Here is a 115,343-nt window from a genome sequence, read left to right on the forward strand (position 1 = left end):
CATAGGCGTGTTCCACCGCCTCCGCGACCAGGAAGCGCATGGCGTCGCGCTCGGTCGATCCCTCCAGGAGCCGCTGGCTGAGTTCGCTGCTGGTTTCGACCCAGGCACGCTGACGGCGGGTCCGCTCGTACAGCCGCGCATTGTCGATCGCGATCCCGGCCGAGGCCGCCAGGGCGACGAGGATCGCTTCGTCGTCCGCAGTGAACTCTTCGCCGTCGGACTTCTCGGTCAGGTAGATGTTGCCGAACACTTCGTTGCGGATCCGGACCGGGGCACCCAGGAAGGTGTGCATGGCCGGATGGTGGGGCGGAAAGCCGTAACTGGAGGGGTGCTCCGACAGATCGGGCAACCGCAGGGGATGCGGCTCACGGATGAGCAACCCGAGAACACCCTTCCCATGCGGGAGTTCGCCGATCGCTGCCCTCTCTTCCGGGGTGAGCCCCCGGGTGATGAATTCGACCAGGTGCTCACGGTCCCGGTCCAGGACCCCGAGTGCGCCGTACTTGGCATCCACCAGTTCGCATGCCGCGAGAACGATGCGGGACAGTACGTCACTCAATTCGAGGTCGGCGGTGACGGCGACGACCGCGTCCAGCAGGTGTGCCAACCGTTCGTGCGACCGGGTCGATGCCTCCGCACGGGCTCGGAGCTCACCGATCAGGTCGTCCAGGTCCAGCGCGGCCGGCGTCACCAGCGGCCGGGCTCCGTCCGAACCGTCATCCGGGCTCCGCATACCCCACACTCTAGAGCGGGGGCTGGTCACGCACACGCCGTTCGGGACGTTCGACGTCTGCTGCCACTGACTCGACATTCGCGCTCTGCGGGACCACGACGACGGGACAGGCCGCCATGCGCGAGCAGTATTCACTCGTCGAACCGAGCGCGGCGTGGCGAACCGATCGCACCCCGTGGCTTCCGACCACGATCACGCCGGCGTGCGCGGACCGAGCCACCAGAACTTCTGCGGCATCACCCATCTCGATCTCTGCGGAGATCAGTGGCTCGGGGTCGATCCCGGCGGTGGCCTCGGACACCACGCGTGCCTGGATCTGCTCGGCCTCGGGGGCGCTGCCGGCGCCATAGGTCGAGCCGGGGCGCCATACCGTGATCGCCTCGATGGCGCTGCCGCGCAGCTGTGCTTCTTCGACGGCCCAGCGCATCGCCCGCAGTGAGCCGGGTGACCCGTCGACACCCACCATGATGACCCGCGAATCACGTCCAGCCACAGCCATGTCCGGCCCCTTTCGTCGACGCCTTCTCAGCCTGGCCGACCGCGCCGATCCCTGACAGGGCCCAAGGTCCCGCGTCGACGGGTGGTCACAGCCGAGCAGGTTCCGGGACCTTCGGCCCTCCGTCGCCCCGCGCGCTGCACCCACGCTGGAGGAGAACCAATCAGTACCCGCTCTTCCAGGAGGCATCCGATGACCACCAAGATCCCCCAGAACGCGCTCGTCGTAGGCGTGGACGGCTCACCGCAGTCCTGGGAGGCGCTCCGCTGGGCGGCCGATCGGGCCGAACTGCTCCAGCGCCCGCTGCATCTCATGCACGCCGCTGCGCACCTCGCCGAGCCCTTCGACCAGACGCCGTCGCGGCCCGCGATCGACTCCGTTTGCAACGAGGCGCTCAGCCGGGTGCGGGCCGACCATCCGGAACTGCCGGTGACCTGGTCCCAGCCGTCCGAGTCGCCGATCCCCGCTCTCGTCGAGGCCTCCGCCATCGCCGGGGAGATCGTGCTGGGCACACGGGGCATGGGCGCGGTCCGCGGCGCCGTCCTCGGGTCGGTGACGACCGAGGTCTCCGCCACCGCGCAGTGCCCGGTCATCGTGGTGCGCGGCACCCCGTTGGACGGGAAGAGCACCGGACCGGTGGTCGTCGGTGTCGACGGACGGGCCGACGGTGTGGCCGCGCTCGACTTCGCCTTCGACGACGCGGCGCGCCGCGGCGTCCCGCTGGTGCCGGTCCTGGCGTGGCAGCTGGACCGCTGGGACTTCGCCAGCGGCATCCCGATGCCCGGAGGTGACATGAAGGCCGCCACCGAGCACCACCGTGCCAAGCTCGAGCACGTCCTGGCCGGACCGGCCGCACGGTATCCCGGGGTCGAGGTCCGACCGGTCGTCGAATGCGCTCCGACCGCCGGCTCGCTCGCCCAGCAGAGCGTCGGCGCCTCGCTGCTGGTCGTCGGCACCCGCGGCCACCGGGAGCTGTCCGGTTTCGTGCTCGGCTCCGTCAGCCAGGCGATGATGCGGCGCGCCGCCTGCCCCGTTGCTGTCGTCGCCCACGCGCATGCAGCCGACGGCGCCACCTCCCGTGACGACCGCCACGCCACTGCCTGAAATCCCCCACTCACCAGAACCGAGGCACATCATGAAACTGTCTGCCGTCACCCGGCCCGCCTCATCGGCCCGGGTCGAACCCCACCCCGATGCAGCGTCGCCCCAGCCGCTGCCCGGCGTCGGCCGCTACCTGGCCGCGGCACTCCGGCTCAGCATCGGCTGGGTCTTCCTCTGGGCGTTCCTGGACAAGCTGTTCGGGCTGGGTCATGACACGGCGAGCAAAGCTGCGTGGATCCACGGCGGCAGCCCCACCTACGGATTCCTCCACTTCTCCGCCAGCGGGCCGTTCGCCGGCTTCTATCACGACATCGCCGGAAAGGGCTGGGCCGACTGGCTTTTCATGCTCGGTTTGCTCGGCATCGGCGTCGGTCTGTGCCTGGGGGTCGCGATACGTGCCGCCGCGGTGGCAGCCGCGGTCATGCTGGTGCTGATGTGGTCGGTCGTACTGCCGCCGGCGAACAATCCGTTCATGGACGACCACCTGGTCTACGCGCTCGCCGTCCTCGCCCTGCCGCTCCTACGGGCTGACCGCACGCTGGGACTCGGATCCTGGTGGCGACGGACCGGCATCGTCGAGTGGTTCCCGTTTCTGGCCTGAAGCACCGGACGGGGCTCAGCGGTCAGGACGTCTCGACCCGGACACAGGTCGCGGCCCAGGTGTAGCCGGTGCCGCCGGCGATCAGCAGACACAGCGCACCGGGCCGCAGCCGTCCGCCGCGACGCGCCCGATCGAGCCCGAGCAAGGGGTCGACACCGCTCATGTGACCCGTGTCGTCCAGGTAGACGGCGTCGGCGTCAGACACACCGAGCTCGGCGAGCAGCGCATGATGCATGCTGCGCTTCATGTGGATCGGGCAGACGACATCGATGTCGGCGAGGGTCGCCCCGGACCGCTTGACGGCAATCTCCGCAGCGGTACGGAACGCCGGCAGGCTGTCCGAGTCCAGCCCATGCTTCATGTCCTCGAGGTCGGCCACCTGGAGCTTCGGGACGTAATCGGCCGGCCCACCGGGCCCGGGCACCGGCCGCTTGCTGCCGCCGATCGGCATCTTGACCTGGAGCGAGTACGAACCGTTCGTGGTGGCGTGAGAACCGAGGACGGTCGCGAATCCACCGCCGGCTGTGGCGCTCTCGCCCCTGGTCAGCACCGCTCCGACCGCTCCGTCACCGAAGTTGAGGGCGAATCGGGTACCCCGGTCGGCCGGGTCGATGAGCCGGGCCTCCCTGCTCGCGCCGACCAGCAGCACGGTGCGCAGGTCGGGCTCGGCGACGAGCATGTCACGCACGACCCGCAGCGCCACCGGTGTCCCGCAGGAGACGTAGTCCAGCTCCATCGCGAACGCCCCGTCGCACCCGAGTCGGTGCGCGATGTGCGGCGCTGCCTGCCACACCGGGTATTCCTTCCACGTCGAGCCGAAATAGACCACGACATCGACATCTGCGGGCTCCAGCGCCGTCTGTTCCAGCACCCGCTCCCCCGCGATCACGGCCATGTCGCACACGTGCTCGTCGTCGGCGGCGAGATGCCGGCCGGTCAGGCCGAACCGGTCGACGATGATCTGCTCCGGGATACCCGACTGCTCGGCGATCTCAGCCGCGGAGACGACGTGTTCGGGCAGGTAGCCGGCGGTGCCGACCAGCCGGGCGGCTGGCGTCACGTGGCCTCCCTCGATCCCGTGGTCAGGCCGAGCGCGCGGTGCACCAGGGCGATCATCTCGTCGAACACGTCGTCGGGGACCTTGTCGTTCTCACCCCACAGCACCCAACGCATCCCGATCATCTCGCCGATGCCGGTGAGCGCCCACGCGGCGACGGTCGGGTCGAGCGGCACGATCTCGCCGTCGTCCAACGCCTGCTGAAGGCCGGCGGCGTACCCCTCGGTGATGCGCTCGTAGTGCTGGTGCAGCGCGCGCGGCGAGACGAACTCCGCCTGCCGGATGATCCGGTAGAGGGCCGGGTGTTCGGCGGTGAACCGGAAGAACGCCGCGAACCCCAGCCGTTCCGCCTCGGCCCGATCCGTGCCGCTGTGCGACGCCTCCGCCATGGCGCGACGCACCCGCCGGTTGAGGTCCTCGACCAGCTCGTCGAAGATCTCCTGCTTGCCCTCGAAGTAGAGGTAGAACGTTCCCTGCGAAACCCCCCCGGCCTCAGTGATTTTCACGATCGATGCGTCGTGGTAGCCATGGGCGGAGAAGACCTCCTCCGCCGCCTCCAACAGCTTGGCGCGGGTGCGCGTGCCACGCGCCGTACGTGGTGTCCTGTCCGTCATGACCCTGCATCCTCCAGACGTTCTGAGCGTGACCCGGCGCTCCGCGAGGAGCCGACGCCTTCCCCCGGGTCGCACATGGTGCGCAGCGTGAGCTTGTCGAGCTTGCCGATGGCGGACCTGGGCAGGGCAGTCACGAAGGACACGTGCGCCGGCACCTTGAACGACGCGAGAGACCGTCGGCAGTGGGCGCGCACGGCACGCTCATCGAGCCCGCTCCCCTCGCGCGGTGTCACCACGGCATACCCGACCTCGCCCCAGCGCGCATCCGGGACACCGATGACCGCGGCCTCGACGATGTCGGGGTGGTCGTCGAGCACCGACTCGACCTCGGCGGGATAGACGTTCTCACCGCCGGAGACGTACATGTCCTTCAACCGGCCACGCAGCCGGTAGTAGCCGTCGGCATCGCGCTCGGCGATGTCGCCGGTGCGCAGCCAGTCGCCGATCATCGTCTGCGCGGTGGCGTCCGGGCGGCCGTGGTAGCCGATGAAGACGTTGGGGCCACGGACCAGGAGCTCACCCTCCGCCGGGCCGTCGAGCAGTTCACCGGTCGCGGGATCGGCGAGCGCGGTCTCGACGTGCGGGTACGGTTTGCCGGCCCAGCCCAGCCGTCGCACCACGTCCTCGGGCGGCAGGCACAGGACATTGGGCGCCGCCTCGGTGAGGCCGTACCCCTGGGTCAGCTGCACACCCCGGTCCAGCCAGGTGCGCAACAACCCCTCGGGCATCGGTGCGCCACCGACGAGCGCGAGTCGCAGACCGGACAGGTCGGTGTCCGCGAAATCGGCATGCTCGGCGAGGAACTGATAGGTCGCGGGGACACCCATCATCGTCGTGACGCCTTTCTCGGCGATGAGGCGCAGCGCCTCCCCCGCGTCGAAACCGTCCGGCATCACCACCGTTGCGCCGCACCACCACGCGAGCAGCGGCTGCACGTTCCAGCCGCCCACGTGGTACTGGGGCAGGATGGCGAGCACGACATCGTCGCCCGTCATACCCGCCGTGCGCGACAGCGACAGATTGGTCCAGAAACAGTTGCCGTGGCTGAGCAGCGCGCCCTTGGGGCGGCCGGTGCTGCCGGAGGTGTAGATCAACAGCAGCGGATCGGTGTCCTCCACCGGCTCGCGGTTTGCCGGGGTGGCGACGTGCGGCACCTCCCGCTCGATGCCGTCCGCACCGAGCCGCACTCGAGGCGGGTATGACGCGGCCGCGTCGACGGCCGCCTCCGCGAGTGGCGCGTGCGAGCCGTCGGTGAGCACCAACACCGGCCCGGAATCGTCCAGTTGGTAGGCGAGTTCGGCCGGGGTCAGCCGCCAGCACAACGGCACGAGGACGAAACCTGCGCGGGCACAGGCGAAGAAGGCAACGACGTGGTCCGCATTGTTCGAGCTGAGCGTGGCGACACGGTCACCGTGGTGGATGCCGGCGGCGCGCATGCGTTCGGCGAGCCGGGCAGACCGCTCGTCGAGCTCGCGATAGGTGACTCGGCAGCCCGGGCAGTCGATCGCGACCCGGTCGGGCGTGACCCGCCCACGGTCTGCGAGCCACCGGCCCAGCGTCAGTACCCCGTCCTCGCTCACTGCTTCTCCTCTCGCCCGGGCTGCCGCTCGGTCAGCGCCGCGCGCAGGAGACTACGGGAGTCGCCACCGGCCCGCGCGCGCTGCAGCGTGCCCACGATGCCACCCGGCAGGAAGAGGATCACCAGGACGAACAGCGTGCCGAGGATGAACAACGGCTGCGACAGGGGGACCCGCAGCACCGTCGGCAGCGACTGGATGGCGTCCGAGGCCGCGAAGGCCGGCAACCGCTGGTCCAGGTAGCTGTAGAGGAAGCCGCCGATCACGGCTCCCCACCGGTTGCCCGACCCGCCGAGCACCACCATGACCAGCAGGGACAACGTGAAGTCCGGGGTGATGATCGACGGGTTGGCGCTGCCGACGAGCAGCAGGTAGACCACTCCACAGGCGGTCGCGAGCACTGAACCGACCACGAACACAAGAAGTTTGAAGGGGTATGGCGACAGGCCCAGCACCTCGACCCGGCGCTCGTTCTCCCGGATCGCCTGCCAGATCCGACCGGGCGCCGAACGCGTCGCGAACGTGACGAGCAGGTAGACGACCACGAGCAGCAGGAGCGCGACCCAGTAGACGTGCCGGGTGTTGACGACTCCCAGCAGCGCGTCCGGAACCTTGTCGAACGTGAGCGACTTGCCCAGCTCGCCACCGGTGAGGCCACCGGGGTCCTGATTGACGATGATCGAGCCGGCCTGCGCGAAGGCGAGCGTCACCATGGCGAAGGCGATGCCGCCGACCCGCAGGCTGACAGCGCCGACGAGCACGGCGAGCAGGAGTCCGGCAATGACGGCGATCACCGCAGCCGCCCACAGGCTGACACCGAACTGCGCCATCGCGATCTCGGCCAGATACGCGCCGGCCGCGAAAAACAGTGCGTGCCCGAAGGAGAGCAGGCCGGTGAAACCGAAGAGCAGGTCGTAGCTCAGGGCGAGCGCGGCGAAGACCAGGCACAATCCGAGCAGGTGGAGGCTGCCGGGCGACGACAGGTTGGCCGGCAGGATGCCGCCCGTGCTGATGTCGCACCACGGCAGGACCGCGAGGACCACGACGACGACCAACTGCGGGAGGGCCCGCAGCACCCGCCCGCGATCGAATCCCGCGACGGTCGAGTGGTTTCCGGGAGTCTCGGTCACGTCGTCGAGCACGTTCTCATCGGGCATGTCGGTGACCTCTGAAGTAGTGCCTTTCATGGGATCGCCTTGCCGAGTAGGCCGGCGGGGCGCGCGAGCAGCACGACTGCGAGCAGCAGCACGACCGCGAGATCGCCGACCCCGTCGGCGGCGTAGTAGTTGGCGAACTGCTGCAGCAGCCCGACGATCACCGCCGCGAGCGCCGAGCCGACGATGGACCCGAGGCCACCGATGATGACCACGATGAAGGCGAAGATCAGCAACTCCGAGCCGAGGCCGGGATCGACTGATCCGTAGAACACGCCGGTCAGTGCGCCACCGAGGCCGGCCGCGGCGCCACCGAGCGCGAAGACGAGGGTGAACGCACGACGGACGTCGATGCCGAGGGCGGTGACCATCTCACGGTTCTCGACGCCGGCGCGGACGATGAGCCCCAGCCGCGTGTACCGCAGGAAGACCATGATCAGCACGAGCACACACACCGCGACGCCGATGGCCAGGAATCTGCTGTTGGGGATCGAGGCACCGGCGATGTTCGTGACGTTGCGGGTCCAGGCGGGCGCCGGGAAACGGATGGGGTCCGCCCCCGCGATGCCGAGGACCAGCGCGCCGACGGCGAGCGCGAGTCCGACGGTGACCAGGACCTGGTCGATCTCCCGTCGGTAGAGCGGGCGGATCAGCACGATCTCGGTGAGCGCGCCGACGAGCGCTCCCGCCGCCAACGCGGCGAGCAACACCAGCGTGAACCTGCCGTTGCTGATGGTGGTGGCACCGGATGGCGCGAGGTGGACACCGGCCTGGTACCCGGCATACGCGCCCAGCACGAGGAAGGCGCCGTGTGCGAAGTTGAGCACCCGCATCAGCCCGAAGATCAGCGAAAGTCCCGATGCGACAAGGAAGTACAACGCACCGAGGCCGAGCCCGGTCACAGCGAGCAGTATGACGATGGAGTTCATGCGGGGCCTCCTGCGAGCGCCACACCGAGCAGCCGACGGGTGAGTTCCGGGTCCTGGAGACTGTCCGCCGAGCCGGTGTGCACCACCCGGCCGGAGGCCATGACGACGACGTCGGTGGCGAGTTTGCGGACGACGGGCAGGTTCTGCTCGACGAGCAGCATCGGCACCGCATCGGCCACCCGCTCCAGCGCGTCGGCGACCTCGTCGACCAGGCGAGGTGACAGGCCCTTGGTCGGCTCGTCGATGAGCAGCAGCCGGTTGCGATTGAGCAGGGCGCGGGCGAGCGCCACCATCTGCTGCTGCCCACCGGACAGGGTGCCGGCCAGTTGCTTGTCCCGCTCCCGCAACTCGGGGAACAGCTGGTAGACCAGCTCGTAGTCCGGGTCGGCATCCCGGACCGCCAAGCGCAGGTTCTCCCCCACCGTCAGGCCGGCGAACACGTCGCGGTCCTCCGGCACGTAGCCCACGCCGCGCCGCACGATGCGATGGGTCGCCACACCACGAATCTGCTGCCCGGCGAACGTGATCGAACCGGAGCTCGGGTTCAGACCCATGATCGCGCGCAGGGTGGTCGTCTTGCCGACCCCGTTGCGGCCGAGCAAGGCGGTGATGCCGCGGCCGGGGACGGCGCAGCTGACACCCTGCAGGATGTGCGAGCCGGCGATCCGCACGTGCACGTCGGACAGCTCCAGCAAGGGCCCCTGGCTCACAGTGCACCTCCCAGGTAGGCCTCCTGCACGGTGGCGTCGGCCATCACCACCTGCGGTGTGTCGCACAGGAGCAACGATCCGTGGTGCATGACCGCGAGCCGGTCGGCGAGCTGGAGTATGACGTCCATGTGGTGCTCGACCATGATCACCGTGGCGCCGCGCTCGCGCCGCACCCGGCCGATCAGCTCGGTCAGCTCGGGCACATCTTCGGCGCTGACCCCCGCCATCGGCTCGTCGAGCATCATCACCTTCGGCTCGCCGGCCAGCAGGATCGCCAGCTCCAGCTTCCGTTTGTCGCCGTGCGAGAGCGACCCGGCAGCGATGCCGGCACGGCCGGCCAGTCCGACCAGTTCCAGTGCCGCGCCTGCGCGTTCGGACCGTCCCCGGATCCGCGTGGCGGGCTGCCACAGGCGCAGGTTGCCGCCGAGGAACGCCTGCGCGGCGATCGAGACGTTCTCGGCGACGGACAGCTCGCCGAACACACTGGAGGTCTGGAAGGTGCGGCCGAGACCCGCGCGAGCGCGCCGGTGCGGCGACCAGCCGCTGATGTTCTGACCGTCCAGCTGCACCGCCCCGGACGTCGCGGGCAGCAGCCCCGACAGCAGGTTGAGCAGGCTGGTCTTGCCGGCGCCGTTCGGCCCGATCACTCCGAGCAGTTCACCGTCCTGCACGCCGAGGTCGACGTCGCTGACGATGGCCGCTCCACCGATGGTGCAGGTGAGGCCGGTGGCCTGGAGCACTGCTCGTGCGGGGAGCTCCGCAGGTGTTGCGGTCATTGGGCGCTCAGCTCTTGCCGTAACCCGCCGGCGGTGCCAGCTCGGAGGCGGGCACGGTCTTGACCAGCTTCGGTGTGTAGCTGCTGCCGTTCTTGACCAGATGGGCGACATACTCCGGCTGGATCATCGCGTGGTCCCCCTTGCGGATCGTCTCCTTGCCCTTGGGCGCCTGGAAGGACCAGCCGTCGAGCGCGGACACCATCGAGTCGGTGTTGCCCGGGTCGCCCTTGGTGACCGCCTGCGCGATCATCTGTGCCGCGACGAATCCGTCCGGGCTGAACAGATCGGGCGTCTTGCCGGCCGCCTTGAGGTTGTTGATCATGGCGGTGTTGACCGCGTTCTTCGGTGCACCTGGGAAGTAGTAGGACAGGAAGTCGACCTTGGTCGCGGCCGCGCCGTAGGCGCCGTACGACGCGACGTTGCCCAGCCCGGTGACGACCTTGGTCATGCCGAAAACGCCCTGCTGGTCGAGGGTTTGCCACATCGTCTGGGTCGTGTTGCCCGCCCAGGCGACGAAGAGCAGATCCGGTTTGGCCTGCTTGACCTTGGCCGCGTACGGCGTGAAGTCCTTGGCGGACAGCGGAGCCAGCACGCTGTTGACCTTGGCCCCTTCCGCGCCGAGCACCGCCTTGACCGCGGCGACATTGGCGGTGCCGAAGGCGTAGTCCTGGGCGAGCACGGTCACCGTCTTGCCCTTGATGTCACCACCGACCATGGCCGCTGCGGTCTTGACGTCCTGATAGGTCTGCCGGCCGGACCGGAAGGTGTACTTGTTGGCACCGGTGATCGAGTCGATGGCGGCCGGGCCCGAGATGAACAGCACCTTGTTCTGCTCGGCCAACGGCGCAAGCTGGCTCGCAACACCGGAGTCTGTCGAACCAGCGATGATCTTGTAGCCGTCACCGACCAACGTGGTGAAGTTGCTACTGGCCTTCTCCGGGTCGCCGGCGTCGTCCTTCCAGGTCACGTCGATCTTGTGACCGTTGACCTTTCCGGTGCCCTTGGTCACGTACTTCAGGCCGGCCTCGAAGCCGGCGCGGTACTCGGCGCCGTACTCGGCGAGCACACCGGTCTGCGAGTAGATCATGCCGACCTTGACCGGGCTCCCGTCGGAGCCTCCGCCGCTGCTTCCGCCGGTGCCGCCGCTGCTGCTGCCGCCGCACGCCGCCATCGCCATCGCGGTGGCGGCGACGGCCACCATCAGGGTGCCGCGCCGCACCGTCAGTTTCGTTGCGCCCATAACCAGCCCGCTCCATCTCTTGAGGTAAACCTGAGAACTGATCCAGGTTTCAGATTCCGGTGATTCACGCCCGATGTCAAGGGCTTCGGCGGAACTGCCGGGCTTCTTGACCGTGCTGATGCGGAACGATACTTTCTTCTGAATCACCTGTCATGTTTATGGAGAGGATTCGTCGATGTTCCGCTCTCCCCGGGCGCTCCGGCGCTGGCTGATCGTGTCCGGCACGGCCCTCGCCACGGCCATCGCTCTCGTGTCACCGATGACGTCTTCGGTGGCGGCGACTCCATCGGCCACCTCCTCACCCGGCGACCTCAGCCTGGTGAGCACGACGAGCCATCCGGGGCACGGCTGGGACAGCGCGCAGCTGTGGCGCGACAACGACCCGTCGTGGCCGGCGGCCCGGTACCTGCCCGACGGCCGGCAGGACCAGACCGGCGAGGTTGCCACGCTGTTCGGTTCCGCTCGCCCGCCCGGCTCCCAGTTCCTGCTCTACCGGGCACCGGGCTGGCAGACGAACACCGGGCCGGCCGTACTGCTGGTCGCCGGCGTGGACGACAACGTGGACCGGGCGTATGCCGACCCGGGCGCCGACGGATCCGGCACCTGTGGCGTCAGCTCCTGTCCCAGCACGGGTCTGATGCAGCAGCTCGCCAACGCCGGATACCGTGTGTTCGCAGTGAATTTCGCCAACATGCAAGGCGACAACTACGAGTGGGCACAGACCATCGGCGATGCGCTGCAGCGCGTGCGGGACGAGACAGGCGCCGCCTCCGCGGATCTCCTGGCATGGAGCAAGGGTGCCTTCGCCGCCCGCATGTATGTCGCGGGCGTGCGCCCGAGCTGGGGCCGCGACTATCAGCACGACGTCTCGAAACTGGTGCTGATCGGTGGGCCGAACGGCGGGCTCGACTACGTCTTCGGACACGGCGCCACCAGCAACATGGCCATCTACCCGGAGTGCGGCGGAGCGGTGAACAGTCCCTCGCCGAGCCAGTCCTACATGTGCTACTTCCGCATGTACGCCGAGCCCGACCTGTCGGTGAACGGCTCGTACTACACGGGGCAGCGTCAGATGCTGGCACGCTGGGACACGCCATACGGCGTCGACACCACCCAGCAGGACTGGTACACGACCTACTACGGCGGCACCGGGTACGTGAGCACGAGCAAGGGCATCCAGTACGCCATCGACCACGGCTCGCTGGTCGAGGAGCTCCAGCAGTCACCGACGCCGGCGGACGTGCCGACGTACCTGCTGTGCGGCGGCGCGCCGACGATCCCCGACTTCTACAACGAGACACGCGGCCCGAGCGACGGTGTGGTCTTCGAGGCCTCCTGCCTGGACGGTGCGGGCATCGGTGATCTCGCCGGCACCCGGCTGATCGCGAGCGACAACCACCTCATGCTCGGCTGGGAACCGACCGCGGCGGACACCGTCGAGGGCTGGCTGTCCTGACCGCCGTCAATGCGCACCGGGGTTGGCGGCAGTGGTCCGCTGCGCGGTGACGGCATCGCCGTCGAAGAGGTCACGGATGACGTCCTGGCGGTCCGGACGTGCCAGAACCGTCACCTGGTCGCCGACCTCGAGGTGCACCGCACCGAGCCCCAGCAACATCGCGTCGCCGCGGCGCACCGCCACGACGATGACGCCGTCCGGCAGCACCTGCTCGTCCAGCCGGTGCCCGACCAGCGGTGAGCGCGGACCGACCTGCACGTCCTGGATGCCCGCGCTCGACGCGATGCGCGACATCCGACGGGCATCCACGCGCAGCGCCCGGTGGTAGGCCCGCACGATGTCACTGAACGCGACGATGCCGAGCACGTGCCGCTCGTCGTCGAGCACCGTCAGCCAGTGCACCGTGGCCGGCAGCGCGTCGATCGCCTGATCCAACGTGACCGTGGCGTCCACTGACGGAGCCGCCGCATCGACCCGACGACGCAACGTGGCGTCCGAGTCCTTCTCGACGTGCGCGACCAGGTCTGCGAGGGTGACGGTGCCGAGGAACCTGCTGTGCCCGTCGACGACGGGCGCACCCGGAATCCCTTGTGCCGACAGCTGATCCACTGCGTCGGTCAACCGGTCGGTCTCGTGCAGGGCCAGCCGCGGCGCCGCCATCGCATCGGTCACGGGCACCCTGCCGAGCAGCGGCAGACCCAGTTTGAGCCGAGCGGCCACCGCCTCGTCCCGGTTCGCCAGTTGCGAGCGGTAGATCGTCTTGTCGAAGTGGCGCACGATCAGATAGGCGATCCCGACCGCGACCATCGCGGGCGCGAGGATCGTGAGGTTGCCGGTCATCTCCGCGACCATCAGCATGATCGCCAGCGGCGCGCGGGCGATGCTGCCGAAGCAGGCCATCATCCCGACGATCACGAACGGTGCCGGGCTGTGCGGCACACCCGGCGCGAACATCTCCAGCACCCGCCACACCGCGGCTCCGGTGAAACCGCCGATGACCATGCCGGGCCCGAAAATGCCGCCGGATCCGCCGGATCCGATGGACAGTGCCGTTGCGAGGATCCGGGCGAACGGCAGCAGCAGGATGGTCCACAGGGGTATGCCGAGCAGCCCGTCCCGGGTCAGGGAGATCTGCACCCAGCCGTAACCGGTGCCCAGCACCTGCGGGATCGCCAGCGCCAGCAGCCCGACCAGGAGGCCACCTGCGGCGGGCTTGACGATGCCGTTGCCCGGCAGCCGCTTGATGAAGTCGGCGATGCCGTAGAACGTCGTGCTGTAGGTCAGCCCGACCAGGCCCGCTACGACGCCGATGACCGCGAACCAGACGAGCTGCACCGGCTGGTCGAACCGGTACCCGGCGGCGGCATACCCGAACATCGGCGAAAAGCCTTCTGCCAGGCCGAAGACCGTGTACGCGACAATGGAGGTCACCAGTCCGGGCACGAGCGCTTCGACCTCGAAGTCGTCCTTGTAAACGATGTCGGCCGCGAGCACCGCGCCGCCCAGCGGGGCACCGAAGATGGCGCCGATGCCGGAGCCGATACCGACCGAGACGGCGATGCGGCCGTCCTCGGCGTTGAGGTCGAGGGTGCGCGCGAGCAGCGAGCCGAAGCCCGCGGAGATCTGCGCGGTCGGTCCCTCACGACCGCCCGAGCCACCCGACCCGATCGTGATGGCCGAGGTGATCATCTTGACGACGACCGCTCGCGCCCGGATCATCCGCGGGTTGCGGTGGACCGCGTCGATGGCCGCATCGGTGCCGTGGCCCTCGGCCTCCGGAGCGAGCTTCGTCACCAGCAGCCCGGACACCAGACCACCGAAGGCGACCACCAGGGGGACGGCCCACCACCTCGTGTAGTGGCCCGATCCCTGCGCGCCGCCCTCCGCCGCGGCGGTCGGCACGACATACCCGCCGAGATCCTCCAGCAACAGGTGGCCCGCGGTCTGCAGTGCGACGTAGAAGGCGACCGCCCCGAGCCCGGCGATGATGCCGATGACGACGCCGAGCACGACCCATTTCTGCAGGTAGCCGCTGCGCCGGACCCAACCGCCGGCAGCCGCGCCGGCGGAGCGCAACTGCGTCTGGACGATTGTCATCGCATGCCCTGTCCGGCGCCGGTCGGATGCAGTCGGCGCGACGCGCGGGTGCGGTCACTGCCGTGGGCGGCCTGCACCAGCAACCCCAGCCCCTGAGCCAGGTCGGCCTGCGCCTGCGGCGGGATGCTCTTGAGCAGCCGATTGATCTCCCGGGTGCGCTGCCGGGTGCTCTGCTCGATCAGCGCGTGTCCCTCCGGACGTAGCGTCAGGGTCATCTGGCGCCGGTTGGCGCTGTCGACGGTCCGGTCCACCAGGTCCTTGGCGACCAGCCGGTCGCACATGCGGGTCGCCGTCGACGGCACCACACCGAGCGCCTCCGCGAGCTGGGCGACCGTCATCGCATCGTGGATGTCGATGAGCACCAGCGCCCGGAACTGCGGCAGTGTGACCTCTGGCTCGAGGTTCGCGAGCGCGCCCGCGGCGACGGCCACGAACACCCGGTTGGCGGCGAGCACCGCGTCCACGATGTCGGCCTGCCCGGCCAGCATGCTGGCGGCATCGTCGTCCGCGAGCTCGGCGACGATCGACTCCGACACGGTCTTGACGACATCAGGCATGCCGCACAGCATAGGGCAACTGTTGCACTCTGCATCAGTCCTTGGTTCAGCATTGATTCAGGCGACCGTGTGACCATTGCGTAATGCATCGATTGCATAGCGCACTGATCGGGGCCGTCGTCGTGCTCAGCCTTGCCGGGTGTGCATCCGGCGCGTCCGCCGCGAAGTCCACTCCCGCGGGCAGCAGCTCCTCCAGCCTGGACAGCATTGGCACACCGTTGAATTCGGCCGTGCCCCAGCGGATCCGCAACCTCGCCTTCACAACCAGCAGCGGCAAGCGGGTGAGCCTCGCCGCTCTCACCGGCCACTCCGTCGTGCTCTCCGACGTCATGACGTTGTGCCAGGAGACCTGCCCGCTCGACACCGCGACGCTGGTGCAGACCGCACGGGCCGAAGTACATCCCGCCTCCGGCAGGGCTCCGGTCTTCATCTCGCTGACGGTCGATCCGGCCAGGGACACCGAGCCCCAACTGCAGGCCTACCGGAAGCTGTTCACCCGCCCCCCGGCCGACTGGCAGGCCTGGACCGGCAGCGCCAAGAACGTCAACGCCCTGTGGAACTACCTCGGGGTATGGCGCAAACGGGTCGCCGACGACCCCGGCCCCGCACCCCGCAACTGGCGTACCGGTGCGAAGCTGACCTACGACGTCGAGCACTCCGACGAGGTCTTCTTCTTCGACACCTCCGGCCACGAACGGTTCGTCCTGGAAGGCGCGCCCTACGCGACCCGCAGCAGCGTGCCGAAGAAGCTGCTGCAGTTCATGAGTTCCGACGGCATGAAGGACCTCGACCATCCTGCGTCGACCGCGTGGACCGAGGCCCAGGCGCAGACCGTCCTGAAGTCGTTGCGGACATGAACAATTCGGCTCCTGGTCGTCCGCGATGACCGGGACGCCGAACACTCCGATGTTCGACGTGACCGGTCCGATGTGGATGCCGACGGCGCCGCCGTCGTGGGCGCGCTACCTCGCCTGGCACCCGCAACCGGTGCCGATCCTCGTCGTGCTGTCCGCTGTCGCCGCAGCGCTGTACGGGTGGGGCGTCATACGACTCACCCGGCGCGGAGACAAGTGGCCCGTGGGTCGCACCATCTGGTTCGCGTGCGGCATCACGTCGTTCCTGTTCATGGTCGCCACCGGGATCAACGGGTACGGGATGGAGCTGTTCAGCGTCCACATGGTGCAGCACATGACGCTGAGCATGGTCACGCCACTTCCGTTGCTGCTCGGGCGTCCGGCGACGCTGGCGCTGCGCGCCATACCTGCCAGGTCACGCACGCACCGCCATCTGGTGCGGCTGCTGAACAGTCGCTTCGCCGCGGTGATCACCGCACCAGCGTTCACCATCCCGCTGTTCATCGTCACGCTGTACGGGCTGTACTTCACCCCGGTGATCGACTGGCTGATGGGCAACTGGCTGGGCCACGACGCGATGCTCGTGCACTTCGTGCTCGCCGGATATCTGCTCTTCTGGCCGATCCTCGGCGTCGACCCGTCACCGCACCGGCAGCGGCCCGCGGTGCGGCTGCTGGAGGCGTTCCTCCCGGTGCCGTTCCACGCGTTCTTCGGCGTGACGGTCATGGGTATGACGACCCTGCTCACCCGGTGTTTCGCCGATCCGCCGGCTGCCTGGCACCTCGACCCCGTGCACGATCAACAGGTGGGCGGCGGCATCGCGTGGGGCTTCACCGAGATCCCCAATCTCGCCCTCGTGCTCGCTCTGGCGGTCATCTGGGCGGCATCCAGCCGGCATGCCGCGCAACAGTACGACCGGTCCGAGAGCCGCACCGACGACGCCCAGTTGCGTGCCTACAACGAGTGGCTGCACCACTTGCACTGACCACGGGACACACATCCGATGTCGCCGAAACGCCTGACCGCGCAGGGATTCCCCTACCGTGAAAAGGATCAGCAGTCACAGTGGCCACACCAGTAGAACCGAGGTGCCCTCATGAAGAAGGCCGGGTCGCTCGCCCTGGTCAGCGTCGCCGCCCTCGCCATCAGCGGGATCGGGGCGGCGTCCGGGCACGCCACCGCGCGTGCCGCGACGACGTGCCAGGTCACGACCCTGCGGTACGGCGACTCGCACCACAGCCTGGTCAGGACGCTGCAGCAGCGACTCGGCGGGCTGGTCGCGGACGGCGATTTCGGCAAGGCGACCCTCGCCGCGGTGAAGGCGTTCCAGACCAAGCGGGGACTCGAGGTCGACGGCATCGTCGGCCCGATGACCTGGGACCTGCTCGGCGGCTTCCCGGGCTGCTCGGCGATCACCGGTTACGTGATGGCGGACGCCGGCGCCGCGGGTTCGAAGGCCGAGATCCACTCCGGGCCCGCGCTGCGCTACACGATCGTGGGCCAGTACGGACCGCACGCCAAGGTGGTCGGCACCCGCGTCGGCACCGGGCCGTGGATCCACACCAGCCGCGGCTACGTGCACGAGGGCACCGTGGAGACCTCGACGGCCAACCCGTCCTCGCTCAACGGCCGGATCCCGACGAGCGGGCTGTGCATCGTGCCCAAGCCGTACAACTCACCGGACGCCTTCGCGCCCGGTTACACCAAGGACACCCAGCGCTACTTCAACTGCGTCGCCCTCCCCTACCTCAGAGGTATGGAAGCGGCCTACAAGAAGCAGTTCGGGCACTACGCCGCCATCGACCTGACCTATCGCAGCCTCAGCGAACAGCGGTACTGGTACAACAAATTCGGCACCCCTCGCGCCGCCTACCCGGGCACCTCCAACCACGGCTACGGCCTCGCCGTCGACTTCCGGGAGACCGACAAGCCGGGCGAGGAGTTCGGCTGGGGCGGCACCGGGCAGAAGTGGCTGTCCGCCAACGCCTACCGGTGGGGCTTCCAGAACCCGTTCGCCTACGGCACCGACGGGGAGAGCTACCACTTCCAGTTCATCGGCTAGCACACCCCAACCGAAAGGCCCACAAAACACCGAAAGGCCCACATAACCGGGCATTTCGAGCATATTTGACGGAGTATTACTGAGCCTGTCGGTCGGTGGTGAGCCTGTCGGTCGGTGGTGAGCCTGTCGGTCGGTAGTGAGCCTGTCGGTCGGTGGTGGTGGGCGGCTGTCACTCGTCGCCGGACTCGTGTATGTCGCCGGAATCGTGTATGTCGTCGCCGGACTCGTGCATGTAGGGGAACAGCTGGCCGCGGTTCTCGTCCACCTGCAGGGTCCGGCCGGCGAACGGGAACGCCCGCTGCGGGCATGCGGGACGCTCGCACACCTTGCACCCCATCCCGATCTGCGTCCGGAACGCCCGGTCCTCCAGGTCGAGACCGGTCGAGTAGACCGTCTGCGACGCGTAGCTGAGGTCGCAACCCAGTCCGACCGCGAACGTCTTGCGCGCAGAACGGAATCCGGCGCTGCCACTGCTGACCGTCCGAGCGATCCAGAGATACGCCCGGTCATCGGGCATCTCGGCGATCTGCCGCAGGACCTGGCCCGGGCGGCTGAAGGCGTCATACACCGTCCAAAGGGGGCAGGTGCCCCCGGTGCGGGAGAAGTGGAACGGTGTGGCCGACTGGCGTTTGGAGATGTTGCCCGCCCGGTCGACGCGCACGAAGGCAAAGGGTATGCCGGAATCGCCTGGCCGTTGCAGCGTGTTCAGCCGGTGACAAGCGGTCTCGAACCCGACGTCGAACTCCTCCGCCAGCGCCTCGATGTCGTAGCGGGCGCGCCGGGCGGCCGTCAGGAAGTCGCCGTACGGCAGCAGGACGGCGCCCGCGAAGTAGTTGGCCAGTCCGATCCGAGCCAGCCGGGTCGTCACCGGGTCGGCGAACGGCGCGGTGCGCACGATCCGGTCGATCGCGTCGGACTCGGTGACGAGTGCGAACTGGCTGACGATCTGGAAGGCCTTCTGCACCGGCTGCAGTTCGCCGGCGATCCGCAGCACCTGGGCGTCCGGATCGAACCTGCGCTGTCCGCCGATCTGCGACCTGGGCACCTCGACGACATCGATCCCCTGAGCACTCAGGTGTTTTCGCAGCTGGTCGTAACGGTCCCGAGGTCGTATGCGGAGCCGGCCGACCAGCTCCTCCGCGCGCACGTCGAGGGCGTCGAAGTAGTTGGCGTGCACCGAGAAGAAGTCACGCACCGCTTCGTACGGCATCGGCGGCCCGAGCTGGTCCTCGCGGTCCGCACCGAGGCGGACCTCGAGCGCGGTGACCCGTTCCCGGTCGTTGCGTCGACCCTCGGCCATGCTGAGCAGCGCCGAGGCGACACCGGGCAGCTGGTCGGCGACCAGCCGCACCTCCGCGACCGACAGCGCACGCAATTCGGCGTGCTCGGCGAACGAGTCGACCAGCGCCGCGGCGGTGCGCCCCTCCGGCTCCACGGTGAGCTGCTGCCCGTCGATGCCCAGCGTCTCGGCGATCCGGGACCGCAACTGCGGGGTCAGCACGCGGTTGTTGTGCTCGATCTGGCTGAGATAGCTGGCCGAGATCGCGACACGGCGAGCCAGTGCCGCGCCGCTCAGACCGGCGTCGATCCGGGCGCGCCGGACGACGAATCCGGCATACTCTCCGGAGACCACACCCCATCTTTACAACATTTACACGATCTGTGGGGAAACTGTCCGAACTTCGCAGACCCCCGCGGGTGTCCGCACCCCCGGTGTGTTGCTTATCTTGTGAAGGAAGCCTCATCAACCGACAAGGAGTCGTCATGTCAGACACCGACACGAAGCCGAAGCCGAAGAAGTCCGTCGCACTCTCCGGAGTGGCGGCCGGCAACACCGCACTGTGCACCGTCGGTCAGCGCGGCAACGACCTGTCCTACCGCGGCTACGACATCAACGACCTCGCGGAGAACTGCAGCTTCGAGGAGGTCGCCCACCTGCTCATCCACGGCACGCTGCCGACCGCCGCCCAGCTCGACGGATACAAGAAGCGCCTGAAGGCCGCCCGCGCCCTGCCGCTGCCCGTCCGCGAGGCCCTGGAGGCGCTGCCCGCCGCCAGCCACCCGATGGACGTCATGCGCACCGGCGTCTCGGTGCTCGGCTGCACGCTGCCGGAGAAGGACGACCACAACGCCGCCGACGCCCGAGAGATCGCCGACCGGCTGATCGCTTCGCTGGGCTCGATGCTGCTCTACTGGTACCACTGGAGCCACAGCGGCCGGCGCATCGACGTCGAGACCGACGACGACTCCATCGGCGGCCACTTCCTGCACCTGCTGCACGGCGAGGAGCCGACCGACGAGCAGGTCCGGGCGATGAACATCTCGCTCAACCTGTATGCCGAGCACGAGTTCAACGCCTCCACCTTCACCGCCCGCGTCATCGCCGGCACCGGATCCGACATGTACTCCGCGATCACCGGTGCGATCGGCGCGCTGCGCGGCCCCAAGCACGGTGGTGCCAACGAGGTCGCCCTGACCATCCAGCAGCGCTACGCCACCCCGGACGAGGCCGAGGCGGACATCCGCGAACGCGTCGCGGGCAAGGAGGTCGTGATCGGCTTCGGGCACCCCGTCTACACGATCGGCGACCCGCGCAACAAGATCATCAAGAAGGTCGCGAACGAACTGACCGAGGGCACCGGCGACGAGACCCTCTTCGCGATCGCCGAGCGCATCGAGACCGTCATGTGGGACGCCAAGAAGATGTTCCCGAACCTCGACTGGTTCAGCGCGGTCAGCTACCGCGCGCTGGGTGTGCCGACCGACATGTTCACGCCGCTGTTCGTCATCTCCCGCACGACCGGCTGGGCCGCGCACGTGCTGGAGCAGCGCGCCGACAACAAGATCATCCGGCCGAGCGCCAACTACATCGGCCCGGAGGACCAGAAGTTCATCCCGCTCGCAGACCGCTGAATTGTTTGGCTCGACTCCTCGCAGCTCGGTCGCGGCTTCTGCTCGCAAGCTCGCAGCGCGCCGCGTCCGGGCTGGTCGTCGTCTCGCGTCATCCGTACAACAATTCACCCCGTAAGCTCACCCCAACGATTGGCGACCTACCGTGTCCAGCAATGAAACCGATTCCACCACAACCAAATCCGCAACCGGCGGGCGCGCCTGGGATGACGTGCTGGTCGACATCGTCGACTACGTGCGCGACTACCGGATCGACTCCGAGCTCGCGCTCAACACCGCACGCAACATCCTGATCGACGCTCTCGGCTGCGGTCTCGAGGCACTCGAATACCCCGCAGCGACAAAGCTGCTCGGTCCGATCGTGCCGGGCACGGAGGTGCCCAACGGCGCCCGCGTCATCGGCACCAACTACGTCCTCGATCCGGTGCAGGCGGCGTTCGACAACGGCGCACTGGTCCGCTGGCTCGACTTCAACGACACCTGGCTGGCGGCCGAGTGGGGGCACCCGAGTGACAACTCGGGTGCGATCCTGACCGTGGCCGACTGGATCTCCCGCGAGCGCGTGGCTCGCGGCGAGGAGCCGCTGACCATGCAGGCGGTGATCGAGGGCATCGTGAAGGCACACGAGATCCAGGGCGTCATCGCTCTCGAGAACTCTTTCAACGCAGTGGGTCTCGACCACGTGATCCTGGTGAAGGTCGCGAGCACTGCGGTCGTGTCGACGCTCCTCGGCCTCAGCCGGGAAGAGACGCTGGCCGCGGTGTCGCTGGCGTTCGTCGACGGCCAGTCGCTGCGCACCTACCGCCACGCACCCAACACCGGCAGCCGCAAGAGCTGGGCCGCCGGCGACGCGTGCAGCCGCGCGGTCAAGCTCGCGCTGATGGCGAAGGTCGGCGAGATGGGCTACCCGACGGTGCTCACCGCCCCGACGTGGGGCTTCTACGACGTGAGCTTCGGCGGCAAGCCGTTCACCTTCCAGCGGTCCTACGGCTCGTATGTCGCCGAGAACGTCCTGTTCAAGATCAGCTACCCGGCCGAGTTCCACAGCCAGACCGCGGTCGAGGCCGCGCACACGCTGAAGGACAAGATCGCGGCGGCCGGCAAGACGGTCGACGACATCGACGAGATCACCATCCGCACCCACGAGGCGTGCATCCGGATCATCGACAAGCAGGGCCCGCTGAACAACCCGGCCGACCGCGACCACTGCATCCAGTACATGGTCGCCGTGCCGCTGATCTTCGGCCGGCTCACCGCCGCCGACTACGAGGACAGCGTCGCCTCGGATCCGCGGATCGACATACTCCGCGCCAAGATCCACTGTGTCGAGGACCCGCAGTTCACCAAGGACTACCACGACCCGGAGAAGCGCAGCATCGCCAACGCGCTGACCGTGAAGTTCACCGACGGCACGTCGTTGGACGAGGAAGTGGTGGAGTACCCGATCGGGCACCGGCGCCGCCGCGAGGAGGGGCTGCCTCTGCTGGAGGCGAAGTTCCGCCGCAACCTGGCGCGCCGCTTCGACGAGGCCCGGCAGCGCGAGCTCGCCGACATCTCGCTCGACCACGCGCGTCTCGCCGCGACCCCGGTGCACGAGTACGTCGACCTCTACGTCACCGTGGACAACGACTTCGGCCCGAAGGCGAAGTGATGGCTACGTCCACCAAGGAGCAGCTGAGAGCGCTCGTCGACGAACGTGCCGGCGTCGTCGTGCCGGGCTCGTTCAACCCGTTGTCCGCCAAGGTCATCCAGGATCTGGGCTTCCGGGCGTCATACGTGACCGGCGCCGGGGTGACGAACATGTCGCTGGGTCTGCCGGACCAGGGCTTCATGGGTCTGGCCGAGATCGCCGACCACACCGCGCGCATCCGCGACACGGTCGACCTGCCGCTGCTCGTCGACGCCGACACCGGCTTCGGCAACGCGCTCAACGTGCGGCACACGGTGCGGGTGCTGGAGCGTGCCGGCGCCGACTGCATCCAGTTCGAGGACCAGGTCAGCCCGAAGCGGTGCGGCCACTTCGAGGGCAAGTCGGTCATCGCGACCGACGAAGCGGTGAACAAGATCAAGGCCGCCGTCGACGCCCGTCGCGACGACAACCTGCTGATCATGGCGCGCACCGACGCCGCCGCCGTGCACGGGTTCGAGGCCGCGGTGGAGCGGGCGCGCGCGTTCGGGGAGGCCGGTGCCGACATACTCTTCGTCGAGGCGCTGACCGACCGCGAGCAGGTGCTCGATCTGCCGAGCATGGTGGAGCAGCCGCTGCTGGCCAACCTGGTCATCGGCGGTAAGACACCGATGGTGTCCGCGCCGGAACTCGCCGAGGCCGGGTACGGCATCGTGCTCTACGCCAACGCGGCGCTGCAGGGCGCGGTCTTCGGCATGCAGAACGCCCTCACCGCGCTGCGCGACCGCGGCCGGGTCACCGAGGAGGACAACCTGGTCGTCGGTTTCGCCGAGCGGCAGCGGCTGGTCGACAAGCCACTGTGGGACGAGCTGAACGACCGCTACAGCAGCTGACGCGGCTCGTCATACCACCACGTCCTCTGCCGAGAGGCTCACCAAAGCACCGAGGGGCTCAGATGATTCGCCCGATCGGGCTGAATTATCTGAGCCTCTCGACGCGTTTCTGAGCCTCTCGGCATGGAGCGGGGGTGCCCGCGCTCGGTGGGGTCACATGCCCTTGGCGTTGAGGTAGCTCTGCAGCGCGACCACCGTGCGGTGGTTGAAGTGGCTGGCGCCGTCCTGGCTGATCCCGAGGTAGCGCTGCAGGGCGGCGGTCGTGATCGGGCCGACGACACCGTCACGGTAGACACCGACCCGGGCCTGCAACGCGATGATCGTGCTGCGCGTGAAGTGGCTGGCGCCGTCTTGGCGGATGCCCAGCCAGTGCTGCGTCGACGCGGTGGTGAGCGGGCCGATGATGCCGTCCAGCACCAGCGCGCGATGGCCGCTGCCGCGTGACGGCGGCGGCGTGGGTGTCGGATTCGGAGTGCCCGGGTCGACCTTGACCGCGAGGCCGTTGGCGCGGGTCAGGCCGGCGCGCTTGGAGCAGACCGGCCAGGCACCGGGCCCCTGCACCCGCAGGGTCGCCTGCGCGACGTAGATCTGCTGGTCCCGGGTGGCGTACTGCGCGCTCGAGGCGTACTTGCCGCCACCGAACGCGAGCCAGGTGGACTTGGTGAACTGCAGGCCGCCGTAGAAGCCGTTCCCGGTGTTGATCGCCCAGTTGTTGCCGGACTCGCAGGTGGCCACCCGGTCCCAGACGTTCCACGGGCTCTGCGCCTTGGCCTGGCCGGCACCGGCCAGACCGGCGCCCACGGAGGCGGCGGAGGCCATCACGGCGCCCATGGCGCGTCGGCCGGCAACAGACGGCCGGTCCGATTTGTGACGCGGTGTGTAAGGCAAGGTCTTGTCCTCTCCTGCGGTCGGTTTCGCTACCCCGAAGCCCACCGCACGTTACGGGATTGACGCATGTGACACAAGATGCGAGAGAGGTTTTCACGCTCAACACAAGTCGACACGCCGATGCCGAAGGTAAAATTACAATCTTGTAGTTTCGGCTGATGGTGCGGGATCTGGTGCTTTCGGGCCGACCGTCGCCGGCTGGGCGCGGCATACGACGAAAAACCCGTCCCAAACCCCCGACCGTCGCCGGTTGGGCACGCGCCGCGGACGGAGACCCGCCGATGTCAGCGCTGTCGCGCCCGCCGGCGCCGCCGGTGCATCACCCGCCGGTCCAACGGCGCCGACAACACGTCACCCATGACCACCCCGGTGCTGATCGCCAACGCGACCGCGGCGGCACCCATCAGCGTGCTGACGGCTTGGTCCTGGGCCGAGGCCGAGACGCCGACGATGCTGCCGGAGACGGCGTCATACATGCCGCGGAAGATCCGCAGACCGGGCAACAGCGGCGACACGGCCGGTACGACGAGCACCAGCGCTGGCGCGCCCAGCCGCAACCCGATGAACCGCCCACCGACCCCGATGACGATCGACGCGATCGCGATCGAGGTGGTCGCCCCGAAGTGGAAACCGCCGACACTGACCGAGCTGGGCAGACCGCCGGCCAGCAGCAGCCCGACCGCGCCGAGCAGGCCCGCGGGCAACAGGTGCCGCGGCTGGACCCGGGCCGACACGGCGCTGCACATCGCACCGAACGCACCGCAGACCACCTGCAACCACAGGATCGCCGGCTGCGAGGCGAAGTTCAGCGCCGTCGGTGCGGTCAGTTCGAGGCTGAGCGCCTTGTCCAGCCGCAGGGTCAGTGACAGACCGGCGGCGATCCCGGCGATGATGCCGGACGTGGTGAGGAAGACGGTGAGCAACCGCCCGGCACCGGTCACCGGATAGCCGGTGACCGCGTCCTCGACGGCCGACGCCATGGCACGTCCGGGCAGCAGCACCACGATGCCGGACGCGATCGCATACCCGAACTCCGTCGCCGGCATGTGCATCCCGAGCCAGCCGTGTATGCCGATCAGGTAACCCACCCAGGCCAGCACGACCGAGATCGCCCCGCCCGCGGCGGAGGTGTAGAAGGACGGCACCGAGCGCTTGCTCAGCCAGCGTCCGACCCGGTCGACGAGCAGCACGGACACGATCGACACGACGATGGCCATCGCATGGCCACCGAGCACGGCGCAGACCGAGCCGGCCAGACCGGCATACCCGAGGGCGACCATCCAGCGCGGGTAGATGCGGGATTTGCGCTGGATACGGCGCAGCTTCTTGGTCGCGGCGGCGACATCGTCGATGCCGCCCTCCACGAGCTCCTCGACGAGCCCGTGGATCGCGGTGAGCCGGGCGAAGTCGCGGCTGTTGGACCGGACGACGCGCAGCAGGGTGACCGGGACGCCGTTCGGGGTCGGTGCCTGCACCAGCAGCGACTGGTTGGTGATGTCCACCTCGAGCCGGCGCAACCCGGCGGCGGCGCTGACCGCGACGACGGCGGCTTCGACGTCACGGGTGCTCGCGCCGCAGCGCAGCAGCAGCTCCCCGACCCGCACGGCCAGCTCCAGCGCACCCCGGACGGTGGCCTCCTGCTCGGGGGTCTCCATGGAGCGCGGATCGCGGTACGGCGTGTGGCGCAGGCTGTCGGCGAGCGGCATCGGCTCGGTGACGGGTTCACCCTGCAGGAAGCGCATCCGGCCGGAGAGCGGCAGCCCACCGGGGTCGGTCTCGGGCACGTCGTCGTTCACGCGCACCAGCGTAGGGGCGACTCCCGGCGTGCGGTATGAGGCAGCTGAGCGCCGGCTGATTCCACTACTGACCGATGGAACGGGTGAGCGCGAGCTGGACCTTCAGACTCGAATCGCTCTGGATCGGCCACCAACTGGCGGCCGACGTCAGGTGGGTCAGCACGAAGATGACGCCGATCGCCGCCAGCAGCACGCACAGCCCGATGATGATCTGGGTCAGCGGTTGACCACGCACCACACCGCGCACCAGGCTGCGGGAGCCGCGCCGCAGCGAAATGCCGCCAGGCCCCCACCACATCACGACCGCACCCACCAGCACGCCGGCCGCCATCGGCAGCGGGCGCCCGAGATAGACCGACCCGCCCTCGGCCATCGAGTACGCCAACGCGACCGCCGCGGCGGTGCAGCCGCCCACGAACGCCGGGATGAGCACCGTCAACAGGGTCGCGAGCGCCGCGACCACGCCGTGCCAGGGCGAGGTCACCGCGGCCACGAAGTTGTCCGACCGGCGGGGCCCGGCCGTGTAGCGGCGCAGCACCATCGAGGTGATCGACTTGTCGCACCAGCGGGCCGCGATCGCCCACAGGACCAGCAGCGCGATGCCGACGGTCGGCACCACCGCGGTGATGCCGGTCAGCGCCGCGAGCAGGGCGCCGAGGGTGCCGGTGCGGGACGCCTGCCCGATGCGCGGGTCCGGCGGCGGGACGAACCGGCCGGGCGCCACGGACGGGACGGGGCGGTTCGGGTCGTCGCGTTCGTACGGCATTGCCTGGTTGTATGGCGCCTCGCGCGGCTCCGCGGGTTGCGGCGCTCCGAGGTGTTCGGTCGGGTCCGCGGTGCGGCCTCCACCGGCACTCCGGTCGACGCGGCCGTCGCCCGCCGGACGCACGATCCGTTCCGTGCCGGGCTTCGGGGGTGCCAGGCGCGCCGTGGCGGGTTTGCGGGAGTCCCGCGGGGCGGGAGCCGGCCGCCGGCGCGCGATCACCGGGAGTTCGCCGGTGTGCCCGCCCTTGGCGAAGACGTCGAGTGCGGCGAGCACCTCCTCGGCGTCGGGCCGCCGCTCCGGGTCGGGGTCGAGCGCGGCCTCCAGCAGCGGCCGGATGCGCGAATCGACGCCGTCCAGGTCGTGTTCGCCCCGGCACACCCGATCCAATACGACCGGCATCGGCCCGCGGCCGAACGGCGAATGGCCGCTGGCGGCATACGCGAGGGTTGCCGCCCAGCCCCACCAGTCGGTGGCCTCGGTGACCTCGTCGCCCTCGACGATCTCCGGCGAGAGGTAGCCCGGGGTGCCCATGACCAACCCGGTCGAGGTGAGGCGCGAGTCGTCGGCGACGTGCGCGATGCCGAAGTCGATGAGCACCGGCTCGTCGCCGACCATCAGCACGTTGCCGGGTTTGAGGTCGCGGTGCACGATCCCCGCGTCGTGGATGGCGCCGAGCGCGTCGGCGAGCCCGCGGCCGAGCCGCGCGAGCCGCGCCGCACCGAACGGGCCGTCCTCCTCGACGACCTCGTCGAGTGCCGCACCGGGCACGAAACTGGTGACCAGGAACGGACTCGCACCGTCGATGTCGGCGTCGAGGAACGACGCGACGTGCGGCGACTTGACCCGCACCAGCGTGCTGACCTCGCGACGCAGCCGCTCCCGGGCGCTGCGGTCGTGCGCGATGTGCGCGCGCAGCACCTTGACGGCGACGGCGCGGCCGTCGTCGTCGAGCGCCTTGTAGACGACACCCATGCCGCCCTCGCCGATCTTGCGGATCAGCTCGTAGTCGCCGATCCGCTCCTGGTCGGCGCTGCGGTCGCGGTCGTCCGCGCTCTGGACCACGGGTAGCCGGTGCGTGCCCCCGTCGCCGGGCGGCGCCGGCTCCGGTCGGCGGTTCGCAGTCATGGTGTCCACGGTATGCGACAACGAACGAGACACCGCGTATGACGCCCCGCACGGTCACCGATCCGGCGTGGCCTTCGCCACGTTGCGCTCCCGCCGGAACCCTACGACGTGATGTAGGACTCCAGCTGGTCGCGCTCGTGCTGCAGCTCGTCCAGCCGGAACTTCACGATGTCGCCGATGCTCACGATCCCGACGAGTTCGTCGTCGCGCACCACGGGCAGGTGACGGAAGCGGTGCTCGGTCATGGACGCGGCGAGGGCGCTGATCTCGTCGTCCGGGGTGCACGTGACGACGTCGCTGGTCATCAGGCTGGACACCGGCCGATCGAGGAGCCCGGCGTCGCCCTGCGGCAACGCACGCACCACGTCACGTTCGCTGATGATGCCGGTGATCGCACCGTCATCCACGACCACCACCGCACCGATCTTGCGGTCGGCGAGGGTCTGCACGAGTTGGCCGATCGTCGCGTCTGACGTGACGGTCACGACGTCGGATCCCTTGCCCTTGAGCAGCTCTTGGATACGCATGTTTCACCGTATCGCCCCCGGGGCGGCTGTGGCCACGATCGCGTCCACGAAGCGGGCCGGATCCTCGCGGTCGACGCGCTCGCCGGCAGCGCGGCGGCGCGTCATACAGTGAAGGGCGACGGAATCCTCGCCGCTCAGGAAGGGGTACGCCGGTGCCGCGTGACCGGTTCGACCTGGTGATTGCTGCCAACCGGCTGCCCGTCGACCGCGCCCGCGAGGGCGGCCGTTCGGTCTGGCGCCGCAGCCCCGGCGGGCTGGTCACGGCCATGGAGTCGGTGATGAGCGACCGCGACGGCGCCTGGATCGGCTGGTCCGGCGTGGCCGGTAGGGCGCCGGCACCGTTCGAGCAGGACGGGATGCACCTGCACCCGATCGCGCTCAGCGCCGACGAGATCCGTGACTACTACGAGGGTTTCAGCAACGGGTCGCTCTGGCCGATCTATCACGACGTGATCGTTCCGGCGACGTTCAAACGCAGGTGGCAGGCGGCATACGAGCAGGTCAACCAGCGCTTCGCCGAGATCGCCGCCGAACTCGCGGCCGACGGCGGGACCGTCTGGGTGCACGACTATCAGCTGCAGCAGGTCCCGCGGCTGCTGCGGGAGCTGCGCCCGGACGTGCGGATCGGCTGGTTCAACCACATCCCGTTCCCACCCGTCGAGCTCTTCATGCAGTTGCCGGCGCGCGACGGCCTGCTCCGCGGCCTGCTCGGTGCCGACTTCCTGGGCTTCCAGCGTCTCGCGGACGCCCAGAACTTCCGGCGCGCCTGTCGCCAACTACTGGGCGACGAGCAGGTCACCGTGCGCGGCGACGTCGTGCGGACCGCCGACGGACACGAGTGCCGCGCCGCGGCCGTCCCGATCTCGATCGACACTCGCGGCATGGTCGAACTCGCAGCGACTCCGGCGGTGCAGGAGCGCGCGGCGGAGATCCGCGCCCAGCTCGGCGACCCCGAGCACCTGTTGCTCGGGGTGGACCGGCTCGACTACACCAAGGGGATCCGGCACCGGCTGAAGGCACTCGAGGAGTTGCACCGGGAAGGACGACTCGATGCCGACCGCACCAAGTTCATCCAGGTGGCCACGCCGAGCCGGGAACGACTGGAGGCCTACCAGCAGATCCGCGACGACGTCGAGCGGACGGTCAGCCGCATCAACGGTGACCACTCCCCCATCGGGGCACCTACGGTGACCTACCTGCACCGCTCCTTCCCACGCGAGGAGATGGCCGCGATGTTCGTCGCTGCCGACGTCATGCTGGTCACGCCCCTGCGCGACGGGATGAACCTGGTCGCCAAGGAGTATGTCGCCGCCCACGACGACAGCGGTGCGCTGGTGCTGAGTGAGTTCACCGGCGCCGCAACGGAGCTCAAGCAGGCGTTCCTGTGCAACCCGCACGACATCGCCCGCACCAAGCAGACCATCCTGCGCGCCATCGATGCCGAGCCGCGCGAGCGGGCGCGGCGGATGCGTGCGATGCACCGGCAGGTGCTGCGCCACGATGTCCAGCACTGGGCCGAACAGTTCCTGACCGACCTGGCGACGGCACCGAGGCAACCATGACACGAACCCCACGAAGTTCTCCGCCCGCGCCTGCACCCGATGCGTCGGGGGCGCCCCACCGGAGCATCGATCCCCGACTGCGAGCGGCGCTGGCGTCGCTCGCAGCCCGGGACCGGATCCTGGTGAGCACCGACTTCGACGGGGTGCTCGCTCCGCTCGTGCTGGACCCGTCGAAGTCCCGGCCGGTCGACGGATCCATGGAGCTGTTGCGCGAAATCTCCGATATGCCAGATGTTTTCGTGGCGATCGTGTCCGGCAGACATTTGAGTGCGCTACGTTCGCTGTCCGGCGTCGCCGCGGACGAACCGATCGTGCTGATCGGCTCGCACGGCGCCGAACCCGATCGCGACCTGCCGCTCGAGGTGGTGTTCGACGACGCGGCTCAGGCCCGGCTCGAGCAGGCGGTGGCGGCCGTGACCGAGGTCGTCGAGGCGCACCCGCCGACCCGCCTGGAACGCAAACCCGCCGGTGTCGTCCTGCACACCCGCAAGGTCCCGGTCGACGTCGCCGAGGCCGCACACGCCGCCGCACTCGCGATCGACCTGCCCGGCGTCGATGTGATGGCGGGCAAGCAGATCGTCGAGCTGAGCGTGCTGTCGGTCACCAAGGGTGACGCGCTACGAGCACTCGCAACGGAATTCGGCACCGGCGGCACGCTCTACCTGGGTGACGACGTGACCGACGAACGAGCCTTCGCGGCCCTCGCCGACGACGACCGGAACGTCACGATCAAGGTCGGCCCCGGCGACACCGTCGCCCGCTTCCGCATCGCCGACCCGGAGGCCGTGGTGCAGGTGCTGCGGTTGCTCGGCGAGCTGCGCGGCGATTAGCCGACGCCACCCGCCTCCGTGCGCGGGTCGTGTCGCACGCCGGTCAGGTATGGCGCCCGCCCCGTCGACCCGCGCACCAGCAGCTCGGGAGCGAACAGCGCGTCACCGGAGGGCTGCGGGTGACCCTTGACCAGCTCGGCCAGCGCATCCGCCGCGGCCGCCGACATGGTGGCGACGTCCTGCCGGATCGTGGTGAGCGGCGGCCCGGTGTATTTGGTGATGTCGGAGCCGTCGTAGCCGATGACCGACAGATCGGTCGGGACCGTGAGCCCGAGTTGGGTGGCGGCCCGCATCACGCCGAGGGCCATCAGGTCCGAGCCGCAGATGATGCCGGTGGCGCCCTGCGCGATGAGGGACCGCCCCGCGAGCTCGCCGCCCTCGACGGTGAACCAGGTCTGCTCGATCAGCTTCTCCATGCCGGCCGCCGCAACCTGCCGCTCGAACTCGGCGACCTTGCGGATGGACGGGACGTAGCGCGGCTGCCCGGTGGCCAGCCCGATGCGCTCGTGGCCGAGCTGCACCAGGTGGTCGAAGGCAAGGGCCACCGCGGCCCGCTCGTCGGTGGACAGCGACGGCGCCGCGATCTCCGGCCGGTGGCCGTTGATCATCACGATCGGCACACCCTCGGCCAGCAGTTTCTGGTAGGCGGAGATGTCCGAGTTGCTCTCGGCGTGCTTGCCGCTGACGAAGATGATCCCGCACACGTCGTGGTCCAGCAGCATCGGCAGATAGTCTTCCTCCGCCACGCCTCCGGGTGCCTGCGTGCACAGCACTGCGGTGAATCCCTTTGCGGCGAGCCGCTGTTGGATGACCTGTGCGAAGAGCGGGAAGACCGGGTTGGTCAGCTCCGGCACGATGAGGCCGACCGGGCCGGCGCCCATCCTGCTGCGCAGGTGGGAAGGACGCTCGAAGCCGAGCACGTCGATCGAGGTCAACACGGCGGCACGGGTCTCCTCGGCGACATTGCTCTTGTTGTTGAGGACCCGAGAGACGGTCGCCTCGCTCACGCCTGCGTGCTCGGCGATCCGGGCCAGCCGACCGGTCACAGCTCACCCCACGAATAGAGCGCGTAGCCGGCCCCGTCCGCCTGCAGCGTGACCGTCTCGTCGTCGGCGTCGATCTTCGCGGCAGACGCACTCACCAGGCGGCCCTGCGCGATGCCGGGCAGCTGGGTCGCGGGCACTGTCACCGGCTCGTGGGCGGCCCGCGCGCAGTGCACCAGCACGGCACCCGTCGCAGTCTCTCGCACGAAGGTCAGGCTATCGGTGCCGGCGGACACCCAGCGAATCCCGCCGTGCCGCAACGGTTCGAGCTCGCGGCGGGCCGCGATCAGCTCCTGGTAGGTCGCGAACGTGCCCGCGTCCCAACGGTGCTCGTCCCAGGGCATCGGGCGCCGGCCGTCCTCGCCGAACTCACCCGGCATGCCGATCTCGTCACCGTAGGTGATCATCGGTATGCCGGGCATCGTCAACAGCAGCGCGGCCGCGACCGCGACCATCGCCGGATCGTCACCGACCAGCGTGCGGATGCGGGTGGTGTCGTGCGAGCCGGTGAGCGTGAAGCTGAAGGTGCGCGAACGCCACGGGTCGAGCGATCCGAACTCGTCGATCGTCTCCGCGACGGACTCACCGCCGAGGCGTGGCACGGCGAGCGGAGCACCGAGGAAGTTGGGGGCGAAGTCCTTGTCGCGCAACCAGGTCCACACCGGACGGGTGAAGCCGGAGTAGTTCATGACGCCGTGCCAACCGGAGCCCTGCGCGTCCGCGGAGTGGTCGTGCACGTGCTCCCCGACGAGCAACTTGTCGCCGTCCAGCCCGTCGAGGGTGGCCCGCATGTGGTCCGCGACCGCGTGGTTGACATCCTGCGCGCCCCGCCGGCCCGTCATGTTCGCCACGTCGACCCGCCAGCCGTCGAGCGGCTGCTCACCGGTCAGCCAACGCCGCACGGGTGCGTCGGGCCGGTCGAAGAACGCATCGCGCAACGCTGCCGAGGCGTGGTTGAGTTTGGGCAGCGAGTGCACGCCCAGCCAGCTCTCGAAGTCACCGTCGTCGTGGAAGAAGTAGAAGTCCCGCTCCGGCGCGTCCGGCCCTGCCTGCGCCGCCACGAACCATTCGTGCGCGTCGCCGGTGTGGTTCGTCGTGAGGTCCCCGATCACCCGCAGCCCGCGTCGATGCGCCTCTGCGACGAGGCGTTCCAGCGCTTCGGTGCCGCCCAGCAACGGGTCGACCGCGTCGAAGCTGGACGCGTCGTACCGGTGGTTGGATCGTGCCGGGAAGAACGGCGTGAGGTAGAGCACCGTGACCCCGAGCCGCTCCAAGTGGTCGAGGTGCTCACGGATGCCGTCCAGGTCACCGCCGAACAGCTGCCGCGCGACAACCGCCCGGCTACGGGCGTCGACCGGATCGTCCCAGCCCGCCGGGACGGCCCAGTCCGGCGCGATCTCAGCCACCGGCGGGGCATCCGCAGAGCGAGCAAAACGATCCGGGAACACCTGGTAGACCACCGAATCCAGCGCCCACGCCGGCGGCTCCGGGTACGTCACGAGCCGGAAATCGCTGTTGTCGGGGACGTCCCGGCGGTGCAGACCGGTGCCGTTCAGCCAGAGGTACTCGCCGTCGGCGCCCTGCAACAGGAAGCGGTACGGCGTGACGGGGTTGTGGCAGGTAACCTCGGCCGTCCACCAGTCCTCGACGTCGCCGTGCCGCTCCACGGCCGCGGCGGCGAACGTCGGCTCGGCATCCCACAGCTGGCGCACGTGCACCTCGGTGATGCCGGCCGCGTGCGGCACCCGGACGCGCACGGAGACGGTCTCGCCGAGCCGCGGCGCCTGGTTGTCGACATACAGCCGGGAGCCGTCGTGGTGCGGCCGGGCAAGCAGGTCCTCGCTCACTTGACCGACCCCTGGGTGAGGCCGCCGACCAGCTGCTTCTGGAAGACGAAGTAGAGGATCATGATCGGCAGCGACGCGAGCAGCGACGCGGCCGCGAATTCACCGAAGAGAGCGACGCTTTCGTTGCCGAGCGTCATTCCGTAGAGACCGACACCGAGGGTCTGGGCATCGACGTCGGTGAGGAAGATGCTGGCGAGCATGAACTCCCCGAACAGCCCGACGAAGGTGATCATGAAGACCGTCACGAGGATCGGGCGCACGAGCGGCAGGATCACGGTGAAGAAGACGCGCGCATGGCTGGCACCGTCGACTCGTGCCGCCTCGTCCAGCTCCCGCGGCACCGTGTCGAAGTAGCCCTTGAGCAGCCAGACGTTGGCACCCATCGCGCCACCCATGTAGGCCAGGATCAGGCCCCAGGTGGTGTTCAGACCGAAGGAGGGCAGTACCTCACCGATCCGGCTGAAGGTGATGTAGAGACCGACGAAGGCGAGCAGCGCCGGGAACATCTGCAACAGCAACAGCGCGAGCAACCCGGCGCGACGGCCACGGAATCGCAGGCGGGAGAACGCGAACGCCGCGCACGCGCCGATGAAGACTCCGATGATCGAACCGCCCAGCGAAATAATCAGTGAGTTCTTGTACCACGTCAGGAACGGTCGGGCGGTGTCGTTGAAGAGGTCGTGGAAGTTGCTGAAACTGAATCCGGTCGGGAAGAGCGACGTCGTCGACAGGCTCCCGGACGGGTTCAGTGCCGCCGAGATCACGAAGAGGAACGGGAAGAGCGCGAACACCAGGACGACCCAGATGATGACGTGCTTCCACCAGACCTTCTTGAGGTCGCCGGCGCGGGTGTTGCCGATCGGCTTCCCGGTGGTGGTGCTCGGTGCGGACATCAGTTGACCTCCTCGAGTTGCTTGCTGCGCAGGAAGCCCGGGAAGCTCATCAGGGCCACCAGCGCGAAGATGATGATCGCGACGGCACCGGCGAGGCCGTAGTTGGGTGTGGTGCCACCGAGCGCGAGCCGATACGCGTAGGTGATCAGCAGGTCGCTCGAGCCGATAGAAGCGTTGCCGGAGTTGAACGGACCACCCTGGGTCAGCAGCTGGATCAGCCCGAAGTTGTTGAAGTTGAACGCGAATGACGCGATCAGCAACGGCCCGACCGCGACCAGCAGCAGCGGTCCGGTCACGGACCGGAGGGTCCGCCAGGCACTCGCACCGTCGATCTTGGCCGCCTCCAGCACGTCACCGGGCAGCGACTGCAGGGCGCCGGTGCAGACGATGAACATGTAGGGGAAGCCCAGCCAGAGGTTGGTGATGAGGATCGCGGCGCGTGCTCCCCACGCGCTGCCCATCCAGTCGATGTCCAGGTGGGTGAGGTTGTTGATCAGCCCGAACTGCTGGTTGAACATCGACCCCCAGACCAGCGCGGACACGAACACCGGGACGGCGTAGGGCAGGATCAGCAGCGACCGGTAGATCCCGCGACCACGGATGCGGGCGTCGTTGAGCAGCAACGCGAGCAGCATCCCGAAGACGAACGTGGTCAGCACCGACAGCGCCGCGAACGCGACGTTCCAGATGAAGATCTTCAGGAAGCCACCGCGGATGGTGTCGTCGGTGAAGATCGTCTTGAAGTTGTCGAGACCGACGTTCTCCTTCCAGCCGACCGGAAGTGGCTGTCCCTCACCGCTTTTCGGCACCCACTGGGCGTCCTTGGCGACATACACCTGTTTGGTGGACGTGTCGGTGATCGTGTCGGCCTTCTTGTCCCACACCAGGGTCGGTTTGCCCTCGTACGCGGCGGCGAAGCCGCTGGCCTTGATGCCGCCGCCGTCCTTGGTCGGCACCGCGAACTGGCCGAGATCCTTGCGCTTGTTCGCCTGCAACAGGTTGAGCGTCGTGTATCCGTCGGCCTTGACGATCTTGCCCGCCTGCACGGTCACGGTGTCCTTGGCGAGAGGCTTCAGCCCGGACTTGTCACCGACATACGTCTGACCCTTCTCGTCGGTCAGCAGGAAGTAGAGGTCACCGGTGTTGATGTCCTGCCCCGCCTTGACGGCGACCGAGAGGGTGTATGTCGGCGAGCCCGCGACCTGCTGCACCGAGTAGGCGATGTCCTGCCGGGTCGCGTCCTCCTTGGAGGCGAGGTGCCCCTGACCGTAGTTGGTCAGCGACGTCGCGGCGGTGTAGACGATCGGCCAGACCTGCAACCCGACCAGGAGCACGACCCCGAAGAAGAGGTACTTGGCGGGTACGGCGCGGCGGGTGCCGTACACCAGCAGCCCGCACATCGCGACGAACGCGACACCGATCACCGCGAGCGTGTGTCCGGCGTCGGCCAGTTTGGTCGCGACGTAGAAGGCGAGGACGACGCCGAGGACGATCAGTCCCCATTTGGCGACGTGCGCCCACCACGGCGTGGTCACCGGCGGCAGGCCGGTCAGCGACTCCTCGCGGGTGGTTGTGGTTGCAGCCATGTGAACTCCGGACGGGTGCGGGGGACGGTGCGTATCTGTTGGGTTCGGTGGCCGCGACCCTGACACCAGGGTCGCGGCCACCGAAGTGCATCAGCCCTTGGCGATGTTCTTGACGATCTCCTGCTGGGCCTTGTCGAAGCGCGCCTTCGGCTGGCTCTTGCCGGAGACGACATCGGCCATGGCCTGGCCGAGCGGACCCCACACGGAGTTCATCGCGGGGATGTTCGGCATCAGCTTGCCGCCCTTGGCCGCGGCCGCCCACTTGGCGACGTCGGGGTCGGACTTGACGACGTCGTCATACGCGGCGGTGAGGGCCGGCGGGCGCTGGCCCACCTTGAAGAGCGTCTCCTGCGCGGACTTGGTGGTCAGGAAGCTGGTCACGAACGTCTGCGCGACGGTCGCGTTCTTGGCCTTGGAGGACACGAAGAACATCTGCACGCCGAGGAACGGCTGCATCGCGCCGCAACCGGCCACGGTCGGCAGCGGGTCGATGGAGTACTTGATCCCCGCCTTCTTGAAGGCCGGGATCGACCACGGGCCGGTGATCTCGAACGCGGTCTTCTTGGTGGCGAAGAGCGTGTCGGAGTTGGTGGAGTCGATGTTGGTCGACAGTGCGCCGACCTTGCCCAGGTTGGCCATCTCGGTCGCGCCCTTGATCGAGCCGGCGCTGCCCACCAGCACCTTGCTCGGGTCGTAGTCGCCGTTGGCCTTGGTGCCGAAGATGCCGCCACCGCACGCGGACAGGAACGGGTAGCCGTTGTAGGCGTTGCCGGTCTTGCCCACCTGGTCGGACAGGATGTTGGTGACCTTGCCGTCCTTCTTCAGCTTCTGGCCCATCGACACCAGCTCGTCCATGGTCTTGGGCGCGGTCGGGGCGAGCTCGGTGTTGCGGACGAGTGCAAGATTTTCCACGCCGTACGGCACGGCATACGTCTGGTTGTTGAACTTGGTGGCGGCGATCGCCTGCTTGTTGAAGCCGGAGGCGACGTTGGCCGGCAGCTGGACGGGCGCGATGGCGCCGTTGGCGACCAGCTCACCGGTCCAGTCGTTGGCGCCGACGATCACGTCCGGGGCCTGACCGGCCTTGAACGCGGTCTCGTACTGCCCGCGCACGTCGTTGGCGATCTGCACCGCCACCTTGATGCCGTTCGCCTTGCCGAATTGCGTTGCCAGCTGGCGGACGTAGGGCGCGGACGTGGCATCCGCCCAGATCACCAGGTCGGCGTTCTTGTCGCGCGACGGGTTCTTCGTGCTGACCTCGGTCGGGGCGGCGGCCGCGGTCGACTTGCTGCCACCGGTCGCGGCGGCGCTGGTGCCCGCGTCGGTGCCGGCTGCCGAGCTCTTGCTGCCACCCGAAGAGGACCCGCCGCATCCGGCGAGGGTGAGTGCCGTCGCGCTGGCGAGAGCGACGGCAAGGGTGCGCTTGATCATGGAATCTCCTTCAACGGATGTGATGCGCGTCATACGGCGTTGCTGAAGACTACAAGGCCTTGCAGGCTTTTGCAAGATCTTGCAGAGAACTTTCACCCACGTGATCCCGACGGCCGGCCGGTATGACGAGAACGTCGCCACGCGCCGGCGTATCCATCCGATCCCCGGACCGGTTATGGTGTGTCTGGCGTCACACGGCCAGTGTGGCGTCGAACCCCATTCACAACGGATCGTCCGGCACGTACCTGCCGGTGAAGGAGTTGCATCACCATGGCCACAGTCACCTATGACCAAGCCACCCGCGTTTATCCCGGCGCCGAAACCGCTTCCGTCGACAAGCTCAACATCGACATCCAGGACGGCGAGTTCTTGGTCCTCGTCGGCCCTTCCGGATCGGGAAAGTCCACCGCACTGCGCATGCTCGCCGGCCTCGAAGAGGTCAACGAGGGCCGCATCCTGATCGGCGACCGTGACGTCACCAACCTGTCCCCCAAGGACCGCGACGTCGCAATGGTCTTCCAGAACTACGCGCTGTACCCGCACATGTCGGTCGCCGACAACATGGGGTTCGCGCTCAAGATCGCCGGTGTGCCCAAGGCGGAGATCCGCAGCCGCGTCGAGGAGGCCGCGAAGATCCTCGACCTCGAGGGCTACCTGGACCGCAAGCCGAAGGCGCTCTCCGGTGGTCAGCGCCAGCGCGTCGCGATGGGCCGGGCGATCGTCCGCTCCCCGCAGGTCTTCCTGATGGACGAGCCGCTGTCCAACCTCGACGCCAAGTTGCGTGTCCAGACCCGCACCCAAATCGCTTCTCTGCAAAGGCGATTGGGTGTCACGACCGTCTACGTCACCCACGACCAGGTCGAGGCCATGACGATGGGCGACCGGGTCGCGGTCCTCAAGGACGGACTCCTGCAGCAGCTCGACACACCGCGCCGGATGTACGACCACCCCAACAACGTCTTCGTCGCGGGCTTCATCGGCTCCCCGGCGATGAACCTGCTGGAGGTGCCGATCACCGACGGCGGCGTGAAGCTCGGTTCGCTCGTCCACCCGGTCGACCGCAACAAGCTGGCCAAGGCCGAGACCACTGTCACCGTCGGCATCCGCCCCGAGGACCTGGAGCCGACCACCGAGGGCGGCATCCCGGTCGAGGTCGACGTGGTCGAGGAGCTCGGCGCCGACGCGTACATCTACGGCCGCACCACGATCGGCAACCAGCCGGGCGAGAAGCAGCTGGGCGGCTCCGAGGACGAGAAGCAGATCGTCGCCCGCGTGGACGGCCGCAACGTGCCGGACAAGGGGCAGACGATCAACTTCAAGCCCAAGGGCGACGGCGAGCACCTGCACCTGTTCCACCCGCAGACCGGGGAGCGCATCGAGTCCTGACCCGACCCGAGCCTGACGCGTCCCTCCGACCGACAGGCTCACCAACGCACCGACAGGCCCAGCAATTCCCCCGAATTGCTGGGCCTGTCGGTGCGTTGGAGCGGCGTTTCTGGGCCTGTCGGCATTGGGGGCGGTCCGGTCATGGGCGTCGGTATGGCGCGACGTCGCGCGCCGGGTGCGCCCCGCCATACCGGCGGAGGGGCAGAATGGGTGACGTGGCACTGGACATGACGACCGCCCGACCGTGGCCCGCGCTGCTCGACCTGCCGTGGCGCCTGCCGCTGGAGGAATGGCCCGAGGACCTGCTCGCCGCGCTGCCACGCGGCATCTCGCGGCACGTGGTGCGCTTCGTCCGACTGGAGGGCCGCGTCGTCGCGGTCAAGGAGATCAAGTCCGACATCGCCCGCCGCGAATACAACATGCTGCGCATGCTGCGCCGCCTCGACCAACCGGCGGTCGAGCCGATCGGTGTGGTCAGCGGGCGACTCACCAAGAGCGGCGAACCGCTCGACGCGTGCCTGCTCACCCGGCACCTGCAGTTCTCCCTCCCCTACCGCGCGATGCTCAGCCAGAGCCTGCGGCCGGAGACGGCGGCCCGGCTGATCGACGCGCTCGCCGTGTTGCTGGTGCGGTTGCACCTCATCGGCTTCTGGTGGGGCGACGTGTCACTGTCCAACGCGCTCTTCAAGCGCAGCGCCGGCGAGTTCGCGGCATACCTCGTCGACGCCGAAACCGGTGAGCTGCACGACAAACTCAGCAACGGGCAGCGGGAGCACGACCTGGACATCGCGCGGGTGAACATCGCCGGCGAGCTGATGGACCTGCAGGCCGGCGGGTTCGTCGACGAGACGCTCGACCCGATCGACGTCTCGGACCGGATCATCGAGCGCTACACGGTGCTGTGGAACGAACTCACCGCCGTCGAGCGCTTCAACGTCGGGGAGCGCTGGCGGGTCGACGAGCGGATCCGGCGGCTCAACTCGCTCGGTTTCGACGTCGGCGAGCTCGACATCACCACCGACTTCGACGGCGCGACCATCCAGATCCAGCCGAAAATCGTTGACGCCGGCCATCATTCGCGTCGGCTGCTGCGGCTGACCGGTCTGGACGTCGAGGACAACCAGGCCCGCCGGCTGCTCAACGACCTGGACTCCTACCGCGCCGCCCACGACCGGCAGAACGACGACGAGGAGCAGGTTGCGCACGACTGGCTGATGCACATCTACGAGCCGGTCACCCGCACCGCGCCGCCGGAGATGCGCCGCAAGATCGAGCCCGCCGAACTCTTCCACGAGGTGCTGGAGCACCGGTGGTACATGTCCGAGGCGGCACACCGCGACTTCCCCATCGAAGAGGCCGCGCGCGACTACATCGCCAAGGTGCTGCCCGCGAAACCGGACGACAGCGCGGTGGTCGGCGTCGACACCGAGGAGATGCCGGTGCGCGCGCGGACCTGACCGCCGGCTACGCCAGCGGCCTTCCCTCCGAGTCGTTGATCTTGCGCAGCAACAACAGGATGAAGTCGATCAACGACCAGACCCCGCACGCGCCGAGCGTGATCAACTTCACCACGCCGAGGCCGATCTGGCCGAGGTAGAACCGGTCGACACCGAGGTAACCGAGGAAGAACGACAGCAGCACCGCGGTCAGCCAGTCCTTGTCGGAGAAGATCCCCGGCACCTGCTTGGCCGGGAAGACCGCGCCCGACGCTGCGTCCCGGATCGGTGATTCGCCCTTGAGTGCGCCCGCAGCCGCCATCTGCGCCAGCTGCGAGTACGGCACCGGCCCCTGTTCCTGCCCCATGGTGAGCAGGTAGAACATCGGCTCGTTGCCCTTGGCGTACTGCGGCTGCCCGTACGGCGATTGGCCGTATTGCGGTTGCCCGTAGGGCTGTTGCGGCTGGCCATAGGGCTGTTGCGGTTGCTCGTATGGCGCCTGCTGCCCCTGGGGTGCCTGCTGGCCATACGGCGACTGCGGCTGGCCCTGCTGCGGCGGCTGCCCGTACGACGGTCCCGAGTAGTCACTCCCCGAGGACGCGCCGTCACCCTGCGGGGCGTCCTCGTTGCCGGGGTAGCTGCCGTTGAAGTTGCTCATGTCCTGCCCTCGATCGTCGCGGTTGCCCGAAACCCTAACCGCAGACCGCGGTTGTTCCGAAGAAGGCTCCGCCCTGCGGGCGGCGTGTCACTGCTCGCTGCGCAGCCGAGTGACCTCGTAGAGCGTCACCGACGCGGCGACGCCGGCGTTGAGCGACTCGACCGACGAACTCATCGGCACCGACACGATCTGGTCGCAGGTCTCGCGCACCAGACGCGACAGTCCCTTGCCCTCGGAACCGACGACGATCACCAGTGGTTCGGTCGCCAGCTGCAGACCGGGCAGCTCGACGTCGCCGTCCATGTCGAGGCCGATGACGAAGAAGCCGGCCTTGCGGAAGTCGGTGAGCGTGCGCGTCAGGTTGCCGGCCAGGGCCACCGGCACCCGGGCCGCGGCTCCGGCGGAGGTCTTCCACGCCGCGGCCGTCATACCTGCCGAACGGCGTTCGGGGACGATGACGCCGTGCCCGCCGAACGCGGCGACCGAGCGCAGGATCGCGCCGAGGTTGCGCGGGTCGGTGATGCCGTCCAGCGCCACGACCAGCTGCGTGCCGGGTGCCTCGGGGTTGAGCAGGTCGTCCGGGTGCGCGTACTCGTACGGCGGCACCTGCAGCGCCAGCCCCTGGTGGGGTGTCCCGTCGGCGAGCCGGTCGAGCTCGGGACGTTGCGCCTCCATGATCGGGATGACCCGGTCGGCAGCGAGTTTCAGCGACTCCTTGACGCGTTCGTCCGCATCGATGCGGCCGGCGACGTACAGCGCGGTCGCGGGTATGCCGACGCGCAGCGCCTCGAGCACCGAGTTGCGGCCGACGATCAGCTCACCGGACGGCTTGGCGTTCTTGGACGGCCGGCGCGGGGCCGACTTCTGCCCTGCGTCCGTCTTGCGAGCTGCCTTGTAGGCCTTGTGATTCGGGCGATCGCTCGCCTTCGGTGTCGGGCCCTTGCCCTCCAGCGAACGGCGCCGGTGACCGCCGGTGCCGACGGTCGCGCCCTTCTTGGAGTTGCCCTTGCGGATCGCCCCACGGCGGCTTGAATTGCCAGGCACGCTCAGTCCTCCGGTTCGTCTTGTGGCTTGCCCGTCACCGTCCACCGCGCACCGTCCGGCGAGTCCTCCACTGCGATGCCGGCGGCGGTGAGCTGGTCACGGATCCGGTCGGCGGTGGCGAAGTCACGCTCCTTGCGGGCGTGCGCTCGGGCCTCGATCAACGTCTCGACCAGTGCTTCCAGGGCGTCCGCCGTCGCACTGTCCCCACCCGAACTCCATTGTGGGGCAAGCGGGTTCACGCCGAGAACCTCGGTCATGGCGACCACCTGCGCCGCGACTTCCGCGGCCCGGTCCGGGTCGCCCTCGTCGAGTGCGATGTTGCCCTCCCGGATGTGGTCGAAGACCACGGCGAGTGCACCGGACACGTTGAGGTCGTCGTCCATCGCCTCCGCGAACTCCGTCGGTATGGCGCCGTCGGCCGCGACCCCGTCCGGCAGGGCCCGGCCGAGGAAGCCCTCGATGCGCTCGACCGCGGCGGCCGCCTCGTCGAGCGAACCGCGCTGGTATTCGATCGTCGACCGGTAGTGCACTGCGCTCAGGTAGTAGCGCAGCACCAGCGGCCGGACCGTCTTGGTCAACTCGAGCACCGCGAGGCTGTTGCCGAGCGACTTGCTCATCTTGTCGCCGGCGATGGTGACCCAGTTGTTGTGCATCCAGTAACGCGCGAACCCGAGTCCGGCGCCACGGGATTGGGCCTGCTCGTTCTCATGGTGCGGGAAGCGCAGATCGATGCCGCCGCCGTGGATGTCGAAGGTGTCGCCCAGCCAGCGGCGGGCCATCGCGGAGCACTCCAGGTGCCACCCTGGCCGACCGTGCCCCCACGGCGTCGGCCAGGACGCGGTGCCGGGCTCGCCCGCCTTGGCGCCCTTCCAGAGCGCGAAGTCGCGCGGGTCGCGCTTGCCGCGCGGGTCGGCGTCGGCCGCCGACTCCATGTCGTCGATCTTCTGCCGGGTCAGCTGGCCGTACTCGGGCCACGACCGGACGTCGAAGTAGACGTCGCCGGAGCCGTCCTCGGCCGGGTACGCGTGGCCCTTGTCGATGAGCAACTGCATCAGCTCGACCATGTCGGTGACGTGCCCGGTCGCGCGCGGCTCGTAGCTGGGCCGCAGCACCCCGAGCCTGTCGAGCGCGTCGTTGGTCTCGCGCTCGAAGTCGTAGGACCACTCGTTCCACGGCACGTCGTGCTCGGCGGACTTGGCCAGGATCTTGTCGTCGATGTCCGTGACGTTGCGCACCAGCGTCACGTCATACCCGTGCCCGGTGGTGAGCCAGCGACGCAGGATGTCAAAGGCGACGGCGAAGCGGACGTGCCCGATGTGCGGCGCGCCCTGCGTGGTGAGCCCACAGATGTAGATGCCGACATGTCCCTCGCGCAACGGCTCGAAGGGCCGTTGCGTCCCGGTCGCGGTGTCGAATATCTGCAAAGTCACGCAGGCGAGTTTATCTGCCGCGAGCCGCTCCCCGAACCACGCGCCCGGTCAGCGCCCCCGGTCGATCCAGACACGCGCGGGCTGACCGGTCATCCAGACACGCGCGGGTTGAGTAGAGCCGGAGGAGCGCAGCGGGGGAAGGCTCGTATCGAAACCGCGCCCGGTCAGTGGCCGCGGTCGATCCACTCCTGCAGGTGCGGCGCCTCCGCGCCGACGGACGTGTCGTCGCCGTGGCCGGTGTGTACGACGGTCTCCGGCGGCAGCGTGAGCAGCTTCTCGCGGATGGACTCGATGATGGTGCCGAAGTCGCTGAACGACCGCCCGGTCGCGCCCGGTCCGCCGTTGAACAGCGTGTCGCCGCTGAACAGCACGCCCTGCGCCTCGAGCAGGAAGCAGCAGGCACCCGGCGAATGTCCCGGCGTGTGCAGGACTTTCAGCTGCGCGCCGCCCACCTCGATGACTTGACCGTCGACGAGTTCGCCGTCCGGCGGCTCACTGATCTCGCGGTCCCACAGCATCCGGTCACCGTCGTGGATCAGCACCTGGGCCTTCGGGTTGAGCTCGATCAGGTCGCCCACGGCGTCGATGTGGTCGTCGTGTCCGTGCGTGCACAGGATGTGGGTGAGCGTGCGCCCACCGACGGCCTGGTGGATGGCTGTCGCGTCGTGTGCCGCGTCGATGACGACGCATTCGTCGTCGTCGCCGACGATCCAGACGTTGTTGTCGACCTCCCACGTCCCGCCGTCCAGGCTGAACGTGCCGGACGTCACCACCTTGTCGATGCGTATGTCGCTCACCGGGATTCCTCTCGTTGCTGCCAATCTCCAGCCTATCGACCACTTGGACGCGGAACCGCGGCCGTCCGGAGCTCGTCGACAGAAGACATCGTGCCGCAGCACTGCGGCGGAATGGAGAGCCATGACCGACCTGACCAGACGCGCCCTGCTCGGCGGTGGCCTCGGCGCTGCCGCGCTGGCCGCCGAGACGACGCTGTCCGCCGCGCCCGCCTTCGCGCACCCGGCGAAGTACAACGAGTACTACCGCTATTTCAAGGTCGGCCCGCGCGGGTATCCGATGCACGACACACCCTGGGCGCCACAGGGATTGACCAACTGGGGACGCGACCGGCTGATCATCAGCTACTACGACGCGCGGTACGAGGGCGGGGACTGGACAAAGCGCGCCAAGAGCCGGATCGTCATCGTGCACCGGGCCAGCCTGAAGCCGATCAAGACGCTGATCCTCAACACCCAGCGCCACGTCGGTGGACTCGCCACCACGAACCACTTCTTCTGGGTGTCGATGGACGGCCGGCTCATCCGCTATCCGATCTCCCGGCTCGGCGCGCCGAGTGGGACGCTGATCCACGCCGATCACGAGGCCGACATCAAGAGCAAGGCGTCCTACGCGTTCGGGCAGGGCGAGAACGTCTGGGTCGGCACCAGCACCCAGTCGCAGCGCTCCACCATGTACCGCTACTCGGTGTCGAGCGGCGGCGGGCTCACCCGCCGCGAGGCGCTGACGACTCCGCCGCGCGTCCAGGGCGTCGCGGTCGTGGGCAACCGGATCGTGTGGTCGACATCGTGGGGCACCAAGGACAGCAGGCTGGTCGTCTGGCCGCGGCACGTGCACTACAACGGCGCCGCGAGCATCGGTAACTGGATCACCTGCCCACCGCGTTCCGAGGGCCTCGCCTACGCCAACGGCCACCTGCACCTGATCTACGAGTCGAGCGCGGACCGTTTCCGGGCCGGCACCCCGCACGTCATCCGTAGCATCCACCACGGCACGATGCCGTCGCTCAACGGTTGATCATTCGATCTGTATGACGAGCGCGGTCGCAATGGCCGCGACGCCTTCCCCCCGGCCGGTGAGGCCGAGGCCTTCGGTCGTGGTGCCGGCGACCGAGACCGGCGCACCACCCAGCGCTTCGGACAGCGTCGCCTGCGCCTCGTCGCGGCGCTTGCCGATCTTGGGCCTGCCCGCGATGACCTGCACAGCGACGTTGCCGATGGTGAAACCGTTGTCGGACAGGATCTTTCGAGCCTCGCCCAGCAAGCGGGCACCCGATGCGCCGGCGATCTCGGGACGGTCGACGCCGAAGTGCGCGCCGAGGTCGCCGAGGCCCGCCGCGGAAAAGAGCGCGTCACACATGGCGTGCGCCGCGACGTCGCCGTCGCTGTGCCCTTCGACGCCGCGCTCCCCCGGCCACTGCAGACCCGCCAGCCAGAGCGGGCGGTCGTCGGTCGCGTAGGCGTGCACGTCGACGCCGATGCCGGTGCGCGGAAGGTTCATGAGTCGCTCCTCATCCGGTCGATCACGGTCTCGGCCAGTTGCTCAGGGGTGGCGGAGGCGCTGTCGAGCCGCAGATCCGGGCCCCACAGGTGATATTCGCGGTCGAGCACCTGCTGCCAGGTCGGCACCGTCAGGCCGGGTATGTCGGAAACCCGTTCGCTGACACGGGATTCGTGCAGCGCAGCGTCCGAGCACTCCAACTCGACCTCCAGCACGCGGGCGCCGTGCCGGGCGGCGACGTCGCGCCACCACTGTCGTGTCTCGGGCACCGGGTTGACCGTGTCGGCGACCACGGACAGGCCCAGCGCGAGCTGATCGCCGGCCACGCGGAAGGCCACGGCATACCCCTCGGGGCCGCTGATGCGCTTCGCGAAGCCGGTGTGCACCAGGGTGGCTTCGATGGTGTCGACACGTATGTGCACCACCGGGATCCGCCGGGCGAGGGCCCGCGCGAGGGTGGTCTTGCCGGCGCCCGGCAGGCCACCAAGGATGATCAGGGTTGGCGTAGCGTTCGGTCTCGATACACCTCCACCGCTTCGCTCCTCCGGCACTCGACCCGCAGATGCGGCCAGGAGACGCTCGGCCGCTGCGATGTCCGGGGGCAGGGTGATCTTCAGCGCCAGCGGATCGCCGTCGATGACCTGCACCGTGCCGCCGGAGCGCTCGATCAGCATCGCGTCGTCGGTCGCCGCACCCCCTCGGGCGTGCGCGGCCACCAGCGCGGCGCGGCGGAAACCCTGTGGCGTCTGGACCGCACGCAGCGTCCACCGATCCGGGGTGGCGACGACCCGGCCGTCGACGCCGACCTGCTTGATCGTGTCGCTGACCGGCAGCCCGGGCACGACACCGTCGGCACCGGCGGCGACCGCGTCGGCCACCGCGTCGAAGAGTGACGGCGGCGCCAACGCGCGGGCCGCGTCGTGGACCAGCACGATGTCGACTGCGGGCGGTAGTGCGGCCAGGCCGGCGGCGACCGAGTCGGTGCGTTCGGCCCCACCGGGGACCACCGTGACGCCGGGTAGCAGGTCCTGGAACTCCGTCAGGTGGGTGGCGGGTGCGACCACGACGATGGCGGGGCCGGCGCCGGGTTTCGATACGGCCTCCGCAGGCTCCGGCCTACTCAACCCGCAAGAACCCGCCTCCGCAGGCTCCGGCCTACCCCTCGATACAGCCTCCGCAGGCTCCGGCCTGCTCAGGGCGGCGCTCACTCCGGCACGGGCGACGGCGTGCTCGACCAGCGTGCGGCCGCCGATGCGGACGAGCGCCTTCGGCATACCGGCGCCCAGCCGCACCCCCATCCCGGCGGCCACGACGACAACGCCCACGGCAGAAGAGCCGTGGGCGTTGTCAGCGGATGTGTGGTTCAGGAGGCGAGCACCTCGTCGAGGGTGGCCTCCGCCTTGTCCTCGTTGGTGTGCTCGGCGAGCGCCAGCTCGGACACCAGGATCTGCCGTGCCTTGGCGAGCATGCGCTTCTCACCTGCGGAAAGACCGCGATCCTGGTCACGACGCCACAGGTCGCGGACGACCTCGGCGACCTTGATGACGTCACCGGACGCGAGCTTCTCCAGGTTGGCCTTGTAGCGACGCGACCAGTTGGTCGGCTCCTCGGTGTGGTCCGCGCGCAGCACCTCGAAGACGTGGTCGAGGCCCTCCTTGCTGACGACGTCACGCACCCCGACCAGGTCGCAGTTCTCGGCCGGAACCTCGATCTTCAGATCGCCCTGGGCGACCTTGAGAACCAGGTACTGCTTGTCCTCTCCCTTGATCTTGCGGACCTTGATCTCTTCGATGAGGGCCGCTCCGTGATGCGGGTAAACGACCGTCTCGCCGACCTTGAAAACCATGTGTTGTTTTCCCCTTTCGCGACATTCAGAATATCACGAGTTGTGCAGGTCACATAAACGTTTCCGCAGGTCAGCGCCTTGCACAGGCGTCCAAGGGAGTCTTGACAAGCGGCGTTCGGCATGCTCCGCGCGCGCGAGATCTGATTGTCGGAGACCGGGCGGGCGACATACCGCTCGAGACTCCCGGTCCTGCCCGGTCGAAAGCTGCGCAGCGGGACCGATAGGCTGCGCGTGTGACGCGACGACTGTCTTCCCGACTCAATCCGGTGTCCCGGCCCGCCATTGGCGCACTGGCCCTGGCAGCGACCGCGACGACGCTGAGCGGTTGCATGTACCTCTCGCCGGCGCAGACGACCAAGAGCTACGACGCCGCCGACGGCACCAACCAGACGCTCGGCGACGTGCAGCTGCAGAACCTGCTGGTCGTCACCAGCGCGAAGGGACAGCAGGGCCAGCTGGAGGGCCTCGCGGTCAACAACGGCCAGTCGTCGGTCAAGCTCACCATCAAGGCGGGCTCGGCCTCGACCAAGCTGACGATCCCGCCGGCGACCGCGGTCCGGCTGGACGGCAAGCGGTCCGGTGACGACACCGCGACCGTCTCACCCGTGACGGTGGCCTCGGTCGCCGCCGCACCGGGTGGCTACCAGAACATCAGCTTCAGCACCCCGGCCAACGGCACGACCGACGTCCAGGTGCCGGTCCTGCTCGACCAGTACCCCTACGGGACGGCGAGCGAAGCGCACCCGTCATACACCCCGCCGCCGGACACCGAGACGCACGAGCCGCCGGCCTGATCGGCGCCCCGCACGACACGATCGGCCCCTGACACGCGTTGTCAGGGGCCGATCTCTGTATGCCGTCCGCGTCAGGGGGTCTCGAACTTGTAGCCCAGACCGCGCACGGTGACGATGAACCGCGGGTCGCCCGGATCGGGCTCGATCTTGGCACGCAGCCGCTTGATGTGCACGTCCAGCGTCTTGGTGTCCCCGACGTAGTCGCTGCCCCAGATGCGGTCGATCAGCTGGGAGCGGGTCAGCACCCGGCCGGTGTTGCGCAACAGCAGCTCGAGCAGCTCGAACTCCTTCAACGGCAACGCCGCCGGCTGCCCGTCGACCACGACCGTGTGCCGCTCGACGTCCATCCGGACCGGCCCGCCCTCGAGCGTCGCCGGGAGCAACTCCTCGGCCTCCTGACCGCGCCGCAGCACCGCCTTGACCCGGGCCAGCAGCTCCCGCGCCGAATAGGGTTTGGTGACGTAGTCGTCGGCCCCGATCTCCAGGCCGACGACCTTGTCGACCTCGCTGTCCTTGGCGGTGAGCATGATGACCGGCACGTTCGACTTCTGCCGCAGCACCCGGCACACCTCGATGCCGGACATACCCGGCAGCATCAGGTCGAGCAGCACCAGATCCGCTCCGGTGCGGTCGAATTCGAGCAGTGCGTCGGGGCCGGTCTCGGCGAGCGCGACGTCATACCCCTCCTTGCCGAGCATGTAGGTGAGCGGGTCCGAGATGGACACTTCGTCCTCGACGACGAGGATGCGCGTCATGGGGTGACCTTCCGTGTTGTGTCAGGTATGGCGGGGGTGGTTGGCGAAGCAGCGGGCAGCCGCATGGTGAACGTGGATCCCTGGCCCTCCTCGGACCAGACGGTGACCTCGCCGCCGTGGTTGGCGCAGACGTGCTTGACGATCGCCAGGCCGAGTCCGGTGCCTCCGGTGCGTCGGGAGCGGGCGGCGTCGACCCGGTAGAAGCGTTCGAAGATCCGGTCCAGCTCGCCGGCGGGTATGCCGGAGCCCTGGTCCTTGACGACCACCGAGACGAGGTCGGCGTCGCTGCGCACCGTGACGCTCACCTGCGTGTCGTTGTCGGAGTAGTTGACGGCGTTCTCGACGAGGTTGCGGATCGCGGTCGTGACGAGATTCTCGTCGCCATACACCTTGGCCTGTGCGGCGAAGCTGGTGAGGATCCGAATCCCCTTGTCCTCAGCGAGAAGTCGCACGTGCTCGACGGCGTCCTGTGCACAGCCGACGACGTCCACCAGCACCGGGTCGTCCAGGGTGTCGCCGACCTGCAGCCGCGACAGCTGGACGATCTCCTGCACGAGGCGACCCAGCCGGATCGTCTCGACCTGCATGCGGCCGGCGAAGCGGTGCACGGCCTCGCTGTCGTCCCTGGCCTCGTCGACGGCCTCGGCGAGCAGGGTCAGCCCGCTGACCGGGGTCTTCAGCTCGTGCGACACGTTGACGACGAAGTCGCGGCGGATGTCCTCGACCCGCTGCGCCTGGGTGCGGTCCTCGATGAGCAGCAGCACGTGGCGGTCGCTGAGCGGGGCGACGCGGACACCGAGTGCCAGGTGGGCACCACCGAGCGGGCCCCGCGCGACCTCGAGCTCGACCTCCCGGGACTCGGCTTCGCGGCGCACTTCGCGCACCAGGTCGAGCATCGCGGGGTGCGACACCTCCGACGCGCGGACCAGCCCCAGCGCGCCGGCGGTCGGGGCCGACCACACGACCTGGTCGGACGCGTCGACGACGATCACGGTCGAGTGCAGCACCCGGAGCACGTCGATCACCGCCGGGGTCAGCGGAGAGGTCTGCGGGACGGTCTCGCGCGCTTCGGGACGTCGGTGGCGGCGCACCACGAGACCGGCCACGAAGCCCACGACGAGGGCGATCACCGCGGCGACAACTGCGACCATCACGGCGCCCAATGTACGCACCCCGGACACCCGTTTTTCACCTCAGCGGTCCTGTATGCCGACTGTCCGATGAGCGTTAATGTGTGCGTCTCCTGTTGTTCACCCGGCGCAGCGACCCTTCAACCGGAACAACCGGGACCGACCCACGACAGCAAGGGATGCACATGCGCGACGCTTTCCACGACGACCTCGACAAGGTGTCGGACGACCTCGTGGAGATGACCACGATGGTCGGGGCCGCGATGCAACGCGCCACCAGGGCGCTGCTGGACGCCGATCTCTCCGCGGCCGAGAGCGTGATCGCGGCCGACGACGACATCGACGCCCTGCGCCGCGAGGTGGACGACCGGGCGGTCGACCTGCTGGCCCGGCAGCAGCCGGTCGCCACCGACCTGCGGATGGTCGTCACCGCGATGCACATGGCCAGCGACATCGAACGGATGGGCGACCTGGCGCGCCACGTGGCGAAGGCGGCCCGGCGGCGTTATCCGGACGGTGCCGTGCCTGCGGAGCTGCACGGCACGATCGATCGGATGGCGCAGGTGGCCGATCGGCTGGTCAAGGCGACCGGGCAGGCGATCGCCGCCAAGGACGTGCAGGGCGCGGTGGAGATCGGCCGGATCGACGACGAGATGGACGATCTGCACCGGGCGATCTTCGCCGAGCTGCTCGGGCACAGCTGGGACCACGGCACCGAGGCCGCGGTCGACACCACGTTGATCAGCCGCTACTACGAGCGGTTCGGCGATCACGCGGTCGCCGTCGCCGGACGGATCGTCTACCTGGTCACCGGCCGCTACGGCAGCAGCGCGGAGGGCCTGTCGCGCCGCTGACACGCCCCTCCCCCTGCCGCCCGTCCCCCGTCCCCCGGCGCTTTCCCCCGCGCCCGCCCCCCGGCGCTTCTCTCGCGCCGCCCGTCCCGCGGCGCTTCCCCCTTGCCGAGAGGCCCCGCAACGACCGAGAGGCCCAGCAACGACCGAGAGGCTCAGTTGATCGGGCCAAAATCGGCCACCTCGGCCGGGATCAACTGAGCCTCTCGGAAATTAGTGAGCCTCTCGGCAATTAGTGCGCCCCTGGGTGATTAGTGGGCCTCTCGGTCAGCGGCCCTGGTTGGCCACGGCCTCCGCAGCGGCCTTCGCCGCCACCGGGTCGAGGTATTCACCGCCGGGAACGGTGGGCCGCAGTTCGTCGTCGAGCCGGTAGAGCAGCGGCTGGCCGGTGGGGATGTTCAGGCCGGCGATGTCGTCGTCGCTGATGTTGTCCAGGTGCTTGACCAGGGCGCGCAGCGAGTTGCCGTGCGCCGCCACCAGCACCGTCCGGCCGTCCTTCAGGTCGGGCACGATCGCCTGCTCCCAGTAGGGCAGGAACCGCGCCACGACGTCCTTGAGGCATTCGGTGCGGGGCAGTTCGTCACCGAGGTCGGCATACCGCACGTCGGCGTCCTGGCTGTATTCGCTGCCGGCCTCGATCGGCGGCGGCGGCACGTCGAACGACCGGCGCCAGGTCATGAACTGCTCCTCGCCGAACTCCGCCAGCGTCGCCTTCTTGTCCTTGCCCTGCAGGGCGCCATAGTGCCGCTCGTTGAGCCGCCAGCTGCGCCGCACCGGGATCCAGTGCCGGTCGGCGGTGTCCAGCGCGATCGCCGCCGTCGTGATCGCGCGGCGCAACAGGGAGGTGTGCACCACGTCGGGCAGCAGGCCGCCCTCGACCAGCAACTCACCGCCGTGCACCGCCTCGGCCCGCCCGCTCTCGCTCAACGGGACATCGACCCAGCCGGTGAAGAGGTTCTTGGCGTTCCACTCGGACTCGCCGTGACGAAGCAACACAAGGGTGTAGGTCATGGCGCCATCCTATTCAGCGGCGGCTGCGTCCTCGCCGTGGTCCAGCAGGTGGCGGAACGCCTCCAGGTTGCGTGTCGACTCGCCCCGGCTGATCCGCCAGTCCCACTCCTTCTGCATCGAGGTGCGGAAACCGATCACCAGCAGCTCGTTGAAGATCTCGTCGGACGCCTCGAGCACCGTCCCCAGCAGCGTGTCGAGGTATGCCGTGTCGACGGCCGCCACCGGTGTGCGGCTGATCACGAAGACGTCGCCGTGCTCGTCGGTCGCGTAGGCGATGCCGGGACGGCGCAGGTTGCGTCGCAGCAGGAACCGGTAGAACTCGGTCTCGTTCTCGTCGGGGTGTCGTATGACGAACGCCGTCGCCGTCAACGAGTGTTCACCGACCAGCAGTGACACGACGGTCTTGAGCTTGCGCTCCCCCGGCAGCGTCACGACGAATTCGCCGTCCCGTGCCCCGAGCTCCCACTCGACCTCGGCGTCCTTCAGGTAGTCCTCGACCACCTGTCGGGTGTCTGCCATCTCAGTGCTCCTTCGACGCGGGCGCGGGTTACGGGATCGGTGCGGTCGGGAGGTCGGCGAAGTTCGGCAGGTGCAGCTCCGCCACCACTCCGTCGACCTTCGTGCGGCACGCGTGTTGGTAGACGTCGAGCAACTGGTTGGAGGTTGCGTCCCAGCCGAACGCCGCGGCGTGCTCGATCGCCTTGTGCGACAACTCTTCCCGGCCCGTGCGGTCGTCGAGCAGCCGCGCGACGGCCGTCGCCCAGTCATCCGGCTCATGGCCGTCGACGAGCCGGCCCGCGCTGCCAACGGCATCCGGCAGCCCGCCGACGTTTGCTGCCACGACCGGCGTGCCGCAGGCTTCCGACTCCAGGGCGACCAGTCCGAACGACTCCGAATAGGACGGAACCGCAAGCAGATCCGCGGCGCGGTACCACTGCACCAGCTCCTCCCTGTCGACGGGCGGGACGAACTGCACCACATCGGCGATGCCCAGCTCGCGGGCCAGCTGCTGCAGACCGCGTGGCCGCTCCAGCCCGGTGCCGCTCGGGCCGCCGAGCACGGCCACCACCAGCTTCTCGCGCCGTTCCGGCTCGCGCTCGAGCAGCCGGGCAACGGCACGCAGCAGCACGTCCGGTGCCTTCAACGGCTGGATCCGCCCGACGAAGAGCACCACCTGCGCGTCGGCCGGCAGGCACGTTGCAGCGCGGGCGGCCGCCTTGTCGCCGGGCGTGAACTTCGCCAGATCGACGCCTGGAGAGACGATTTCGACGAGCGCCGGGTCGGCGTCATACAGCTCGACGAGCTCGTGGGCCTCCCGCGGTGTGTTGGCGACGAGCAGGCTGGCCGCGCGCACGACCTGCTCCTCGCCGATCTCCCGCCCGCCCGGTTCGGGCCGGTCGCCGTCGGCGAGCGAGGCGTTCTTGACGCGCGCCATCGTGTGCATGGTGTGCACGAGCGGCACGTCCCAGCGGTCGGCCGCCAGCCAGCCGACCTGGCCGCTCAGCCAGTAGTGCGAGTGCACCAGGTCGTAGTGCCCTTCCGGGCTGTGCGCGACGTGCCGCATCACGCCGGCGGCGAAGGCGCACAGCTGACCGGGCAGGTCGTTCTTGGCCAGCCCCTCATAGGGTCCGGCGTCGATGTGGCGCACCAGCACACCGGGTGCCAACTGGACCGTCTCGGCGAGCGCCGCGGAGGTGCGACGGGTGAAGATCTCGACCTCGATCCCCATGCGACCCAGGCGCTTCGCCGTCTCGACGACGTAGACGTTGAGTCCGCCGGCATCGCCGGTGCCGGGCTGATCCAGCGGCGAGGTGTGCACACTGATCATTGCCACGCGGTGCACAGGACACGGCTGGCACGGGGTAGTCGTCACCCGGCCAGTGTCCCACCCGGGCCGTGCGGACGCCCTCCGTGGGCGGCTCTCGGGCGGGGCCTCCCCTACGCTGTGCCGGTGCGTGCGGACCGTCCGGTGGGAACGATCACGCGTGGCACGACGGCACCGAACCGGCTGCGCCGGTGCGACCGGTGGCTCGTGGCCACGCAGGGGTGGCGGCTGCGTCGCCCGGTCGAACCCCCGACCGTGGTCGACCTCGGGTACGGTGCGGCACCGGTCACCGCCGTGGAGCTGCGCGACCGGATCCGCACCGTCCGCCCGGATGCCCGGGTGGTCGGCATCGAGATCGACCCCGCCCGGGTTGCGGCCGCCCAGGAAGTCGCAGGTGACGGGCTGTCCTTCGTGCGTGGCGGGTTCGAGGTACCGGTGCCCGGTCGGGTCACCGTGGTCCGTGCGTTCAACGTGCTGCGGCAGTATGACGAGGCGCAGGTGTCCGGGGCGTGGCGTCGCCTCCAGGACCGGCTGACCACCGACGGGCTGATCATCGACGGCACCTGCAACGAGATCGGCCGGGTGATGACCTGGGTCGCACTCGATGCGGCAGGCCCGGTGTCGCTCAGCCTGTCGCTGCGGCTGCGCGACCTGGCCACGCCGGCGGTCGTGGCCGAACGGTTGCCGAAGGCGCTGATCCACCGCAACGTGCCCAGTGAGCGGATCCACGCGTTCCTGCAGGCGCTCGATCACGCGTGGGCGAAGGCGGGACCGCACGCGTCATACGGCGCCCGGCAGCGTTTCGTGACGGCAGCCGCCACGCTCCGCGGCGACGGCTGGCCGCTGCTGGACCGGCCCGCCCGGTGGCGACTGGGCGAACTCACGGTGGCCTGGGACGCCGTCGCACCCCGCTGAACGCGGCGATTCCCGTCCCCAACCACCGACCGTCGGCACCAAGGGTCGCCCACCGACCCCAAACCCGTCCCCAACCACCGACCGTCGGCACCACGGGACGCCCACCGACCCCAAACCCGTCCCCAACCACCGACCGTCGGCACCACGGGACGCCCACCGACCCCAGAATCCGCCGCTCCCGGAAAGTCCTTTCCGGTCCGCGAGCGCATTACCGTGAAACGCATGCGTACTCCAGGGGACTGCGCCCGTCTTCGGGCCCTGGGTCATGTAGAGCTCCTCAAGGGATCCACACCGTTACCGCTGAGTCAGTTGGAGCGGTCGTTGCTCGCCCGGGTCGCCCTGTGCCCGCCCGGCGGCTCGGCCACGACCGACTCGCTGGTGCCGTGGATCTGGGGAGACGACCCACCGTCGTCCGCGCGCAACCGCGTGCAGGCGCTCGTGTCCGGCCTGCGCCGCAAGGGTGGCGGGCTGTCGTTGATCGAGACCACCAAGACCGGGTACCGCCTCGCCGACTGTGTGGGATCGGACTACGCCGAATGGCGGGCCCTGGTCGACGCCGAGGCGTCCGGTGCGGACCGCTGGGTCGCGCTGAGCACCGCCACCGATCTCTTCGACGGGCCGGCGCTGCTCAACATCCCCGTCACCGAGGACGTGCACCTCGCCCAGGAGACTCTGGCCGGTGAGCGGCTCGCGGCGCTGGAGGAGTGCAACGAACTCGCCCTCCAACTCGGCGAATTCCGTGGTTTGGCAACCCGGTTGACGTCTCTCGTGCAGGACCAGCCGTTCCATGAGACGTTCGCGGCGCAGCTGATGCGGGTGCTCGCGGCGACCGGCCGTCAGGAGGAGGCGCTGCGGGTCTACCGCGACATCTACCGCAGGCTGGACGACGAGTTGGGGGTGCAGCCCTCGGAGGTGCTGCGGGCAGCGCACGAGCAGGTGCTCAACGGCCCCGTCACCGCGCCGGCCCGCCCGGCGGCACCAGCCACCCCACCGCCTGCCGCCGCACCCGAGGCCGAGCCGGCACCGGCTGACACGGCGGCCGCGCCCACCGGCTCCGCCGGGGTCTCCCAGCTCCCGGTGCCGCGCACCCTCCCCCGCGACCCGTCGCACTTCGTCGGACGCGACGCCGAGACCAATCAGATCCGGCTGGCCGCCGCGAGCGCCACCGACGAGGCGGTCGTGGTCGCGGTCACCGGGCTGACCGGGGTCGGCAAGACCGCGCTCGCGATCCGCGCGGCGCGCCAGGTGCAGGAGCGTTTCCCGGACGGCACCTTGTATGCCGATCTGGGCAGCAACGGGACCCTCGACACGGCCAACATCCTCGGGTCCTTCCTGCGGCTGCTCGGTGTGCGTACCCGTGCGATCCCGGAGGACGCGGCCGCCCGCACCGGCCTGTTCCGGTCCATCCTGGAGACCCGCCGGGTCCTCACCGTGATCGACAACCTGCCCGTCGTCACCCCGGACGTCGCCGAGTCGTTGGAGCAGGTCCTGCCCGCGTCCGCCGGCTCCCTTGCGATCGTCACCGCTCGCGGGATGGACCCGGAGGTGGCCGACTGGACGTCGATCCGGTTGCGGTCGTTGCAGATCGACGACGCCCGCACCCTGCTCGCCGCGCTCATCGGCGAGGAGCGCGTCGCCGCGGATCCCGACGGCGCCACCGCGTTGCTCAACGCGACCGGGCGACTGCCCCTCGCCATCCGGCTGGTCGCCGGCCGGCTGTCCCACCGCCCGGATCGTCGCTTCGCCCCGATGGCCGAGCGGTTGTGCTCCAACTCCGGCGGTCGCGACGCCCTCGACGGCCTGCGCAAGAGCGTCCAGCTGGTGTGGGAGCGGCTCACCGAGGACGACCAGCATGCGATCGCGCTGCTCGCGCACCTGCCGCTCACAGGGGTGAGCGGCTGGATGCCGGGCGCCATACTCCACGACGAGGACGCCGGCGACGACCTCGTCGAGATGCTGCTCGCGACCAACCTGGTGGAGCCGGTCGAACGCGACAACGAATGCACGATCTACCGGCTGCACGACCTGGTCGCGCAGTTCGCCCGCACCCACCATCCGATCGACGACGCCGAAACTGCTGCTGCGACAAAGGATCTGGGTCGCGAGCTGCTCCGGCGCGCCTGCAGCTTCCACGACTCCTTCCATCGGCGCTTCGTGCCCGCGCCACCGCCGATGCCCGACGACGATGCCGCGCCGCTGCCCACCGCCGACGTCGCGGTCACCAGGGCCTTCTTCCGCGCCGACGGTAGGGCCATGCTAGCCGTCGCCGAGGCGGTGCTCGACTCCACGCCCGAGCTGTCCTGGCGGCTGCTCGTGGCAGCGGCCAATGCGCAGCACACGTTCGCCGGGCACAGCGGGTGGCTCGACGTCGCGTCGCAGGTGCGCACGCAGCTGGACTCGGCCTCCACCGACCAGCAGCTCGGCCGTGCCCTGCTCCAGCTCGCCGAGGCCTGGCACCGCCAGGACCTGCGGTCCCAGTCGCGTGAAGCGCTCAGGGCGGCCGGCAGTGCGCGAAAAGCGTTGACGCTGTTGGGCGCCAACCACGCGGCGGCCGCCGCCGACATCGTCACCGCGCAGGCCGCGCTGTCGCTGGGCAGGCGCTCCCTGGTGGAGGCCGCGCTGGAACGCGCCGAAGGACTGCTGCACGACGCCGCCGACCCGACGTATGCCGGCTGGGCGAGCACCGTGCGCGGTGTCATGCTCAACGACTACGACGAACTCGGCTCAGCCGAACACGAACTGATGCGCACCCGTGAGTTGCTCGCCGACGGCGGCGACCGGATCGCCTACGCGACGGCGACGATCGAACTGGCGCGGGTCACCTGGCGCCAGCACCACCTCGGCTCGGTCAACGTGCTGCTCACCGAGGTGATCACGCTGCTGCAGGAGCTGGACGAGCAACACCTGCTGTCCTACGCCCTCGACGCCCGCTCCGAGATGAGCTATCAGCTGGGACGGGACGAGGACGCGTTGCACGAGGCCGAGGTCGTATGGCGCCGCGCCTCCGACGCGCAGGACCTCTTCCTGGCCGCGCGAGCCCGCCGTACCAAGGCCCGCGCTCTCGCGGCACTCGGCCGTCTCGCGGAGGCGGAACAGGAGCTGCGCGAGAGCATCGAGGAGTGCACGGCGCTCGACCGGCCACTCAGCGTCGCCGCCGCGATGCACGACCTGTCGGTGGTGCTGTCCAAACAGGGCGAGCACGCCGCCGCCGCCGAGTTCCGCCGCCAGGAGCGGGCCGCGCGCGCCTCCGCCGACCTCGCCGCCCGGGAGGAGTTCACCGAGGCGTTCGGCCGGGAGCTGGACGACACCGCCGACCCGGCGACCGTCTGACGCACACACAGGTGCGGGTGGGCGCGGCCACTGCGAGGACCACGCCCACCCGGGCTCTGATGTTTCGGCGCTGCGCTCCTTCCGGTCTGCAGAGAGTGCGGTATGGCGCACCTTCTGCGGACCACCAGCGCTAGGACGCCAACTTGTTGTAGTGGAACGGTTTGAACGTGCCGTAGCCGGAGAAGTAGGGATACGGGTCGACCCGGTGGACCGCGCCCTTGCTCCCGCTCTCTTCGTAGGCCCAGTAGGACGTGTGCGCCGAGTTGGCCCACTTCTCGAAGATCACGACGTGCCCCTGGCTGCCGGGGTTGGAGTTGAGCAGCACGTCGCCCTTCTTCAGCGCGGATTTGCTGATGTACTTGCCGTACTTCGGCATACCGGCGGTGGTGGTGCCGGGTTTGGCCAGTCCCCACGCCATCGACACGAATCCGGAGCAGTCCTCGCGGTAGCCCTGGTAGAGGTGCGTCTGGCTGTACGGCACGCCGGCGTCCACCCAGACCTTCGCCCGTGCGATGACCGTGCTGCCGCTGACCGTGCCGGACAGCGCGCCGATGTGGTGGGAGGCGTCGTTGTTCTTCAGCGTCGAGTTCAGATTGGCCTTGGCACCGGCCGCGATCTTCTGCGACGCGCCACCGTAGTTGCTGTTGTAGTAGACGTACACCGGCTTCGACGTACGGTTCCACACCGACGCAGCGTTGTTCTTGATGCACAACCCCTTGCCGTTGCCCGAACCCTTGAAGACGTAACAGGTCGCCTTGTCCGTCCCGTAGTCGCCGACCGACGTCGTGAAGTCCGACACCGACCCGGCCTCACCCGAGTTGTAGTAATAACAGAACTCACCCGATTCACACACCCCGTTGCGCGCCGTCGCCGCATGCGCCGGGACTGCCAGCGCCACGGTTCCGCCGAGTGCGATGGTGCTACCCGCCAGGGCCACCATGGCCTTCTTCCGGAAAGTCATTGCCTAACCTCGCTTCCTGGTTCGGTGGCCGCTGTCAGTGGTTGAACCAGGGCTGCGTCCAGCCGAGGTAGGTCTCGCCGAAGCTCGACTCGATGGTGGCGATGGTCGTCTTGTTGTAGTGACCCGCCTGGTAACGGCCGTTGGCGCCCACATCCGTCGAGGCGAACTGGCCGCCGCCGAGGGACAGCATGACGTGGCCGGCACCGGACGAACCGCCCTTGAAGAACGCCAGGCCACCCGCCGGCACGCTGCGGCTGCCCGCGTGCTTGTCGGCCGCCGGCACCTGGGTCCAATGGACGTAGGCGGTGCTCGATCCGCTGCTGGACCAGCCGTAGGCCAGACCGACGACGTGGTCGCACATCCCGGTGCCGAGCGAGGTGCTGCCCAGGTGGTTCTTCGCCCACGTCACGGCCTGCGCGCACGTGTGCGGGTTGCCGAAGCTGTTCTTGCAGCTACCGGTGCTGATGGCGCCGATGTGGTGGGAGGCGTCGTTGTTCTTCAGCGTCGAGTTCAGATTGGCCTTGGCACCGGCCGCGATCTTCTGCGACGCGCCACCGTAGTTGCTGTTGTAGTAGACGTACACCGGCTTCGACGTACGGTTCCACACCGACGCAGCGTTGTTCTTGATGCACAACCCCTTGCCGTTGCCCGAACCCTTGAAGACGTAACAGGTCGCCTTGTCCGTCCCGTAATTGCCCACCGACGTCGTGAAGTCCGACACCGACCCGGCCTCACCCGAGTTGTAGTAATAACAGAACTCACCCGACTCACACACCCCGTTGCGCGCCGTCGCCGCATGCGCCGGCGCGGACGCCATACCCATCCCCACCCCGGCGAGAAGTGCCGAGGCACCGAGGACTGCTGCTGCGCTCTTGAGGCCTGAACGTGTCGTGACCATGACCGAACTCTCCCTGGAAAGTGTTGTTCTGGAACGACACCCACGATTGCGAGGGGCACTGCGAAAGTGCTGCGGCCGATTCGCAGCGCCGCTGCGCAGCGATCGCAGCGCACGCGTCGTGTTCGCCGATCGTCCAGCGGATCCCGGTCGCCACGAGTGCGGCGACGTGGTCTCAGGAGTTGGCCAGCCCCGAGGTCGCGAGGTAGAGCGTGCCGGTGCCGCGAACGGTGGCGGCGCCGTCGGACGCGCCGAGGAAACACGACTCGCCGGGCATCAGCTCGAGCGCCTCGGCGCCGCACGTGAGTGTGACAGAACCGTGCAGCGCCAACGCGATTCGCGGCCGGTCGGCGGCCGGGAGTGTCACCGGGTCTGGCGCGGGCTCGACGACGTGCAGTTGGAAGTGCGGGACCTCCGCGGGGAACGAGTGGATCCGTCCCGGCGTCGGCCGCTCGGGCACCATCGCCCGGTCGGAGTCGACGATGCGCAACAACTCGTCGATGTTGAGCGGCTTCGGGGTGAGCCCGGCCCGGACGATGTTGTCGGAGTTGGCGAGCAACTCGACACAGGTGCCGTGGACGTACGCGTGCAGCACGCCCGGCGGCACGAAGATGTAGTCGCCCGGCTCCAGCACGCGGTGCACCATCAGCAGCAGCACGACCAGGCCGATGTCTCCGGGGAACTGCCGGGCGATCCGCAGTACGGCGTCGAACGATTCGGCGTCGGCCCCGGAGAGCCGGGCGCTGCAGGCGGCGACGACCTCGTCGACCAGCGTGCGCTGTCGCTCGCCGTCCGCACGGAGTATGTCGGTCAGCAGCGTCGCGACCGGGTCCTCCCGCAGCTCCACCGCGTCGAGCAGCTGCGCCAGGGACGGGACCTCGAGATGTTTCACGACGCGCCGGATGTCGTCATACGGACGCAGCCCGGCGAAGATCTCGAACGACGTAACCGCAAGCAGCGCTTCGGGTTTCGGCCATCGGTCGACGTAGGTGCCGGGCGCCGCGGCGAGCGCCTGCTCGGCGTCGGGGTGTGCCTGGATGGACAGCGCGGTCTGCGGCGCGAGGATCTTCAGCAGGAAGGGGAACCGCCCGTCGAAGTGGCGGGCGACCCGCGGCCCGAGCGCCTGCACCGGGTCTCGTGCGACGAGTTGGTCGAGGGTGACCTCGCCGATCCCGGAGGGTGCGGCTTCGTGCGCACCCATCCACAGCTCGGCCTCCGGCTCCGCCGTGGGTGCTGGACGTCCGGTGAGCTCGGCGAGCACGGTGTGCGAACCCCAGGCGTACGCCTTCACCTGCGGGCGCAGCTTGCCGAGCACCGGCAGCTGCCGGCGGACTGTCTCCCCCTCGATCACGGCCGGCGGTCTCCGGTCACCACGGCCCGTAGGGGCCACTGTTGTTGCGCCGGGCGCGGCCGGTCACCTGCTGCAGCGCGGGCCGCACGTCGGCCAGGTAGACGCCGGCGCCCACGACGGCGATGATCTCGAACATGTTGAGCGGTGCGGTGATCGACAACAGGCCGAGCGCGGCGGCGACCCCGGTGATCGCCAGCCAGAGCGACTTGGTGCGCTTGCCGGCCGCAGGGAACGCGTCCGTCCGCTGACGCAGACAATCGACCAGCGCGAAGAGCTGCATGGCGAAGAGCACCACGCCCAGCACCAGGGCGACGGTCTGCTGCAGGTGGATCAGGTTTCCCATGAGGAAAGCCTAACCCGGCAGCCGACCGCCGCTCTCGGGATCACGGTATGACGGCCGTGATCGCACCCACCGGTTCGCCGTGCCCGAGCACGTCCGCATGGCCGAGTTCGTCGACCGCGGGGCCGCTCACCCCGGCACGACGCAGCAGCTCCGCCATGACGACCGGCCGGGCGCGTTGCCCGCCGTCGGCGATCTTGACCACGAGACCGCGGCCGTCGGCCAGGCCCACGGCATACACGGCCTCGGCACCGTCCTTGGCGATCAGCCCGTCGACGCCCTGGATCAGTTTGGTGACGTCGCGTCGCGTGCCGCCGAGGTATTCGGGGGCGGTGCGGATGCCGTCACGAACCGTCGCCTCGTGGGTGCCGGCCCGGGCGGAGGCGACGGCGCCGAACGCGCGTGCCAGCCCGACCGGCGAGATCGCCATGACGGGCGCGCCGCAGCCGTCGACGGCGATCGAGGCGATCTCCTCGTGCGCGAGTTCACTGATGGTGGCTGCCATCGCCTGTTGCAGCGGGTGCTGCGGGTCGCGGTAGGTCGCGGTGTCCCAGCCGTTCGCGACACAGGTCGCGAGCATGGCGGCATGCTTGCCGGAGCAGTTCTGGGTGATGGAGGTGGCGTCGTGCCCGTCGCGCAGCCACTGGACGCACGCCTGCTCGTCATACGGCAGGTCGGGGGTGTTCTGCAGGTCGGCCTCGGTGAGCCCGGCGCCGGCCAGGATCGCGCGGACACCGTCGAGGTGGAACTGTTCGCCGGAGTGGCTCGCGCTCGCGAGCGCGACCAGCCTGGGCTCGCCGAGTTGCAGCCCGCTGCGCAGCATCGCGAGGGTCTGCAGCGGCTTGTTGGACGAACGCGGGAAGCACGGCGCGGTCGGGTCGCCGAGCGCGAAGTCGACCTCGCCGTCCGGCGTGGTGATCACCGCGACGCCGCGGTGCACCGACTCGATGAAGCCGCCGCGGTCCACGTGGGCGAGGACGGGCGCGTCGGAAAGTGCGCTGAGGGAAGAGGTAGCCACGAAGCCGACGATAGAGCGGTATGACGCCACCGCGCTCCCCGGGTCGGCTGGCGGGTGGTCCGCGGACCGGCGGGCGCGGCTTCGCGGGGTCGCCCGGTGTACCGGACTCCCCAGTGTCGACATACGCGCGGGTACGGCGTCCCGACCGTACCGGAGTCCCCACTGGGGCGACCTATGACCGCGAAACCGGCCACCGGCGTACCGGAGTCCCCACTGGGGCGACCTATGACCGGGAAACCGGCCACCGGAGTACCGGACTCCCCACCGGGGCGACCTATGACCGCGAACCCGGCCACCGGCGTACCGGAGTCCCCCCAGTGTCGGCATACGCGCGGGGACGGCGTCCCGACCGTACCGGAGTCCCCACTGGGGCGACCTTTGACCGCGAACCCGGCCACCGGCGTACCGGAGTCCCCCCAGTGTCGGCATACGCGCGGGGACGGCGCCCCAGACCGTACCGGAGTCCCCCAGTGTCGACATACGCGCGGGTACGGCGCCCCAGACCGCACCGGAGTCCCCACTGGGGCGACCTATGACCGGGAAACCGGCCACCCGCGTACCGGAGTCCCCCTGGGGCGACCTATGACCGCGAAACCGGCCACCGGCGTACCGGAGTCCCCCCTGGGGCGACCTATGAGCGGGTATGCCGAGTCCATACACGCCGGAACACGAACAAGCCCCGAGCACGGGACGGCCCGGCCGCGAACCTCGAGGAGTTCGCGGCCGGGCCGGGCCGTGTTTCGGTGATGCAGATCAGGCGTTGTCGCTGGCCTCGACCGGCAGGGTCGGGGCGGTCTCGGCGACCTTGGCCGGGGTGACCTTCTTGGCAGCGGTCTTCTTCGCCGGCGCCTTCTTGGCGGCGGCCTTCTTGGCCGGAGCCTTCGCAGCAGCGGTCTTCTTCGCCGCCGGCTTGGCGGCGACCTTCTTGGCGCTCGCCTTCTTCGCGACGGCCTTGCGGCTGGGGCGCTTGGCCGCACCCTGCTTGGCAGCGGCGCTGCGCACGACCGTCTCGGCCTCGGACTCGACGACGTCGGCGCCGCGGCCGGCCAGGCCGGCGAGACGCTCGACACCCTTGGCGGCTTCCTTGCGAGCGTCCAGGACGGCGGCGACGGTGTTGTCGCCGGCCCCACGGGCAGCCTCGCGGGCAGAGGTGACGGCCGACAGGCTCTGGTTGGCGAACTGCTGCGTCATCTCGACGCCGCGCGCGGCGAACTCGAGGTAGTTCTGCGCGAACTCCTCGTAGGCACGCTGCACGTTGCCGGCGACAGCCTCGTACTGCTCGGTGGCGCGCGCCGGAAGCGCGGTGATCTGGTCGCGAACGTCATTGACGGTGCTCAGGATCCGCTCCTGCACCTGCTCCGGGGTGAAGTCGTCGCGGAAGGTCGCGGCGCTGTCCGTCGCGGTCTCGAGGGTGTTGCGCACGGTCTCCAGCGCGACGTCGGCGGCGCCGATGAACGCGTAGAACGGGGAGCGCTCCAGGATCTCCTTGGTGCTGGGCATGGTGTTGCCTTTCTGTTGGGATGCAAGTGGATTCGGCCGCTTGCGTGGGGTCGTGGGATCAGTCGGCCGTGCGGTCAGTCCCCGACATACGAGTCGTAGACGTCGAGCAACGCCTTGCGTTGTTTGGCGGTGAGCCGCGGGTCGGACTTGATCGCCTGTCGCGTGTCGATCGGCGCGTCCTCATCGGGCAGGGCGTCGAGGATGCCGGCATGCACGTAGAGCTGCTCGGCCGAGATGGCCAGCCCCTTCGCGAGCGCCTGCAGGATCTCGGCGCTCGGCCGTTTGAGGCCACGCTCGATCTGCGACAGGTACGGGTTGGAGATCCCCGCGCGGTCGGCCACCTGCCGCAAGGAAAGCTGCGCCTGCTGGCGCTGCTCCTTGAGGTAGCTGCCCAGATCGCTCACGGGGTTCGGACTCATGAGTCCATTGTGCTAACTACAGTTAGCAAATTGCAAGCTGGGGCAAGCGTGAAACGGGTCACACCCGCCCCACCCACCGACCGAAAGGCTCACAAACGACCGAAAGGCTCAGTAAATACCGGGCTTTCGGGCCGGAGTTACTGAGCCTCTGGACGTTTACTGGGCCTCTCGGCAAGGGATGGCGGCGTGCTACGGCGTGACGATCACCGTCTGCGCGGCTGCCACCTGTCCGGTGAGGAGCTGTATGTCGGCAGCGGTGTTGCGCTTCACCACCGCCAACGCGATGGGGCCGTCGTCGACGTGCCGGGCCACGGTGGTGATCCGGCCCACCGGACGCTCACCGGGGGCGACCACCAGATCGGCACCTTCGGACGGCAGTACGTGCCCGGACCCGTCGAGGTGCAGGAAGACCAGCCGGCGCGGCGGGCGCCCCAGGTTGTGCACCCGCGCGATCGTCTCCTGCCCGCGGTAACACCCCTTGTGCAGGTGGACCGCGGTGCGCAGCCAGTCCAGCTCGTGCGGGATGGTGCGGTGATCGGTCTCCTTGCCGACCCGCGGCCGCCACGCGTTGACGCGCTCGGCCTCGGCAGCCCAGATGCCGGCGACGTGCCGGTCGCCGACCTCTTCGATCAGCTGCGGGCGCGGCACGATGAGTTCGCGCCAGGCGCGGCCGGCCGCGGGATGCGGATCCGTGTCGCCATACAACGCCGTGTCGGTGCCGGCGGCCGGCCACGGGTCGCGCCAGGCGATGACGCCGCGGTCCTCCTTCTCGGCGGGCAGCGACTCGTTGCCGATCGGCTCGCCGAGGACGGCATACGAGGCAGTGACGTCCTCGACCTCGACACGCAGCATGAAGCGCATCGAGTTCAGCCATTCGACGAGGGCCGGCGCGGTGCCGGGTTCGACGGTGATCCACGTGGTCCCGCCATCGTCGACGAGGTGCAGGTCGTGTTCGATGTGCCCGTGCGGGCTGAGCACCAGCGATTCCGTCGAGGTGTATGGCGCCAGCGCCGTCAGCTCCTGGGTGGTCATGGAGTGCAGCCAACTGAGCCGGTCCGGACCGGTGACGGTGACCACCCCACGATGGGACAGGTCGACCACCGCCAGGCCCTGCTCGAGCAATCGTTGCTCACGCATGGGATCTCCGTAGTGCGCGGCCACGCCGGCGTCGAGACCGTCGGCGGGAACCGCACCGGAGTGAGCGAGCAGGGGGCTCTCCAGGGATGCAGTCGTCACCCTTCCAGGGTACGTCCGGCGTTTTCCGGGCCGACCACGCAGTGCGTGACCTTAGACTCAGCGCCATGACCGGGGACGACGGGGACGAGCAACTGAACGACGCCGACGAGCAGGCTGCGCCCTCGGCCGAGGCCGACGCCTCGCCGGACGACGCCTCACCGGACGCCGAAGCGTACGAGCCGGACGCGGACGACGAGGACGACGAGGACTATGACGACCCGGAGGCGGAGGCCGCCGGGTACGCCGGCGCAGGCCGAGGCGGCGGGCGCCGGCGGAAGAAGAAGCACGGCTGGCTGAAGGTCACCCTGCTCACGCTCCTGACGATGCTGCTGATCATCGTGCTGGCGTTCGTCGGGTTCGCGCTCTACCTCAACCATGTGGTGACCGCCAACATCAAGCACGGCGACCCGTTGCCGACCGCGACGGTCAAACCCGCCGCGGATGCGGGCGACGCACAGAACATCCTGCTGATGGGCAGCGACACCCGCTCCGGCTCGGTCAAGAACAACCGCGAGAACGCCCGCTCCGACGTCATCCAGCTGGTCCACATCAGCGCCGACAAGAAGTCGGTGCAGGTCATCCACTTCCCCCGTGACCTCTACGTACCGATCCCGGGCCACGGCAAGAACAAGATCAACGCCGCCTTCGCGTACGGCGGGCCGGCGCTGCTCGCCCAGACACTGTCGAACCTGCTCGGTGGCGTCACGATCAACCGCTACGCGATCATCGACTTCAAGGGGTTCGCGGACCTGACCGACGACCTCGGCGGGGTCAAGGTGTATGTCGCACAGCCGTTCAGCGAGAAGGGCTACGGCACCTTCCACAAGGGCTACAACACGATGAACGGCGAGCAGGCACTCGGTTTCGTCCGCGAGCGCCACCAGCTGGCGCAGGGCGACATCGACCGCGGCCGTGACCAGCAGGCCTGGATCAGCGCGGTGGCGCGTAAGACGCTGTCGGCCGGGACCCTGCTCAACCCGCTGAAGCTGACCCGCACTGTCGACGACCTCACCAAGTACACCGAGGTCGACGCCGACACCTCGGCCAGCGACCTGCGCGGTCTGGCCTTCGACCTGCGCAACCTGCGGTCGGGCGACATCACCTACTTCACGGCACCGTTCAGCGGATTCGCCTCGGACCCGGTCGCCGGATCCATCGACGTGGTCAACGAGCCGCAGATGAAGAAGCTGGGGCAGGCGCTCTACCACGACAAGATGGACACCTACACCAACGGCGAGAACTCGATCCACTGAGTCGCTGGTCGCGCGTCCTCGTCCCCGTCCCCACCCACCGACCGTCGGCACTACGGGACACCCCGTGGCGGCATACCCGTCCCCACCCACCGACCGTCGGCACAACGGGACACACCCTCACTGCGCGGCCGTCGTTACCATCGGGACCGTGCCCATCGAACTCGACACATCCATGCACCCCGATCTCGCCCCGCTGGCCTGGTTGCTCGGGCAGTGGGAAGGCACCGGTGTCGCCGGTTACCCCGACCTGCCGACGGTCAACTTCGCGCAGGAGGTCAGCTGCACGCATGACGGCCGCCCGTTCCTGCGCTGGGAGACGCGCAGTTGGGTCCTCGACGAGGGCGGCGACCGCGGTGAACCGTTCGAGACGGAGCTGGGCTTCTGGCGTCCCCTGCCGAACGACGAGGTGGAGCTGGTGCTGTCGCACCCGACGGGCGTGACCGAGCTCTACTACGGCAAGACGCAGCCGGCCAGGGCGGAGCTGCGCACCGACGGGGTGCTGCGCAGCCCGGTCGCCCGGGAGTACACCGCGGCCCATCGGCTCTACGGCTACGTGAACGGCGGGCTGATGTGGGCGACCGACATGGCCGCGCTCGGGCACCCGCTGCAGTCCTACTCCTCGGCCCAGCTGCAGCGCGCCGCCGGACCGGTCTTCGCCGAGTCCGGACCCGCCACCGAGGACTGATCGCTCAGCGGTTGATGAACCACTGCGCGCCGTACGCCAGCACACCGCAGGCCAGCACCGCCGCGATGCCGTAGCCGAGCCGGCCCGCCGGGTCCAGGCTCTCCAGCTGTCGCAACCCGCGCCGGATCGACGCGCCGACAAGCCCTGCGACGAGCCCGGTGATCAGCAACTCCGGCCAGGCGCCGTCGCTGGTCGCGCCGAGGATCAGGCCGAGGACGACGCCGAGCAGCGCACCTGCCGGGATGGACCATTCGTGTTCGTGCGCGACCGGCAGCAGCGTGTCGGCGAGCAGCCCGAGTGCGGGGGTGCCGACGGCGACCGCGAGTGCCGCGTCCCCGGTGTCGTATGACGCAGCCGCCGCACCGAACATCCCGCTGGCCAGCACCACCAGCCCGAACGCGCAGCCGGCCAGCGAGACCGTCAGCGACCCGCGCCCATCGGTGCGGATCAGCTCGTGCAGGAACGCCAGCACCAGCGCGATCGCGAGCACCAGGCTGATCGCCTGCATCCCGTCGTCGTCGGAGCCGGCGAAAAGGACGACCCCCGCCATACCGACGGCACCGGCGGCGAGCACGACGCTGCTGCCGGTGGGGCGGGGCAGGTCGAGCAGCAGCGGCCAACCCCAGGCGAGCGCGAGTCCGGCGGCGAGCACGGCGTACGCCGCGACGTCGTGGCCGACATACCCGCCGAGGATGACGAGGGCAGCGGTGACCACACCGCCGACGACCGGCAGGGAGGTCAGCGTCGGGCGTGCGGGTGAGTCGGCTTCGGAGGCGGTGGACACGACCGGCATCCTCCCATCAACCGCCCGCGAACGGTGGCAGCACCTCGACGACCGACCCGGCGGGCAGGGCCGTGGCGCCGTCGACGCGGCGGCCGTCGAGCAGGAACGACGCCAGCTGCAGCACCGGCCCGAGACCCGGGTGGGCCTGCAGCGCGGCGGCGCGCAGCTGCTCGAGGTCGGCGGCGGGCAGCGTCTCCTCGTGGGTGCCCGCAGCGGCTTGCGCGGCCGCCCAGTAACGGACCGTCACGTCGTGCACTTCGTTCCTCCAAGCTCGGTGTGAGCGCCGGTCGGGCCGGCACGGCCGCGACCGCCACAACGTCCATCAACACGGATCGAGAGCCAGCTCACCCTTCCGCAATCAGTATTCTTTCAAAGTATGGCTCGCCTGTTGCTGCTGACCGACGCGCCCGGTGCGAGCGTGGAGGTCCTGCCGGCGCTGGGTCTGCTGAGCCATCGGGTCCGCATCCTGGCCCCGCAGCCGTCCGCGATGGTCGACCCGCCGGAGTGCGATCTGGTGCTGCTGGACGCGCGGCGGGACCTCGTGGGAGCTCGCGGGCTGAGTCGCGTGCTGCGCACGACCGGCCAGACGGTGCCGGTGATCGCCATCTTCACCGAGGGCGGGCTCGCCGCGCTGACCGGCGAGTGGCAGGTCGACGACGTGATCCTGGACAGCGCCGGGCCGGCCGAGGTGGAGGCCCGATTGCGGTATGCCGTCAGCCGCTCCCCCGAGGAGGAGCCCGACGAGGGCCCCGCCCACATCACCGCCGGTGGCCTGGTGATCGACGAGGAGGGGTATGCCGCACGCATCCACGGGCACCTGCTCGACCTGACGTACAAGGAGTTCGAGCTGCTGAAACACCTTGCGGCACACCAGGGTCGGGTGTTCACGCGTGCACAGTTGCTGCAGGAGGTGTGGGGGTACGACTACTTCGGCGGCACCCGCACGGTCGACGTGCACATCCGGCGGCTGCGCGCGAAGTTGGGCCCCGAGCACGAGTCGCTGATCGGCACGATCCGCAACGTCGGCTACCGGTTCGTCGGCTCCTCCGGGGCGCACGAGACCGAGGATTCGTTGGTCGACTGACCTGAGCGACGCTCGACCGCCCGACCCGCGCCCCCGGCTGCTGCGTCGGTCGTCGACGCCGTTGCGGCACGATGGCGGGGTGACCACTGCTGAGGAACTCCTGGCCATCGCCGACCGCGCCGCGTCGTACGACGGGGTCGATCCGTTCTCCGAGCAGACCCGGCTGGCGTTGCGGCACACCCAGCCACAGCAGGTGATCAGCACCGATGACACGGTGACAGCCGGCGCGTATGTCGCCGACGACGGCGCCGTGGAGCTGGTCGTCGACCCCGACCACCGGCGGCACGGGTTCGGCGGACGCATCGTCCAAGGGGTGCTCGGGGAACGGCCGGATGCGCGCTTCTGGGCGCACGGCGACCTGCCCGGCGCCCAGGCCCTGGCCGCTGCGGCCGGGCTGACCGTCGTGCGCAACCTGTGGAAGATGGCGCGCGCCGCCGACGCCGACCCGGCGATCGGATCACCGGAGGTGCCAGCGGGATTCACCGCTCGCGCGTTCCAGCCGGGTGACGAGGAGGCGTGGCTGGACCTCAACCGGCGGGCGTTCGACTACCACCCCGAGCAGGGGAAGATGACCCGCGCCGACCTCGATGAACGGATGGCCGAACCCTGGTGGGACCCGGCCGGGCTCATCCTGATCTTCGACGACGCCACCGGCGAACTCACCGCATCGCACTGGACCAAGATCGAGCCGTCCGAGCCCGACACCGGCGAGGTCTACGTCGTCGCCGTCGATCCCGGACACCAGGGGCACGGGCTCGGCAAGGTCGTCACCGCGCTCGGGCTGGCACACCTCAAGGCGCGGGGCGTCATACACATCGACCTGTATGTCGAGGGCGACAACGCGGCAGCGGTGGCGACCTACAGCAGGCTCGGGTTCACCCGGGCGAGCGTCGACGTCATGTACGCCGCTCAACCCGCAAGAACTACTTGACGTCGCAGCGGACGAGCACGGGTGACTTCGTGCCGGCCGCCGCGTTCACCGTGGCGGTGCGGCACTGTGCATCCCCGCTCCGCGCGGTTGCGGTGTAGGCACCGGGCTGCACCCGGAAGGTCGCGGCGTGACCGTCGGTGACGTGACGCGACGCGTCGAACGCCGTTCCCGTCAGGTGGATGGTGCCGGCCACGAGGTGATCGGAGTCGCCGGGAGCCGGACCACCGCGGTAGACGATGCCGACCGTGACGGTGACCGACTGTGGGCTGGGAGTCGGACTCCCACCAGACGCGCTCCCGCCCGAGGAGCCACAGGCGCTCAGCAGCGTCGCGATGAACGCGATCCCGCAGAGCCGGCCCTTGTGCACACCACCAGCATCGCCCGCGGAGGCATCACCGGGAAGCACGTGCGGGTAACGCTCGCCGGCGTCTGCAGCCGGGAGTTGGACAGAACGCGCGGCATGGCGCGCGTTCTGTCTAACGCTGGCTGTGCGAGAAGCCCGTGATGGGCGGAAGCTGCGCGCGTGGCGCGGTTTTGCAACGATAGGCCCATGGAATCGGAGCCACTGCTGACCGCCGCGGACGACCCGGCCACCCAGCCTGCCCCCAGCGAAGCGTCCCTCGTGCGCCTGCAGACCCGGGCGGCGCAGCGCGCTCGCGGTGCCAACGGGCAGTTCATCCGCGTCGCCCCGGAGCTCGACGAGACCTCCACGGAGCTGCCGGCCGACCGCTTCCTGGACCGCGAGATCTCCTGGTTGCAGTTCAACGAGCGGGTGCTGCAGCTGGCCGGCGACCCGCTGGTGCCGCTGCTCGAACGGGCCCGGTTCATGGCGATCTTCGCCAGCAACCTCGACGAGTTCTTCATGGTCCGCGTCGCCGGCCTCAAACGCCGCATCGCCACCGGGCTCGCCGTCCGCTCCGCCTCCGGGCTGGAGCCGCGTGAGGTCCTCGACGAGATCAGCAACGCCGCCCACGAGTTGATGGCCGTGCACGCCAAGATGTTCCAGCGGCACATCCGCCCGGCCCTCGCCGACGTCGGCATCCGCATCGTGCGCCCCGACGAATGGACCGACGCCGACCGCGGCTACCTCAACAAGCTGTTCCGCGACCGCATCTACCCGGTGCTGACGCCGCTGGCCGTCGACCCGGCGCACCCCTTCCCCTACATCTCCGGGCTGTCCCTCAACCTCGCGGTCGTCCTCATCAACCCCAAGACCGAGCGCGAACACTTCGCCCGGGTCAAGGTGCCGCCACTGCTGTCCCGGCTGCTGCCGCTGCCCGCCGCTGAGGACGAGGACAAGCTGTATGACGCCCGCTTCGTCGCCATCGAGGACGTGATGGCCGAGCACCTGCAATACCTCTTCCCGGGCATGGAGGTCCGCGAGCACTTCACCTTCCGGGTCACCCGCAACGAGGATCTCGAGGTCGAGGAGGACGACGCCGAGAACCTGCTGACCGCACTGGAGAAGGAGCTCACCCGGCGCCGTTTCGGACCGCCGGTGCGGCTCGAGGTCGCCGACGACATGGATGACCACGTGATGGACCTGCTGGTCCGCGAGCTCGGCGTGCGCGACGACGAGGTCTACCGGCTGCCGGAGCCGCTGGACCTGCGAGGACTGAACATCCTTGCCGATCTTGACCGTTCGGAGCTGCGCTGGCCGCCGTTCCTCGCCAAGCCGCACCCCGACCTGGCGCCCGTCGAGCGTTCGGCCCAGTCCGACGTCATGTCCGCGATGCGCTCCGGCGACATACTCCTGCATCACCCGTACGACTCGTTCTCCACCTCGGTGCAGGCCTTCATCGAGCAGGCCGCCAACGACCCGCACGTACTCGCCATCAAGCAGACGCTCTACCGCACCAGCGGCGACTCGCCCATTATCGACTCGCTGATCGACGCCGCCGAGTCCGGCAAGCAGGTGCTCGCGGTCGTGGAGATCAAGGCGCGCTTCGACGAGGAGAACAACATCACCTGGGCGCGCAAGCTGGAGCGCGCCGGTGTGCACGTCGTCTACGGCCAGGTCGGTCTCAAGACGCACGCCAAACTGTGCCTCGCGGTCAGCGAGGAGAACGGTGAGATGCGCCGCTACGCACACGTCGGGACCGGCAACTACAACCCGAAAACCGCTCGCCTGTATGAGGATCTGGGCCTGCTCACCTGCGACCACGAGGTCGGCGAGGACCTGTCTCGGCTGTTCAACCAACTGTCGGGGATGGCCCCGCGCAGCAAGTTCAAGCGGCTGCTGGTCGCGCCACGCTCGGTGCGCAGCGGGCTGCTGGAGCAGATCGACCGGGCGGCGCAGGCCGCCAGGGACGGCAAGCAGGCGCGAGTGCAGTTCAAGGTCAACTCGATCGTCGACGAGGAAACCATCGACGCGCTCTACCGCGCATCGATGGCGGGTGTCGCCGTCGACGTCTGGGTGCGCGGCATCTGCGCGCTGCGCCCCGGTGTGGAGGGCCTGTCGGACAACATCCGGGTCCGCTCCATCCTCGGCCGCTTCCTGGAACACTCGCGGGTCTTCCGCTTCGTCATCGAGGACGAGGAGGACGTGGTCTACATCGGCAGCGCCGACATGATGCACCGCAACCTCGACCGCCGCGTCGAAGCGCTGGTGCGGATGACCGACGCCAAGCACATCGCCACCCTCGGCGCGCTGCTCGACGAGGGTATGGCGGACGACACCTCCTCCTGGCACCTGCACGGCGACGGGCGCTGGGAGCGCCACCACCTCGACGCCGAGGGCGCTCCGCTACGCGACCTGCAGACCGACCTGATGGCCACCTACGCCAAGCGCAAGCGCAAGGCGCGGCGCCGGTGACGGCGCGCACGGAAACGGCGACCGTCCCTGCCGCGGGGGCCGTGCTGTGGCGTCGCGAGGGTGACCAGTTGCAGGTCGCGCTGGTGCACCGACCGAAGTACGACGACTGGTCGTGGGCCAAGGGCAAGCTCGACCCGGGCGAGAGCTGGGTGGAGGCAGCTGCGCGGGAAGTGTTGGAGGAGACCGGATTCCGGCCGCGTCTTGGCGTGCCGCTCCCCCGCTCCGTCTACTCGATGCAACGCGGGCAGCTCAAGGAGATCCGCTACTGGGCCGCCGAGGTGCTGAGCGGCAGCGGCGACCTGGAGAACGAGATCGACGAGGTCGCCTGGCTCACCCCGGCGCAGGCGCAGGTCCGCCTCAGTTACGTCCGCGACGCACAGCAACTGCAGGCGGTCGTCGACGCCGACCGTGCCGGCGTCCTGGAGACCTGGCCGCTGGTGGTCGTGCGGCACGGCGAGTCGGTAGGGCGCTCCAAGTGGCCCAGACCCGACCCGTTGCGGCCGCTGGACCGGTCCGGGCGCGAGCAGGCCAAGGCGTTGGTGCCGATCCTGGCCGCCTACGGCATCGAGCGCATCATCACCTCACCGTCGGTCCGTTGCTTCACCACCGTCCAGCCGTATGCCGCCGCAGCGGGCATCACCCTGCGGACGAAGTCCGGGTTGTCCGAGGAGACCTTCGAGGAACGCCCGGAGAAGGCCGCCCGCAACATCGAACGGCTGCTCGAGCGGGGTGAGCCGTCGGCTCTGTGCACCCACCGTCCGGTACTGCCGACCGTCCTGCTGCGGCTGCGTGGCCTGTCGGACCCCGGCTGCCCCGGACACGAGGTACTGACCGAGGCGATCGACGGCGGGATGGCCAAGGGCGAGGCCCTGGTGTGCCAGGTCGCCGGCCTCGGAGCGGCCGCTCGGGTGATGAGCGTCGAGCGTCATACCCCTGCCTGAGGGGTGGCGCGCGGCCGAGCGCGGCGTGCCGGAGTCCCCCCGGTGGGGAGGTATGACCGCGAAACCGGGTCCCGGACGTACCGCACTCCCCACTGGGGCGACGTATGACCGGGTCCGGTCGACCGCGCGTACCGGAGTCCCCCCGGTGGGGAGGTATGACCGCGAAACCGGGTCCCGGGCGTACCGGAGTCCCCACTGGGGCGACATATGACCGGGCACCGACCCGACGCGTCACGTTCACCGGACGTTCACTCCCGTAATGACCACGCTTCACGCACACTGCCTACCGTCTGGCACGACCGGTCGACGTGACCGGTCGCCAGTTGAATTCGTGAAAGGCAGTTCCCTTGAAGATCTCGCGCATCGGCCGCGCTTCCGGACTCGCCGTCGTGACGGCGCTCGCCCTGACCGCGTGTGGCAGCGCATCCAACAACGACGCCACGAGCTCGGCCGCAGCAGGCGGCGACGCCAACAGCGCCGCAGGCTCTTCGGCCGGGTCGTCCGCCGGCAGTTCGGCAGGCGCCCAGACGTGCTTCACCGGCAGCCTCTCCGCCGAGGGCTCCACCGCCCAGCAGAACGCGATCACGCAGGCCATCTCCAGCTACCAGGCCAAGTGCAACGGCGCCAAGATCTCCTACAACGGCACCGGCTCCGGCGCCGGCATCACCAAGTTCATCGCCAAGCAGGTCGACTTCGCCGGGTCCGACTCGGCGCTGAACCCCGACAAGGGTGAGCCGGCCGACGCCGAGAAGGCCTGCCAGTCCCCGGCACTCGATATCCCGATGGTGACCGGCCCGATCGCTGTCGCGTTCAACGTCAAGGGCGTCGACAAGCTCAACCTCACCCCGCAACTGATCGCGAAGATCTTCTCCGGCAAGATCACCCAGTGGAACGACCCGGCGATCCAGGCCGCCAACAAGGGCGTCACCCTGCCGAGCACCAAGATCTCCGTCTTCTTCCGCTCCGACTCCTCGGGCACCACCGACAACTTCACCAACTACATGAACACCGTCGCGCCGAGCGCCTGGACGCACGAGCACGACAAGACGTGGAAGGGCTCGGTCGGCCAGGGCAAGGCCAAGACCGCCGGCGTCGCCTCCGCGGTGAAGTCGACCGATGGCGGGATCGGCTACATCGAGTGGGGCTACGCCATCCAGAACAAGCTCGACATGGCGAGCGTGGACGGCGTCTCACTCACGGCGGCCTCCGCGGGCAAGGCCGTCGAGGCCGCCAAGGTCGTCGGCACCGGCAAGGACCTGTCGCTGCAGCTGGACTACAAGACCAAGGCAGCCGGCGCGTACCCGATCATCCTGGTCACCTACGAGGTCGTCTGCTCGAAGTATGCCGATGCCACGAAGGCCAACGACGTCAAGGCGTTCCTGTCCTACATGGCCTCCTCGGACTTCCAGCAGCAGCTGACCGGCGTCGGTGCCGCTCCGCTGCCTACGGCGATCCAGCAGAAGGTCCTGGCATCGATCGACTCGATCAGCTGACGCACCCGGCCCGGCAACGGGCACAGTGAGGCATTGAATTGAACTCGATCGAAATGACACCCGTTGAGGCGTCGACGCGCCGCCGGTGGGGCGACCTGATCTTCGGGGGAAGCGCTGCCGCCGCCGGCTGGACGGTCATCGTCTCGGTGGTGTTGATCGCGATCTTCCTGCTGGCGCAGGCGCTTCCCGCGATCGGCCAGGACCACGCCAACTTCCTAACCTCGACGGCCTGGGCTCCCAACGACAAGCCGGCGCGTTTCGGCATCCTGCAGATGCTGTGGACGACGGTGGTGTCGTCGGTGATCGCGGTGCTCATTGCCGTCCCGTTCTCGGTGGCGATCGCGCTGTTCCTCACGCACTATTCACCACGCTGGTTGTCCGGCACCGCGGCGACACTGATCGACCTGCTCGCCGCGGTGCCGTCGATCATCTTCGGCGTGTGGGGCTTCATGGTGCTGGCACCCAAACTCGTGCCGGTGCAGAACGGCATCTCCGACGTGTTCGGCTGGATCCCGCTGTTCGCCCGGGACGACGCGGTGAGCGGCGGCACGACGATCTTCACCATCGGCATCGTGCTCGCCATCATGATCCTGCCGATCATCACCGCCCTGACGCGAGAGGTGTTCTCGCAGGCGCCGCGGTCGCACCAGGAGGCGGCACTCGCACTCGGGGCGACCAAGTGGGAGATGATCCGCACCGCGGTGCTCCCCTTCGGCCGGCCCGGCATCATCAGCGCCACCATGCTCGGCCTCGGCCGGGCACTCGGCGAGACCATCGCCGTGATGTTCATCCTGTCGTCGCTGCCCGACGGTGCGCCGTGGTCGTCATCGATCTTCGGCGGTGGCACCACGTTCGCCGCCAAGATCGCCAGTGACGTGGCGGAGTTCACGCCGGGGGTCGGCACGGGCGCCTACATCGCCGCCGGGCTGGTGCTGTTCGTGCTGACCTTCGTGGTCAACGCGGGTGCGCGGATCGTCATCGAACGCAGGAAGGCCTTCTCCGAATGAGCATGGAAAGGACTGCGGCGGCAGACCCTGGCGTCCCCACGAAGTACTCGGGGGAACGCAGCGGCGAAGAGACCTCCCGCGGAGGCGGCGGCCTCGGGGGGATCGGCCACGGCAAGTCCGGGGCGCGCGCCCTGAAGAACAACATCGCGACCGTGCTCATCTGGGGTGCGTTCCTCGTCGCGCTGATCCCGCTGGTGTGGATCATGTGGTCGGTGCTGTCCAAGGGCCTGCACCCGATCCTCAACATAACCTGGTGGCAGAAGGACCAATCCGGTGTGGGCGCACCGGGATTCGACCACAACGTGCGCGGCGCCCGCCACGCGATCGTCGGGACCCTGCTGGTCGCGCTCTGGACGTCGGTCATCGCGATCCCGATCGCGATCATGACCGCGATCTACCTGGTCGAGTACGGCAACACCCGCGTCGCGCGAGCCGTCAGCTTCATGGTCGACATCCTGTCCGGGGTGCCGTCCATCGTCGCGGCGATCTTCGTCTACACCGCGTGGGTGACGGTCTTCCACTGGAAGCTCATCCCCCTCTGCTCCTCCCTCGCCCTGGTCCTGCTGATGGTCCCCGTCGTCACCCGGTCCACCGAGGAGATGCTGAAACTCGTCCCGAACGAGCTGCGCGAGGCGTCATACGCCTTGGGCGTGCCGAAGTGGAAGACGATCGTCCGGGTGGTGTTGCCGACCTCGATGTCCGGCATCATCACCGGCTCGCTGCTCGGCTTCGCGCGGGTTGCCGGAGAGACCGCTCCGTTGCTGCTGCTGGCGTCGTACACGCCATACCTCAACGAGAACTCCTTCTCCGGGATCATGGCGGCCCTGCCGACCATGATCAACGTGAACTTCGCCAACATGACCGGCGATCAGGTGAGCGCAGACCGCGTCTGGGGGGCGGCCTGCACCCTCATCCTGCTCGTGCTGGTGATCAATCTCATCGGCCGACTGATCGCCCGACTGACCAAGATCAAGAGCTAGGAACCAGGTAGACACCTCATGGGTAAGCGAATCGACGTCCAGGACCTCGACGTCTACTACGGCGACTTCAAGGCGGTCGAAGGCGTCACGATGACCGTCGAGCCGCGGTCGGTGACCGCGTTCATCGGACCGTCCGGATGCGGCAAGTCGACCTTCCTGCGCACCCTAAACCGGATGCACGAGGTGACCCCCGGCGGCCGTGTCGAGGGCCAGGTGCTGCTGGACGACGAGGACCTGTATGCCGAGTCCGTCGATCCGGTGGCGGTGCGGCGGACGGTCGGCATGGTCTTCCAGCGGCCGAACCCCTTCCCCACCATGTCGATCCGCGACAACGTGGTCGCCGGGCTGCGGCTGAACGGGGTGCGCAACAAGAAGGTGCTCGACGAGAAGGTCGAGGAGTCGCTCGTCGGCGCGAACCTCTGGAACGAGGTGAAGGACCGGCTGAACAAGCCCGGCGCGGGGCTGTCCGGCGGTCAGCAGCAGCGGCTGTGCATCGCGCGGGCGATCGCCGTCGAACCGCAGGTGCTGCTGATGGACGAGCCGTGCTCCGCGCTCGACCCGATCTCCACGCTGGCGATCGAGGACCTGGTGACCAAGCTCAAGGAGCAGTTCACCATCGTCATCGTCACCCACAACATGCAGCAGGCCGCGCGGGTGTCGGACAAGACGGCGTTCTTCAACCTCGAGGCCACCGGTAAGCCGGGCAACCTGATCGAGATGGACGACACGCAGCAGATCTTCAACAATCCTGGCAAGAAGGCCACCGAGGACTACATCTCCGGCCGCTTCGGCTGAGCCGATCGCGTCCCCACCGCACACAGGTCCCCCCGGGGGCGACGTATGACCGGGAGATGCGGCCATACGCGAGCACAGGTCGCCCCAGGGGAGACCTACGAGCGGGAAATCCGGTCCCGCGCGATGCCGCCATCACGAGGCGCTGCATGATGAAAGGGTGCCCAAGGACAAGGACAGTCGCCGCCCGCGGTTCCTGCAGCGCAAGGGCGACCGGCTCAAGGTCGCGGACTCGCGCGGCGACAAGCACACCGCGCACCTGGTGCGGCTCGAGGAGGAGCTGACCAAGGAGGACGGTAGCTTCGCGTTCGGCTACTGCAAGAGCTGCGACTGGACCGGCCGGGCCCGGCGCTCCCGGGACAAGGCGCGCGACGATGCCCGCCAACATCGTGCGGAGTGCGATGGCAAGGGCAAGATCATGCTGGGCGCGATCGACCAGCGCTGAAACTTCTCCCTGTGGACGGGGAACAAACCCGGCCCCCGCTGCCGTTAGGCTTCATGGTGCGTCGGGCCGCGGCAGCCCCGGGTCCCAAAATTTGCCGCTACGAGCGGCCGTGCGCCGTGAGGCGCTCCCGGCCCGACGCACCTACTTCAGCGAAACTCCCGCACGAGGGGTTGCGCTGAAGCGCGCTTCAGCTCCTAGCTTCGCGCTCATGAACGTCATTGTCACTCTTCTCTGGTGCTGCTGGGCGGCGCTGCAGGTCGTCGCCGCGGGCGGGACGGCCGCCGGCAAGGACTCCGCCCACGAGTTGTCTCGCAGGCAACGCATCGTCGTCGCCGCCGGTTTCACACTGTCCGCGGCCGCAGCCGTCGGTGCGGGTCTGACCCGTTCTCCCGTGAGCATCGGCCTCGCGGTCGTGCTCGGCATGGGTTGTCCGCTCCTTGTCGGAATCCTCACCAACAGCCTGCAACTGCGCCACCACGCTGGAAGACTGGTGGTGCTTGCAGGTCTCGTCCTCCTGACAGGGTTGGTGACGTGAAGGAAATCGTCCGCACACTTGAATCGCCCTGTGGCATCAGTGAACTCGCCGCCCGGCACGGCATCACCGTGGAGGCGCTGCGCTATTACGAGCGGGAGGGCCTGATCGAGACGTCCCGCAACACCGCCGGTCAGCGGGTGTATGACGTCGCCGCCCAGGACGCACTCGCCGTCATCCTGGCGCTGCGCGGAGCCGGGTTCGGCATACGGGAGATCGCCCGATTCATGGCACTCAAGTCGCCCGGCACGTCGGCCGAACAACGGCTGACTGCCGCCGAGGCGGAGCTGGCACGGCTGCGCGGCGAGCTCACCCGGCGCCGGGAGGCCATCGACCACGCAGAGACACTGCTCGCGGACTGGCAGCAGGAGATCGACGAGTACCGCGCGCACCACTGACCCCGCCCTCGATGCCTCGCGGGCTCAATCCAGCACGCGTCCCGGCCGTCAGGTCAGGGTGCCGGCCCGCCAGGATGCTGCCGCCCGCTCCAGGTCGTGCGCGGTGCCGAGCAGCGCCGCCGCACTCTGGGTCGCCGCGCTCGCACCGGGGTCGTCGTGCCCGTCGTGATCATCCGCGCGATGCGCCCGGCCGATCGACGTCACCCGGCAGAACGCCGCGGCCCGCTCCAACGCGACCGCCAGGTCCCCGTCGAAGACGCCGGTCAGGATGGCGTCGACCAGCTCCCGCAACGCGTCGGGCGACGGAGGCTCGGCCGCACCGGCCACCGCGTGCTGCACGTCGGCGTGGTGCCGCCCGAGGTCGTAGTCGATCGCCGCGCCGACCGCGTCGCGTCGCACCGACTCGTGGATCGCGTACAGCCGCCACAGGGCGCCCGGCAGGCTGACGGGCGGCTGCGCGGCCCAGAGCTGCGCGACGGTCGCCATACCGAGCTCGTCGACCAGGCGCACCAGCCGCCGCGTCACATCCGGATCCTCCGTCGCCCGCCCGGTGCCGACGAGCACGGCCGCCGACTCGTGCGCGATCTCGGAAACCTCGGCCGGATCGACGCCGCCCGAGGCCTGCGCGTCGAGCGCGCCGGGGCTGAACATCGCCGGCCGACGTGGCCGGCGTTCGCCGTCGCGTGGGTCCACCATCTCTTCCCTCTCCTCGCTCGCTACTCCACCGTAAGCGACAACGCTGTCCGAGACCTCAGTCCATCCTGTTCAGACCCAACACCACGATCACGGCCTGACCTACCGCGTCGCTGGCCTTGAGGTCGACCTCCGCGTCGATCCCCCAGTCGTGGTCGCCCTCGGGGTCGTCGACCACCTGGCGCACCTGCCACTTCTCGGCACCGCGCTCGATGCGCAGGTATGACGGGCCGCGCGAGTCCGCGTCCAACCGGACCTCGTCGTGATCGGCGAAGTAGGCGGAAAGGTCGTCGTCCCAGGCCGATTCGTCCATGACGACGTCGGTGCGCGGTTCGGTCGAAGCGGCGACCGATCGCTCGAGTGCGGCGAGCGCGACCACGTCGCGCCGCGCTGCCAGCTCCAGCCGGTGGAACATGCCACGCCTGATCTGGATGGCGAAAGCCTTGCCGGTCGTGATCGACCGCGGCGTGTGCACCAGGGCGGCTTCGCGCTCCTCGTGCAGCGCGGGGTTGACCAGCTCCTCCCACTCGTCGAGCAGGCTGGAGTCGGTCTGCCGGATGACCTCGCCGAGCCACTCGATCAGATCGGCCAATTCGTCGGTCTTGGCGTTGTCCGGCACGGTCTGCCGCAGCGTGCGGTAGGCGTCCGAGAGGTAGCGCAGCACGATGCCCTCGGATCGTGCGATCTCGTAATACCGCACCAGATCACCGAAGCTCCAGGCGTTTTCGTACATCTCGCGAACGACCGACTTGGGCGACAACGCCTGCTCCCCCACCCACGGCTGATGCGTGCGGTAGGTCTCGAACGCCGCGTCGAGCAGGTCCGCGAGTGGCTGCGGCCAGGTGATGTCCTCCAGCAGCTCCATGCGCTCGTCGTACTCGATGCCGTCGGCCTTCATCTGCGCGACGGCTTCCCCGCGGGCCTTGCGCCGCTGGGCGTAGAGGATCGGACGCGGGTCCTCCAGGATCGACTCGATGACCGAGACGACGTCGAGCGCATGTGTCAGCTGGTCGACGTCCGGGTTGGTCGGGTCCGGTAGGACGTCGAGCGCCGCGAGCGCGAAGGGCGCGAGGGGCTGGTTGAGCGCGAAGCCGTCCTGCAGGTCCGCCACCAGTTGGATGCCGCGGCCGTCCGGCAACGGCTCCGGCAGCCGTTCGATGACGCCGGCGGTCATCAGCTCGCGGGTCAGGGTGATCGCACGTTTCGCCAGACGCCGGCGACGGCGCGGGTCCTCGTGGTTGTCGCGCACGAGATCACGCACAGCGACATACGGATCACCCTCCCGGGCAATCAGATTGAGCAGCATCGAGTGGGTGACCCGCATCCGCGACTGCAGTGGCTCCGGGTCGGCCTGAACAAGTTTCTCGAAGGTGTCCTCGGTGTAGTTGACGAAGCCCTCCGGGGGCTTCTTGCGCTGGACCTTGCGCAGCTTCTTGGGGTCGTCGCCGGCCTTGGCGATGGCCCGGGCATTCTCGATCTGGTGCTCGGGCGCCTGCACGATGACGGTGCCGCTGGTGTCGAACCCGGCACGCCCCGCGCGACCGGCGATCTGGTGGAACTCGCGGGCTTTCAGCAGTCGTTGCCGGGTCCCGTCGAACTTGGTGAGCCCGGTGAAGATGACGGTGCGGATCGGCACGTTGATGCCGACGCCGAGGGTGTCGGTGCCGCAGATGACCTTGAGCAGCCCGTCCTGTGCGAGGGTTTCGACAAGCCGCCGGTATTTGGGCAGCATGCCGGCATGGTGGACGCCGATCCCGTGGCGCACCAGCCGGTTCAGGGTCTTGCCGAAGCCGGCGGAGAAGCGGAAGCCGGCGATGATCTCGGCGATCTGCTCCTTGTCGACCTTGCTGAGCATGTTGATGCTCATCAGCGCCTGGGCCTGCTCGAGCGCGGCGGCCTGGGTGAAGTGCACGACATACGCCGGGGCTTCCTTGGCGTAGAGCAGCTCCTCGATCGTCTCGTGCAGCGGCGTCATCGCCCACTTGAACGCCAACGGCACGGGACGCTCGGCGTCGGCGACCGTGGCAGTCGGCCGACCGGTGCGCTTGGTCAGCTCCTCCTCGAAGATCGTCACATCGCCCAATGTGGCTGACATCAGGATGAATTGGGCCTGAGGTAGCTCGAGCAGCGGCACCTGCCACGCCCAGCCGCGCTCGGGCTCGGAGTAGAAGTGGAACTCGTCCATGATGACCATGCCGACATCGGCGTGCCGCCCCTCCCGCAGCGCGATGTTGGCCAGAACCTCTGCGGTGCAGCAGATCACCGGTGCGTCGGCGTTGACCGACGCGTCACCGGTCAGCATGCCGACGTTGTCCGCGCCGAAGATCTCGCACAGCGCGAAGAACTTCTCCGACACCAGCGCCTTGATCGGGGCGGTGTAGAAGCTCACCCGGTCCCCCGCGAGCGCCGCGAAGTGCGCCGCGGTCGCCACCATCGACTTCCCGGACCCGGTGGGTGTCGCCAGGATGACGTTGGCCCCGGCCAGCAGCTCGATGATCGCCTCCTCCTGGTGCGGGTAGAGCGTCAGGTTGCGCTCCCCCGCCCAGTCGACGAACCGGGTGTACGTCTCGTCCGGGTCGTCGGCGTCGGGCAGGCGGTCGTAGAGGTTCATGGTCCGGCCATCCTCGCAGGCGGTGCCGCTACCGCCTTTCCCGGTGCTTTCGAGTATGCCGTTCGCGGCGTTCCGCGTCTCCCGGGTATGCCGTTCGCGGCGTATGTCACGCGTCCGGCATGCTCCCGAGATGCGCCGGCAAACGTGAAGCGGTGAACTTCGCGCTGCGGTCCGTTGCCGCAGAATCCTTGGGTCTGCAGGAGGCCCGGGAACTGCGGGGCTCTGGGTGGGACGGTGACCTTGCCGACTGCGCGATACCCGCGTCGGATGATCCTGATCGACACGTCGGCGTGGGTCGAGTTCCTGCGCGACACCGGCAGCCCCGCATGCATCCGAGTCGATGCTTCGCTCGATGGGGACATCGCCACGTGCCACCCGGTGCGCATGGAGGTGCTGGCCGGTGCCCGCAGCGATAGGCACCTTCGGCGGTTGCGCGGCCTGCTCGCCCGGGCCACCACTCTCGACACATTGGCGTCCGACTCCGAGGACGCCGCATCGCTCTACCGCACCTGCCGCCAGCACGGCGAGACGGTCCGCAAGCTCATCGACTGCCTCATCGGAGCCCACGCCATCCGCGCCGGCGTGCCGGTGCTCCATGCCGATGCGGATTTCGATGTGCTCGCTCGTCACACTGCGCTCACCGTCGACGGGCGCTGACGGCATACAGCCCGATGTGACGCACCCACCAGCCGCCCACTACTCTTACGGGCGCAACACACCAGGGCCTCTAGCTCAATTGGCAGAGCTGCGGACTTTTAATCCGTAGGTTGCGGGTTCGAGCCCCGCGGGGCCCACTCCCACCGACCAGGCGCGGCGCCGACCGCGCAAACGACTTTCAGGCCGGCGCAGTCACCGCGATCCCGTTGCTCCGCGCCGCTTCCGCAAGGCGCTCGTCATACGTCACCAGACTGTCCAGATCGTCGCCGAGGTCGAGCGCCGCCGCGAGGTGGACGGCGTCAAGGCTGCGCACACCCGGTGGATCGAGACGACCGGCGAGCTCGCACACCGACGGGGTCAGCACGGTCAGCGTCAGCGAATCGAGGACCGCGCGCGCCCGCAACGCCCGGTCGGGCGCGACCCGGCGCACCGCACGCATCAGCTCGGTGCGGGCCAGGTCGCAGGAGACCAGCCCGTCGGCATCGGCCAGCCACTCGCGCAGCGCCGTCGTCTCCGGCTCGGCAACGACGAGCTTCACCAGCGCCGACGTGTCCAGGTAGTGCGCCATGTCAATAGCGTCCGGCGTCGCGCTCGGCCGCGAGATCGGCGCTGAGGTCGGGACCTGGATCGGGCGCCGGTAACGCGACCAGCGTCCGACGCGGCGGCCGAGCCTTTCCGGCGGTCAGCAACTGATCGAGCCGACCTGTCGGGATCGCGGTCAGCTGGGCGACCGGGCGACCGCGGTCGGTGATCGTGATCGTCTCGCCCGCCACTGCTTCCGCGACGACGGCAGAGGCGTTCTGCTTCAGCGCCCGGATACCCACTTCAGCCATGTGCTTCAATGTAGCACTTCATGCGTGAGATGGTGATCGCCGGATCGCGGCGCGCACTCCCGCTACCGTGCGGGTATGGCGCTCACCGAGTTCGACTTCCCCTCCCACAACGGCCGCGACCACATCAAGGCGTGGATCTACGCCCCGGCCACCACGCCGCGCGGCATCATCCACATCGTGCACGGGCTCGGCGAGCACTCGCGGCGCTACCTGCGGCTGATCGGCAAGATGCTGGACGCCGGCTACGTCGTGTGCGCCGACGACCACGTCGGGCACGGCGCAACGGCGATGGCGTCGGGTGTGTGGGCGGACAGCGGTGAGAACGGGTTGACCGCGATCGTCGAGGACGAGGCGACCCTTCGGGAGCACGCCGTCGCGGCATACCCCGACCTGCCCTACTTCCTCTACGGGCACAGTTGGGGTTCGATCATCGCCCGCGCGTATGCCGCCCGCCACCCCGAGCAGCTCGACGGGCTCGTCCTCGGCGGCATCGCCGCGCAGATGCGCGGCCCGGAGAGCGTGCCGGTCGCGGACGTGGAGGCGGCGATCGGCGACACCGACGGCACCGGCGTCGCAGACGAATTCATGCCGGCCCTCTTCGCCGGCACCGTGGATCGGTATGACGACGTGCGCGGCCCCACCGACTGGGTCGCCGCCGACCGGGGCGTCGTGGCAGACCACGCCGTCGACCCGCTGAACCGCTTCGGGGTGCCGATGACGCTGCGCTTCCTGCGCGACTTCCTGGTGCTGTATGCCGAGGCCAACGCCGACGACTGGGCGGCCAAGATCCCGGGCGCCCTTCCGGTGCTGATCCTCGCCGGTGACCAGGACCCGGTCGCGAACTACGGTGAAGGCGCCTATCACGTCGCGAATCAGCTGTGGGCGAGCGGCAACCGGGACGTGCGCACGCGCGTCTACACCGGCTACCGGCACGAGGTGCACAACGAGCCGCCGATCAGGGACGAGGTCGCCGCCGAGATCATCGGGTTCGTCGACGGGCACCTTCGCTGACACACGCAGCAAGGCGTGGTATCGGTTGACACGTGGCAGCCGATCCGGGTGATGCCGCGGGCGGTGCGACCACCCGTCCGGAGATTGCCCACGCCGACCGAGTTCCGGCTGCGGCCTGGGTGATCGCGGGATGCTACGTCGCGCTCGAGCTCACGGTGAGCGGCCGCTACGGCTTCCAGCAGGACGAGCTCTACTTCCTCGTCGCGGACCGCCACCTGGCGTTCGGGTATGTCGACCAGCCGCCGCTCGCCGTCCTGCTGACGCGGACCACCGACCTGTTCGGGGTGAACCCCACCGCGATCCGGATCCTGCCGGCACTGGCGGGCGGCGCCGTCGTCATACTCTCGGCGCGGCTGGCTGCGCTTCTCGGCGGCGCGCGGACGGCCCGGATCCTGACCGCGCTGTCGGTGGCGATCTCGCCGATCTTCTTGGGCGCCATGCACGTTGGCAACACGACGCCATACGACCTCCTCGCGTGGTCGGTGGTGACGGTCGGTGTGGTGACAGCGCTGCTACGCGACCGGCCACGGTGGTGGTTGGGCGCCGGCGTCGCGGCGGGGATCGGCATCAACGACGAATACCTGGTCCTCACGCTGCTGGCGGCGCTCGTCCTCGCCATCGTGTCGACCTCCGCTCACCGGCGTGCCCTGGCGACCCGTTGGCCGTGGCTCGGCGGGGGCATCGCACTGGTGATCTGGCTGCCGAACCTCATCTGGCAGTTCGCGAACGGCTGGCCCCAACTCACCATGGCAGCCTCGCTGCGGGCCGACAACAGCTCGGCCGGTGACTACGCAGCCGGGATCCCCGGGCAGCTGTTGTATGCCGGTCTGCTCGGGATCCCATTGCTGATAGCGGGTTTCGTGAACCTGTGGCGCTCTTCGCAGCTGCGCTTCCTCGCGGTCGCGGCGACGATCATCGTCGTCTACGTCCTGGCGTGGATCCCGGGAAAGGTGTACTACGCCGACGGCATCCTGCCGGTCCTCCTCGCGGCGGGCTCCGGGTCGGCGGAGCGCTGGATCGACCGGGGACGCCGGCCGGTCCGGCGAAGGGTGCTGCTGGGAGGGCTCGCAGTCGTGGGCACGATCTTGCTGCTGCCGGCGGTGCTGCCGGTGCTGCCGGTCACTCGGTTGCACACGGTCAACGGCGCCACGAGCATCGCCGACGGCGTCGGCTGGCCACAGCTCGCCGAGGAGGTGGCCGCACAGGACATTTCGCTCAGTCGAGCAGGGCACCCACCGACCTCGATCTTCACCGGCGCGTACGCCGAGGCGAGCGCCGTCGAGCTGTATGGCGCGAAACAGCGGCTGCCACCGGTGATCTCGGCACACAACATGTTCTGGCACTGGGGTCCGGGCAACGCACCGGACAGTACGGTCCTGTATGTCGACGCGTACGACCAACTGAAGCCGTATTTCGCGAACTGCCGGCGACTCGCGGTCTACAACCCGCCCTACCAGGTGCAGAACGACTGGAACGACCTCGATATCGGCGTATGCACCGGTCCGACGGAGCCCTGGAGGTCGCTCTGGCCGAAACTCAAGCATTACGAATGAGATTGACGCGACACGACCCGGCGTCCGCTCTCGGCAGGGCGGTGAGCGGGACAGCGCGAGTTGTTCAGTCCGGTGGGTGCAGGATCAACCGAAGACCTTTGGCCGCGCCACTTTCCAGCCGGGCGTGGGCGTCCGCCGCCGCGCTGAGCGGCAGGTGCTCGACGGCGCTCGGGGTCAGTGAACCTTCGCTGACGAGCTGGTCGATCCGCGCCGCCGCGGCGGCGAGCTCGACCGTGGTGGCGCTGCTGATCGCGAAGCCGACGATCTGCGCGTCACGGGTGTAAAGGGCTCCGACCGGCAGCACAGGCCGCGCGCCCAGGCCGGCCATGAGCACGATCCGGCCGCGCGGGGCGAGCAGGCCGGTGGCCAGGTCGAGGTCGTGGTGCCCGGAGGTGTCCAGGTGTAGATCGACCCCGTCGGGCGCTGCGTCGTGCAACCGGGCAGCGAGGTCCGGGTCGCGGTAGTCGAGGGCGACGTCCGCACCGAGCGCCCGGCACGTCTCGAGGTCGGCCGCACTCGCCGTGGCGATGATCCGCGCCCCGCGCGCCAGCGCCATCGCGGCGCGTCCCACGTGACCTGCGGCGCCGGCGATCAGCACCGTCTCGCCCGCGTCCAGGCGACCGTGCGTGTGCAGGGCGAGGTAGGCACTCGCGGCAGGGTGGGCGACCGCCACCATCGCCACGGGATCTGCCTGTGCCGGAAGAGGATAGAGCCGGTCGGACGGCACGACGGCGTACTGGGCGGCAGCGCCCTGCCGACCAGCATGACCGAGGCTGTTGCACCACACCCGGTCCCCTACCGCGAACCCGACGACTCCTGGGCCACACGCCGCGACGGCGCCGGCCAGGTCCCGGTTGACGACGAACGGGAACGGACGCGCGGTCTCGTACGCCCCGGAGCGCACGAAGGTGTCCACGTGGTTGACCGACACCGCCTCGACCCGCACCAGCACGTCGGTCGGGCCGGGACGCGGCACCGGCAGCGTGCCGTAGCGGATGACGTCGGGCGGGCCGCACCGGTCGATGAACGCGGCATACATCTGGTCGGGGAGGTCCGTCACTCTGGTGACCTTAGCCACGGATGCCGCCCCTCAGTCGGGCCGCCGCACCATCCGGCCGGGCAATCGCGTCGCGCCGGAGACGACCGCCGTGAAGAGTGCCGCCATGATCGCGACGAACACGCTCATGATCGCCACGTAGCCGTAACCGTGCGGATGCGGGTTGAGGAACGGGTACGGGTACCAGTCGACGATCGAGCCACGGATCAGCGTGTAGACCAGGTAGAGCACCGGATAGCCGAGCCAGCTCAGGGCGGCGCGGAAGCCGATCACCCGCTCGGGCAGATCCACCAGCCAATCGACGACGGCCGCGATCGGCACGAAGTAATGCAGCACCACATTCACCCAGGACACCGGGGTGTTGACGTCGATGTTGCTCAGCAGCAACGCGTAGACGACACCGGTGATCGAGATGTAGACGGTGGCCGCGCCCCGTGCCCGGTCCAGCCACTGCGGGTCGGGACCACGCAGTTGGATGAGGCCGGCGATCGCCGCGACCACGGCGATGACGATGTTGGACTGAATCGTGAAGTAGCTGAAGAAGTTTCCGAGCGTCGCAGGGTTGTCCTCCCGGCCCAGCGCCTCGACGAGCTGGACCACGACGGTGACTGCGATCAGCGCCGCGAGCGCCAGCCGCAGGGCCGCGTGCACACGCACCATCGCGGAAACACCGCCGATCCGCGCCCGACCCGGAGTGAGCTGCTCAGCCGACACAGCATCACCGTAGAGCTCGCGGGCACTCCGGGACGCCGATTCGGCATACAACACGCCGCAGGCCGAAAACCAGGTGCGCCGGACGCGGCGCGCGCCCTAGCGTGAACCGCATGCGTCGTCCAGCTTGAGTGGTTCGCACCCCCTGAGATCGAAGGCCGCCGGGTAGCCGTCCGGCCGGCCCTTCGGGTGCGCCGGCACGAAACAACGGTCGATCCCCTGTCGGATCCACCGCGACTCGCGTATGCCGCGAAGTCGCTCGCTCGTGACCGCAACGCGCGAAAGCGCTGGAAACTCAAGGACCTACCCCACCGATGACTTCGATCCTCGGCAGCCGACCGCTGCCCGCCCGCACGGCCTACCTGTGGTGGGAGGGCAGCTGGTCGCTGCTGCACTCCGTCGCCTTCACCCTCTCGATGCTCTACCAGGTGCAGGTCGCTCACCTGTCACCCGCCGAACTGCTGATCGTCGGCGCCGCGATGGAAGCGAGCTGCTTCCTCTTCGAGATCCCGACCAGTATCGTCGCCGACCTCTATTCGCGCCGCCTGTCCGTCCTGATCGGCGGTGTCGTCGTCGGCTGCGGCATCCTGATCCAGGGTGTCTGGGGCTCGTTCTGGCCGATCGTGGCCGCCCAGATCGTCTGGAGCCTGGGTTTCACCTTCGTCTCCGGCGCCGACGATGCCTGGATCACCGACGAGGTGGGCGCCGACGCCGTGCAACCGCTGTTCACCCGGTTCCAGCAACTGCATCTCGGGCTGACCGTCGCCGGCACCGTCCTCGCGGGCCTCATCGGGCAGGTCAACCTGCACCTTCCGATGCTGGTCGCCGGACCCGGCTACCTGCTGCTCAGCACGACCATGGTGTTGCTGATGCCCGAGACCGGCTTCACCCCGACACCGCGCAGGGAACGAGAGAACTGGGCACAGCTGAAGCACACGCTGCGCACCGGCCTGTCGACCGCCCGGCGCCCCGGAATCGTCCGGTCCTTCCTGCTGATCGCGATCATCAGTGGCATCTCCTCGGAGGTCTTCGACCGGTTGTGGACGGCCCGGATCGTCGATTCCTTCCAGCTGCCAACGCTTTTCGGCATCACCGGCAGCGCTGCGTGGTTCACCGTGTTTGCGGTGATCGGCTCGTTGATCGCTCTGACCGCCAGCCTCACCACGAACCGGCTGGCGCCGCACCGGGTCAACGCGCTGCATCCCGGCGGCTTGCTGGCGGCACTGACGGTGGCGCAGATCGCCGGCATGGTCGGTTTCGCCCTGATCGGGTCGTTGTGGCCGGTCCTGATCGCCATGTGGGTGCGCACCTCGGCACAGGCGGTTGCCGGCCCGGTGCAGGCTGCGTGGCTGCAACGCAATGTGGACTCCCGGGCGCGCGCCACCACCGTCTCGCTCACCAGTCAGGCGGACGCGTTCGGCCAGGTCGTCGGTGGGCCGCCACTCGGCGCATTGGCCGGCCGGACCTCGATCTCTACGGCCATGGTCGTCGCGGCGGGCCTGTTGGCGCCGGCTGCCGCGCTCTTCGCCCGGTTGCGTCCGGCACGAGCGGTCCGGCCGGCGATCCAGCCCGCCGAGGAGGCGAAATGACCTCGCGCACCCTCAATCTCGGCATCCTCGCACACGTCGATGCCGGTAAGACGACGCTCACCGAGCGGTTGCTGTTCGACACCGGCACGATCGACCGGCTCGGCAGTGTCGACCGCGGAACCTCGGTGACCGACACCATGACGTTGGAGCGCCGACGGGGCATCACCATCCGCACCTCCGTCGCCGGCTTCACCCTCGGCGACCTGCGGGTGAACCTGGTGGACACACCCGGCCACCCCGACTTCATCGCGGAGGTCGAACGCGCACTCACCGTTTTGGACGGCGTGGTGCTGGTGGTCTCGGCGGTCGAGGGCGTGCAGTCGCAGACCCGCCTGCTGATGCGTGCACTGCACCGCCTGGAGCTGCCGACCACGTTGTTCATCAACAAGATCGACCGTGCGGGTGCTGACGTGGACGTGGTGCGTGCGCAGATCGCAGGGCTGCTGAAACCAACACCTGGCACCGTTGTGTCGGCCGGCTCGGCACGCACCGGCGACGGCGTCGGCGCCCTGCTCACCACCATCGCCGGTATGACGGTCCCGCGCAGCGACCCGCACGCACCCGCGGAAGCAACGGTCTTCTCGATCGAGAGGGACCGTGGCGTATGGGTCCGGATGCACAACGGCACGCTCCGGGTGCGGGACCGCCTCGGCCGAAGGTCCCGTGTCACCGCTCTGCGCTCCCCGGACGGTTGCCACCTCGAAGCGCTGGGTCCCGGCGAGATCGGCCTGCTGACCGGACTGGACCACCCGCGGGTCGGGGACCGGATCGGCAGCGGTGGGACGGCGCGCGAGGTAGCGAACCTGCAACCGACAACCTTGGAAACCGTTGTCGATGCCGCAGATCCCACGCTGCGTGGCCGGCTGCTGGAGGGGCTCACCGCGCTGGCGGACCAGGATCCACTGATCAACCTCCGCCTGGACGACGACCGGAGCGAGGTCCGCCTGTCCCTGCACGGTGAGGTCCAGCGCGAGGTGATCGCGACCCGGCTGGAGGAGGAGTTCGGCGTCGTCGCAACCTTCCAGCCACTGTCCGTGGTCTGCATCGAGCGGGTCATCGGCAGCGGCCACGCGCACGAAATCATCGACACGCCAACGAATGCCTACCTGGCGACCGTCGGGCTGCGCATCGACCCGGCTCCGGTCGGGCACGGCGTGTCGTTCGAGCTGGCCGTGGAGGCCGGCTCGATGCCTCCCGCGTTCTTCACCGCCGTCCGGTCTGCTGTCGACGAGACGCTGCAGCAGGGGCTGCACGGCTGGCCGGTGACGGATTGCGTTGTCACCATGACACATTCCGGCTACTGGGCGCGACAGTCCCACTCGCACGGGACGTTCGACAAGTCGATGTCCAGCACGGCGGGCGACTTCCGGTTGCTCACCAGACCGGTGCTGATGCGCGCCCTGCGGGCCGCCGGCACGACCGTCTGCGAACCCGTGGACGCCTTCACCCTCGACCTGCTGCCCGAGCAGGTACCCGCGTTGCTCAGCGAGCTGGCCCGGGCGGAGGTCGACGTCACGCACACCGGCATCACCGCGACGGAGGCACGCGTCGAGGGCGTCATACCAACGCGGTTGGCCGACTCGGTGCAGCGGCGACTGCCCGACCTCACCAGCGGCGAGGGCGTCTGGGAGAGCACGCTGGACCACCACCGGCCGGTCCGTGGCGCTCCCCCGCAGCGACCGAGGGTGGGCGTCGACCCGGGTGACTGTGCGGCGTACGTCAAGGCGAACCCGCGCTAGGCGACGGACCCCGTGCGTCGCCATGCCCGAGACTAAGTAAGGTAAGGCTCACCATAGCTAACCAATTCTCGGAGTTCCCTCGATGATCACGTCCCGCCGCACCGTCCTGTCCGCATTCACCGCTGCCGCAGCGGTTTCCGCGCTCGCGGCGTGTTCCAGTGACGGCAGCGATCCGGGCACCTCGAAGACGTCATCGGGTGGCTCCGGCTCGGCAGGCGCCGAAGCTGGAAAGTTCCCGGCAACCGTGAAGCACAAGTACGGCACCACCACCGTGCAGCACAAACCCACGCGCGTGGTCACGGTCGGACTGGTCGAGCAGGACATGGTCATCGCACTGGGCACGGTGCCCGTCGCGGTGACCAAGTGGATCGGCGCGGCCGACGGGGAGATCTACCCATGGGCGAAACCGGCACTGCACGGCGCGCCCCTGCCGAAGGTGCTCGACAACTCGAAGGGCCCACAGATCGAGCAGATCGCCGCGCTCAAGCCGGACCTGATCATCGCGATCTGGTCGGACCTGAAGGAGAGCGACTACCGGAAGCTCTCCCAGCTGGCGCCCACCGTCGCACCGCCGAAGGGGTATGTCGACTACGGTGCTCCCTGGGACGTCATCACCGGAATGGTCGCGGACGCAATGGGTTTGAGCGCGACAGGAGCCAAGATCGTCCGCGACGTGAAGGGACGTTTCACCGCCGCGCGCAAGGCCCACCCGGAGTTCAAGGGCAAGACCGCCATGGTCCTGGGCCTGTACAACGGTCTCTGCCCGTATGCCGAGACGGACCCGCGCAATCGTGTCCAGCAGGAGCTCGGCTTCGTCTATCCGAGCAAGTTCGGCAAGGAGTTCGACAAGCTGGGCACCGGGTCGATCAGTGCCGAGCGCACGAAGGAGTTCGACTTCGACGTCGTCGCCTGGGTCGACTCCGAGGCCAACGTGCTCAAGACCACCGGCGACCTGCTGAAACAGACCAAGGCCTACCAGCAGGGCCGGGAGATCTACGTACCCAACAACATTCCGGGCACCAACAAGCCGAGCACCTACGCCGCGGCGTTCAGTATGGTGACGCCCTTGAGCCTGCCCTGGATGCTGGAGCGTTACGTCCCGCAACTCGCGGCCGCGGTCGACGGCAAGCCCGCCACGAAGGTGCCGACCGTCAAGGTCTGACCCCGGCGCTGGCGGCGCAGGCGTTCGTGGGCGAGTATGACGAGACCGCAATCCGCGAACGAAAGGGATCGTCCCGTGATCGATTGGATCAAGCGCGTCGCGCAGGACATCGACGACATCGACGTGTCGATCTTCGAAGGTCTCGCCGCAACCCGCAGCCCGTTGCTCGACAAGGTCATGCCGCGGCTGACCGACGTCGCGGACCACTCGGTGTTGTGGCTCGGGATCGCCGGCGCGCTCGGCGCCAGCCGGAACCGCCGTGCGAAACGGGCCGCGCTCCGCGGTGTCGCAACGATCGCCGCAACCAGTCTGATCGCGAATCAGGTTGCCAAACGTGTGAATCGGCGACCCAGACCGTCGCTCGCGACGGTGCCGCTGGCTCGGCTGTCGCGGCGGCTGCCGACCTCGACGAGCTTCCCCAGCGGTCATGCCGCGAGTGCGGCAGCATTCGCCACCGCGGTCGGGCTGGAGTGGCCGGTGCTGTCGGTGCCGTTGCGCGCGCTCGCCGCACTCGTCGGGCTGTCGCGCGTCACCACGGGTGCCCACTACCCGTCCGATGTCGCGGCCGGGTGGCTGCTCGGGACGGCAGTGGCCGAGGTCGGCGCACGCCTGGTTCCTCCCGCAGAGCCACCGTCCGCCATACGACGGCCTGGCGTCATACAACTGGAGGCACGGCCGACCGGGTCCGGTCTGGTGCTCGTCGTCAACCCGGCCTCGCACAGCGGCGAGGGTGAGCGGGTCCTCGCCGCGGTCGGCGATCAGTTGCCGGACGCCGAGATCGTCGAACTCACCGAGGACTCCGAGGTCGAGCACGTCATGCACGAATCCGCCTCTCGGGCAGAGGTGCTCGGCGTCGCCGGAGGCGACGGCACCGTTCGCACTGCAGCGCAGGCAGCACGGGACGCAGACGTGCCGTTGGCAGTGTTCCCCGCCGGGACCTTCAACCATTTCGCCAAGGACGCCGGCGCATACCCGCTGCGCGCCGCGATCGCGGCCGTCAAACGGGGTACTGCGGACAAGGTGGACCTGGCCTATCTCAACGACGAGATCTTCCTCAACACGGCCAGCATCGGGGTCTACACCGACTTCGTCGCGATCCGGGAGCGCAACGAGAAGCGGATGGGCAAACCCGCCGCCGCCCTGTATGCCGGTCTGCGCACTTTGCTGCGGTCGCACGCGATCTCCGTGCGCGTCGACGAGCGAACGGCCCGCGTCGACCTGCTTTTCATCGGTAACAGCGAGTACCAGCCGCACGGGTTCGCCCCCAGCTTCCGCGAACAGCTCGACGACGGGCTGCTGGACCTGCGGATGCTCGACGCGTCCAGTTTCGGCGCGACGCTGACCGTTCTCGCCGCACTGCTGACCGGTCAGCTCGCGCGCCACAAGCGGTATCACGAGTTCCATGCACCGTCGCTGCGGATCGAGGTGGTCGACGGCGGTCCCGTGCGCGTCGCGCGGGACGGCGAAGTCGGCGAGGAGGCGACCGTGCTCGACCTGCGCGTCGACCGACGGGCCCTCACCGTCTATCGGCACGCCGGCGTCCACTGACGCCGCCCAGCAACTCCCGCCACCCCTCAGGCGACAGGCCCACAAACTCCCGACAGGCCCACAAATCGAGCGCTCGCTGCCCCTCTCGAGCCGGAATTCCTGAGCCTGTCGATCCGGATGTTGTCCTCTCGGCGAGGGGATAACCCGGAAATCTTCAGTTCGGTGAGGCACCATCGAGGGTAGGAGGGATCCACGCATGAGCATCGTGCAGGACGTCAAGGCGGCCGCGGCCTTCAGCCAGGAGCTCTACCGGTCGAAACTGACCACGGCATATCACGGCAGGGTGCACCACGACCCGTTCGCGCGGCTGCGGATGGGTGAGGGACGGAACGACCCCTATGCGGTGTATGACGAGCTACGCCCGAAGGGTCCGCTGATGCCCACGCGCCTGGGCAATCTGGCGACCGTCGACCATCGTGTGGCGCGCAGCGTGCTGACCAGCCGATCGTTCGGGGTGCGGCCGGCCGGGTCGTCTCCGGCGCCCGAGGAAGACTTCGACCTGTCGTTCCTGGATCGGAACGAGCCCGACCACAGCAGACTGCGCCGGATCGCCGCACCGGCGTTCAGCCCGCGGATGGTACGCGGATACCGTTCCCGCATCGAGGAACTCGTCGATGACCTGATCGGCAAGCTCGACCGCGCCGACACCGTCGACTTCGTGTCCGACTTCGCCGCACCGCTGCCGATCGGCGTCATCACCCGAATGTTCGGCATCGACGGGGACGTCGGGATCGACACCGCCGAATTCGCGCGGTACGGCGCAGCCATCGGCGGCGCGCTGGACGGCATACATTCAGTGCGGCACGCACGAGAGCTGCTGCGCGCCCAGGACGTGCTGGAGAAGATGTTCGACAGACTGCTGGCCGCACGTGCGGCCGGTCCGCGGGAGGATCTGATCAGCGTGCTGGCAGCCGAGAGCGGCGATCAGGTGCAGCCGGACGAGCTGATGAGCATGTGTTTCCTGTTGCTGGTCGCGGGATTCGAGACCACGGTCAACCTGCTCGGGAACGCGCTGCTCGCGTTGCAGGCACATCCGGAGCAGTGGCACCTGCTCACCGAGCGGCCGGAGCTCGCGAGTCAGGCGGTCGAGGAGACGCTGCGCTGGAATCCTCCGGTCCAGCGCACCGAGCGCGTCTCGTTCCAGGACCAGGAGGTCGCCGGCACGCCGGTCCGCAAGGGTCAGTGGATCCTGCTGCTGCTCGGCGGCACCGGGCGGGACCCGGAGGTGTTTCCCGACCCGGACCGTTTCGACATCACCCGATCCCACGGCGCCGAACACCTGGCGTTCTCCAGCGGCATCCACTACTGCCTGGGCGCTCCCCTGGCGCGGCTCGAGGCGACGATCGCCCTGGAGCAGTTGGCGATCCGCCTCCCGAGCATCCGCCGCGCCGGGCGAGTGACGATGCGCCGGACAACCCTGATCCGCGGCCCGCTGCACCTGCCCATCAGCGTGGCCTGACCCGCCCTCGCCGACAGGCTCAGCAAACACCGACAGGCCCTCTTACCAGTGCCCGAAACCGGCCGAATAGCTGAGCCTGTCGACCGCAAGTGGGCCTCTCGGTGCAGTGGTCAGAGGTGGTCGACGCCCAGGGTGACCGAGCGGTCCGCTTCCTTGGCCAGCTGGGTGTCGTTGGTGGTGATCAGCACCGAAGCGCCGCGGTCGGCGGCGCGGCGCAACTCGGCGAGGACCTTCTCACGGTTCTCCGCATCGAGCGCGGAGGTCGGTTCGTCCGCGACGACGATCGCCGGCTCGTCGGCAAGGGCGCGAGCGACCGCGACCCGCTGCCGCTGGCCACCGGAGATCTCGTCGATCAGATGGTCCGAGATCGAGTCGATCCCCAGACGCTGCAAGGCATTCAGCGCCAGCTCGCTGGCGCGCGAATAGTCCAGGTCACGGGCCACGAGCGGAAGGACGATGTTCTCCGCGACCGTCAGCGACTCGCTCAGGTCGTAGTCCTGCATCACCACGGCGCAGCGCTCCGGGGGATCGAGCTCGACCGTGCCCTCGACCGGCACCAGCACCCCTCGGCAGACGTCGACGAGCGCCGACTTCCCACTTCCTGCGTGTCCCGTGACGATCACCACCTCGCCGTCCCCGACCTCCAGCTCCAGTTTGTCGAAGATGACTGTCCCGTCCGCCGATTCGGCGGTCACGCCCGCCAACCGGATCATGCGCGGTCACCGCCGTTCGTCCGCCGCACGATGAAGGTGTCGGCGTCCTCACCCGGTCGGATGCTGACCGCCGTGCCGTTCGGGAACTGCCCGAGGATGTCGTCCGGGAGGGGTATGCCGTCGTCACGCACCATCACGTGCGTGTTCCCGCCGCGCGCGTCCATGCGGATCCGCCCGTCACGGATCGTGATGACGCGCGCGTCCAGGGCGGTCGCCACGTCCAGGTCGTGCGTCACCGCGATCACCGTCGTCCCCAGCTCCGCGTTGACCCGCAGGACGGCGTCGGTGACGGCTCGTACCGCAGGCCCGGCGAGACTGCTCGTCGGCTCGTCGGCGAGCAGCACCGACGGCTTGGTCACGATGGTCGCCGCGATCGCGGTCAGCTGCCGCGCCGCAGCTGAAATCGACTGCACCGGCTGGGGCCTCAGCTCCGGCTCCAACCCGACGATGTCGAGCGCCGCGTCCACGTCGATGCGGTCACGCAGCCGATCCGGCCAGCCGAGTTCGACGTTCTGCCGCACGGTCAGGTAGGGCAACAGGTTCTTGCTCACATCCTGCAGCAGTACGGCGAAGTCGGTCGCGCGGGCCTGATCCAGCCGCCCGGCCCCTGTTGCGCTCAACTCGTGACCGGCGAGCCGCACGCGGCCGGCACTCGGGGTGGTGAGCCCGGCCAGGACGCTGAGCAGGGTGGATTTCCCGGCACCGGACGGGCCCACCAGCGCCACGATCTCGCCCTCCTGCACCGTGAGATTCACCCCGGACAGCGCGGCGACGTCATGCCCTTCGACGCTGTAGATCTGGACCAGCCCCTCGACACTGACGATGGGTCTGCCGTGCTCCATGACGGTCATGCCGTCCTCCTTCTCTGACTGCGGCCGGCCGCTCGCGCCAGCCTCATCCCCAACCCTGCTCCGACGAGCGCCAGCAGCAGGATCAACCCGGCTGCTGCGAACGATCCTGCGTGCCACTGGAATCCGGTCCGCGTGACCGGCGCGTCCGGCGGTGTCGACCACCACAGCATCGTCTGGCCGGTCAGCCAGGCGGCCAGCGGTGCCGTCAGCGCTCCGATCACGCTGCCCAGCAGCGTCAGCACCGCGAACTCCGCCACCGTGGCACGACGCAGCAACGCATCCGAAACTCCCCCGGTTCGAAGCGCCCGCAGGTCGCGGCGGCGCTCGGCACGGGACGCAACTGCCACCAGCACGACGCTGACCAGCGCGGCGAGCACCGACAGCGCCGACACGACGATACTCAGCCGCATCGCCCAGGCGGTCGCCGTCGCGTCATACCCCGCACGCACCTGCGTGCTCGTCTGCACCTGGGCGGACGCGAACCCGGCCTTCCGCAGCGCGGCCCCCAACCGGGCGAGCTGCTTCGGGTCCTCGGTGGCCGAGAACACTTGGAACGACACGTTGTCCTGCCGGTCGCCCACTCGCAGCATCGTCGCCAGGTTGACCACGATCGTCCGCGCACCCGCACCCGGGATGTATGGCGCGCCGCCGACGACCCGATAGCCGCCGTCGGCATCGGCCATCGTCGGCGCCGAAACCGTCGATCCCGCAGCGGCACTCGTCGTCCACCATGGTGCCAACGCGTTCGGCCGAGACGCAGGACCGCCCCGCTCCAGCGCGGCCCACGGCACCTGGCTCGGCAGTCCCGTGCGCGCGCCGATGCGCGCCAGGTCGGCCGGCAGCACTCCGAGGACCGCGTTGCTCGTCGGCGTCGAGGAATTGATCTGCACGGCCGGAGTGAAACGGCGATGCTGCGGGTCGATCGAGTCCACGGCGTCGATCAGGGACTGCCCGTCAACGGTCCCGGACCCCACGATCGCCCGGACGACGGCGGCCGACCCGAGGTCCGAGGCGGTGCGTGCTGCCCGATTGTCAGCCCCTCGTGCGAATTCACTCACGCTCAGGGTGAGCAGCGCCGAGGTGATGATGAGGGTCGCGACCGCCGTCACGGTGCCCGCCCGCCGGCCCAACTGCGCGATCGCCAGCGCTGCGGCGGCGCGCCGGCGAGCGAGCAGGAACCGCACGAGCCACGCCGCGGCGGGCGCCAGCAACGCCCCGACGACGAGCGCGACGAGCCCGGCGAGGAGCACCGGCGTCACCTGCACCGGCGCCCCGGTCAGGCTCCTGGTCGCGGTCAGCACCACACCGACCAGGCACACACTCGCCAGCACCGCTGCCGGCGTGGACACCAAGAGCCCGCGACGACGCACGGGACGCGACCGCAACAGCGTGCCGATCGGCTCCCTCGCCATCAGCCACCAGCATCCGACCCACACCGCGGCGACGAGCGATGCGACCGCCGCCGCGGCCCAGATCGAGGTCCAATTCCATGCTGTGTGAACGCTTCCCGGCAACCAGGTGCGCCGGACGAGTTCGTCGACGGCATACGCGAGAGCGAGGCCGGCCACCGAGCCCAGCACCCAGGACGGCAGCAGGTCGGCGGCACCCAGCCGCACCACGCCCGCGCTGCCGTTGCCGCGCATCTTCAGCACCGCTGCCTCGCCGCGGCGCACCGTCGCCAGATACGTCGACACCTGCACGAGCAGGATCAACAACACCAGAAGGAGCTGCAGCAACAGGTAGGGCAGGATCTGACCGACCTGACGAAGATCGGTGCGGGTGTCGGCATAGACCGTGGACAACGGTTCGGTGACGTCGGCGTCGGTGCCCAGGCGCTTCGTGGTTGCGCGCAGACCCGCCACCGCGCGAGCGAGGCTGTCGGGCCCGACGTGGTCCACCCGTATCGGATAACCCACCGTGTTGTAGATGCCGCTCCAGCTGATGTCCGGGGAGGTGTCGTTGCCCTTCGGCACCGGTGTCACCGGTGGATGACCCGCGAACGTCGCGTCCGCGGTCAGCCAGGTGGCGCCGGGTTGCGCCGGGCTGCCGTCGCCGTTGTACGCCGCGACGTGCTGGCCGCCCCAGAACGGGTCGTTCGCTCGCGCCGTGAAGACGCCGACCACTGTCAGCTGCTTCTGTGGATTGAGATCCTCCCAGAGCGAGTAGTCGCCGATCCCCTTGACGGTCAGGCGTTCTCCGAGTCGAAGGCTCGGATTGATGACGGCCTGCAGTTGTGCGCTGGAGACCATGATCTCGTTGCGCGCGGTCGGGCAGCGGCCCGCGACGACGTGCACGTGCGCGCAACCCGCCACCGCGAACTGTAACCGTACGATGGTGCGTCGTCGCGGCCAGGAGATCACGGTCGTCCGCGAGTCGATCGGCGGGCCGGTCACCGCGCGCACCCGTGGATCGACCTTCCGCCGGATCGATGCCATGGACAGGTCGGCACCCTCGCGGTAGCGATACTGGATCTGCAAGCTCGCGGGGCCCAGCGAGTGCGTATGGAACGCGACCAGTGCCGACCGGAACGATCGGGTCAGCAACGGATCCGCCGCGGCGACGGCGACGAGCAGGCACACGGTGACGGTGAAGAGCAGCGACTGCCCTCGCCTCGACCGCCGCGCCACCGTTGCGAGCCGGGTCACGTCTGCTCGCTCCCCACGGCGGGCGCGGGCCCGGTGACGGCCGTGCGACGCCTTCTCCCCCGGTGCTGGTCCGCCGACCGAGCCAGTCGCACCCCGAACGCCGCTCCCACCAGCCCCAACAGGACGATCAGGACGATCGCTGCGAGTCCGCCGGCGTGCCACTGGAACCCTGTCCGCGTGACCGGCTCCGCCGGTGGGGTCGACCACCAGAGCATCGTCGGTCCGGTCAGCCACGCCGCCAGGGGTGCGGTGAGTGCTCCGATCACGCTGCCCATCAGCGCGAGCAGGACGAACTCCCCCACCGTCGCTCGTCGCAGCACGACACGCTGCACTCCTCCGGTCCGCAGCGCGCGCAGGTCCCGGCGCCGGTCGGCCCGGGAAGCCACCGCCACGAGCACGACGCTGGTCAGCGCCGCCAGCAGTGAGAGCGCGGACACCACGATGCTGAGGTTCATCGCCCACGCGGTTGCGGTGGCGTCATACCCAGCACGCACCTGCTGCGCGGTCTGCACGTCGCTCGACGCGAAACCCGCACGGCGCAACGCCGCATCGAGTCGCGCCAGCTGTTTCGGATCCTGGGTCGCGGAGAAGACCTGATAGGTGACGTTGACGACCCGATCGCCCGCCGCCAGCATCTTGTGCAGGTCGACGACGATCGTCCGGTCCGCCGCTCCCGGGATGTATGGCGCGACGCCGACGACCCGGAAATCACCGTCGACGTTCGCCATCGTCGGCGCCGAAACCGTCGACCCGACAGTGCCGCTCGTCGTCCAGGAGGCGACCAGGGCCGCGGGGGCACCGCTCGACTTCCCCTGCAGCGCGGACCAGTCCACCGGCTCCTTGAGCCCGGTGCGCGCGCCGATGCGCTCCATGTCGGACGGGATGACCCCGAGGGTCGCGTTGCTCGTCGGCGTCGAGGAGTTGATCTCGACGGCGGGTGTGAAGACCCGGTGCCTCGGGTCGACGGAGTTGACCGCCTTGGTCAGCGATCGACCACTGACCGTCGTCGTGCCGACGGTCGCGTGGACCACCGCCGTCGCACCCACGTCGGCCGCGCTGCGTGCAGCGCGGTTGTCCGCACCACGGACGAAAACGCTCACGCTGAGCGTCAACAGCGCGGAGGTGATGATGAGCGTCGTCACGGCGATCACCACGCCGGCACGGCGGCCGAGCTGTGCGACGGCGAGGCCGGCCGCGGCGCGCCGGCGGGCGAGCAAACGCCGCACCAGCCACGCGGCGACCGGGGCGAGCAGCACGCTCACGACGATCGCCACGAACCCGGCCAGCAGCACCGGCGTCACCTGCACCGGAGCCCCGGTCAGGCTCTTGGTCGCGGTCAGCACCACACCGACCAGGCACAACGCGGCAAGGACCGCGGCCGGGGTCGACAGCCGCGCACCTCGTCGCCGGGGCGGCCTGGCGCGTAGCAGGGAGCTGATCGACGCGCGCGCCATCGTCCACCAGCACAGGAACCACACGACCGCGACGAGCAGCGCCATGGCGAGCGCTGCGCACACTGCGATCCAGTTCCATTGCGCCGCAACGCTGCCCGGCAGCCACAGATGCCGGACGAGACCGTCCACCACATACGCGAGGCCGAGACCCGCCACGACGCCGACGATCGCGGCGGGCAGGAACTCCTGCGCGCCCAGCCGGACGACTCCGCCGGTGCCGTTGCCACGCATCTTCAGCACGGCCGCCTCACCGCGCCGCACCGTCGCGACGTAGGACGTGACCTGCACCAGCAGGATCAACAGCACGACCCCGAGCTGCACCAGCAGGAAGGGCACGATCTGCCCCACCTGGCGCAGATCGCCACGGGTCGCGTCATACACCGAGGACAGGGCCTCGATGACGTTGGCGTTGTCCCCGATGTTGTGCTGTGTCTTCGCGAGTCCGGGCTGTGCGGCGGCGAGGGTGTCCGGCGCGAGCTTCGAGGTCAGCACCGGGAACTGGACCGCTCGTGCGACGCCGCTCCAGTCCGTCGGTGAACCGGACTGCGGGGTCGGCTGCGCACTGAACGTGGCGCTGTCGGTGAGCCAATACTCGGAGGGACCGGGCATCGCCGGAGGCGGCGGTGGCGGGGTGTATGCCGCGACGGCCGCGCCGCCCCAGAAGCTGTCCGAGCTGGACGCCGTGAAGATGCCGACCAGCCGCATCGTCTTGTGCGGGTTCAGTTTCGGCGGGACCGCCGGGTCGGCACCCACGACCGGCAGCGCCGCACCGACCTTCAGCGTCGCGGCGTCGCCGGCGGCAACCGCCGCGCTGGAGATCATCACCTCGTTGCGTGCTTGCGGGCAGCGGCCCTCGACGATGTGCACGTGCGCGCACTGGTCCTGCGTCGACTGGATGCGCACCTGCACACCGGCAGTCGCCGATGACGCGACCGCGGCGGTCGAGGCGATCCCGGCACCGGTCACCGCGCGCACCCGCGGGTCGAGCGCCGCACGCAGCCGGCCGATCGAAAGTGCCTGCGGACCGCCCGTCTGGAGCACGACCTGGCTCCCCGAAACGCCTTGTGCCTGCTCGTGGAACGTCACCAACGAGTGGCTGAACGACCGGGTCAACAACGGATCGACCGCAGCGGTCGCCACCAACAGACACACCGTCACCGCGAAGAGGATCGTGTGTCCGAAGCGGTGCCGCCGTGCAATGGTCGCCAGGCCCGTCATGCCGTCGTGTCCATCCTTCCCTGCCGAAGCTCCGTCGAACGTGCTTGCCGCACACCGAATCCGACGCCGACCAGCGCCAGCAGGACGATCAGTCCCACCGCACTGAGAACACCGCTGCGCCACTCGAATCCGGTCCTGGTGACCGCCTGCGCCGGAGGGTTCGACCACCACAGCATGGTCGGTCCGGTCAGCCACGCGGCGACCGGTGCGGTCAGCGCTCCCACGAGGCTACCGAGCACGCCCAGCAGCACGAACTCCCGGACCGTTGCCGAACGGACGACCCGATGCGAGACACCGCCGGTCTGCAGCGTGCGCAGGTCGCGGCGCCGGTCCGCACGCGAAGCCACGGCGACCAGCACCACGCTGGTCAGCGCCGCAAGCACTGCGAGCACCGACACGACGATGCTCAGGTTCATCGCCCACGCGGTCGCTGTGGCGTCGTACCCGGCGCGCACCTGCTGCACCGTCCGGACGTCGATGCCCTTGAAGCCGACCCGCTCCAGGGCCTGGCGCAGCGCTGCCAGCCGGTGCGGGTCGCGGGTCACGGAGAAGACCTCGAACGACACGTCGTCGGTGCGGTCGCCGGCGCGCAACATCGTCGGCAGGTCCACGACGATCGTGTTGGCCCCCGCCCCCGGGATGTATGGCGCAGCACCCGCGACCCGGAACTGGCCATCCATGTCGGCCATCGTCGGTGCTGGAACCGACGATCCGACAGCGCTTTTCGTCGTCCAGGAGGACACCAGCGCGTTGGGCACCGACACCCAGCCCCCGCTCCCGATCGCCGACCACGGCACCGGGTCGGTGAGCCCCGTGCGCAACCCGATGCGCTCCATGTCGGCGGGGACGACACCGAGCGTGGCGTTGCTGTCCGATGTCGCGGCGGCAATCTTCACGGCGGGCGTGAATTCGCGCCGGGTGGGATCGGCGGACCGCACGGCCCGGATCAACGCGCCGGGCTTGACCCACTTCGGGCCGAGGGTGACGTGCACCAGGGCCGGCGCACCGAGGTCCGCCGCCGTGCGTGCGGCGCGATTGTCCGCCCCGCGAGCGAAGACGCTGACGCTCAGGGTCAGCAGGGCCGAGGTGATGATCAAGGTGGTCACGGCGGTCACCACACCGGCTCGCCGGCCGAGTTGTGCTACCGCCAACGCCCCGGCGGGACGGCGTCCCCTCAGCAGGCGGCGTACCAGCCGGCCGGTGACCGGGGCCCAGAGCGCGCCGACGAGGATCGCCACGAAACCGGCGAGCAGCACGGGTGTGACCTGCACCGGCCCCCCTTTCAAGCTCTTGGTGGCCGTGAGGCCGACCCCGAGCAGGCATGCTGCCGCGACGACCGCGGCCGGCAGCGACAGCCGCGCACCGCGGCGCCGGGGCGGGCGCGCCCGGGTCAGTGCGCCGATCGGCTCACGCGCCATCCGCCACCAGCACACCAGCCACAGAGCAGCGATGAACAGGGCAGTACCGACCGCCGCCCACGCGGACTCCCAATTCCACGACGCCGCAACGTTCCCGGGCAGCCAGGCCCGGCGCACGAGCTCGTCGACGCCGTAGGCGAGAGCGAGTCCACCGACCACCCCGATCACGCCCGGTGGCAGGAACTCGAGCGCGCCGAGGCGCACCACACCCGCGGTGCCGTTACCGCGCATCTTCAACACCGCTGCCTCACCGCGGCGCACCGTCGCGAAGAACGACGTCACCTGCACCAGCAGGATCAGCAGCACGACCCCGAGCTGCACCAGCAGGAAGGGCAGGATGCGGCCGACCTGGTAGACGTCCTCGGCGGTCGCCCAGTACACGCTGTTCAGGTGCTCGGTGATGTATGCCCGGCCGGACTTCTCCATCGCGCGGGCGCCGGCAGCCGCCGCCTTCAGCGAATCAGGCGTCAGGGCAGTGCTTCTCACCGGATAGCTGAGGGACACGGACATCGACGTGGTGCGCCGGACCGTTGCCGTCGTCGCCAGCAGGGTCGCCCCGGAGGCACTCGAATCCGCATCGAAGTGTGCGATGTCGGTGCCGCGCCAGAAGGAGTCGCGGACCGACATCGTGTAGATGCCCGCGACCCGCACCTGCTGGATGTGCTTCGGGTCTCCGCCGAGCGAGATCACGGATCCGAGGTGCAGACCTTTCACCGCCTTCCGCGCCGTCTGTCGGGAGACCAGCACCTCGCCGGCCTTCGCCGGGCAGTGCCCCTGCAGGACGGCGAGGTGGTGGCACTGCCCGGCCGTCGACCGCATCGTGACGGGCACGTCGCCCTGCCGCCAGAAGGAGACCCCGGTATGGGACACCACCGGGTCGCCGACCACCTGCCGGACCCGTGGGTCCAGCAACTTGCCCGCCTGGTTCACCGAGGTCGGCTCGTGCCCACCGGTCCGTGCGGCGCTTCGCGTGGAGATCACGACCTGGCTGCCCGCCACACCCTCGGCGTCGGCGTGGAAGCTCACGACGGCATGGCTGAACGATCGGGTCAGCAACGGATCGACCGCAGCGGTTGCCACGAGCAGGCAGACGGCGACCGCGAAGAGCACGGCGTGCCCGATCCGGTGCCGCCGCGCGATGGTCGCAAGGCGGTTCATCGGAGGCCGTCCTGGTCCGTGTCGGCCTCGGCGGACCGGGCGAGCTGGACCCCGAAGACGCCACCGATCACCGCCAGCAGGACGATGAGCGCGATCGCGCTCGAACCCCCGACCTGCCACTGGAATCCGGTCCTGGTCACCGGTTGGGCCGGCGGCGTCGACCACCACAGCATCGTGGGGCCTGCGAGCCACGCTGCGATCGGCGCCGTCACTGCCCCGGCGACGCTGCCGACCAGCGCCAGCAGCACGAACTCCAGCACCGTTGCCCGGCGCAGGACGGTGCGCGGGACCCCACCGGTGCGCAACGCGCGCAGATCCCGGCGACGGTCGTCCCGGGAGGCGACCGCGACCAGGACGACGCTGATGGCTCCCGCGAGCACTGCGAGCGCGGAGATGAGGATGCTCAGCCGCGTCGCCCATCCGGTCGCCGTCGCGTCGTACCGGCTGCGCACGGCGTGCAACGAGCGCACCGCGATGCCCGAGAAGCCGACCTTCTTGATGGCGCGGTCGAGGGTCGCCACCCGCCGCGGGTCGGTGGTTGTCGAAAACACCTGGTATGACACGTTGTCCCACCGGTGCCCGTGTTTGAGCAGGGTCGCGAGGTCAACCACGATCGTGTGAGCACCCACCCCCGGGATGTAGGGCACGGCACCGGTCACGCGATAGGGGTGGTCGTCCTCGGTCATCGTCGGAGCGTCCACGGTCGACCCCACCGCCGACCGCGTGGTCCAGGTCGCCACGAGGGCCCTGGTCACCGGGGCGGAGCCATCGGCGCCGTGCAGCGCGGACCACGGAACCTGATCACGCAGACCGGTTCGCAGCCCCATCCGCTGCAGGTCCGTCGGGCGCACCCCCAGCACCCCGGTGCCGCCTTGCGAGATGGCTCCGACACCGACGGCGGCCGAGAAGTAGTGGTGCTGTGGGTCCGCCGACTCCACGGCCTTGACGAAAGCCTTCGGCGGGACGGCGATCAGGCCGGGCGTGACGCTGATGACCGCCGGGGTGCCCAGGTTCGCCGCCGCGCGAGCAGCGCGGTTGTCCGCCCCGCGGGCGAAGATGCTGGCGCTGAGGGTCAGCAGCGCGGTCGAGATCACGAGTGTGGTCACGGCGACGACGACGCCGGAGCGGCGGCCGAGCTGCGCGACCGACAGCGCCATACTCGCCCGCCGATGTGCCAGCTGCCGCCGCAGCCATCGACCCGCGATCGGGGTGAGGACAATGCCGACGACGATCGCGGCCAGACCGGCGACCAGCACCGGGGTCACCTGGACCGCGGCACCGGTGAGATTCCTGGTCACGGTCAGCACGACACCGGCCACACACAACGTGCCGAGCACCGCAGTCGGCATCGACAGCCGCACCCCCCGGCGCCGCGGCCGGCGGGCGCGCAGCAACGAGCTGATCGGCTCACGTGCCATCCCCGACCAGCACAGCACCCACACCAGCGCCACCGGGACCGCCATGGCCGCCGCGATCCACACGGTGCTCCAAACCCATTGCGTGGCAACGTGTCCCGGCAACCACAGGTGGCGGACGAGCGCATCAACGGTGTACGCCACCACGATTCCACCGAGGATGCCCGCCGTGTATGCCGGCAGGAATTCCACCGCCCCGAAGCGCAGGACTCCGGCCGTGCCGTTGCCGCGCATCTTCAGCACGGCGGCCTCCGGGCGTCGGCTCGTGGCGAAGAACGAGGTGACCTGCAGCAGCAGGATCAGCAGCACGACGCCGAGTTGGACCAGCAGGAAGGGCAGGATCTGGCCCATCTGCCGCACGTCTCTGCGGGTGCCGCTGTTGATCGCCGAGAGCGGCTCGGTGACCGTGACGCCGGCGCCGAACTTGCGCTGCGACACCGCCAGGCCCTTCACCGCCGCGGGCAGGCTCTGCGGCGTCAGGTGGGTCGTGAGCACCGGGTAGGAGATCGACGTGTGCACGCCGGAGTCCAGTCCGTCCGCGAAGGTCGCATCACTCGTCAGCCAGTACTCGGCCGGGACCGGCCTGGCGGGCAGGGGCAACGGGGGCACGTAGGCCGCGACGTTCGTGCCGGCCCAGAACGGGTCCGAACCGGACGAGGTGAAGATGCCGACGATCCGCATCTTCATGCCCGGACCTGCCCCGCCCCCGGTCGTTTCGGCGGGCAGCCGCGCCCCCACGGTGAACGCCGCACCGCCGACGGCGGCCGCCTTGCTCGACACGATGACCTCGTTGCGGCCCTGCGGACAGCGTCCGCGGATGATCCGCACATGTGCGCACTGGTTGTATGTCGTCTGCAGCCTGACCAGCACACCGGCCGCCGGTGGGTCGATCACCGTCGACATCGACTCGGTCGGCGGACCCACCACGGCCTTCACCCGCCGATCGACCACGGCCTCGGTGTCCAGCATCTGCTGCACCGAGGAGTTCGCCGAACTGATGACCACCTCACCGCCGGCGACACCCTGCGCGATGGCGTGCTCGCGGATCAGCCCGCTGCTGAGCGATCGGGTCAACAACGGCTCGGCCACACCGGTCGCGACCAGCAGGCACACCGCCACTGCGAACACGACGGCGTGTCCGGGTCGGTGCCCACGAGCGATCGTGGCCAGTCGCGTCATACCCCTGCGCCCACCGGATCCACCCTTGCAACCCCACCCGTCGTCTCATCCACGACCAACCGTGGACGCCCCCGCCACGTCGCACGCTAGACCCCTCGTTGTGGAACTTCTCGACACTCGGGAGGATTCGCGGCCAAATAGTTACCTTCGCGTCGGAATCGTCTGGCCGGCGTATGGCGGTGCCCCCGAACGGCTTTCAGCGACATACCAGCGATCGTCCAGCTTCGGCGGACAGACCCGTTCCCTCCGAGGACCGCAAAATCTAAACTTGACTAGGTCCAGATAATGCACGAGGCTTTGGGCATGGCGGACTTCGAGACCTCCCTCCGTGAGGCCGGGCTGCGGGTGACCAGACCACGGGTCGCCGTGCTCGAGGCGGTGCGGGACAACCCCCACGCCGACTCGGCCACGCTCGCCGAAACTGTCCATGACGCCCTGCCGAGCGTCTCCCGCCAAGCAATTTTCGACTGCCTCAACACCTTCACCGAATCCGGTCTGGTCCGGCGGATCCGCCCGTCCGGATCACCGGCCCGCTACGAGCTCCGGCGCAACGACAACCACCACCACCTGGTGTGCCGATCGTGCGGAACCGTCGTCGACGTCGAATGTGCCGTCGGCGCCGCACCCTGCCTCGAGGCATCGGACGACCACGGCTTCGCCATTGACGAAGCAGAGGTCATCTATTGGGGTTTCTGCCCCGACTGCATTGAAAACAAACAAGATTCATCCCAATCGGCGTAAGTCACCGGGATCTATGAAAGGACGACATGAGCACCACGGATGAGCAGCCACTGGCTCGTATCGATGACAGCGGCGGTAAGTGCCCGGTGATGCACGAGCTCGTGCAACCGGCCCAGGGCGATGCCAACCAGCAGTGGTGGCCCCAGCGCCTCAACCTACGGATCCTGGCCAAGAACCCGGCGGTCGCCAACCCGATCGGCGAGGACTTCGACTACCCGAAGGCCTTCGAAGCCCTCGACCTCGCCGAGGTCAAGGCGGACATCATCGGCGTCCTCAAGACGTCGCAGGACTGGTGGCCGGCCGACTTCGGCCACTACGGCCCGCTGATCGTCCGTATGGCGTGGCACGCCGCCGGCACCTACCGTGTGCAGGACGGCCGCGGTGGCGCCGGCACCGGACAGCAGCGTTTCGCACCGCTGTCCTCCTGGCCGGACAACGTGCTGCTGGACCGCGCCCGCCGCGTGCTGTGGCCGGTCAAGAAGAAGTACGGCAAGTCGCTGTCCTGGGGTGACCTGATGGTCCTCGCAGGCAACGCCGCCATGGAGGACATGGGCTTCAAGACCTTCGGTTTCGCCGGCGGCCGCATCGACGCGTGGGAGCCGGACGACGACATCTACTGGGGTGCGGAGACCGAGTGGCTCGGCGACAGCCACCGCTACTCCGGTGACCGCGACCTCGAAAACCCGCTGGCTGCAACGCAAATGGGTCTGATCTACGTCAACCCGGAGGGTCCCGGCGGCAACCCGGACCCGGTCGCCGCCGCCAAGGACATCCGCGAGACGTTCGCCCGGATGGCGATGAACGACGAGGAGACCGTCGCACTGATCGCCGGTGGTCACACCTTCGGCAAGACGCACGGTGCCGGCGACCCCGAGCAGGTCGGACCCGAGCCGGAGGCCGCGCCGTTCGAGCAGAACGGCCTGGGCTGGAAGTCGTCGTACAAGAGCGGCAAGGGCAACGACACCATCGGCTCCGGCCTGGAGGTCACCTGGACCTACCACCCGACCCGGTGGGACAACGAGTTCTTCCACATCCTCTACGGCTACGAGTGGGAGCTGTTCAAGTCTCCTGCCGGCGCCCAGCAGTGGCGGCCGGTCAAGGGCGGCGGCGCGGACATGGTGCCCGAGGCCCAGGGTGACGGCAAGCGCGAGCCGCGCATGCTGACCACCGACCTGTCGCTGCGCTTCGACCCGGAGTACGCCAAGGTCTCCAAGCGCTTCCTGGACCACCCGGAGGAGTTCGCCGACGCCTACGCCCGCGCGTGGTTCAAGCTGACCCACCGCGACATGGGCCCGGTGACCCGCTACTACGGTGCCGAGGTCCCGACCGAGGAGCTGCTCTGGCAGGACCCGATCCCCGCCACCGAGGCGCCCGGCGCCGACGCGATCGCCGCCGCCAAGCAGCAGATCGCCGACGCCGGCTTCTCCGTGCCGGAGCTGGTCAAGACCGCCTGGGCGGCCGCCGGTTGCTACCGGGGCTCCGACAAGCGTGGTGGCGCCAACGGTGCCCGGCTGCGCCTGGAGCCGCAGAAGAGCTGGGCCGTCAACGACCCGGCCGTGACCGGACCGGTCGTCGCCAAGCTGGAGCAGATCGCCGCCGCGACGGGTGTCTCCGTCGCCGACGCGATCGTCCTGGCCGGCAACATCGGCGTCGAGCAGGCGGCGAAGGCCGCCGGCCACGACGTGCAGGTGCCCTTCACCCCGGGCCGCGGCGACGCGACCCAGGAGCAGACCGACGTCGACTCGTTCGGCTACCTCGAGCCGAAGATCGACGCGTTCCGCAACTACGTCGAGGGCCAGTCGAAGGCGCCGTTCGAGTACCACCTGGTCGACCGGGCCAACCTGCTGGGCCTGTCGACCCCGGAGACCACCGTCCTCGTCGGTGGCCTGCGGGTGCTCGGTGCCAACACCGGTGACAACCCGGCGGGTGTCTTCACCGACCGCGTCGGCGAGCTGACGAACGACTTTTTCGTCAACCTGCTCGAGATCACCGCCGACTGGCACCCGGGCGAGCAGTCCGGCACGTATGTCGGCACCGGCCCCGACGGTCAGACCTGGACCGGCACGCGTGCGGACCTGGCGTTCAGCGCCAACTCCGAGCTGCGCGCCGTCGCCGAGGTCTACGCCTCCGACGACGCCGGTGACAAGTTCGTCAACGACTTCGTCGCCGCGTGGGCGAAGGTCATGGACAACGACCGCTTCGACGTGCGGCGGTAACCCCCGCCCACTCTGATTGACCGGCATACCCCCGCATTGAGCGGCATACGGAATCGGCCTGATTCCGTATGCCGCTCAATCTATTGGTATGCCGGTCAATCTACAGAGTGGCGGTGCATCGACGGGGTGGCGGTGACCGCCGGTTGGAGTGGGCGGGCTACTCGGCGCCGCGATGCGTCACGTCATACTCGTGCTGCTTCTCGGCCGCCCGGAAGAACAACGCTCCGCCGCCGAAGCCGACGAAGAACGTCGCGAGCGACTGGCCCAGCCACTGCGCGTCACCCTGGAAGAACTCACACAGGATGACCAGGACGAGCACCACTCCGGGCACGATCCACGACTGGACCTGCCAGCTGCGCGGCTTGACCACGAGCGAGGCGATGAGCCCGATGATGACGCCGAGGACCGGGCCGGTGAGCCAGGTCGGGCCCGGGAGGGACGAGGTGGCGGGCTGGAAGATGAAATCCAGGAAGAGCAGCAGCAGGAACGCGACGACGGTGACAACCGCCCACAACAGCCCCTCCTGCTTGGCGTTCAGATCCGAGCCCGGGGCGGCCTGGACCGGTGAATCGAACTTTCCCATGGGTTGCACTCCTGACGAAGGGGTCGACCGTACTGGCGAGTCACTTACTCGGAAGTTACCGTAGTTCAGCCCGCGATGTGAGTTACGCTCTCGCCGCATGTGGCCGTCTCGCAGCACGCTCTCGCTCGTCGCCGTTGCCGCAACCACCGCCCTGCTGGCCGGTTGCTCCGGTTCGTCGGGGACGTCGGGGGCGTCGGGCGCATCGTCGCCCCGCTCCACCCACACGCACCCCGCGAGATCAACCGCGAGCCCGCCGAGCGCATCGAGCACCTCAGCCCCGGGCTCGCCGACCGCGTCGGCCACATCGGTCACCAGTTCACCGGCCGCGACGTCCAGCACACCGAAGAGGCCCGGCTCGGTCACCGTCGCCGTCTCAGGTGATGAGATAGCACACCCGGCCGTGTTGGCGGCCGCACGTCGCGGCGCCGGCTGGGACTTCGGGCCGATCTTCGCGCAGGTCGCCCCCGTCATACGCTCCGCCGACGTCGCGATCTGTCAACTGGAGACGCCGCTGGGCGCGACCGGCGCCAACCTGAGCCACGGCTTCATCATGGGCGCCCCGGCGGCGTTCGCCACCGGGCTGAAGCGTGCCGGGTTCGACGGTTGCAGCACGGCGAACAACCACACCTTCGACCAGAACCTCGCCGGCGTGCGCGACACGCGCACGATCATGGCGGCGGCCGGTCTCCAGGCGGCCGGACCCGGGTCGGACGCCTCCCATCCGGGACAACCGGCGATCTACCACGCCAAGGGCTTCACGATCGCGCAGCTGTCCTACTCCTACACGCTGGACAACACCGTCGGGAACACCGAACACGTGCCCGCGTCCGCGCCCTGGACGAGGACGAACCTGTATGACGTGATCGGCGCGTCCGGGATCGAGGCCGACGCCCGGGCAGCGCGGGCGCAAGGTGCGGACCTCGTCCTGGTGTCGATGCACTGGGGCGAGGAGCAGGACCAGCACACCACGGACGAACAACGCCGGTTCGCCCGGGAACTGCTCTCCTCCGGCACCGTCGACTACATCATCGGCAACCACCCGCACGTGGTGCAGCGGTGCCAGCGGATCGACGGCCGCATGGTCAACTACAGCCTCGGCAACGCCCTGTCGGACCAGACCGCCGGCATCGTCGCGTATGGCGGGACCGTGTCGACCCAGGCGGCGCAGGACGGGATGATCGCGCTGGTGACCTTCACCCGGGACGCCGCCGGGCACATCACGTCGACCGAGAAGTTCCAGCCGACCCGGGTCGACCGCGCGAACGGTTACGTCATCCGGCCCGTGAGCAGGACCTCCGACCCCGCGTCCTGGCAGCGCACGACCTCGGTCGTCACCTCGGGCGGCAACAGCTGCGGCGCGAAGCCGGTGTCCTGACGTCGTGCCGCTCGTGCTGGTGCTGACGTGCTGACGTGCTGACGTGCTGGTGCTGGTGCTGGTGCGCCGACCGAGCGTAGGTCACCCCAGTGGGGACTCCCGCATGGTTTTCTGCCGAAATGCGCGCGTAGGTCGCCCCAGTGGGGACTCCCGCACGCCCGGGCCGCCATACCCGCTCACACCTCCCCACCGGGGGGACTCCCGCACGGTTTCCTGCCGAAAAGCGCGCGTAGCTCCCCACCGGGGGGACTCCTGCACGCCCGGGCCGCCATACCCGCTCACACCTCCCCACCGGGGGGACTCCCGCACGCCCTGACCGCCATACCCCGAGATAAATGGCTGTCGGATCCGCACCGTGCGTGCCAAGAATGGCCTCATGGAGATGCAACTGAGCATGGTCGTGCTCGAGGTGCGCGACATCCACCGGTCGATCGAGTTCTACCGGCAGCTGGGCCTCGATCTGCCCGACCCGCCCGCCGAACGGCCGATCTCGATCGTGCGGATGGGCAGCGGAGTCAGTCTGCTGCTGGTGGAGGGGTTCGCCGGCACCAACGACCCGACCTGGCAGCGGCCGACGGGTGGTTACCAGCAACTGCTGGAGTTCTATGCGGGCAAGGACGCGGGGGTCGATGCCATGTGGGAGAAGCTGACCGCCGCCGGTCATCACGGACGGATGGCGCCGAAGCAGACCCAGGGGCCGTATGCCGCCATGGTCGACGACCCGGACGGCAACGTCATCCTGCTGACCTCCGACGAGGCCGCGCGGGTCGACGGCGAGGAGGGCGCGTGATGCCGGACACCGAGTCGACGGCCCATCTCCGGCTGGACGAACTCACGGGCATCAGCTGGCGGCCGTTCCCGCGTGAGGAACTGCCAGACATCGCCGCGTTCTACGCCGAGTGTGAGAGGTATGACGACAACCCCGAGCGCACCTCGCTGGAGAAACTGCAGGAGTTCTGGGACTCGCCGCGGTCGGTACCCGAGGAGGACACCCTCGTCGGGCGCGACCAGGACGGTCGTGTCGTCGCGACCGCCTGGGCCGGCTGCAACCGGGTGGTCACCGAGGGCCGCGGCGTCTACCTCGGCGGCGCCGTCCGGCCGGATCGGCGAGGTGAGGGTATCGGCGATGCCGTGCTGTCGTGGGAGCTGGCACACGGGCGGGCCTGGGACGACGCGACACGCCGCGAGGACTACGGGCCGCTGGTGATGCTGCTGTCCGCTCCCACCGAGCAGACGGACGTTCGCGACCTGGCGACACGGCACGGGCTGCCCACCGAGCGCTACTTCTTCGAGATGACGCGTTCCCTGGAGCAGCTGCCCGACGTACGCGATATGGACGGCGTCCACCTCACCGACTGGGATGCCAGCCGCAGCGACGAGGTGCACGTCGCCATGGATGAAGCGTTCCGGGACCACTGGGGCCACACCGACACCACCCCGCAGATGTGGC

At 69.1% G+C, this 115,343-nt stretch carries 103 protein-coding genes and 1 tRNA gene (2 of these 104 cut by a window edge); 46 read left to right on the forward strand and 58 right to left on the reverse strand.

Going from position 1 to position 115,343, the window contains the following annotated elements; genetic code table 11:
* Window positions 1-733, reverse strand: partial view of a sensor histidine kinase gene (locus FHU39_RS13550; protein ID WP_183321148.1) — the beginning only. Its footprint begins 1,025 nt before the window's first position; 733 of the gene's 1,758 nt are visible here — the first part of the coding sequence; its start codon is at window positions 731-733; the stop codon falls past the left edge of the window.
* A gap of 10 nt (window positions 734-743) precedes the next feature.
* Complete coding sequence (locus tag FHU39_RS13555) at window positions 744-1,232, reverse strand: universal stress protein (protein WP_183321149.1); 489 nt, start codon at window positions 1,230-1,232, stop codon at window positions 744-746.
* A gap of 189 nt (window positions 1,233-1,421) precedes the next feature.
* On the opposite strand from FHU39_RS13555, the gene FHU39_RS13560 reads away from it, so the two are divergent.
* Together FHU39_RS13560 and FHU39_RS13565 are read left to right on the forward strand one after the other, a co-directional pair.
* Window positions 1,422-2,333, forward strand: a complete 912-nt coding sequence (locus tag FHU39_RS13560) for a universal stress protein (protein WP_183321150.1) — start codon at window positions 1,422-1,424, stop codon at window positions 2,331-2,333.
* A 31-nt stretch (window positions 2,334-2,364) separates the two neighbouring features.
* Window positions 2,365-2,931 (forward strand): DoxX family membrane protein, encoded by a 567-nt coding sequence (locus FHU39_RS13565; RefSeq protein ID WP_183321151.1) that lies wholly within the window; start codon window positions 2,365-2,367, stop codon window positions 2,929-2,931.
* Window positions 2,932-2,953: 22 nt separating this feature from the next.
* On the opposite strand, the gene FHU39_RS13570 is transcribed toward FHU39_RS13565, so the two are convergent.
* From FHU39_RS13570 to FHU39_RS13605, 8 genes are read right to left on the reverse strand one after another with little or no spacing between them, the layout of a single operon-like run.
* Window positions 2,954-3,991 carry a 3-oxoacyl-ACP synthase gene (locus FHU39_RS13570; protein ID WP_183321152.1) on the reverse strand — a complete coding sequence of 346 codons (1,038 nt, stop codon included), beginning with the start codon at window positions 3,989-3,991 and terminating at the stop codon, window positions 2,954-2,956.
* A complete protein-coding gene (locus FHU39_RS13575) occupies window positions 3,988-4,602 on the reverse strand; it encodes a TetR/AcrR family transcriptional regulator (RefSeq protein WP_183321153.1) in 615 nt (204 codons plus the stop codon). Before FHU39_RS13575 ends, FHU39_RS13570 begins: the two co-directional genes overlap by 4 nt.
* Window positions 4,599-6,182, reverse strand: coding sequence for an AMP-binding protein (locus FHU39_RS13580; protein ID WP_183321154.1), 1,584 nt, complete (start codon window positions 6,180-6,182; stop codon window positions 4,599-4,601). Before FHU39_RS13580 ends, FHU39_RS13575 begins: the two co-directional genes overlap by 4 nt.
* Complete coding sequence (locus FHU39_RS13585) at window positions 6,179-7,336, reverse strand: branched-chain amino acid ABC transporter permease (RefSeq protein WP_183321735.1); 1,158 nt, start codon at window positions 7,334-7,336, stop codon at window positions 6,179-6,181. Before FHU39_RS13585 ends, FHU39_RS13580 begins: the two co-directional genes overlap by 4 nt.
* 26 nt (window positions 7,337-7,362) lie before the next feature.
* Window positions 7,363-8,262 carry a branched-chain amino acid ABC transporter permease gene (locus FHU39_RS13590; protein ID WP_183321155.1) on the reverse strand — a complete coding sequence of 300 codons (900 nt, stop codon included), beginning with the start codon at window positions 8,260-8,262 and terminating at the stop codon, window positions 7,363-7,365.
* Window positions 8,259-8,972, reverse strand: a complete 714-nt coding sequence (locus tag FHU39_RS13595; protein WP_183321156.1) for an ATP-binding cassette domain-containing protein — start codon at window positions 8,970-8,972, stop codon at window positions 8,259-8,261. Before FHU39_RS13595 ends, FHU39_RS13590 begins: the two co-directional genes overlap by 4 nt.
* Window positions 8,969-9,748 carry an ABC transporter ATP-binding protein gene (locus FHU39_RS13600; RefSeq protein WP_183321157.1) on the reverse strand — a complete coding sequence of 260 codons (780 nt, stop codon included), beginning with the start codon at window positions 9,746-9,748 and terminating at the stop codon, window positions 8,969-8,971. The genes FHU39_RS13595 and FHU39_RS13600 overlap by 4 nt, the downstream gene beginning before the upstream one ends.
* A gap of 7 nt (window positions 9,749-9,755) precedes the next feature.
* Window positions 9,756-10,988 carry a substrate-binding domain-containing protein gene (locus tag FHU39_RS13605; RefSeq protein ID WP_183321158.1) on the reverse strand — a complete coding sequence of 411 codons (1,233 nt, stop codon included), beginning with the start codon at window positions 10,986-10,988 and terminating at the stop codon, window positions 9,756-9,758.
* A 175-nt stretch (window positions 10,989-11,163) separates the two neighbouring features.
* Between FHU39_RS13605 and FHU39_RS13610 the strand changes: the two genes are divergently transcribed.
* Complete coding sequence (locus FHU39_RS13610) at window positions 11,164-12,444, forward strand: esterase/lipase family protein (RefSeq protein WP_183321159.1); 1,281 nt, start codon at window positions 11,164-11,166, stop codon at window positions 12,442-12,444.
* Between the two features lie 6 nt (window positions 12,445-12,450).
* On the opposite strand, the gene FHU39_RS13615 is transcribed toward FHU39_RS13610, so the two are convergent.
* Together FHU39_RS13615 and FHU39_RS13620 are read right to left on the reverse strand one after the other, a co-directional pair.
* The gene (locus tag FHU39_RS13615; protein WP_183321160.1) at window positions 12,451-14,541 is read right to left on the reverse strand and encodes a chloride channel protein; all 2,091 of its coding nucleotides are present in this window, start codon (window positions 14,539-14,541) and stop codon (window positions 12,451-12,453) included.
* Complete coding sequence (locus tag FHU39_RS13620; protein WP_183321161.1) at window positions 14,538-15,098, reverse strand: MarR family winged helix-turn-helix transcriptional regulator; 561 nt, start codon at window positions 15,096-15,098, stop codon at window positions 14,538-14,540. The genes FHU39_RS13615 and FHU39_RS13620 overlap by 4 nt, the downstream gene beginning before the upstream one ends.
* An 83-nt stretch (window positions 15,099-15,181) precedes the next feature.
* Between FHU39_RS13620 and FHU39_RS13625 the strand changes: the two genes are divergently transcribed.
* The 3 genes from FHU39_RS13625 (at window position 15,182) to FHU39_RS13635 (ending at window position 18,014) form a co-directional block, all read left to right on the forward strand.
* Window positions 15,182-15,955, forward strand: a complete 774-nt coding sequence (locus tag FHU39_RS13625) for an SCO family protein (protein ID WP_183321162.1) — start codon at window positions 15,182-15,184, stop codon at window positions 15,953-15,955.
* A 25-nt stretch (window positions 15,956-15,980) separates the two neighbouring features.
* On the forward strand, window positions 15,981-16,937 hold the full coding sequence (locus tag FHU39_RS13630; RefSeq protein ID WP_221185531.1) for a cytochrome c oxidase assembly protein: 957 nt from the start codon (window positions 15,981-15,983) through the stop codon (window positions 16,935-16,937).
* 111 nt (window positions 16,938-17,048) lie between these two features.
* Window positions 17,049-18,014 (forward strand): peptidoglycan-binding protein, encoded by a 966-nt coding sequence (locus tag FHU39_RS13635; protein WP_183321163.1) that lies wholly within the window; start codon window positions 17,049-17,051, stop codon window positions 18,012-18,014.
* A 169-nt stretch (window positions 18,015-18,183) separates the two neighbouring features.
* Here FHU39_RS13635 and FHU39_RS13640 read toward each other — a convergent pair whose 3' ends face one another.
* Window positions 18,184-19,647, reverse strand: coding sequence for a short-chain fatty acyl-CoA regulator family protein (locus FHU39_RS13640; RefSeq protein WP_183321164.1), 1,464 nt, complete (start codon window positions 19,645-19,647; stop codon window positions 18,184-18,186).
* Between the two features lie 131 nt (window positions 19,648-19,778).
* On the opposite strand from FHU39_RS13640, the gene prpC reads away from it, so the two are divergent.
* The 3 genes from prpC (at window position 19,779) to FHU39_RS13655 (ending at window position 23,444) form a co-directional block, all read left to right on the forward strand.
* Entirely contained in the window at window positions 19,779-20,927 is a 1,149-nt protein-coding gene (prpC, locus tag FHU39_RS13645) for a bifunctional 2-methylcitrate synthase/citrate synthase (protein ID WP_183321165.1), read from the forward strand.
* 142 nt (window positions 20,928-21,069) lie between these two features.
* Entirely contained in the window at window positions 21,070-22,575 is a 1,506-nt protein-coding gene (locus FHU39_RS13650) for a bifunctional 2-methylcitrate dehydratase/aconitate hydratase (RefSeq protein ID WP_183321166.1), read from the forward strand.
* The gene (locus tag FHU39_RS13655) at window positions 22,575-23,444 is read left to right on the forward strand and encodes an isocitrate lyase/PEP mutase family protein (protein WP_183321167.1); all 870 of its coding nucleotides are present in this window, start codon (window positions 22,575-22,577) and stop codon (window positions 23,442-23,444) included. Before FHU39_RS13650 ends, FHU39_RS13655 begins: the two co-directional genes overlap by 1 nt.
* A 153-nt stretch (window positions 23,445-23,597) precedes the next feature.
* Here the strand turns inward: FHU39_RS13655 and FHU39_RS24725 are convergent, their stop codons facing one another.
* The 4 genes from FHU39_RS24725 to FHU39_RS13675 form a co-directional block, all read right to left on the reverse strand.
* Window positions 23,598-24,275: a transglycosylase family protein gene (locus FHU39_RS24725; RefSeq protein WP_183321168.1), complete on the reverse strand. Its 678-nt coding sequence runs from the start codon at window positions 24,273-24,275 to the stop codon at window positions 23,598-23,600.
* A 341-nt stretch (window positions 24,276-24,616) separates the two neighbouring features.
* Window positions 24,617-26,128: a threonine/serine exporter family protein gene (locus tag FHU39_RS13665; protein ID WP_183321169.1), complete on the reverse strand. Its 1,512-nt coding sequence runs from the start codon at window positions 26,126-26,128 to the stop codon at window positions 24,617-24,619.
* A gap of 64 nt (window positions 26,129-26,192) precedes the next feature.
* Window positions 26,193-28,019 (reverse strand): serine/threonine-protein kinase, encoded by a 1,827-nt coding sequence (locus FHU39_RS13670; protein ID WP_183321170.1) that lies wholly within the window; start codon window positions 28,017-28,019, stop codon window positions 26,193-26,195.
* Between the two features lie 101 nt (window positions 28,020-28,120).
* On the reverse strand, window positions 28,121-28,546 hold the full coding sequence (locus FHU39_RS13675; RefSeq protein WP_183321171.1) for a CBS domain-containing protein: 426 nt from the start codon (window positions 28,544-28,546) through the stop codon (window positions 28,121-28,123).
* A 152-nt stretch (window positions 28,547-28,698) separates the two neighbouring features.
* Here FHU39_RS13675 and FHU39_RS13680 point away from each other — a divergent pair, with 152 nt between their 5' ends.
* On the forward strand, window positions 28,699-30,108 hold the full coding sequence (locus FHU39_RS13680; protein ID WP_183321172.1) for a trehalose-6-phosphate synthase: 1,410 nt from the start codon (window positions 28,699-28,701) through the stop codon (window positions 30,106-30,108).
* A 122-nt stretch (window positions 30,109-30,230) separates the two neighbouring features.
* A complete protein-coding gene (gene otsB / locus FHU39_RS13685; RefSeq protein ID WP_343065894.1) occupies window positions 30,231-30,938 on the forward strand; it encodes a trehalose-phosphatase in 708 nt (235 codons plus the stop codon).
* Here the strand turns inward: otsB and FHU39_RS13690 are convergent.
* The 5 genes from FHU39_RS13690 to FHU39_RS13710 all read right to left on the reverse strand — a co-directional run bounded on the left by FHU39_RS13690 (window position 30,935) and on the right by FHU39_RS13710 (window position 37,738).
* Entirely contained in the window at window positions 30,935-31,984 is a 1,050-nt protein-coding gene (locus tag FHU39_RS13690) for a substrate-binding domain-containing protein (RefSeq protein WP_183321174.1), read from the reverse strand. The two genes, otsB and FHU39_RS13690, sit on opposite strands and share 4 nt — an antisense overlap.
* Window positions 31,981-33,828 (reverse strand): glycoside hydrolase family 13 protein, encoded by a 1,848-nt coding sequence (locus FHU39_RS13695; RefSeq protein ID WP_343065895.1) that lies wholly within the window; start codon window positions 33,826-33,828, stop codon window positions 31,981-31,983. Before FHU39_RS13695 ends, FHU39_RS13690 begins: the two co-directional genes overlap by 4 nt.
* The gene (locus FHU39_RS13700) at window positions 33,825-34,721 is read right to left on the reverse strand and encodes a sugar ABC transporter permease (protein WP_183321175.1); all 897 of its coding nucleotides are present in this window, start codon (window positions 34,719-34,721) and stop codon (window positions 33,825-33,827) included. Before FHU39_RS13700 ends, FHU39_RS13695 begins: the two co-directional genes overlap by 4 nt.
* Window positions 34,721-36,307: an ABC transporter permease subunit gene (locus FHU39_RS13705; RefSeq protein ID WP_183321176.1), complete on the reverse strand. Its 1,587-nt coding sequence runs from the start codon at window positions 36,305-36,307 to the stop codon at window positions 34,721-34,723. The genes FHU39_RS13700 and FHU39_RS13705 overlap by 1 nt, the downstream gene beginning before the upstream one ends.
* Window positions 36,308-36,397: 90 nt before the next feature.
* On the reverse strand, window positions 36,398-37,738 hold the full coding sequence (locus tag FHU39_RS13710; RefSeq protein ID WP_183321177.1) for a sugar ABC transporter substrate-binding protein: 1,341 nt from the start codon (window positions 37,736-37,738) through the stop codon (window positions 36,398-36,400).
* A gap of 270 nt (window positions 37,739-38,008) precedes the next feature.
* Between FHU39_RS13710 and FHU39_RS13715 the strand changes: the two genes are divergently transcribed.
* Together FHU39_RS13715 and FHU39_RS13720 are read left to right on the forward strand one after the other, a co-directional pair.
* Window positions 38,009-39,124 carry an ABC transporter ATP-binding protein gene (locus FHU39_RS13715; RefSeq protein WP_183321178.1) on the forward strand — a complete coding sequence of 372 codons (1,116 nt, stop codon included), beginning with the start codon at window positions 38,009-38,011 and terminating at the stop codon, window positions 39,122-39,124.
* Between the two features lie 215 nt (window positions 39,125-39,339).
* On the forward strand, window positions 39,340-40,581 hold the full coding sequence (locus FHU39_RS13720; protein WP_183321738.1) for a DUF4032 domain-containing protein: 1,242 nt from the start codon (window positions 39,340-39,342) through the stop codon (window positions 40,579-40,581).
* A gap of 7 nt (window positions 40,582-40,588) precedes the next feature.
* On the opposite strand, the gene FHU39_RS24280 is transcribed toward FHU39_RS13720, so the two are convergent.
* The 4 genes from FHU39_RS24280 to FHU39_RS13740 form a co-directional block, all read right to left on the reverse strand.
* Window positions 40,589-41,218 carry a TM2 domain-containing protein gene (locus FHU39_RS24280; protein WP_246336570.1) on the reverse strand — a complete coding sequence of 210 codons (630 nt, stop codon included), beginning with the start codon at window positions 41,216-41,218 and terminating at the stop codon, window positions 40,589-40,591.
* An 87-nt stretch (window positions 41,219-41,305) separates the two neighbouring features.
* The gene (gene rlmB, locus FHU39_RS13730) at window positions 41,306-42,262 is read right to left on the reverse strand and encodes a 23S rRNA (guanosine(2251)-2'-O)-methyltransferase RlmB (RefSeq protein ID WP_183321179.1); all 957 of its coding nucleotides are present in this window, start codon (window positions 42,260-42,262) and stop codon (window positions 41,306-41,308) included.
* Between the two features lie 2 nt (window positions 42,263-42,264).
* The gene (gene cysS, locus FHU39_RS13735; RefSeq protein ID WP_183321180.1) at window positions 42,265-43,692 is read right to left on the reverse strand and encodes a cysteine--tRNA ligase; all 1,428 of its coding nucleotides are present in this window, start codon (window positions 43,690-43,692) and stop codon (window positions 42,265-42,267) included.
* Between the two features lie 164 nt (window positions 43,693-43,856).
* Window positions 43,857-44,495, reverse strand: coding sequence for an MBL fold metallo-hydrolase (locus FHU39_RS13740; protein ID WP_343065950.1), 639 nt, complete (start codon window positions 44,493-44,495; stop codon window positions 43,857-43,859).
* 115 nt (window positions 44,496-44,610) lie between these two features.
* On the opposite strand from FHU39_RS13740, the gene FHU39_RS13745 reads away from it, so the two are divergent.
* Window positions 44,611-45,504, forward strand: a complete 894-nt coding sequence (locus FHU39_RS13745) for a hypothetical protein (protein WP_183321182.1) — start codon at window positions 44,611-44,613, stop codon at window positions 45,502-45,504.
* Here the strand turns inward: FHU39_RS13745 and ispF are convergent, their stop codons facing one another.
* From ispF to FHU39_RS13760, 3 genes are read right to left on the reverse strand one after another with little or no spacing between them, the layout of a single operon-like run.
* A complete protein-coding gene (gene ispF / locus FHU39_RS13750; protein ID WP_183321183.1) occupies window positions 45,505-45,987 on the reverse strand; it encodes a 2-C-methyl-D-erythritol 2,4-cyclodiphosphate synthase in 483 nt (160 codons plus the stop codon). It lies immediately after the preceding gene.
* Complete coding sequence (locus FHU39_RS13755) at window positions 45,984-47,312, reverse strand: 2-C-methyl-D-erythritol 4-phosphate cytidylyltransferase (protein ID WP_183321184.1); 1,329 nt, start codon at window positions 47,310-47,312, stop codon at window positions 45,984-45,986. The genes ispF and FHU39_RS13755 overlap by 4 nt, the downstream gene beginning before the upstream one ends.
* Window positions 47,313-47,350: 38 nt before the next feature.
* Entirely contained in the window at window positions 47,351-47,833 is a 483-nt protein-coding gene (locus FHU39_RS13760; protein WP_183321185.1) for a CarD family transcriptional regulator, read from the reverse strand.
* Window positions 47,834-48,066: 233 nt separating this feature from the next.
* Between FHU39_RS13760 and FHU39_RS13765 the strand changes: the two genes are divergently transcribed.
* Entirely contained in the window at window positions 48,067-48,627 is a 561-nt protein-coding gene (locus FHU39_RS13765; RefSeq protein ID WP_183321186.1) for a hypothetical protein, read from the forward strand.
* A 71-nt stretch (window positions 48,628-48,698) separates the two neighbouring features.
* On the opposite strand, the gene FHU39_RS13770 is transcribed toward FHU39_RS13765, so the two are convergent.
* Together FHU39_RS13770 and FHU39_RS13775 are read right to left on the reverse strand one after the other, a co-directional pair.
* Window positions 48,699-49,382: a response regulator transcription factor gene (locus FHU39_RS13770; RefSeq protein ID WP_183321187.1), complete on the reverse strand. Its 684-nt coding sequence runs from the start codon at window positions 49,380-49,382 to the stop codon at window positions 48,699-48,701.
* Window positions 49,379-50,533, reverse strand: coding sequence for a sensor histidine kinase (locus FHU39_RS13775; RefSeq protein WP_183321740.1), 1,155 nt, complete (start codon window positions 50,531-50,533; stop codon window positions 49,379-49,381). Before FHU39_RS13775 ends, FHU39_RS13770 begins: the two co-directional genes overlap by 4 nt.
* A 164-nt stretch (window positions 50,534-50,697) precedes the next feature.
* Between FHU39_RS13775 and phoU the strand changes: the two genes are divergently transcribed.
* Window positions 50,698-51,366: a phosphate signaling complex protein PhoU gene (phoU, locus tag FHU39_RS13780; RefSeq protein ID WP_183321188.1), complete on the forward strand. Its 669-nt coding sequence runs from the start codon at window positions 50,698-50,700 to the stop codon at window positions 51,364-51,366.
* Window positions 51,367-51,630: 264 nt separating this feature from the next.
* Here the strand turns inward: phoU and FHU39_RS13785 are convergent, their stop codons facing one another.
* The 3 genes from FHU39_RS13785 to mshA are packed head-to-tail and all read right to left on the reverse strand — an operon-like array spanning window position 51,631 to window position 54,202.
* Window positions 51,631-52,374: a phosphoglyceromutase gene (locus FHU39_RS13785; RefSeq protein ID WP_183321189.1), complete on the reverse strand. Its 744-nt coding sequence runs from the start codon at window positions 52,372-52,374 to the stop codon at window positions 51,631-51,633.
* Between the two features lie 9 nt (window positions 52,375-52,383).
* On the reverse strand, window positions 52,384-52,893 hold the full coding sequence (locus FHU39_RS13790) for a YbjN domain-containing protein (protein WP_183321190.1): 510 nt from the start codon (window positions 52,891-52,893) through the stop codon (window positions 52,384-52,386).
* 28 nt (window positions 52,894-52,921) lie between these two features.
* Window positions 52,922-54,202, reverse strand: a complete 1,281-nt coding sequence (gene mshA, locus FHU39_RS13795) for a D-inositol-3-phosphate glycosyltransferase (RefSeq protein WP_183321741.1) — start codon at window positions 54,200-54,202, stop codon at window positions 52,922-52,924.
* 117 nt (window positions 54,203-54,319) lie between these two features.
* On the opposite strand from mshA, the gene FHU39_RS13800 reads away from it, so the two are divergent.
* Complete coding sequence (locus FHU39_RS13800; protein ID WP_183321191.1) at window positions 54,320-55,114, forward strand: class I SAM-dependent methyltransferase; 795 nt, start codon at window positions 54,320-54,322, stop codon at window positions 55,112-55,114.
* Between the two features lie 222 nt (window positions 55,115-55,336).
* A complete protein-coding gene (locus tag FHU39_RS13805) occupies window positions 55,337-58,444 on the forward strand; it encodes an AfsR/SARP family transcriptional regulator (protein ID WP_183321192.1) in 3,108 nt (1,035 codons plus the stop codon).
* A 130-nt stretch (window positions 58,445-58,574) separates the two neighbouring features.
* Here the strand turns inward: FHU39_RS13805 and FHU39_RS13810 are convergent, their stop codons facing one another.
* The 8 genes from FHU39_RS13810 to ygfZ all read right to left on the reverse strand — a co-directional run bounded on the left by FHU39_RS13810 (window position 58,575) and on the right by ygfZ (window position 66,164).
* Window positions 58,575-59,405 carry a peptidase inhibitor family I36 protein gene (locus FHU39_RS13810; protein WP_183321193.1) on the reverse strand — a complete coding sequence of 277 codons (831 nt, stop codon included), beginning with the start codon at window positions 59,403-59,405 and terminating at the stop codon, window positions 58,575-58,577.
* Window positions 59,406-59,439: 34 nt separating this feature from the next.
* A complete protein-coding gene (locus FHU39_RS13815; protein WP_183321194.1) occupies window positions 59,440-60,303 on the reverse strand; it encodes a peptidase inhibitor family I36 protein in 864 nt (287 codons plus the stop codon).
* A 172-nt stretch (window positions 60,304-60,475) separates the two neighbouring features.
* The gene (gene manA / locus FHU39_RS13820) at window positions 60,476-61,651 is read right to left on the reverse strand and encodes a mannose-6-phosphate isomerase, class I (RefSeq protein ID WP_183321195.1); all 1,176 of its coding nucleotides are present in this window, start codon (window positions 61,649-61,651) and stop codon (window positions 60,476-60,478) included.
* Window positions 61,652-61,667: 16 nt separating this feature from the next.
* Window positions 61,668-61,994 carry a DUF2516 family protein gene (locus tag FHU39_RS13825; protein WP_183321196.1) on the reverse strand — a complete coding sequence of 109 codons (327 nt, stop codon included), beginning with the start codon at window positions 61,992-61,994 and terminating at the stop codon, window positions 61,668-61,670.
* 40 nt (window positions 61,995-62,034) lie between these two features.
* Window positions 62,035-63,009, reverse strand: coding sequence for an asparaginase (locus FHU39_RS13830; RefSeq protein WP_343065896.1), 975 nt, complete (start codon window positions 63,007-63,009; stop codon window positions 62,035-62,037).
* A gap of 753 nt (window positions 63,010-63,762) precedes the next feature.
* Entirely contained in the window at window positions 63,763-64,509 is a 747-nt protein-coding gene (locus FHU39_RS13835; protein ID WP_183321198.1) for a hypothetical protein, read from the reverse strand.
* Window positions 64,510-64,583: 74 nt separating this feature from the next.
* A complete protein-coding gene (locus FHU39_RS13840; protein ID WP_183321199.1) occupies window positions 64,584-64,928 on the reverse strand; it encodes a helix-turn-helix domain-containing protein in 345 nt (114 codons plus the stop codon).
* Between the two features lie 189 nt (window positions 64,929-65,117).
* On the reverse strand, window positions 65,118-66,164 hold the full coding sequence (gene ygfZ / locus FHU39_RS13845) for a CAF17-like 4Fe-4S cluster assembly/insertion protein YgfZ (RefSeq protein WP_343065897.1): 1,047 nt from the start codon (window positions 66,162-66,164) through the stop codon (window positions 65,118-65,120).
* A 65-nt stretch (window positions 66,165-66,229) separates the two neighbouring features.
* Here ygfZ and FHU39_RS13850 point away from each other — a divergent pair, with 65 nt between their 5' ends.
* Both FHU39_RS13850 and FHU39_RS13855 read left to right on the forward strand, forming a co-directional pair.
* The gene (locus FHU39_RS13850; protein WP_183321200.1) at window positions 66,230-67,417 is read left to right on the forward strand and encodes an LCP family protein; all 1,188 of its coding nucleotides are present in this window, start codon (window positions 66,230-66,232) and stop codon (window positions 67,415-67,417) included.
* A gap of 148 nt (window positions 67,418-67,565) precedes the next feature.
* Window positions 67,566-68,102, forward strand: a complete 537-nt coding sequence (locus FHU39_RS13855) for a heme-binding beta-barrel domain-containing protein (protein ID WP_183321201.1) — start codon at window positions 67,566-67,568, stop codon at window positions 68,100-68,102.
* 4 nt (window positions 68,103-68,106) lie between these two features.
* Here the strand turns inward: FHU39_RS13855 and FHU39_RS13860 are convergent, their stop codons facing one another.
* Together FHU39_RS13860 and FHU39_RS24285 are read right to left on the reverse strand one after the other, a co-directional pair.
* Entirely contained in the window at window positions 68,107-68,886 is a 780-nt protein-coding gene (locus FHU39_RS13860; RefSeq protein ID WP_183321202.1) for a hypothetical protein, read from the reverse strand.
* Window positions 68,887-68,902: 16 nt separating this feature from the next.
* The gene (locus tag FHU39_RS24285; RefSeq protein ID WP_183321203.1) at window positions 68,903-69,142 is read right to left on the reverse strand and encodes a MoaD/ThiS family protein; all 240 of its coding nucleotides are present in this window, start codon (window positions 69,140-69,142) and stop codon (window positions 68,903-68,905) included.
* 120 nt (window positions 69,143-69,262) lie between these two features.
* Between FHU39_RS24285 and FHU39_RS13870 the strand changes: the two genes are divergently transcribed.
* Window positions 69,263-69,970, forward strand: a complete 708-nt coding sequence (locus FHU39_RS13870) for a response regulator transcription factor (protein WP_183321204.1) — start codon at window positions 69,263-69,265, stop codon at window positions 69,968-69,970.
* A gap of 79 nt (window positions 69,971-70,049) precedes the next feature.
* The gene (mshD, locus tag FHU39_RS13875; RefSeq protein WP_343065898.1) at window positions 70,050-70,901 is read left to right on the forward strand and encodes a mycothiol synthase; all 852 of its coding nucleotides are present in this window, start codon (window positions 70,050-70,052) and stop codon (window positions 70,899-70,901) included.
* Here the strand turns inward: mshD and FHU39_RS13880 are convergent.
* Complete coding sequence (locus tag FHU39_RS13880) at window positions 70,894-71,268, reverse strand: hypothetical protein (protein WP_183321206.1); 375 nt, start codon at window positions 71,266-71,268, stop codon at window positions 70,894-70,896. The genes mshD and FHU39_RS13880 overlap by 8 nt on opposite strands.
* A gap of 183 nt (window positions 71,269-71,451) precedes the next feature.
* Between FHU39_RS13880 and FHU39_RS13885 the strand changes: the two genes are divergently transcribed.
* The 9 genes from FHU39_RS13885 to FHU39_RS13925 all read left to right on the forward strand — a co-directional run bounded on the left by FHU39_RS13885 (window position 71,452) and on the right by FHU39_RS13925 (window position 80,304).
* Complete coding sequence (locus FHU39_RS13885) at window positions 71,452-73,716, forward strand: RNA degradosome polyphosphate kinase (RefSeq protein ID WP_183321207.1); 2,265 nt, start codon at window positions 71,452-71,454, stop codon at window positions 73,714-73,716.
* Entirely contained in the window at window positions 73,713-74,657 is a 945-nt protein-coding gene (locus FHU39_RS13890) for an NUDIX domain-containing protein (RefSeq protein ID WP_183321208.1), read from the forward strand. Before FHU39_RS13885 ends, FHU39_RS13890 begins: the two co-directional genes overlap by 4 nt.
* Window positions 74,658-75,004: 347 nt before the next feature.
* The gene (gene pstS, locus FHU39_RS13895; RefSeq protein WP_221185534.1) at window positions 75,005-76,150 is read left to right on the forward strand and encodes a phosphate ABC transporter substrate-binding protein PstS; all 1,146 of its coding nucleotides are present in this window, start codon (window positions 75,005-75,007) and stop codon (window positions 76,148-76,150) included.
* A gap of 53 nt (window positions 76,151-76,203) precedes the next feature.
* Window positions 76,204-77,157, forward strand: a complete 954-nt coding sequence (gene pstC, locus FHU39_RS13900) for a phosphate ABC transporter permease subunit PstC (RefSeq protein WP_183321209.1) — start codon at window positions 76,204-76,206, stop codon at window positions 77,155-77,157.
* Window positions 77,154-78,137, forward strand: a complete 984-nt coding sequence (gene pstA / locus FHU39_RS13905) for a phosphate ABC transporter permease PstA (protein WP_246336572.1) — start codon at window positions 77,154-77,156, stop codon at window positions 78,135-78,137. Before pstC ends, pstA begins: the two co-directional genes overlap by 4 nt.
* Before the next feature lie 18 nt (window positions 78,138-78,155).
* Window positions 78,156-78,932 carry a phosphate ABC transporter ATP-binding protein PstB gene (gene pstB, locus FHU39_RS13910; protein WP_183321210.1) on the forward strand — a complete coding sequence of 259 codons (777 nt, stop codon included), beginning with the start codon at window positions 78,156-78,158 and terminating at the stop codon, window positions 78,930-78,932.
* 157 nt (window positions 78,933-79,089) lie between these two features.
* Window positions 79,090-79,374 carry a hypothetical protein gene (locus FHU39_RS13915; RefSeq protein ID WP_221185535.1) on the forward strand — a complete coding sequence of 95 codons (285 nt, stop codon included), beginning with the start codon at window positions 79,090-79,092 and terminating at the stop codon, window positions 79,372-79,374.
* Between the two features lie 208 nt (window positions 79,375-79,582).
* Complete coding sequence (locus FHU39_RS13920) at window positions 79,583-79,909, forward strand: hypothetical protein (protein WP_183321211.1); 327 nt, start codon at window positions 79,583-79,585, stop codon at window positions 79,907-79,909.
* Window positions 79,906-80,304 (forward strand): MerR family transcriptional regulator, encoded by a 399-nt coding sequence (locus FHU39_RS13925; RefSeq protein ID WP_183321212.1) that lies wholly within the window; start codon window positions 79,906-79,908, stop codon window positions 80,302-80,304. Before FHU39_RS13920 ends, FHU39_RS13925 begins: the two co-directional genes overlap by 4 nt.
* A gap of 48 nt (window positions 80,305-80,352) precedes the next feature.
* Here the strand turns inward: FHU39_RS13925 and FHU39_RS13930 are convergent, their stop codons facing one another.
* Together FHU39_RS13930 and FHU39_RS13935 are read right to left on the reverse strand one after the other, a co-directional pair.
* Window positions 80,353-81,000, reverse strand: coding sequence for a hypothetical protein (locus FHU39_RS13930; RefSeq protein ID WP_183321213.1), 648 nt, complete (start codon window positions 80,998-81,000; stop codon window positions 80,353-80,355).
* A 55-nt stretch (window positions 81,001-81,055) separates the two neighbouring features.
* A complete protein-coding gene (locus tag FHU39_RS13935; protein WP_183321214.1) occupies window positions 81,056-83,608 on the reverse strand; it encodes a DEAD/DEAH box helicase in 2,553 nt (850 codons plus the stop codon).
* A gap of 267 nt (window positions 83,609-83,875) precedes the next feature.
* Here FHU39_RS13935 and vapC point away from each other — a divergent pair, with 267 nt between their 5' ends.
* Complete coding sequence (gene vapC / locus FHU39_RS13940) at window positions 83,876-84,265, forward strand: type II toxin-antitoxin system VapC family toxin (RefSeq protein WP_183321215.1); 390 nt, start codon at window positions 83,876-83,878, stop codon at window positions 84,263-84,265.
* Window positions 84,266-84,329: 64 nt separating this feature from the next.
* A tRNA-Lys gene (locus FHU39_RS13945) sits at window positions 84,330-84,402 on the forward strand.
* Window positions 84,403-84,443: 41 nt separating this feature from the next.
* Here FHU39_RS13945 and FHU39_RS13950 read toward each other — a convergent pair.
* The gene (locus FHU39_RS13950; protein WP_183321216.1) at window positions 84,444-84,833 is read right to left on the reverse strand and encodes a type II toxin-antitoxin system VapC family toxin; all 390 of its coding nucleotides are present in this window, start codon (window positions 84,831-84,833) and stop codon (window positions 84,444-84,446) included.
* A gap of 1 nt (window position 84,834) precedes the next feature.
* On the reverse strand, window positions 84,835-85,098 hold the full coding sequence (locus FHU39_RS13955) for a type II toxin-antitoxin system Phd/YefM family antitoxin (protein WP_183321217.1): 264 nt from the start codon (window positions 85,096-85,098) through the stop codon (window positions 84,835-84,837).
* Window positions 85,099-85,173: 75 nt separating this feature from the next.
* On the opposite strand from FHU39_RS13955, the gene FHU39_RS13960 reads away from it, so the two are divergent.
* Both FHU39_RS13960 and FHU39_RS13965 read left to right on the forward strand, forming a co-directional pair.
* Entirely contained in the window at window positions 85,174-86,109 is a 936-nt protein-coding gene (locus FHU39_RS13960; protein ID WP_183321218.1) for an alpha/beta fold hydrolase, read from the forward strand.
* 32 nt (window positions 86,110-86,141) lie between these two features.
* Complete coding sequence (locus tag FHU39_RS13965; RefSeq protein WP_183321219.1) at window positions 86,142-87,662, forward strand: glycosyltransferase family 39 protein; 1,521 nt, start codon at window positions 86,142-86,144, stop codon at window positions 87,660-87,662.
* Between the two features lie 64 nt (window positions 87,663-87,726).
* Here FHU39_RS13965 and FHU39_RS13970 read toward each other — a convergent pair whose 3' ends face one another.
* Entirely contained in the window at window positions 87,727-88,722 is a 996-nt protein-coding gene (locus tag FHU39_RS13970; RefSeq protein WP_221185536.1) for an NADPH:quinone reductase, read from the reverse strand.
* A 30-nt stretch (window positions 88,723-88,752) separates the two neighbouring features.
* Entirely contained in the window at window positions 88,753-89,433 is a 681-nt protein-coding gene (locus FHU39_RS13975; RefSeq protein ID WP_183321220.1) for a Pr6Pr family membrane protein, read from the reverse strand.
* Window positions 89,434-89,744: 311 nt separating this feature from the next.
* Here FHU39_RS13975 and FHU39_RS13980 point away from each other — a divergent pair, with 311 nt between their 5' ends.
* From FHU39_RS13980 to FHU39_RS14000, 5 genes are all read left to right on the forward strand, one after another.
* Window positions 89,745-91,019 (forward strand): MFS transporter, encoded by a 1,275-nt coding sequence (locus FHU39_RS13980; protein ID WP_183321221.1) that lies wholly within the window; start codon window positions 89,745-89,747, stop codon window positions 91,017-91,019.
* Window positions 91,016-92,758: a GTP-binding protein gene (locus tag FHU39_RS13985; protein ID WP_183321222.1), complete on the forward strand. Its 1,743-nt coding sequence runs from the start codon at window positions 91,016-91,018 to the stop codon at window positions 92,756-92,758. The genes FHU39_RS13980 and FHU39_RS13985 overlap by 4 nt, the downstream gene beginning before the upstream one ends.
* 82 nt (window positions 92,759-92,840) lie before the next feature.
* Window positions 92,841-93,920: an ABC transporter substrate-binding protein gene (locus FHU39_RS13990; protein ID WP_183321223.1), complete on the forward strand. Its 1,080-nt coding sequence runs from the start codon at window positions 92,841-92,843 to the stop codon at window positions 93,918-93,920.
* Between the two features lie 75 nt (window positions 93,921-93,995).
* The gene (locus tag FHU39_RS13995) at window positions 93,996-95,468 is read left to right on the forward strand and encodes a phosphatase PAP2 family protein (protein ID WP_221185537.1); all 1,473 of its coding nucleotides are present in this window, start codon (window positions 93,996-93,998) and stop codon (window positions 95,466-95,468) included.
* A 196-nt stretch (window positions 95,469-95,664) separates the two neighbouring features.
* The gene (locus FHU39_RS14000) at window positions 95,665-96,927 is read left to right on the forward strand and encodes a cytochrome P450 (protein WP_183321225.1); all 1,263 of its coding nucleotides are present in this window, start codon (window positions 95,665-95,667) and stop codon (window positions 96,925-96,927) included.
* A gap of 110 nt (window positions 96,928-97,037) precedes the next feature.
* Here FHU39_RS14000 and FHU39_RS14005 read toward each other — a convergent pair whose 3' ends face one another.
* From FHU39_RS14005 to FHU39_RS14030, 6 genes are read right to left on the reverse strand one after another with little or no spacing between them, the layout of a single operon-like run.
* Complete coding sequence (locus FHU39_RS14005; protein ID WP_183321226.1) at window positions 97,038-97,640, reverse strand: ABC transporter ATP-binding protein; 603 nt, start codon at window positions 97,638-97,640, stop codon at window positions 97,038-97,040.
* Window positions 97,637-98,491 carry an ABC transporter ATP-binding protein gene (locus tag FHU39_RS14010; RefSeq protein ID WP_183321227.1) on the reverse strand — a complete coding sequence of 285 codons (855 nt, stop codon included), beginning with the start codon at window positions 98,489-98,491 and terminating at the stop codon, window positions 97,637-97,639. The genes FHU39_RS14005 and FHU39_RS14010 overlap by 4 nt, the downstream gene beginning before the upstream one ends.
* Window positions 98,488-101,136 (reverse strand): FtsX-like permease family protein, encoded by a 2,649-nt coding sequence (locus FHU39_RS14015; RefSeq protein ID WP_183321228.1) that lies wholly within the window; start codon window positions 101,134-101,136, stop codon window positions 98,488-98,490. The genes FHU39_RS14010 and FHU39_RS14015 overlap by 4 nt, the downstream gene beginning before the upstream one ends.
* Window positions 101,133-103,808, reverse strand: coding sequence for an FtsX-like permease family protein (locus FHU39_RS14020; RefSeq protein WP_183321229.1), 2,676 nt, complete (start codon window positions 103,806-103,808; stop codon window positions 101,133-101,135). Before FHU39_RS14020 ends, FHU39_RS14015 begins: the two co-directional genes overlap by 4 nt.
* Window positions 103,805-106,384, reverse strand: coding sequence for an ABC transporter permease (locus FHU39_RS14025; RefSeq protein WP_183321230.1), 2,580 nt, complete (start codon window positions 106,382-106,384; stop codon window positions 103,805-103,807). The genes FHU39_RS14020 and FHU39_RS14025 overlap by 4 nt, the downstream gene beginning before the upstream one ends.
* Window positions 106,381-108,978 (reverse strand): FtsX-like permease family protein, encoded by a 2,598-nt coding sequence (locus FHU39_RS14030; RefSeq protein ID WP_183321231.1) that lies wholly within the window; start codon window positions 108,976-108,978, stop codon window positions 106,381-106,383. The genes FHU39_RS14025 and FHU39_RS14030 overlap by 4 nt, the downstream gene beginning before the upstream one ends.
* Before the next feature lie 303 nt (window positions 108,979-109,281).
* On the opposite strand from FHU39_RS14030, the gene FHU39_RS14035 reads away from it, so the two are divergent.
* Together FHU39_RS14035 and katG are read left to right on the forward strand one after the other, a co-directional pair.
* Entirely contained in the window at window positions 109,282-109,719 is a 438-nt protein-coding gene (locus FHU39_RS14035; protein ID WP_183321232.1) for a Fur family transcriptional regulator, read from the forward strand.
* 26 nt (window positions 109,720-109,745) lie between these two features.
* A complete protein-coding gene (katG, locus tag FHU39_RS14040; RefSeq protein WP_183321233.1) occupies window positions 109,746-111,935 on the forward strand; it encodes a catalase/peroxidase HPI in 2,190 nt (729 codons plus the stop codon).
* Between the two features lie 157 nt (window positions 111,936-112,092).
* On the opposite strand, the gene FHU39_RS14045 is transcribed toward katG, so the two are convergent.
* On the reverse strand, window positions 112,093-112,518 hold the full coding sequence (locus FHU39_RS14045) for a hypothetical protein (RefSeq protein ID WP_183321234.1): 426 nt from the start codon (window positions 112,516-112,518) through the stop codon (window positions 112,093-112,095).
* A gap of 99 nt (window positions 112,519-112,617) precedes the next feature.
* On the opposite strand from FHU39_RS14045, the gene FHU39_RS14050 reads away from it, so the two are divergent.
* From FHU39_RS14050 to FHU39_RS14065, 4 genes are all read left to right on the forward strand, one after another.
* A complete protein-coding gene (locus FHU39_RS14050) occupies window positions 112,618-112,899 on the forward strand; it encodes a hypothetical protein (protein ID WP_183321235.1) in 282 nt (93 codons plus the stop codon).
* 22 nt (window positions 112,900-112,921) lie between these two features.
* Window positions 112,922-113,893: a CapA family protein gene (locus FHU39_RS14055; RefSeq protein ID WP_246336574.1), complete on the forward strand. Its 972-nt coding sequence runs from the start codon at window positions 112,922-112,924 to the stop codon at window positions 113,891-113,893.
* A gap of 376 nt (window positions 113,894-114,269) precedes the next feature.
* On the forward strand, window positions 114,270-114,683 hold the full coding sequence (locus tag FHU39_RS14060) for a VOC family protein (RefSeq protein ID WP_183321237.1): 414 nt from the start codon (window positions 114,270-114,272) through the stop codon (window positions 114,681-114,683).
* Window positions 114,683-115,343: the 5' portion of a GNAT family N-acetyltransferase gene (locus FHU39_RS14065; RefSeq protein ID WP_183321238.1), read on the forward strand. The gene runs 350 nt beyond the window's last position; 661 of the gene's 1,011 nt are visible here — the first part of the coding sequence; the start codon lies at window positions 114,683-114,685; the stop codon falls past the right edge of the window. The genes FHU39_RS14060 and FHU39_RS14065 overlap by 1 nt, the downstream gene beginning before the upstream one ends.

Source organism: Flexivirga oryzae (assembly GCF_014190805.1).
GTDB classification, from domain to species: Bacteria; Actinomycetota; Actinomycetes; order Actinomycetales; family Dermatophilaceae; genus Flexivirga; species Flexivirga oryzae.

What these genes read in the sequence shown, in the direction of transcription:
- FHU39_RS13555 (WP_183321149.1), bottom strand. Translation starts at nt 1,232, where the DNA reads ATGGCTGTGGCTGGACGTGATTCGCGGGTCATCATGGTGGGTGTCGAC.
- FHU39_RS13560 (WP_183321150.1), top strand. Translation starts at nt 1,422, where the DNA reads ATGACCACCAAGATCCCCCAGAACGCGCTCGTCGTAGGCGTGGACGGC.
- FHU39_RS13565 (WP_183321151.1), top strand. Translation starts at nt 2,365, where the DNA reads ATGAAACTGTCTGCCGTCACCCGGCCCGCCTCATCGGCCCGGGTCGAA.
- FHU39_RS13575 (WP_183321153.1), bottom strand. Translation starts at nt 4,602, where the DNA reads ATGACGGACAGGACACCACGTACGGCGCGTGGCACGCGCACCCGCGCC.
- FHU39_RS13585 (WP_183321735.1), bottom strand. Translation starts at nt 7,336, where the DNA reads ATGCCCGATGAGAACGTGCTCGACGACGTGACCGAGACTCCCGGAAAC.
- FHU39_RS13590 (WP_183321155.1), bottom strand. Translation starts at nt 8,262, where the DNA reads ATGAACTCCATCGTCATACTGCTCGCTGTGACCGGGCTCGGCCTCGGT.
- FHU39_RS13600 (WP_183321157.1), bottom strand. Translation starts at nt 9,748, where the DNA reads ATGACCGCAACACCTGCGGAGCTCCCCGCACGAGCAGTGCTCCAGGCC.
- FHU39_RS13605 (WP_183321158.1), bottom strand. Translation starts at nt 10,988, where the DNA reads ATGGGCGCAACGAAACTGACGGTGCGGCGCGGCACCCTGATGGTGGCC.
- FHU39_RS13610 (WP_183321159.1), top strand. Translation starts at nt 11,164, where the DNA reads ATGTTCCGCTCTCCCCGGGCGCTCCGGCGCTGGCTGATCGTGTCCGGC.
- FHU39_RS13615 (WP_183321160.1), bottom strand. Translation starts at nt 14,541, where the DNA reads ATGACAATCGTCCAGACGCAGTTGCGCTCCGCCGGCGCGGCTGCCGGC.
- FHU39_RS13620 (WP_183321161.1), bottom strand. Translation starts at nt 15,098, where the DNA reads ATGCCTGATGTCGTCAAGACCGTGTCGGAGTCGATCGTCGCCGAGCTC.
- FHU39_RS13625 (WP_183321162.1), top strand. Translation starts at nt 15,182, where the DNA reads ATGCATCGATTGCATAGCGCACTGATCGGGGCCGTCGTCGTGCTCAGC.
- FHU39_RS13630 (WP_221185531.1), top strand. Translation starts at nt 15,981, where the DNA reads ATGACCGGGACGCCGAACACTCCGATGTTCGACGTGACCGGTCCGATG.
- FHU39_RS13635 (WP_183321163.1), top strand. Translation starts at nt 17,049, where the DNA reads ATGAAGAAGGCCGGGTCGCTCGCCCTGGTCAGCGTCGCCGCCCTCGCC.
- prpC (WP_183321165.1), top strand. Translation starts at nt 19,779, where the DNA reads ATGTCAGACACCGACACGAAGCCGAAGCCGAAGAAGTCCGTCGCACTC.
- FHU39_RS13655 (WP_183321167.1), top strand. Translation starts at nt 22,575, where the DNA reads ATGGCTACGTCCACCAAGGAGCAGCTGAGAGCGCTCGTCGACGAACGT.
- FHU39_RS24725 (WP_183321168.1), bottom strand. Translation starts at nt 24,275, where the DNA reads ATGGGCGCCGTGATGGCCTCCGCCGCCTCCGTGGGCGCCGGTCTGGCC.
- FHU39_RS13670 (WP_183321170.1), bottom strand. Translation starts at nt 28,019, where the DNA reads ATGACTGCGAACCGCCGACCGGAGCCGGCGCCGCCCGGCGACGGGGGC.
- FHU39_RS13675 (WP_183321171.1), bottom strand. Translation starts at nt 28,546, where the DNA reads ATGCGTATCCAAGAGCTGCTCAAGGGCAAGGGATCCGACGTCGTGACC.
- FHU39_RS13700 (WP_183321175.1), bottom strand. Translation starts at nt 34,721, where the DNA reads ATGTCCGCACCGAGCACCACCACCGGGAAGCCGATCGGCAACACCCGC.
- FHU39_RS13705 (WP_183321176.1), bottom strand. Translation starts at nt 36,307, where the DNA reads ATGGCTGCAACCACAACCACCCGCGAGGAGTCGCTGACCGGCCTGCCG.
- FHU39_RS13710 (WP_183321177.1), bottom strand. Translation starts at nt 37,738, where the DNA reads ATGATCAAGCGCACCCTTGCCGTCGCTCTCGCCAGCGCGACGGCACTC.
- FHU39_RS13715 (WP_183321178.1), top strand. Translation starts at nt 38,009, where the DNA reads ATGGCCACAGTCACCTATGACCAAGCCACCCGCGTTTATCCCGGCGCC.
- FHU39_RS24280 (WP_246336570.1), bottom strand. Translation starts at nt 41,218, where the DNA reads ATGAGCAACTTCAACGGCAGCTACCCCGGCAACGAGGACGCCCCGCAG.
- FHU39_RS13745 (WP_183321182.1), top strand. Translation starts at nt 44,611, where the DNA reads ATGACCGACCTGACCAGACGCGCCCTGCTCGGCGGTGGCCTCGGCGCT.
- ispF (WP_183321183.1), bottom strand. Translation starts at nt 45,987, where the DNA reads ATGAACCTTCCGCGCACCGGCATCGGCGTCGACGTGCACGCCTACGCG.
- FHU39_RS13760 (WP_183321185.1), bottom strand. Translation starts at nt 47,833, where the DNA reads ATGGTTTTCAAGGTCGGCGAGACGGTCGTTTACCCGCATCACGGAGCG.
- FHU39_RS13770 (WP_183321187.1), bottom strand. Translation starts at nt 49,382, where the DNA reads ATGACGCGCATCCTCGTCGTCGAGGACGAAGTGTCCATCTCGGACCCG.
- FHU39_RS13775 (WP_183321740.1), bottom strand. Translation starts at nt 50,533, where the DNA reads ATGGTCGCAGTTGTCGCCGCGGTGATCGCCCTCGTCGTGGGCTTCGTG.
- phoU (WP_183321188.1), top strand. Translation starts at nt 50,698, where the DNA reads ATGCGCGACGCTTTCCACGACGACCTCGACAAGGTGTCGGACGACCTC.
- FHU39_RS13785 (WP_183321189.1), bottom strand. Translation starts at nt 52,374, where the DNA reads ATGACCTACACCCTTGTGTTGCTTCGTCACGGCGAGTCCGAGTGGAAC.
- FHU39_RS13790 (WP_183321190.1), bottom strand. Translation starts at nt 52,893, where the DNA reads ATGGCAGACACCCGACAGGTGGTCGAGGACTACCTGAAGGACGCCGAG.
- mshA (WP_183321741.1), bottom strand. Translation starts at nt 54,202, where the DNA reads ATGATCAGTGTGCACACCTCGCCGCTGGATCAGCCCGGCACCGGCGAT.
- FHU39_RS13805 (WP_183321192.1), top strand. Translation starts at nt 55,337, where the DNA reads ATGCGTACTCCAGGGGACTGCGCCCGTCTTCGGGCCCTGGGTCATGTA.
- FHU39_RS13810 (WP_183321193.1), bottom strand. Translation starts at nt 59,405, where the DNA reads ATGACTTTCCGGAAGAAGGCCATGGTGGCCCTGGCGGGTAGCACCATC.
- FHU39_RS13815 (WP_183321194.1), bottom strand. Translation starts at nt 60,303, where the DNA reads ATGGTCACGACACGTTCAGGCCTCAAGAGCGCAGCAGCAGTCCTCGGT.
- FHU39_RS13825 (WP_183321196.1), bottom strand. Translation starts at nt 61,994, where the DNA reads ATGGGAAACCTGATCCACCTGCAGCAGACCGTCGCCCTGGTGCTGGGC.
- FHU39_RS13835 (WP_183321198.1), bottom strand. Translation starts at nt 64,509, where the DNA reads ATGCCCAGCACCAAGGAGATCCTGGAGCGCTCCCCGTTCTACGCGTTC.
- FHU39_RS13840 (WP_183321199.1), bottom strand. Translation starts at nt 64,928, where the DNA reads ATGAGTCCGAACCCCGTGAGCGATCTGGGCAGCTACCTCAAGGAGCAG.
- FHU39_RS13850 (WP_183321200.1), top strand. Translation starts at nt 66,230, where the DNA reads ATGACCGGGGACGACGGGGACGAGCAACTGAACGACGCCGACGAGCAG.
- FHU39_RS13870 (WP_183321204.1), top strand. Translation starts at nt 69,263, where the DNA reads ATGGCTCGCCTGTTGCTGCTGACCGACGCGCCCGGTGCGAGCGTGGAG.
- FHU39_RS13885 (WP_183321207.1), top strand. Translation starts at nt 71,452, where the DNA reads ATGGAATCGGAGCCACTGCTGACCGCCGCGGACGACCCGGCCACCCAG.
- pstC (WP_183321209.1), top strand. Translation starts at nt 76,204, where the DNA reads ATGACACCCGTTGAGGCGTCGACGCGCCGCCGGTGGGGCGACCTGATC.
- pstA (WP_246336572.1), top strand. Translation starts at nt 77,154, where the DNA reads ATGAGCATGGAAAGGACTGCGGCGGCAGACCCTGGCGTCCCCACGAAG.
- pstB (WP_183321210.1), top strand. Translation starts at nt 78,156, where the DNA reads ATGGGTAAGCGAATCGACGTCCAGGACCTCGACGTCTACTACGGCGAC.
- FHU39_RS13920 (WP_183321211.1), top strand. Translation starts at nt 79,583, where the DNA reads ATGAACGTCATTGTCACTCTTCTCTGGTGCTGCTGGGCGGCGCTGCAG.
- FHU39_RS13930 (WP_183321213.1), bottom strand. Translation starts at nt 81,000, where the DNA reads ATGGTGGACCCACGCGACGGCGAACGCCGGCCACGTCGGCCGGCGATG.
- FHU39_RS13935 (WP_183321214.1), bottom strand. Translation starts at nt 83,608, where the DNA reads ATGAACCTCTACGACCGCCTGCCCGACGCCGACGACCCGGACGAGACG.
- vapC (WP_183321215.1), top strand. Translation starts at nt 83,876, where the DNA reads ATGATCCTGATCGACACGTCGGCGTGGGTCGAGTTCCTGCGCGACACC.
- FHU39_RS13950 (WP_183321216.1), bottom strand. Translation starts at nt 84,833, where the DNA reads ATGGCGCACTACCTGGACACGTCGGCGCTGGTGAAGCTCGTCGTTGCC.
- FHU39_RS13955 (WP_183321217.1), bottom strand. Translation starts at nt 85,098, where the DNA reads ATGGCTGAAGTGGGTATCCGGGCGCTGAAGCAGAACGCCTCTGCCGTC.
- FHU39_RS13960 (WP_183321218.1), top strand. Translation starts at nt 85,174, where the DNA reads ATGGCGCTCACCGAGTTCGACTTCCCCTCCCACAACGGCCGCGACCAC.
- FHU39_RS13980 (WP_183321221.1), top strand. Translation starts at nt 89,745, where the DNA reads ATGACTTCGATCCTCGGCAGCCGACCGCTGCCCGCCCGCACGGCCTAC.
- FHU39_RS13985 (WP_183321222.1), top strand. Translation starts at nt 91,016, where the DNA reads ATGACCTCGCGCACCCTCAATCTCGGCATCCTCGCACACGTCGATGCC.
- FHU39_RS13990 (WP_183321223.1), top strand. Translation starts at nt 92,841, where the DNA reads ATGATCACGTCCCGCCGCACCGTCCTGTCCGCATTCACCGCTGCCGCA.
- FHU39_RS14000 (WP_183321225.1), top strand. Translation starts at nt 95,665, where the DNA reads ATGAGCATCGTGCAGGACGTCAAGGCGGCCGCGGCCTTCAGCCAGGAG.
- FHU39_RS14005 (WP_183321226.1), bottom strand. Translation starts at nt 97,640, where the DNA reads ATGATCCGGTTGGCGGGCGTGACCGCCGAATCGGCGGACGGGACAGTC.
- FHU39_RS14010 (WP_183321227.1), bottom strand. Translation starts at nt 98,491, where the DNA reads ATGACCGTCATGGAGCACGGCAGACCCATCGTCAGTGTCGAGGGGCTG.
- FHU39_RS14020 (WP_183321229.1), bottom strand. Translation starts at nt 103,808, where the DNA reads ATGACGGGCCTGGCGACCATTGCACGGCGGCACCGCTTCGGACACACG.
- FHU39_RS14025 (WP_183321230.1), bottom strand. Translation starts at nt 106,384, where the DNA reads ATGAACCGCCTTGCGACCATCGCGCGGCGGCACCGGATCGGGCACGCC.
- FHU39_RS14030 (WP_183321231.1), bottom strand. Translation starts at nt 108,978, where the DNA reads ATGACGCGACTGGCCACGATCGCTCGTGGGCACCGACCCGGACACGCC.
- FHU39_RS14035 (WP_183321232.1), top strand. Translation starts at nt 109,282, where the DNA reads ATGGCGGACTTCGAGACCTCCCTCCGTGAGGCCGGGCTGCGGGTGACC.
- katG (WP_183321233.1), top strand. Translation starts at nt 109,746, where the DNA reads ATGAGCACCACGGATGAGCAGCCACTGGCTCGTATCGATGACAGCGGC.
- FHU39_RS14045 (WP_183321234.1), bottom strand. Translation starts at nt 112,518, where the DNA reads ATGGGAAAGTTCGATTCACCGGTCCAGGCCGCCCCGGGCTCGGATCTG.
- FHU39_RS14060 (WP_183321237.1), top strand. Translation starts at nt 114,270, where the DNA reads ATGGAGATGCAACTGAGCATGGTCGTGCTCGAGGTGCGCGACATCCAC.